This window comes from Gracilimonas sp. B-17 (assembly GCF_056857935.1).
Genome location: NZ_JBSXOA010000011.1, coordinates 1 through 115,343, shown reverse-complemented (window position 1 = coordinate 115,343; position 115,343 = coordinate 1). Strand labels below are relative to the sequence as shown.

Genomic DNA, 115,343 nt, shown 5'->3' with positions numbered 1-115,343 from the left:
TTCTTGACAATATTTATCGCATTGTCTTTAGGTTTATTAAAAGTAAGCAAGGTGTTTTTTATCTCTGTTACTTCCCCTGACCTCAAATAAATTGTTTCTGATTCACCTTCTCTTGCAATTGTTATTTTCACGTAGTAGAAACCAGAGTTATCTTGAATCACTTCTTCTTTAGCGTTTATGACGAACTTAGTATTCGTTACCTGAAATGGTGTCCCAGTGATTTCATCTTTAATCCTAAAGTCGTTATTACCTATTACCGCTAACTTTAGAGGTTTTCTTATTGTGAGAATATTCCTGATTTGATTATGATCCCCTTCTACCTGAATACTTAGATGATTGTCACTTGAAACAATAATATTGGTAGTTTCTCCTTCCCTTATGGACATGGTGCCTTCGTAACCAAAGTACCTTGTAAATGAAGCCCCTATTAAAATAATTATTAGAGATACGTGTACTAATAGAACAGGCCATTTTCTTTTTTGGTAAAGTTTATATCGTTTGATATTTCCCAAAAAATTAATTGCAAAAAGAATTAGAGTTAGTTCAAACCATGAAGAATTATAAACCAATTTTTGAGCTGTCGAGGTATTATACCAATGCTCAATAAATGTACCCAGCCCCATTCCAACTGCAATTGTTATAAACAAAAATGACATTGTTTTAACAGAAACAATCATTTTGAATATAATCTTCAAGACTTTCCGCATTTCAAATGTTTAATTGCTGCTATTAAATTTAAAGTCACCCAAGACTGGAATGCAGTGTACAACATTCTTAACCTTGGGTGACATGGGTTACCGAGCGCAAGTACCTGTTACAAGGATTTTAAATATTCAACTAAATGGCCTTGCTCAGAATTTGATAATTCTAGATTGAAGTGTTCGTTATAATGTGAAACAACATCGTCAAGAGTTTCAAAGCGTCCATCATGATAATAGCCTCCATTCGCTCTGGCCCAAGCTCCTCTCAAAGGAGTAGTTCTGTACATTCCTGTTGGAGATCTATCAGCCTCAAATGAATCTATCCCTATTTCATCTGGTGCATGTAATACATTTTCAGCATCAGAAAAATTAGGCCCTGAATGACATGTAAGACATTCCGCTTTACCATTGAATATCCCCTTTCCTTTTTTGGCTGAATCTTCATTATAACTATCATTTGGTGGCTTTGGAGGGTCAAGTGAAATCTGATATTCTAGCAATGCTGGTAGTTTTGAAGTAATCAGATCTTCGTCATTTTTGATGTTATAGAATTGATTTTCTGTTGCGATCGGAAATTGTACCGGGTCATTTAATCTTGGATCAGAAAAGTTACCAATGCCATGCATCTCAATATTTGCTACAAACGAGTTCCAATACGTCACATCTCCCCAACCAGTATATGTCGCTTTCATTTCTTTTGTTAAACCATAGGCGGCAGGTAATAAATTAGCAGCAACAGATCCATCAGGTTTCAATGCTATACCATCAACCATTATACCAGCATTAAATTTACCTGGTCCCCAGGCAGAAAGAACACTTCTAAGTGTGGGTTCATCTACATGTAGTAAATCTGCAACTGGTTTTGCGTTGTCAGTTAATGAAATGATTGCTCCAACATTTAAATCTCTATTTGGCCAACCATCTAGCCTTTTACCGATTCCAGGTGCAAATGAATTATCTACAGTAGAATGACAAACTGCACAAGTTATTCCAACCTTTGTCATCTCCCCTTTTTCACTAAATGTTCCCTTTACCCCTACGACCGCATCAAGTTGTAGTAACGCTACTGTTGTTGCGGGATCATCCAGGTCCACCTCTCCATTTTGGATTGCCTGAACCACCTCGTCTGGTAATGCTTCTGCATCAACCTTTAATCCGACCTGTAGAGCTGTACTTGGAGATACACCAGGTCCATACCCCCCTAATTCTTCTCCTAAAATTGCCTTGTCTATATGAAGTAAACCACTCCAAAAAGCTTCATCACCAAAAGTATCATATCTGAAAATTTCTTTTCCTTCTTTAACCAATTTTGGATCTAGGGCTTTACGATTCTTTTCTGTCGCGTCAAAAATATTGCATTGCGCCAATAACAATGAGGTGACTATCAATAATGATGTATTTATTAATTTATTCATGATCAGTTTTTTAATGTTAACAGCCTAATAAATAACCCCCAAGGATTCCATAAGAGGTGATTTCCTTCATTTGATTCAATCAAATCTGAATTGGTTACAAAAAATCTTTTACTACTTACATTAACATTCCGATATTTCTCATCTTAAATTTCAAGAATATTAGCTCTTAGTAACATCCAGGGAGTTTAGAATTATTTTGTAACCTAATCGCTTCTTTAGGATCAAATAGTCATATCAGTCAGACTATTTATTAATTCAAATTTAAAATGTTACTAAAGCAAGACTATCAAGCGTATACTAAGGAAGATTACAATGTTTGGAATAGGCTATTTGTCAGTCAACACCATGTATTAGAAGAGAAAGCACATCCGGAATATCTCGATTGCTTGAATGAATTAAATGTAACACTGAATCATAATTCAATACCGAGTATACAGGAGTTAAATTCAGTTTTAAAACGAAGAACCGGGTGGACTATTAATGTTGTTCCAGGGTTAATCTCAGAAGATCAGTTTTTTCAATTTTTAGCCACAAAGAAATTCCCCTCGTCAACCTGGTTAAGACCTTTGAGTAGTTTAGATTATTTGGAAGAGCCGGATATGTTTCATGATATTTTTGGTCATATCCCCCTATTGCTAAATTATGAATTTTCAAGTTTTGCACAACGTATTGGGGCACTTGGTGTGCTTTATAAGAATGACCCTGATATACTTAAAAACCTGCAAAAAATTTACTGGTTTACTATAGAATTTGGTTTAATTAGTTATAAAAATCATCTGAAAGTATATGGTGCGGGAATTATTTCTTCGACAAAAGAGACTCATCATATCTTTAATGATGATGTTGAGATACTCCCTTTCGATATTGATCAAATCATGCAGGATGACTTTGAAATATCAGAAATTCAAAACAGGTATTATATAATTGAGACGTTTGATATGTTGTATGATGCAATCATCGATTTAGAATACACCCTGCCTCGTAGAAATTAAAAAGTTATGATGCCCATTATTAGCAAATGATCACGCTACAAATCTCTGCTACTTTTACTAAGATGACTTAATTCAAATTGTCCGCTAACATATGTACGATATGGCCGAAAGATCCTCTACCAGATTCAAGCTTTGTATGACTTTCTGGAGAATCATCATTTATATAACATTAGAAAATAACCTTAACCCTGTGGTCTTGGTCCAGTACTAAGACCACACACCTACCCAAAATAAATTGGGTTTATTGACACCTTTGTTGGGCTTTGAGTTGTAGTTTAAATTGGCATCTTGCCCCCTTCTCATATTTAAACTGGAAACACATAGATGTGATTAAAAATGCTATTGTTTAATGCCTTATTACATTAGATAAGTACCTTAAATTTATTGTTTTACAAATTTTGAATAAATAATCTGTAACAAAATAACTCTATATCCCTCTTAGTCTTGTTGGGTATAACATAATTTGGGATTATGGGCTTAAATTTTATTGGCGGTATTACAAAACACTTAGCCGTTGGATTTGTGTTTATTTCAGCGTTAGTAATGGGTTATATCTTGTATGAGCTTGATAAAACCAAGCGGTACTTTGCTGATCAATTGATAGAACAAGCATCAGAGCGCATCCAAACAGAGTTAGATCAGTTCTTCCTACCTGTGGAAGAACAAATTTTAACCTTAAGAGAGCAAAAATCACTTAGCTTATTTGACGATTTATCAATTGAGAACCTTAATCAATTTTACATACCCATCATTAACCGTTACCCACAAATTTCCTCCGTTGGTATCGCTGATAGCCGGGGATATGAGATCAATATACTACCGGATACCGTGGAAGGAAATTGGCTGAACAGAGAAGTACACGTTGATGAGTGGGGGATGATTGAAAAATGGAATGTCTGGGATGATGAAAAAAGACCTAATGAATCTCAGTCCTGGACAAACGAACTTGCTGAAGATCCAAGAAACCGTCCTTGGTTTAAAGGTGCTGTACAAGAAAATGGCACCCAAATTTATTGGACGAAACCCTATTTGTATCATACAAATGATGAAATTGGCCTAACCGCGTCTATTGAGTGGTCATCAAACTCAAGTGAAGCTCAACTTGAAGTAATGGCCCTTGATATTACTCTTAACGACATTACTGAATTTTCACAAGGGCTATCTATTACGGATAATAACCAAATTTTTATACTTACTCAGGAAGAGAAAAATATTATCGGCCTGCCTCAAAAGTATGATGAATTAAATCCTGATAATATGATGGATAAACTTTTATCCACACCAGAGGCATTTGGAAACCCAGCCCTTGTTTCCCTTCTGGAGTTTCCTCCAAAAGAAATTGTATCATTTGACAGTTGTGGTGAAAGTTGGTGGGGAATTTTAGGATCTTACGAGATCAACGATAGTCAGGAATTGCTGATTGCTGTTATGATTCCGGAAAGTGATTTTGCCTCGGAGATTAATAGTACTGTACAGGCTATACTCGGGGGCTTTTTGGTGATCATTATATTAGCTGCTTTGTTAGTTCGAAGCCATAACAGGCTAAGAAAAGCAAAAGCCTCACTCAACGAGCAAAATGGAATTATTACCAAACAGAAAGAACGGTTATTTGCAGAGGTTCACCACCGCGTAAAAAATAACTTAGCTATCATGGCCGCTCTGATGGAGCTTGAAAATATGGAAAGTAAGGACGAGGCTGTGAAAGATATATTGACTCAAACACAACGAAGAGTAAAGTCCATGTCGGCGGTTCATGAGATCATGTACAAAACCGATGATGTCAATAAAGTTCAAATAACCGAATTTATTCCGGGGATTGTCAACTTCAGTAAAAAAGATTTTGCTGATATTGATGTGGAATTAGAGCTCAACATGGATGAAGTCCTCATTAACGTTAACCAGGCACTTACCTACGCACTGCTCTTAAATGAATTTATGAGCAGCATATTAAAAGCACAGCTCGATTTAAATGAGTCCATAGTTATTCAAATCCTGCAAAAGGATAATAAAATGATTACTGCCGTGAAGATAAGTACGGATACCGATTACTTAAAAACTCGGCAAGATGTAGGTAAACAATTAATACAAGTACTATTAGCTCAATTAGGGGCTGATTTAAACACCGAAAAAGTTGAAGATTTTACGATGTATGAAATTGCATTCGAGTTGAAAGACAAAAAGGGGATTACGAGTAACTATCGATACAATTAGACATTTATTCTAAAATAGCTCGGTCTAAATAATTTTTTAAAAGTAAAATTTCATTTTGCCTTATTTGGTATAAATCGGTACTGGAATTGTGTAAATGTGATTGTCTGATTTTGACCTGCTGTTGTTCAATTTTCCCGGAACCTGTAAAACTTTGCGTGTTTTAAGTCTTTGAGCAGATTCTGGATCGTGTGAAGGTAGATAAATGAGTGGATCCTGTTCAGCCAATCTCAAAATCTTCTTTTGTGTATTTAATGCTTGCCTTGGGTCTGGACTTACCCCGTCCGGTTGAAGATTTAATAATAGCTCCTCTGTATAACTCGTATCTCCGGCCAGAAATATTTTTTCCTTACCTGTATTAACAACCACCGAAACGTGACCTGGAGTATGCCCCGGGGTTGGAACAATCACAATGCTTCCATCTTTGGTTACAGGAAATGACTGGGTAAATGGACCATAATCTTGTTTTCGAAACACGATCTCGCTTGGCTGAAACCAATCCTTCCAATGCTGTGGCAAATAACCCCTTAATTTACCCAGTGTCCCTTTGGCATCCTGATAGTCTGTTTTTGGGACAAGAATTTCACTATTTGGGAAATGATACAAACCTCCTGCATGATCTGTGTGAAAATGAGTAAGTATCACGGTGTCAACTTCATTGGGATTTACATCATAATGGGCAAGCTGATGATCAATTTCATCGCTCCTGGATACATCCATCTTAACCGCATATCGATAATAAGGATGCCATTTTGGGAAGTAACCGGCACGAGAGGTCATTGAGGTTTCCCCGGTATCGATTACAAATGTTCCCTCTGGATGTTTGATCAGCCAAGCGTATATGGGTAACCAGCTTGTCCATTCATCAGAGGCAAGGACACGGAACATGCCACCTGCTTCACGTGATTTTTGAGCTCTTTTTACTTTTACAGATCCTGTTTGAAGTGGATAGATTTCCATAATTACTCCTATAACTATTTAAGTGTTCAGTTATAGGATATGCAGGTCAGCAGCCAATCACTTGTATGAACCTGCTGTTCTTAAATATTTTTGAAGGCGTAATACCAAAATTTGATTTAAAAGCCCTGTTCATATGTGGGGAATCCGAGAAACCGGCGTAGTAAGAAGCCTCGGTGATTGACTCCCCATTAGCGAGCTTGAGGAGTGCGACCCGCAGTCGCTGCCATAAAATGTATTTACGGATCGGAATACCTATCTGTTCAGAGAACAGGTGCATCAATCGACTTGGACTTAGGTAGACAGTTTCAGCTAAATGTTCAACTGTTATAGTTTGATCGCTTAAATGCTTTTTAATCGAATGTATACTTTCAGAAATCCGATCGTCCAATTTATCCATTGAATCAGCTGCAGGCCATCCAGTGATTAACTCCCGAATTTGATAGGCTGTGTCACAATTCAATGTTTGCTCTATAAATGGTTTCAACTCAGCTTCAAGATCTCCTAAAAAGGTATTTATGACATGTGATTCAGATATCGATCTTTTGATTGAAAATTCAGGATCCAGCCATATCATAAGCACCTTATCTGAACCGTCTAACTCAACCTGATGGGGTACATCACCAGGCACAATAAAGGAACTTACTTGTTTTGATTTAGTCCATTCTTTAGAACTAATTTTAAAAGAGTTTGAATTACTCAGACCATATTGCACATAATGATGAGCATGCATTTTAGACCTGCCATGTCGACCCTGAAAGATCAGACAATCATCTAATATACAGTAGATATTTTGGATTGTATTTGCGAAAACGACTATAACTTAAATTCAAGGGTAACCCTATCTTAAAATGCCTTGAGTAGTAAATTCAATTACTCTGAAGATAAAAAAGTCAGGCGTTTGTTCCATCAAGCCAAAACTAAAGACAGCACCTTACTGTACTGTTTACCTACATCATAGAAACAGACAGAAAGGAATTACTGGAGCTGATCTTTGACACCAACACCCTCCGATGGCATGTTGGGTCCGGCGCCGGCTCAAAAGACCTCACTATAGATAAGATTCTCGTATATAAAAAGATGACTCGAAAAGTGCAGACCAAAACTTACAGATTCATTCCTTGCCATGGGCAGTAGCTCTGTTGTAATATTTAGTCCACGTAGTTTACAGTGATAATTCCATCCCCTGATCACTCTCAGTAAATAAGGTCTGATAGTGCAAATAAAACATAATCATCCACATTTGTGGATAACTCGTGCGTAAAAACACTTTATTCCGGCCAATCTATTACCTAATATAGATCGTGAGATAAAAAAAGCCCAGCAGTTGGAACTGCTGAGCTTTAATCTAATGGGCCCGGTTGCTCGCGGACGAGCAGTGCATGTTGCCACGTGTCACTTTAGGAGTTCGAATCTCCCCGGGTCCACTTTTTTAATTCGGGGTGTGTTCACATAATGTGAACTAATGATAGTTGGAATATTGCAACTTGGCAAGTTAAAAGATATTGTCTACGTGATCGGTACTTAATGATTCAAATAATCATCACTGTACTATATGATCTCCGAATCGCTCTTGCGAGTCTTTAGTTTCTCAACCCGCTCCGAATCTACCCTCAGCTGTACCAATTTATGATTGAAGATCAGGGAACACTACAAGTTATTTAAGTTGTAACCTGGCATATCGAAGATATAAAAGTCAAGAAGGGATATAATTTTGTGGCTAAAACAACAATGGATAAATACTAATATTTGATCTACATACCAAATTCATTGGAGTCGGTGTTTATACAAGCAGTAGATGAGCAGTTATTTTTCTTGAGATAAACCTAATCTGTTATATAAACAGGAGAGCATCAATTAGAGTGGGGCCACAAGATTTATTATACAAAAAAGCCTGACTTAGTATCAGGCTTTTTAATAATTAGACTTACAATCAATGTTTAATTTAACTCTGATTCTAATTTATGAATCGCTTTATGCAACATATGTTTAATCAAATCATCATCACTTTCAAAAGAGACTTGGTTTGACACAATTCCATAACCATATGTATTAAAAACGATTGAATTTAAAAATGAACTACTTGCCATTTCAACTCCCTTAAAATCTATTGTTACCTTTTCCCCAGTCTTTAAAACAGGTACAATATGTTCATCAGCATATTTTTTTGCATTTGATCCGTTGACACAAACTTCACCAAATTCTTTAGATATTATATACTTTTTCATGATTCGACCCACTTAGATTTATTACAAATAAACACAAAACATTAACAATTCAAAGTAAATTATTGTTTTGAGCTTCAATAAACACCTTGTTAAAGTTATAAAGATCACTTCTTTTAAGTGTTATAGAACATAACGTTCCCTCAACTAAATTAGTTGCGTGTTCGTATTTATTACCATTTCTATAAAATCCCTTATTAGATAGAATGGTAAAATCTACTCCTGCTATCTTCGCAATACCATTTAAGTATGTTAAGCCAACTCCGGCATTTTCAAATCGTGGACCGATTGGTTTCGAACTAACTTCATAATCAATCGCTTTTTTTATTGCGTCACAATTCAACATATTCTCCTCAAAGTGTTCCGATTTTTGAATTTTGAAACTCTCTTTAATTCCAATGCCATCATCAAGAATTGCTAATCGAACATAATCTTTGTATCCATTGTACTGTGCAAAAACGTAACCAGTTCCTTTAGAGTGTTGAATAACGTTCATAATTAATTCACCGCTGGAATATATTATTCCCCTTTTAAGCTGTCTAACATCGGGGTTTCTCGAAATTAGATCATCTGTTAATGCAATATCTGAAAGAGATTTGGCTAACTCATCAGGATCTTTATCAAATTCTTGATCATTACGTGAGTCTATTCCAAACTCTACTATGGGTACAAATCTATCCCCAGGATCGTGTCTCTCAAATTTCTCGACATAATCAATATCGAGGAGCCTAAAGAAATTCATTCTTTGGCAATACCTATAGAAGTCATTCTCTTCATGCTTAAAGATTACATCAATACCATCATTAAGCCAATACTTACAATTACCAAAAAGTAATAGTATAGCAGCAGGTGTCAAGTTTTCACAATCACTTATGTCTATTTCAATCTTATTCTCAGAGTGTATTGAACTTAGTTTTTTAGCAAATTTTAATAGGTCGTATTCATAAACTTTCCTCGGCACCCTTAAAACATCCATGTATTATTTATACTTATCTTTAAAATTACACTAATACTTTGACCACAAACTACAGATAAATAACCGTTAATACATTCTATACAATAATTTTGTAACTATACATTTAGGGTTCTCTCTAACCGGTAAAGTATTTATACTATACCCGCTCATCTTTTATTTTTGCCCGGTTATTGTATGAAAACCAATTGTACTTAACCACTGATTTTGTTAGGATAAGAACCTTCATTTAAAATGATAACAGAAACAGCTCGCAGCTAATGCCCATAAAAAAATCGGATCTCTACGCCTCCATTTGGAAATCTTGTGATGAACTTCGGGGAGGCATGGATGCTTCGCAGTACAAGGATTATGTACTCACCATGCTCTTTCTTAAATATGTGTCGGATAAATATGCTGGTGATCCCAATGCCCTGTTAGTGATACCCGAAGGCGCCTCTTTTGATGACATGGTAAAGCTGAAGGGCGATCCTGAAATCGGGGATAAGATCAACAAACAGATTATTGCACCTATTGCCGAGGCCAACGACTTGCGGGGTGTAATTGACCAGACGGATTTCAACGATGATGAGAAACTAGGCACAGGTAAGGAGAAGGTCAACCGGCTCAGCAACCTGATCGGAATCTTCCAGGATGCCAATCTGGACTTTGGTCAGAACCGCGCCGGAGATGATGACCTGCTGGGCGATGCCTACGAGTACCTGATGCGTAACTTTGCCACCGAGTCGGGCAAGAGCAAAGGACAGTTTTATACACCATCTGAGGTGTCACGGATTTTGGCGAAGGTTATTGGTGTGGAAAGTGCCGATAGTCCTTCGCTTACCGCATACGATCCAACAGCGGGGTCCGGATCTTTGATTTTGAAAGTGGCTGATGAAGCGCCGGTGGATATTACGATTTACGGGCAGGAAATGGATGTGGCGACTACGGCACTGGCTAAGATGAACATGGTTCTGCACAATCGCCCTGAGGCGGTACACGACATCATGCGGGGCAACACACTGGCCGATCCCAAGTTCACCGAACAAGGATCACTCAAACGCTTTGATTTTGTGGTGGCCAATCCGCCTTTTTCCTATAAGGCGTGGACCAACGGACTCGATCCGGATAATGATCCTTACAATCGTTTTGAAGGTTTTGGGATTCCGCCATCCAAGAATGGGGATTACGCTTTTCTGCTGCATATCGTGAAGTCGTTGAAGAATACGGGAACGGCTGCGGTGATTTTGCCTCATGGCGTGCTGTTCCGGGGCAATGCTGAGGGAACCATCCGTAAGAATCTGATTGAGCGGGGATACATCAAAGGGATTATTGGTTTGCCGGCCAACTTGTTTTACGGAACGGGTATTCCGGCATGTATCCTGGTGCTGGATAAGGAGCAGGCCGGATCGCGCGAGGGCATTTTTATGATCGATGGCAGCGAGGGCTACCTCAAGGATGGAAATAAGAACCGGCTCCGGGAGCGGGATATCCACAAGATCGTGGACCTGTTTCGCAGTCAGAAGGAAGAGCCCGGCTACGCTCGATTTGTTCCGAATGAGGAGATCCGCACCAACGAATACAACCTCAACATCCCCCGCTATATCGACAACAGCACTGAGGAGGATATTCAGGATATTGAAGGCCATCTGAAGGGCGGTATTCCCGGGCGGGATGTGGAAGGTATGAACCGCTTCTGGGAGGTGTATCCCGGAATAAAGGATACGCTGTTTGAACCACTCCGTGAGAACTACTTGCAGCTGAAGGTAGATAAGGATGCCATCAACGAGACGGTATTTGCGCACCCTGAGTTTAGCCGGTACAGCACGGAGCTGTCTGAGTTATTTGAGGGATGGAAAATGGCTCATTATGAGGATATGAAAGCAATTAACGAAGATACCCGCCCCAAGGAGTTTATTGCGGAGATCGCCGAAGACCTGCTGGACCGTTACCGGGGCAAGGCACTGATCGATCCGTATGATATTTACCAGCACCTGATGAACTATTGGTTTGATACCCTGCGCGATGATGTGTACATGATTGTGGAGGATGGCTGGACGGCCACACTGGAGCCGGTGCGCAACAGCAAAGGGACCATCAAGAAAGGCGAATTTACCTGCGAGCTGATCCCCAAAGAGCTGGTGATTGACCGCTACTTTTCTGGTGAAAAAGCACAGATTGATGAGCTAAAGCAGACCCAGGAAACGGCTGCCCAAACCATGGAGGAGTTGGAGCAGGAACACGCGGTGGAAGGCGGTCTGCTGGAAGAAGCTCTGAGTGATGCCGGTAACGTAACCAAAGGCGAGCTCACCCGGCGCATGAAAGAGATCAAAGGCAACCCGGACTATGCGGAGGAGTACGAGCTGATGAAGACCTATAAATCCGCCTACGACAACGAGAAGAAAGCCAAAAAGGCGGTGGAGGAAGCCGAGAAGCAGCTGGACAAGAAAGTGATTGATAAATACCCGCAGCTCAGCAAAGACGAAGTGAAAACCCTGGTGGTGGACGACAAATGGCTGCCCACCATAAAAGGACAGATTGGCGGCGAAGTTGAAGCGATCTCCCGAAGCCTCACGCAACGAGTAAATGAGCTGGCCGGTAGGTATGACAAGGCCGTTGTGGAAATTGATGAAGACGTGGATGAGCTGGAAACCCGTGTTCAATCACACCTGGAAGCGATGGGGGTTGTATGGAATTAGTTACTAAAGAAAAGAAAGGGTTTAAGAGAACAGAGGTTGGGTTGATTCCTGAGGATTGGAAGTTGATTTCACTCGATGAATTAACTCAAAAAGGAGATTTGATTCGTGGTCCTTTTGGAGGAGCCTTAAAAAAAGAGTTTTTTGTGGACAGAGGATTCAAAGTTTACGAGCAAAAAAATGCCATCTATTCAGACTATTCATTGGGAAATTACTTTGTTGATGAGGATAAATTTTGGGAATTAAGACGGTTTGAGGTTCAACCAGATGATTTTATCGTAAGTTGTTCAGGAACTATTGGAAGGGTTTATCAAATTCCGGAAGACGCTCCAAAAGGAATTATAAATCAAGCATTACTAATCATAAGATTAGATCCTGAAAAAATAGTATTACCCTATTTTTTGAATTATTTCAGTTGGGAAAATTTTCAGGATAGGATTATTGATAGTACACAGGGTGGTGCTATGAAGAATCTGGTAGGAATGGATAAGTTCAGAGCCACTCAAATTCCTATCCCCCCAACCCTCACCGAACAACAAGCAATTGCCTCCGCCCTCAGTGATGTGGATGAGCTGATCCGCTCCCTCGACGGGATGATCCAAAAAAAGCGGGCTATCAAAAAAGGCACCATGCAGCAGCTCCTCACCGGCAAAATACGTCTGCCTGGGTTTGATGGGAAGTGGCCTGAGGTAATTATGGGAAAAGATGCCTCATTGAAAGCAAGAATAGGTTGGCAGGGCTTAAGGACGGACGAGTATTTAGAGAATGGAGAATATTATTTAGTAACAGGAACAGATTTCAAAAATGGAAGAGTTGATTGGAAGGGCTGTCACTATGTTGAATATGATAGGTATAAACAGGATACAAATATTCAACTCAAAGAAGGAGACGTTTTAGTAACGAAGGATGGCACGATTGGTAAAGTGGCTATTGTTGAAGAGTTGAATAAACCTGCTACTCTTAATAGTGGCGTTTTTGTTATACGACCTACTTCAAATAAATTTGTTAATGAATTTCTCTTCTACACTCTATCATCAATACATTTTACTAAGTTTCTTGATTCACTAACAGCAGGGTCAACTATTAACCATTTGTACCAGAAAGATTTTGTTACGTATACATTTAACGTTCCCCCAACAATCGAAGAACAAAAAGCCATCGCTTACATCTTGTCCGACATGGACCGGGAACTCCAAACCCTCCGCCAAAAGCGGGAAAAGTACGTGCAGATCAAGCAGGGCATGATGCAGGAGTTGCTAACAGGGAAGACGAGGTTAATTTAAAAATGTGAATTATGCTTTATGATCCTAATAAATCATTTAAAATTCTTTCTATAGATGGTGGAGGTGTAAGAGGGGTTTATCCGGCAAAGATATTGGCAGATCTTGAGTCAAAATTAGCTACTCAACAGAAAGAAAAAACTTCCCTAAACGATTATTTTGATTTAATATGTGGTACTTCTACTGGAGGGATTATCGCTCTTGGTGTTGCATTAGGTATGCATGCGAATCAGATTTTTAATCTTTATAAAAATCATGCAGGTGACATATTCGGTTCACCAAAAAACATTTTTGAATGGATCTTTAACCCAAAATATAGCAATAGGGAGTTAAGACGATTAGTTGATCGAGAGTATTCAAAGTTCGTTGGTGTTAGCAATCCCAGAATAGGGCATTGTAAAACAAGAGTTTGCATACCAGTTTATAATGCAGATGAAGGTCAAATCAATATAATCAAAACATCACATCATCCTGAGTTGTATCGGGATTTTCAATATCCAGCAGTTGATGTAGCTTTATCAACCGCAGCTGCTCCTCCATTTTTTCGACCTCACACATTTAGTTATATAAATAAAGAAACTGGCAAAATTAAACAACGAGTCAACAACATAGATGCAGGGGTATTCGCTAATAATCCAACTTTTATTGGTTTAATAGAAGCAACAAGGACTATTGGTGTACCATTAGAAAAGATCAAAATACTATCTATAGGAACAGGTAGTTCGAAATTTATTGAAAAAGAAAAAGATCAGAATTTCGGATTGTTTTACTGGATGCATCCTACAAAGACAAGGATGATTAATCTGTTTTTTTCTTCGCAAGCAAATGATGTTGAAAATGTAATCAAATTCTTTCACCAAGGGGTAGGAAATCAAGCTCAGCAAAAATTTTACTATAAAAGAATACAATATGAATTTGATTCTGGGGAAAGCATCGGTCTTGATGAAACAGACAATGCAAAGCTAACTCAATTGATCGTACAAGCAAAATCAGATTTCGAGGATACTCATCAAGAATTAATCAAGGAGTTCTTTGATCAACCCATAACCCCTTTTAAACCTCTTCATATCCTTTAACCTAAATCAAAAAGTATCATGGCAAATTGTAATAAGCTGTTCTTGGATTTCAATAAAGATTTAACACCAGGGCAAAAAAAGAAAGACCAGATAAGTACTTCCCGGGAGAATGTTAGACAACAAATTCGAAAACACTTTAAAAAAACCCATCCAGAATATGAGCCATTCTTTAAAATTCAGGGATCAAGTCATCAACTCGTAAATACGATTATTTTATATAAAGATGATACCTGTGACCTTGATGATGGAGTATATTTTTTTAGAGAGCCAGATGTTTCCGCAAAAACTCTCCAAAGTTGGGTTAAAGATGCAGTTATGGATGTCACTTCTAATTCACCTGAACATCGCAGAAGATGTATAAGGGTTAAATATGAAGGTGATTATCATATCGATTTGCCTGTTTACTATAAACTTAAAAAAGACAATGATTCTGAACATCCAGAATTAGCTGATAAGGAAGATGGATTTTCACCAAGCGACCCAAAAGAATTTGCAGAGTGGTTTCATGAAAAAAAAGACGACGACAGACAATTAGTTCGAGTCGTGAAATATTTGAAAGCGTGGGGAGACAATATTCAGAATAAAATGCCTTCAGGGTTGGCAATGACGTTACTTGCGTGTGAGTGTATACAAATTAATAGCCGTAATGATATTTCTCTCAGAGATACACTAATAAATATTAAAGAAAAACTTGATGACAGTTGGGTGTTAAAAATGCCGACATGCCCAGAGGATAATCTTTTTGATAGTTATGAGGATGAGAAAAAGAATTTCATCATTGATCAATTGGAGTCATTTATTGAAGATGCATCATCAGCAATTGATGAGCCAAATGAACTTGAAGCAAGTAAATTATGGGCAAAACATTTAGGAAAAAGATTTCCAGAAGGAAAAGATGAAGATACTTCAGAGAAAGAAAAAGATTTAAAGGAAAAAGCCGCAATTCTTGGTGGTACATCCCCATATGTTGATCGCCAAGGTCGTGTTACGGACGATTCCAACAACGGGAAAAAAATACCAGATACAAAAAATTATGGCGGGTAAATACAACAAAAAACGGCCAAATTACTTTGTCAGGGTAAATCGGCAAAAAACATTAATTGAAAGAGATTTTGAATGTTTTGAATGCAAAATTAAAGGAAGAGGACTTGATTGTTCACTTGAATGCATCGGAAAGTTTCAACCAACTGATCATAGTATTGAGTACACCATAAAATTGACATATGATGGTGCTAAAGTTCCTAAAGTATATGTAATTGAACCTGATTTACCTTATGATATAGATGCACATATGTACGCTGATAAGAGATTGTGCTTGTATTATCCTGAGGATGATCCCTGGAAGCATCACAAGAGCATAGCTGATACTATTATTCCCTGGACTGCAGAATGGTTGGTGTACTATGAATTATACCAAATTGATGGAAAATGGCATGGGCCATTTGTATCTCATGATGGGACTGCAAAATTTTCTGACTGAAAACAAATAAATGGTATATGACTGACGTAGGTCAAATAGAACGAAACACACAAAACCGAATCGTTAAGCTATTTGCAGACCGGTTGCGATATGAGTACTTCGGGGACTGGCAAGATCGTGTAGGAAATACCAATGTAGAAGAAGCTTATCTTCGATCGTTTCTGGATAAACAGGGATACAAGCCTAAGGTCATTGACAAAGCTTTATATGAGCTGACTAAGGCAGCGGGTATTCAAACAGAAGATCTCTATGACAGCAACAAGGCCGTTTATCACATGCTTCGTTATGGGGTAAGCGTGAAAGCCACAGCTGGAGAAAACAGTGAAACCGTTCACTTTATAGACTGGAAAGAGGTTTCCAATAATCACTTTGCAGTAGCCGAGGAGGTGTCGGTCAGGGGACAGAACAATAAACGTCCGGACATTGTCCTGTATATCAACGGCATAGCTATTGGTGTCATTGAACTAAAGCGATCAAAGGTCTCCGTTGGTGAAGGTATTCGGCAAAATCTGGATAACCAACGGGATGATTTCATCAAGCCGTTTTATAACACTATGCAGTTGGTTATGGCCGGTAACGACTCCGCCGGTTTGCGCTACGGTACTACGCTAACACCGGAAGAGTACTATCTGACCTGGAAAGAAAAGACCGATGAAGAGTTTGAGTATGTACTGGATAAGCACATCGTGCAAGTATGCGAGAAGAGCCGGCTGATTGAGCTGATGTATGATTTCATCTTGTTTGATGGCGGCAATAAGATCGTATGCCGCCCTCATCAGTATTTTGGTGTGAGGGCTGCCAGGGAAAGCGTACGCCAACATAAAGATGGAATCATCTGGCATACACAAGGAAGCGGAAAAAGCCTTACGATGGTATGGCTGGCCCAATGGATACGGGAGAATGTGAACGACTCTCGAGTAGTGGTTATCACAGACCGTACGGAATTAGACTCACAGATCACCCGCGTATTTAATGAGGCTGAAGAACCGATGCAGAGAGCAACCTCAGGTTCTGATCTGATAGAGAAGCTAAACAAACATGAGATTCCTCTCATCTCCTCACTGGTACATAAATTTGGCATGCGTGATGGAGATGGTTTTGAGGACTATGTGAACGATATAGAGAAGCACCTCCCCAAGAACTTCAAAGCCAAGGGGGATATCTACGTGTTTGTGGATGAATGCCACCGCACTCAATCTGGCAAGCTGCATAACGCCATGAAGGCCATCCTTCCTGATGCCATGTTTATTGGTTATACCGGCACTCCCCTGCTCAAAAGAGATAAAGCTACCAGCCTTGAGACCTTTGGCCCCTACATCCATACCTATAAGTTTGATGAAGCTGTGGCAGACAAGGTCGTTCTGGACCTGAGGTATGAGGCCAGGGATATCGATCAGCATATTACCGATCAGGACAGTATAGATGAATGGTTTGAATCGAACACTCGTGGGCTAAATGATCTGGCTAAGATAGAGCTGAAGAAGCGCTGGGGTACCATGAAGCAAGTGCTTAGTTCTAAAGACCGCCTCAGTAAGATCGTGACGGATGTGTTCAAAGATTTTCAAACGATACCGCGCCTTAAAAGCGGGCAAGGTAATGCAATGCTTGTGGCTTCTTCGGTATTGGAGGCTTGTAAATACTACGAACTGTTTCAGTCTACCGATCTGAGGGGGCACTGTGCGGTGGTAACCTCCTACCAGCCAAACCCTAACGATATTAAAGGAGAGGAGACCGGCGCCGGGGAAACCGAAGAGCAACTCAAGTACCGAATCTATACCGACATGCTGGGCGGGCAGAAGACCGAAGAGTTCGAAACCGAAGCCAAGCGTAAATTCATTAAAGAACCAGCGCGGATGAAGCTGCTAATTGTAGTAGATAAACTCCTGACGGGCTTTGATGCACCTCCGGCAACCTACCTGTACATCGACAAGTCCATGCAGGATCACGGGCTGTTTCAGGCCATTTGTAGGGTTAACCGAATAGGTGATGAGAGTAAGGAATATGGGTACATCATTGACTACAAGGATCTGTTCAAAAGCCTGGAGGAATCCATAAGTACCTACACCAGCGGAGCCTTTGAAGGCTACGATAAGGATGATGTAGAAGGCCTTCTTAAAGACCGCTTCGAGCAAGCTAAAGACCGCCTTGATGACAACCTTGATAAAGTAGTGGCACTCTGCGAACCGGTTCATCCCAGAACCCAGAAAGAATTTTTTAAGTTCTTCGGTACTGAAACAGCAGACAAAACCGAAGAACAAATTAAAGCGGATGAGGAACGCAGGGTTAGCTTTTATAAAATGGTGTCTTCATTGGTTCGGGCCTATGCCGATATCGCTAATGAAATGAAAAAGGCAGGTTACAGCGAAGAAGAAGCTACTGACATCAAGTATCAGGTTAAGTTTTATTCAGACCTGAAAGAAGATGTTAAGCAAGCGAGTGGGGATTACATCGACCTGAAGATGTACGAGCCGGGCATGCGAAACCTTATCGACATGTACATTGACGCCGAACACAGCCGAAAGGTGTCTGCCTTGGATGATTTCACATTGGTTGACTTGATTGTAGATAGAGGGTTAGACGCACTGGATGATGTTCTTTCAGATGACATCAAAAAAGATAAGGATGCCATGGCAGAGACCATCGAGAACAATATCCGTAAGGTCATAATTGAAGAAAGGCCCGGTAACCCTAAGTACTATGAGAAGATGTCGGAGCTGCTTGAGGAATTGATCGAGCAGCGCAAGAAAGCAGCAGAGGATTACGCTAAGTACCTTGAAAAGCTTGCCGAGTTGGCCCGCAAGGTGAAGCGAATGGACGGTCAGGACAAGTACCCGCAGAAGGTTCGTTCAGAAGCTCAGAAAGCCCTGTATGATAACCTCGACAATAACGTGGAGCTCACCCTTACCATTGATGAGACCGTGCGGTACACGGCTAAAGATGGGTGGAGAGAAAACACCATCAAAGAACGTCAGGTAGCAAATGCCATTAAAAGGAACCTGCCTGAAGAAGTAGATCTAAGTTTGGTTATGGAGGTAGTGAAGAATCAACGTGAATACTGAGCAGTATCATATCGAAGTATCTGGCATAGATGTGGATGTAATCAAGAAGGACATTAAGAACATTCATCTGGCCGTCTATCCGCCAACGGGAAGAGTACGCCTGTCCTCACCTCTGACTATGAAACGGGAGTCACTCAGGCTGTTTGTCATCTCCAAGTTGGGATGGATTAAGAAGCATATCCGCAACATGAACTCCCAGATTCGTGAGCCTGAACGGCAGTATGTGCAGAGGGAAAGTCACTGGGTAGAAGGTCAACGGTATTTGCTAAACATCATAGAAGTAGAAGCATCACCTAAAGTAGAAATTCGGAATAAGAAGTACATTGACCTATACGTCCTTCCTGGTAGCAATAAAGCCAAGAAAGAAGAGGTCATGCGAGAGTGGTACAGAGATCGTATGAAAGCACAGATCCCTGAGCTCATATCTAAATGGGAAAACAAGCTTGGAGTACAAGTTAATGATTGGGGAGTAAAGCTCATGAAAACCAAGTGGGGCTCCTGCAGCATTGACAACCGGCGCATCTGGCTCAACCTGGAACTCGCCAAAAAACCCAAACACTGCCTCGATTATGTGGTTCTCCACGAGATGGTACACCTCAAGGAACGCCACCATAATGATCGCTTCAAAGCCCTGTTAGATAAGCACCTCCCCGGCTGGCAAAACGTGAGGGAGGAATTGAATGAGGTGGTTTATTGAGGATTATACTATGAAAGTATGCCCCACGGAGGTTCATATTAGAATTTAATTTACAGTATTAACTAATTTAGAATGTACTATTTCAATGAACTTAAAGAGCCTGAAAATGATCCGGAAGGTAGAGAAAGAACCTATCAAAGGGTAAAAGAGTATGAAAGAAATATCTATTCTGCCAAAAGAACCAGAGGACCATTGGCATACTTTTTATTTTTCCCTTTCATATTAATAGTGGTCTTTACTATTGATAGCAGAGATATAAGTTTTTTGGATGTTTTTATTTGGTATGTAGTTATAGTTTTTGTCGGTGAAAGAGTATTGTATTTTTACCTAAAGCCAAAGGTTAAACCAACTGAAGAGATGTTCTCTATTGCTGAGGAGGTTGAAGAGGAAAAAAGAAAGCTTAATAAAATTAAAGCCGAAAAGAGGAGGAGGGAACGAGAGAGGCATAATAGATTTTTAGAATCGGAATTGGAAGAATTAGTCAGTTTAGAAAAGAAAGCCTCTGATAATATTCAGGAAATCAAAAAATTGAAAGAAAGAGAAAAAGCTTCAATACGAACAAGCTTACAGCAGTTGAAGCAAATGAACCCTTATAAATTTGAAAATTACGTTGGTGAAATCTATAAAAAACTTGGATATGAAATTTTTCAAACGAAATTTTCAGGAGACCAAGGTGTTGATCTTAAATTAATTAAGAATAAGACGACTTATCTTGTTCAATGTAAAAGATACAAAGGTACAATAAGTGTCAATCAATTAAGAGGATTTTTAGGCACCTTATCATTTCACAAAGTTAAAAAAGGCAAGTTTGTTACGACAGGAAGTTTTAGCAAAGGATGTCTTGAATTTGAAAATTATGACATTGAATTAATTGATGGAGCGGAGTTAATGAGAATGTCGAATAAATTATTAGAAGGCAGTGACAAGTATGTAGAAATTGTGAAAAGGATTGAAGACTTAACTGAAAGCACTACAGAGTTACTTCTCGGTTTTTTTGAGAGTAGAGCCTTTGTAAAATCAGATACTCTGGAAGAAATGTTTAGTGAGTATAAGTCAGAAATTGAAAATAGAGCAGAAAAATCAACACAAAATAACTATAGCATACTATATAGACTATCGATGATCATGAATCAATTGAAATACCTGAGAGATTAAATCCATTACTATTCAGAATGGGATTACTTTATATAGTAATAGCTCTTATCACATTAGTTCAATAGCTGCTCCTTTTCTTTGTCTAAAAGATCTCAGCTAATCCTCTTTCTTTAACTCAAACCCAATTCCAGTTGAATATCATGTTTCTCACTTACCACTTTATTCAAATTGTCTGAGAGCATCTCCGCTGTTCTCTTCAAGTGTACCCTATCCGCTTTCGGTGGTTTGCGTGAGGATTTGGTCTGATTTTTCTGTCTATCCCTCTCCATCATTACTCTATTTAGATTATCCACCAACATCTGTGCGATTCGTTCTGCTCGTAACCTGTGTTCTTTGGCTTCCTTGAAATCTATTGCTCTCTTTTTATTTGTATCATATTCCGTGACGATATGATTTTGGTTATGTACCAATCCCTGAGGCGTTATTTTAATACTCGTTTTTAATACTTTTGATTGTTGGCTTGAGAGTTTGTCACCCTTCTCTGAATTGTTGTTCATGCTATCCCCTTACTGGTATTAATTAGACCCATTCAATAATTAAAATAACTAAGATCTATAACTATTATTAGGGCAATTCTTACAACTTATTTCAACTAAATAGGTCTTAGAATCCTAATTAAGCCTATTTCTCTTCCTTATCCTTAGCCATTATGATAGCGTTGATTTGCTGGTAAAATGACCCATCATTATTTGTTTCTTTTACCTGGTCTCCTTTTTCGTAGTAGCCACCTGTTTCTTTTGCTGCCTGTTCCAATATTTGCTGAGCTAATACTATGTTACCCGTTGATTTTGCCTTGTCATAATTACTCTGCATTTCATGCAATCTATAAGCCCTATGAAATAAGGGTACTTTAGAGGCATCCTTTAAATACTTTCTACGGGTTGAATAGAACATATGTATCCATTTCTCAGAAAGTCTCGTTGCTTGAATATTTTCCGGGTTATAGTATGAAACCTGAGACGGTGTAACCTCCTTTTGAAATTCATCGTTAAAAGACTCAATAACCTCAGAAGGGCCTTTAAAAGTCGCTAATTCTCTTATAATAAATTCTTTATGCTGGGTTTTTAAACGTGCCATAATTTGATAATTAAATGAGCGTAAATAGATACATTGGATTTATTCTGTAATTAGTTACTGCCTATTCATTTTGTTCAGTTTTGATCTTTAATATCTATATACGCTTGTTGAATGAAGGTTTGTTCATCGAGATTATTTAAGTTTCTTGATCCACCATCAGGTTCAACAACTCCGGCCTTATTTAATACAATCTCTACTGCTTTCAACTTGTGCGATAAATTCTGCTTCACTTCATTGGTATCCATCATCATTATCCCAAATAAAATATCTAAAGCATTATCCACCTCAGATAATAAACGCCCTTCTGCATAGGTGAGCATACATCGCCGGTTGGCAATATGATCATCATAGAATCGAGCCCTTTCAACCCAGCTATACTGAGTACTCCAGTTTTCCAACTGACGAATATAGCTCTTCCTCTTATCCATTTTCTTTCGAACCTTCTCAAGTGACCTTTTTTCACCCAAATTAAGGTACTCCGTAAAAAACTTGTAAGAGAGTGATGTTTCACCTTTAAGACGTAGCCAGGGGTATTTTTCTTTCTTCATATGGGTATTAGTTTTAACTCAGTTTAATAAATGATGGGAATTTTTTTCGTCTCTGTTGCCATAGGTATACCTTAGGTTTACCGTGGGATTAATCATCATTTTTTTAAACCTTATAAACCAAACAGTCACTCCAATTGAAAGTTTTTACCAACAACTACCACCGGTAGTATTGGATTGGTATTTATGCTTTCGCAGCTTCCTATTTTTTAGGACCATCTTTGGATAAATAAGATTAGGAAGTTGAGCATATACCTTGCCACTTCTAACCAATAATTGTTCTACTCTTATATTGGTAGGGTTGGGGTTACCAAGTAATGATAGCTTCAAATAACCACTATGATTTTGTCTTACATGTTTAACATCCAAGGGAGTTAGATTTACGACCTGTTGGATATTTTCATCCATGTTGATGTATCGATATTTTTCAGCTAACTTTCTATATGTAAAGGCTGTTTTCTGTGAGACATTCAAAGCTTCTTCTATGAATGAAAGGGAAACAGGGTGCGGGGTGCGCACGGAGCGCCGGTTTATTCGCTCTGTTCCCGTACCACTGTTTCCTGAATTACAAACACTTGAAAGAAATGAACCAATAAAGAATGCTTTAATGTTCTTTAAATCCTCTTCAAACAATAAGCTACTTTTTGAATAACGCCACCCTTCCATATGATGTATATAGTTTAGGGATCTGAAAAACAGCCAGCCATTTTTTGAGTCTTTACCCATCCAATTTTTTTCCAATAGCCATTTGACCTTACTATAAACAGTTCTGCTTGAGACACCACATTTAATTGAAATTGTCTCATAGGGTTTATCATTGATTCTAATTTTACCTGGCCAAAAATAAATCCCAAATAGATATATTTGGGATGCTCCTACCCTACGTTCTCGTAATGCATATTCTGACAACTCGACTGGAACTTTTAAATAGCTTGATCGCATAGTAAGGCCTTGCTTTTAATACTTTTGCAGTTGATTAATAGATTAGTAAGTATTAGATACTCTAAATTGAATTATAGCTCTTGCACTAAAACACCAGTTATCAACAAGTTGTGTTTTAATGAAAAGATTTAATCATCAGCATTATGTTGGGGCTCTTTTAACGACTCTATCCAGTCTTCAACATCAGTTTCTCTAAACCCGATAGCTTGTTTACTAATTCTTACTTTAGGGGGGAAATCAGGCTTTTTCATTCTACGATATAAAGTCGCTTCAGATACGCCTAAAATGTCTTGTAAATCTTTGGGTCTTATTAGTTTTTCCATAGTTCTTGCAGTTATTTTAATTAGCATTTAACTGCAATCAGTTTATATAAAACCCAAACTTGACAAAAAAAGGACAGATTTAAATTTGACTTAAAATTGGTTTAAAAATATAGAACTTGGATATTCACTGAGCATTTGGAAACTGACTTAGTAACTCATCAAACTCATTCATCCAACTATAAAGAGTAGGGGTTGAGACCTCAGTTATTGCAATCTCATTTATAAAATCAGCACGCATCCATGTCGGGTTAATTAGCTTTAACCTGTAGTATTCATTTAAAAATTTTGGCACTAAATCAGACCGAGTCTTATTTCTTGCAACTAATCTTATCAATCTATCGATATGCGCTTTTGAACTTTTAGGAAGCAGTGGCCTAACAATGCCTTGTTTTTTGTTATGGTTGTAACTCCCTGTTACCTCATGCCATTCTGGAATTGTTAAATTCTCCCCTTTATCCATTGAATCTATTGAATAACATCTGATGACATCAGAAATTATTAACCCCTTAAAACATAGATCCGTAATTCTCTTTAATTGCTCTCTTAGTAACGCTATGATTGCATATTCCTCTGGATAATTCAAGATATCATCCAAAAAATATTCTAAATCATTTTTAAACCTTTCTTTTATAAGCGGTTTAATTTCTCCAATAAACACACTGGCTAAGAGCTTATCCGAATTTTTTGAACTCTCTCCTTCAATAAAACCTTTTTCATCTACTATTCCATACAGTTTTTCAGCTCTACTAAAGTAAAGTGGAAATTGCCTGTACTGTAGTTCATCTATTACATTCATCAAGTAAGAATCTGTATTAGCTAAAGACTTTAAAGTTAGTAATCTAAATAATGTCCAATAACTTCCTTGATAATCATCTATCGAATCATAGCCTTTTTCCTTTGCTACTAATTTTAGTCTCTCTGTTTTAGAATGAAAATACCAATCCTCACCTAATCCAATTGTAAATGAGTTTTCAAAAAAGGGTGTTCTTATAAAATCAGCCCTTCTACCTCTTTGAAAAACAAAAGATTTATAATTGTCTCTCAATTTTTCCAAGTCTTTCACTAATACAAAATCTTCCATCTAAGATGTCCACATTTTAAGAGCTTTTCTTAACAAGGTTTAGCGATGAAGTAAGTTCACTTAGGTATCCAGCCCAAACCTTTAAAGCATTGGTTTTCTGTTTAGTCATTGTTGTATTGATGTACCGAGATGTAATCGCATTACTTGCAGATAGGCCTTTGTGGTTAAGCACCTTTCCAACTATGATAAATTCAATTCCCAATTCAATCATTTTAGTTGCTACTATGTGCCTCAGGTCATGGATCCTAAAATCATTCAACATGGTCCTGTCTCTGATCCTGCCTATTACGTTCCCAAATTCCGATAAATGCCCGGTATTGTCTCGCTGTGATGCAAACACGTATTCACTGCTATCATTAATCACTTTCATCTTTTTGAGTAGCTCTAAAGCTAAATTTGATAGCGGTACTTCATGTGCGGAACTATTTTTGGTATCTGCCTGGGGGATTCTCCAAATACCGTTATGAATATCACTCCATTTCATTTTTGATGTTTCCCCAAGTCTTTGCCCGGTATAAAGAAGCATCTTTAAAAGGCTTTGCATCGGTTCCCATTCTTGTTCAATAGCTTTCCAGATAGCTTTGATATTGTCATCTGTGTAATTTACATCCCGTGGTTTCTCATCCGTAAGTTTATCCATCCCCTTCAATGGGTTTTTATTGATATGGCCATCTTCAATAGCTTCATTGAATACCTTTGACAAAATAGCCTGTAAGCGGTTAGCATTGGTGGGATGACTCTTTGCTTCAATTTTTAGAAATGAACGTATATCGGGGCGATCAATGTCCTTCAAAGGAATTTGTGATAACTTATCATTGCATACCTTGTTCAGTCTGGACTTGTAGGTCTTTTGTGTAGATGCTTTTAGTTTACGTTCTACATAGTCGTTTTTAAAACGCTCAATGTATTCTCCTAACGTGATCGGTTTTTCATTCCGGTTCTTTTGGCGTTGTGCTATCGGGTCTTTCCCTTCATCTAAGGTTTTGCGGTACTTTTTGGCAATATCTCTGGCCTCTGCTAAAGAGTAGCTTCCGAAAGTACCTATCGTGCGCTGTTTAGACTGTCCATCGTACCAATACCGGAACGCAAAACTTTTATGTCCGGTCGGGGTTACTCTCAATATCATTCCAGATTCTACTTTATCGTAAATCTCGATTCTCTTTTCCGGCGCCGGGAAGTCTCGAATGAAAGCGTGGGTTAGTGTTTTCTTATCTGCCATTGGACTAAAATCTAATCTCGGTTACAATGTGGTTACAAGGGAATTTTGAGTACCTTTGAAAGTAGTCGATTGTAATGTAACCCAAAAACCACTGTTTAGCAATGATTTAGGTGTGTTATCGATTGGAGTTGAAAACAGTCGATTATTGTAGTTTTTGGACTTAAAATCCAATGGGTATTAAAATGCCCGTATCGGTTCGAGTCCGATCAGCGGTACTTAAAAGCCTGCTAATTTAATTAGCAGGCTTTTATTTTATGCATAATACCTACTTTGGCTAACTATTTATATTTTATGCATTAAATTTTCACGGATTTTTATTCCTATAAAATTTCCTTTAATATCTTTTCATGGTATTATTAGGCACTTAAATGCTTACAGCTTTTGAATTAATCGAATAAGATGGATAATAAACAGAATAAAACAGTGATGATCGTGGAAGACGATCTAATTCTGAATCTTCTGTATGAGAGCTATTTGGAAAAACTGGGTTATGATGCTGAAGGGGAACTCGTGTATGGGAAAACAGCCATTGAAGTTGCTCAAAAGATCAAACCGGATCTCATTTTGATGGATATCTCACTTGAAGGGGAAATTGATGGTATTACCGCTATGGAGGAGATCCGTAAATTTTCGGATGTTCCCGTCATCTATATTACCGGAAATTCGGATCCTCATCATGTGCAGCGGGCCAAAGAAACCAATTACCTCGACTACCTTGTGAAGCCTATTGAATTCAATGACCTGAAAGAATCTATTGAAAGAAACATCGATAAGATCGAAAAGTAGATCACGGCATGATCAACAATGAATTTAAACCCTTCAGCTGAAGGGTTTTTTTATGTATGGGATTTTACCAATTTTGAGTTCATTCAATGAACCAACTTGGTATATTCATTATCAGAATTTTGCCATATAAATACTCAGAGACATGAAAATATTAGGTAACAGGGCATTTCGGTGGACATTACTGATGACCGGCTTGTTTGCGATCATCGCACTCACGACCATGAATGTACTTTCCCTTTATGACCTCAGAAACAGCATGGTGGAGGGAGAGGAAGAGAGACGGATCGATCAGCTTGATGAGATCAATGATTCTATCCGTAATCAGATCATAGATCCACTCAGAGGCATTTCTTCCATTGAGCTTGAAACCATTGAAGCCTCAATTGAGCACTCAGGGCAGCTTCCTGATAATATCAATGAGGTGCTGGCCCGGTCAGCAGCCAGTCCTTTCTTTACGGACATCTATTTTTCACCGGATGGGACAGACCCTTGTGTTGATGGCACCCAGATCTACCGCTACGATCCGGTTAATAATCAGATCGTACCAACCGTTCAATATCCTAAACTGGTTTGCGATGGTGCCGGTATCGCCCGTACCAAAACCAAGATCCAGCTCAACGATTTCAACTATCGGTGGAATAATAACTTTGAATTCGACACCCACCGCAGTTTGAACCTGGGACTGATCAACCTGAATGAGAATAGCCTGATCGGCATCTTAACACTGATCCTGGACGAACAATATATCATTGAGGAGGTATTCCCCCCGTTTTTGGATAACTATTTCGGTGACAGTGATGAGACCGGCGTGGTAGTTTGGGTACGCGATTGGGCCGATGATAAGGTACTGGCAACCAATGATACTACTATTGCATATAATTTTGATATGGTAGATCACAGAATGCGATTCTCAGGTTCCGGTTTTTTTGATAACTGGAACATGAATCTGGCTTTTTTGGAATCACCTGTGTCCAATGCCTATAATGCTACTTTGGTCAAAAACCTATTTGTGCTCGGATTTGCTATGCTGTTTCTGACCGGTTCACTTATCTTTATGTTTGTTACCGCGCAGCGTGAACGGCAACTTGCCCAGACCCAGGCCAACTTTCTGGCCAACGTGACTCATGAGTTAAAGACCCCCCTTGCCGTCATGCAGGCTGCCGGTGAAAATATTTCGGATGGAAGAGTGACGGAACCGAAACGTCTCAAACAATATGGCGATCACATCTATAATGAATCCATTCGCTTAAAAGGTATGATCGAGAAGCTTCTGGATGTAGCCCGGGTTGATTCCGGTCAAAACCTTATCAAGGCGGCTCCTTATCGCATTCATGAATTGGTGAAGTCGTACCTCGAGGAAAACAGGCCATACATTGAGAAAAAAGGATTTGAAGTGAAGTTCACCTCCGGTGATGAGGAAGCATTTGCCACCGTTGACAAAGACAGCATTGAGACCATTCTTAGTAATCTGACTGAGAATGCGATGAAGTATAGTAAGGACGACAAATATATTGAATATCAGATCTCTTCTAATGATAGATCCGTATTTCTCAGTATTACGGATCATGGCGTAGGTATTCCAAAACGAGAACAGAAGAATATTTTCAAAAAATTCTATCGTGTTGAAGATTCAGACACCACCAGTTCTAAGATCAAAGGACATGGGCTGGGCCTCAGTATCGTTAAGAATATGGTAGAGCTGAATGATGGAACTATAAATGTAAAAAGTAATCCCGGTCAGGGAACAACATTTATTGTCAGATTTCCTAAATTGAACCAAGAAAGTGGTCAGTCTCCTACTTCATTAGATGGCAATGATCAAACTTCAGATAATGATAATCTAAAACAGCACACTGAATATGTCGGATAAACGTATGAAAATTCTTGTAGTAGAGGATGAACCCAGCCTCATTTTCACCCTTCGCGATACATTGGAGAGTGAAGGCTACGATGTTGTAGTCAGTGAAGAAGGAACTCAGGCTATTGAAATGGTCAAAGAACACAAACCTGACCTGATGCTTCTTGACATCATGCTGCCCGGGAAAAGTGGTTACGACATCATGGAAGAGCTGAGAAAAGAAAAATACACCTTCCCGGTTATCATGCTGACGGCAAAAGATCAGGAACCTGATAAGGTCAAGGGACTGAGTCTTGGTGCCGACGATTATCTGACCAAGCCATTTGGCGTAAAGGAACTTCTGGCCCGGATCGAAGCCCGGCTGAGGCGGGCAGGAACCTATTCCACATCAGGAGAAGTTGATATTCTCCAACTGGGTGAGGTCAAGATCGACCTGATGGAAGGGATGGTATACCGGCCGGATGGTGAAGAGGTCGAACTCACATCCAGAGAAGTTGAACTGATCCGTTATTTGCTGAAAAGTGCTAACGAGCCGGTTTCACGGGATGAACTCCTCGAAAAAGTCTGGAGATACGAATTCAGTACCAATACCCGTACCGTTGATGTACACATATCCAAGCTGAGAGCCAAGATCGAGGTCCATCCCGATGATCCTCGCTATCTCATCACCTTACACGGTGTTGGATATATGCTCCGAAATAATTAACTGATCAATATCTGGATCGGTTCAGACCAACTGATCCATTTCTTTTTCAGTGGAAGCCTCGATGAATTTCACAAAATTACTCACCTGAGATTCAAGCAGGCTTTGAGTAAATTCATCCTTGATACCGGTTACCTCATCAAATTCCTTATTGACTCTCGCTATGAAAACCCGCTCCGGGAACTGCAGAGCATTTCTGTAATTGGCTATCATCTGAAACTGTTCTACTGAACGTAAGGCTCCAAAGGCTCCGTCCGCTTCACCAATAAATGCCATAGGCATTTTTTCAAATGCTTTTGGAAACGGCAGATAATCAATAAATACTTTAAGAACCCCCGGGAAACTACCATTGTATTCCGGGATCACAAAAACGAGACCATCCGCATTTATGATGGGCTCATTGAAAGCCTCGATCTCAGGAATATCTTTTCCATATTTTCCGCCAACCACCTTCTCCAACGGGAAATCCTTTAAACTGATCACATCTACATCTGCCCCCTCCTGCTCATACAGGTTTTTCACATAGTTCGATACTTTCAGGGCATTTGAATTAGGACGGTCGGTACTGCTTATTATTTTTAGATCCATTTAATTGTTGTATTCAGTTTTATTGCTTGCTTAAAATACCAATTCTTGCAAAGAATCATTCCAAATAAGAAATTTCAAATTGTTTTAGTTATAAAAGCGCTTTCATAAAATTGATGAAATTTTCAACGCTTATTCAATAAAATAGTTTAATTATTTATGTGTGTTAGCTATCTTGAAGTACAAGATTCAAATGAATTGAGATTAATAGATCCTATTATTGCGTAATTATTCCAATCGGTATCAAACAGAAAGTTGGTTAGGCTGCTTATATCTGTTGATACCGGTAACTCCAAAACAACAGGCGAAGGGCTGATCCTCTTCGCCTGTTTTATATTTATATAGGTAGTATTATTGGGTAAGATTCATTTATGATCATTTACTTGGTCATCCAGGGGCGCTTCCTATAACAAATATTTATATGAGATCACTTTATAAATTTTAACGCCTTCATTTTTGTTAAATATTTTACCATAATGAATAGAGACGCTTAATTTGAATAGAAAAACATGATCACATTCGTTTATTCTCAAATATTATCCATCATTACTTTTTTGCTCTTACAAATTCCCCGAAACATACCTAACCCCACTAAAAACGAACCATTGGTATTGGAAACACCATTTGATTATTTCCTGGTTATCGGTATGCCTTTACTAATAATTATCGGGTTCTTGTATTGGAGAAAAAGAAAGAAACGTGAAACCGGCGATCAATAAAATTTAAGATCTAAACCTTTGGTCATATGATCACTTTTAATGACGTAAAGATCGAATGCAATCAGGGAGATATTTCAAAACAAAAAGGTGTGACCGCTATTGTGAATGCTGCAAATGCACGGCTACAGACCGGGGGCGGAGTGGCAGGAGCTATCCACAATGCAGCCGGTCCAGGACTTGCGGAAGAATGCAAATCTATGGCACCCATAGAACCGGGTGAGGCTGTCATTTCAGGAGCTCATGATCTGCCAAATGAGTATGTCATACATTGCCTGGGTCCTGTTTATGGGCAGGATGAACCATCCGATCAGTTACTTGCTGACTGTTACAAAAATGCACTCGAACTGGCCGAAGAAAATTCAATTCCTACGGTAGCCTTTCCGGCTATTTCAACCGGAGTTTTTGGTTATCCTATGAGGGATGCTGCAGAAATTGCCTTTAGTACAGTCAAAATAGTCATTCCAAATCTGAATGCCGTTAAAGAGATACGGTTTGTTCTTTTCAGTGAAAGTGACTTGGAATTGCACCGTCAGGTTATGAACGAAGTTTTTGAAAAAGATTAAGCGTCGTTGGGAAAAATGATCACTCGTTCTCCGGCTTGCCTTTCCCCTTGATCTCCTGCCATTTTTTCCACAGTAATGCTTCTCTTCCCTGACTCCCCGCTTTGTACCACTGCTTGTTCTTTAACGCATCGGGTAAATATTGTTGGTCGACCCAGTTATTTGGATGGTCATGCGGGTACCTATACTCATCGGATGCATTCTCAATCCCGAGATGAGTCGCCCCAAGTTTATTGGCTGTTTTGTCTTTCAAATACGGAGGGATATCCTTCACACCCCGTTCGCTGATCTCCCGGTTCACTTCAAAGATAGCTTTGGTACTGTTGCTTTTCGGGCACTGACTCAAGTACAAGCAAGCATGCGACAAAAAATACATCCCTTCCGGCATGCCGCACTTGGTGAACGCATCCTGACAGGCATTGACCATTGTGATGGCATTTGGTTCGGCCAGCCCCACATCCTCACTGGCAAAAATAAGCATGCGACGGAAAATGAAGATCGGGTCATCCCCTCCTTCCAGCATGGCATTCATCCAGTATAAAGCTGCATCAGGATCGGAACCGCGAATGGATTTAATGAAAGCTGAGGCATAGTGGTAATGTTCATCTCCGGTTCGATCGTAGCGGACGTTCCGCCGCTGGATACTTTCCCTGGCAATATCCAGGTCTATAGTGACCTTTCCTTCTTCATCAGGTTTACTTGACAGTACCGCCACTTCAAGAGCGTTGAGGGCATTACGAATATCACCACCTGCCATTTCTGCCAGATGATCAAAAGCATCCTCGGTTATCTCGATCTCTTTCCTACCAAGTCCACGTTCTTCATCCTCCAATGCACGGTTCAACATCAACCTGACTTCATCCATGGTCAGGGGATGAAGCTCAAACAACTGACACCGGGATAACAGGGGGTTGACCAATGAGTAAAATGGATTTTCGGTCGTAGCACCCACCAACGTAATGATCCCTGATTCCAGATGGGGCAACAGAGCATCCTGCTGTGCCTTATTCCAGCGATGGATCTCATCCACAAAGAGGATAGTCTTGCGACCATTCAGTTTTCGAAGCTTTTCAGCTTTTTCCACCACCTTGCGCAGCTCCTTGATGCCATCAAAAACGGCATTGATCACCTCAAACTGAGCTTTTATTTCCCTGGAAATGACATGCGCCAGGGTAGTCTTTCCTGAGCTTGGGGGTCCATAAAATATCAGTGACCCAATGACCCCACTTTCGATCATTCTACGCAGCATCTTACCTTCTCCCACCAGGTGCTCCTGACCGGCAAATTCATCCAGCGACTGTGGCCGCATTCGGGTTGCTAATGGCTCGCTATACTGCGGATTATCTTTTTGGGAAGAAGATCGAAAAGCGCCGGATTTTTTTTCTTCGAAGAGATCCATGAATGAATATCGTGGTAATTGAAAAGTGTATATGTAAGATATGTGGTTTAAGGGAAAGAAGTGGTCAGAATTCAGGAGTCAGAACTCAGCATTCTGATTCCTGAATTCTGACTCCTGAATCCTCTCTAACAACAGCGACTTCTGATTGCCAAATTCATTCAAATACCGATCCAGCTTCACTTTTCTTCGGGTTGAGTCACTGGTCATGTACCTCAATTTGCCAAAGATCGGTCGTTCCTGCCAGGCGCGGTCAAAGCGACCAAAACACCAGAAGATACCGGAGTAGCTGTTGGGGTCACGGCCATCCAGTGCATATTTATTATTGAGCTCGATCATATAATCCAGGGCCGTGCGGTGATCGGACGTCCATTCGATGATCTTTTTTCCCCAAAGCATCCTGAGGTAATTATGCATCACGCCCGTCTCTCGTAATTCAGTTTGAGCCGCATTCCAGATCTCGTCATGGGTTTTAGACTGCTCGAATTCTTTCAGGCTATAGATATACTCTCTTTCATCATCCTTGTGCTTGCCCATCGTTTTCAATGCCCAGTCCGGCAGGCTTTCGAACTGATCATAATCAGGCCGATGATGAGCATAATGAAACCCTACTTCTCGCCATGTGATCACCTCATCCAGAAAACTCTCTATATTTGGATCTCCGTTAAAGAATCCGGAGTTCTTACCATTGTTTGGTGTGATGTCATCCAGGTCCCACCCCTCCGGCTGATGCTCAAAAATCGTCTTCACGATCTCGTACTCACTGATCTTTCCAAAGTGTAGCCACGGGCTCAGACCGCTTGAGGCTTTAGCATCCGGATCGTTCCTCTTATCATCATACTGATGAAGGTTATGAGCCACAAAATGCCCCAGCTTGCCTAAGGCTGCCTGCCGTGTTCCGGTCAGTTCGGCGGCTTTCACCTCATGATCGATCGGTAGGCTTGAAACTGTTTCTTCAATATCATTCAGATACTCATCCCCCCGGGGATAGGTATCTGTAAATGAATTGGAGAGCTTGACTTCTTCTTTATTGCTTAAATCGTCAAGCGGGTCTTTTTTAGGCGGATGGGTAAAGGCCTCCAGAAAATGCTTTTGCATGACCTTGCGAAAAAGGTAAGCAGAATACGGATCTTTATCTGTTACCCTCAGCGGTATGATCCCATTGGAATCGATGGTGATGTATGGGACTTCCAACTTAGATCCCACATTTTCGTTGTGCGTTTTGATAATGAAAACCGGGTACTCATCGGACACAATGGAAACGGCATTTTCAGCCAATTCATAGATCAGGCCTTTTCCCGCTTTTGGTTCAGTCTCCAGATAAGAGTAGAAGTTCAGTCCCCGTTCTTTGGCGTGATCCAGGTTCTCCTTCATCCCCTGCATCATGAAGGTGTGAATACGGTCACTGGCCCAGGGATAGTTGGCGTTCAGTCCCTCATAGATGAGCAGGGGCTTATCGAACTTATTGGCCAGAGCCACTGCATATTCCAGGGCATAATTATATTGAAAGCGCCGGTTGATCTGCATCCAATAGAGGACATACTCCCCTTCCGGATTTGGCTCTTTATCGTTTCTACTGAATTTTCGGTAGCTATTTATATTCTTCATAGTGGTCTGCATTCTGATTTTGCAAACCAATTTGAGTCATAACTAATTCCGAAAACGTAGTACACTTTCGCTATACGGCCTCACTTCCATTTCATAACCAAGTTCAGGCTGCTCAGGGTTGGAAACAGAGATCACAAGCAGAGTATCAGACTGCATGCTCTCAACTGAGTTGTTATACTTCAGGTCTTCCAGCTCCAGATCCTCAATATTAAACGATTCGTTTACCCCATCCTTAACGATCTCAAATTCCGCCACTGCAAACCCAACTTCAGTCAGTTCCCTTCGCATTAAGTCCGATTCTCTGCTTTTTTCTGCACTTTCCATATTACTCTTATAAACACCACTACTATAAGAGTATAGGTGCTTTATCTCCACCGGAATGATCATCAGCGACCCAATACAGATCGCTCCGCCAACGTACCAATACCAGGGCTTGGCATTTTCCTGATTCTTTTTAGCCAGCTTGAATCCCTTAAAAAAGAGGTAAGGGCCCACCATCAGGAACATTACAATATTGAAATAGATGGAAGCAGTCAGCCAGGTGATCGAAAACCCTTCTACGGCATCACCACCAAATAGGTTGATCGCATCAATGGTACCAAGAGCGATAACGATATTAGTGGGATGATAATTAAATAAATAATCGACAGCTTTTGGCAAAGGATTCCAATTGTTTTGAACGTATTCAAACCCAAATGGCACCAACACTACGATCATCACCAGAATGAGCCATTCATTAAACCTTCTAGTTGAGAACTTCATAGCTGACTCCTTCCTGGTTTAAGGTGAATCTCATTTCGAACCGACCAACTTGCCCGTCATAATTTTCGTAATCAGTATCTGACCCTATTGAGACATCTGCGACTACGATCACACGTACTTCATCGGCTTCCTCATCGATTTCATAGAAATGATTCAGGTTATCCTCATCTATATCGGCCATCGAGCTATCCCCGGCGGCCTTTCGGAGATCGAAATCAGATAAATAGATTCCATCTTCACCTATTTGCTCATTCATCATGTCTTTAAAGGTGGCCACAATAGATTCCCTGTCATTTTGGTGATACTGTCCCAGTACGTAGATCAATTTTTCACGGACATCGGCCTGCGTGCCCCCGGAATCGATGGTCTTACGTATCTCCAGCAGAAGATCTTTTTGGTAATCCTTTCTTCCATAATCATGGGCAAAAGCGATCGCATGAAACAGAACGCCTAACACAACCAGTCCATATACGATTCTGTATGCCCCTTTCGATTCAAACTCGTTTTCGCTTAAGCTCAACATCCTTCCCAGAAATATTACGGCAATGACCAATGCGATAAACAAACCTAACCAGATCTTTCCAAAATAAAGCGGGATAAAAAAGCCTAAAGCGGCAAATGCGATGCCCCCGAATAAGAGCTTTGTTTCTCTTTCCATAAAACAACAGTTATTAATGTTTTACGGAATAAGCGTATATTTTAGAAATAATGCAAGAAGCCAAAATTCTCAATGATATTCGGAAGCTTCTACTCCGGCGGAGCCATAAAAGCGGGACTTACAGGGTCATCAACAATATTTTCAACGATCTTCTCGATCTCTTTTACCTGTTCATCTGTCATTTCCCACCCAAAGACATCCTCAAAGGTCACCTGCTCCGGCTTTCGCGCACCCCATATAGCGGAATCAACCCCTTTGTCCAGTATCCACCGGACTGCAAGCGGCAGCACATCTTTGTTGAAGGTTTCAGATGCATACGTTTTGAGGCTGTCCACAGCTTTAAGGTGTTGCCTGAATGTCTCCCCTTGAAATTTCGGGTCTGCATTTTTTCTCATGTCACCCTCATTGAACGTGGTTTGCTCATCCATTTTTCCGGATAGAAGTCCCCTGCACAGAGCACCATAGGTCAGCAAGGTGATATTGTTGTCTTTGCAATAAGGGAGTACATCCTTTTCAATGCCTCTCTCAAACAGGTTATATGGTGGCTGGCAAACATGGATAGGAGCTGTCTCACGAAATGCTTCCATTTGTTCCGGACTGAAGTTTGACACTCCGATAGCCCTGATCTTTCCCCCTTCCAGCAATTCGTTCATGGTTGAGGCCGTCTCTTCAAAGTCAGTCTTGGTATCGGGCCAATGAATTTGGTAGATGTCAACATAGTCAACCTGTAAACGATCCAGAGAATCGTCGATCTCTTTAAGTATCCGGTCCCTTGTTGAATTACGGGTGACCTCACCCTCATCATTCCATTGCAATCCCACTTTGGTGGCAATTTTGATGTCTTTGCGGTGGCCATATTCTTTTACCGCCTTGCCAACCAGTTCTTCGCTTTTCCCAAAACCGTAAACAGGGGCCGTATCAATAGTCGTAACTCCCTTATCCAATGCGGTTAAAACGGTATCGATCGCTTTTTGGTCATTGGAGCCACCCCACATCCAGCCACCGATAGCCCAGGTTCCTAATGTTACTCTTGATATCTTAAGATCCAGATCGCTTACTTGTGTAAACTCCATTATGTGAATTTTATTAATTAATTCATGTACCCTAACGATTTAGTGACTCAATGAATTTCATGGATGATTCTATTATAGCCTTTTTATCCTCTTCACTCTTCTTGTCAAACATGTTCACCATAAAATTTGAACGGCCGTTTTTTGAGAACGTATCTCTTTGCTTGTCGATAAAATTCCAGTAGAGATAATTAAAAGGGCAGGCATCCTCACCTGTTTTCTTGCTGATCTTGTACTCACAGTGCTTACAATAATCACTCATCTTATTGATGTAATTACCGCTGCTCACATAAGGCTTGGAGGCCAGCACCCCACCATCTGCGAAGGTTGACATTCCCAATACATTTGGAAGAACCACCCACTCATAGGCATCCACATACGCCAAATGAAACCACCTATTCAATTCACGAGGATCGGTTTCGGTCAGATTGCTGAAATTGCTAAGTACCATCAGGCGTGGAATATGATGAGAATATCCCTCATCAATAACAGGTTTGAGGCATTCACTCATGCAACTCATTTTAGTCTCACCCGACCAATACATCTCCGGTAACTTATTTGTGAAACCAAAATGATTGGCTTCCCGCACTTCCGGCATCATAGACTCATAATAGATCCGTATGTACTCCCGCCACCCGATGATCTGCCTGATAAAGCCTTCCACCGAATTCAAGCGTGCCTCTCCATTTTGATAGGCTTCCTCAGCTTTGTCACATACTTCGGTGGGTAGTAACAACCCATTATTCAGGTACACTGATAGCTGTGAATGAAACAGATCATACTTTCCATGAGCCATCGCATCTTCATATGGGCCAAATTCATCCAGCCGATCTTTAATAAATTCATTCAGCCTGTAGAGGGCCTGTCTGCGCGTCACTGCATAAGTGAAATCATCACTCTTGCCAAAATGATCCGGAAACCACGCCTCCACCATCTCAATGACTTCCCCTGTGATCTCATCAACTTCAGTTTCTGCAATAGACGGTACGGGGTGATCCTTTGGCAGCTTCTCCCGGTTTTGCTCATCATAATTCCACTCGCCTCCCTCCGGCTGATCTCCATCCATTAGGTATCCGGTCTTGCGGCGCATTTCCCGATAGAAATATTCCATCGTCCATCCTTCCTTTACCCGCTCTTTGTATTCTTCAATGTCAGCCAGGAAGAAATTGTTTGATATCTCATTCACGCGACTCTTGAACTCTGATCGAATACTTCGAAGTCTCTCTCTTGTGTCCCATTCAGACGGAGTCATATAAGTTATGTTGAGATCCTGATATTTCTTTAGCACCCCTTTCAATCCATCGTCATAATGCTCTTTAGTTGAATGGTAGAGAACGGGGAAGCCATCCTCTGCACATTCCAAAGCAAAGTGACGCATGCTGCTCAACAGATAGATCAGCTTCTTTTTATGGTATGGCAAGCTTCTGCCTTTCTCCCCTGATTCAATGAAGACCAACAGTGGCTTTTCCTCACGTATCCAGCTTGGCCATGTATCCAGATTCAGCTGATCATGTAAGATAAAGACGGCTTTTTCATGCCCTATTATCTCAGGCTTTGATATTTTACCGTCAATATGGGATAAAAAATCTCGCTTATTCATGCTTACAAAATAATATTTTAGGATATATACGTTCCAAATTGCTTTATTAAACAAATATTCTTGAATTTTAATCTATTACTATTATATTAGTACTAACTAATTAGATCACTGCCATGAGAAAATCACTGACACCGCTTGGAGAATCGGAAATGGAAATCCTGCACCACGTGTGGGCATTGGGCGAAGCAACTGTAGCCCAGGTAAGAGAGCGCATCCTCAAGGATCGTAAAGTGGCCTATACCACGGTCATGACCATCATGAAGAATTTGAACGACAAAGGATTTCTAAAGTACTACAAAGATGGTAATACCTATGTATATAGCGCACGCATTGAGCCGGAAGAAGTCCAATCCAATCTCGTATCCGGTCTGATCGATAAAGTTTTTAAGGGATCGACCTCTGCTTTGGTACAAACACTGGTGAAAGGCGAGAACATCAGTGAAAAGGAATTAAAAGAACTTCGGGATATGATAGATAACATGGAGGATCAATAATGTATGAACTCGTTTATTATTTGAGAGAGATCGGGAATTTTAGCCTGGATGCCATCTGGTTTCCTCTGGCAATATGGACGCTGTGCTGCGGGCTGGCGTTCTTAGTACTGCGTAACCGTGAAGGGTTGAATCCCCTTTTTCATTATCACCTGCGAACAGCTGCCCTGCTATCCCTACCCTTCGGTATTGGAGCTGCAGCGCTGATGAACAGAATTCCGTCCTGGTTTGCTGAATCCAACATTGAAACGGCTTTTTTTGTGGTTCAGAATCCTATTGAGTTAGTACCTTCAGGCGGTGACTCATCCACAGAGCTATCAATAAATTGGTTAGAACCTTCTCTATTGATAGGAGCAGCAACTATACTCCTGGGTCTCATTTCTATGTATATGGTCGGGAGATTGATCAGCAGCTACGTGGCATTGAAGTCATTATATAAGAACCTGAACATCACTGAGCTGCAGGATGTACTTACGGTTGAACCGAATAAGGACCGGGCCGTTAAATTAGCTTTTCATGATCATCCGCTGGTTCCATTCACCTTTGGATGGAAGCAGCCGGTGATCGTGCTACCAAAATTATTGCAGCACGAACCGGAAAAACTGGAGATGGCCCTTCAGCACGAACTCACCCATATCAAACGCGGTGATTATCTGCTGCAGCTGGCCTTATCCATGATCGAATCGCTCTTTTGGTTTCATCCCCTCATTCGGTATGGCAATCAGGAGATCGACACCTACCGGGAAATTTCCTGTGATCAGGAAGTGCTTTCCAGATCCGATTTCTCCATAAAATCCTATGCCAGCCTGCTTTATGAGTTAGTTCCTTTGAGCAGCGGTGCGGGACGGTTGTCAGTAAGCATGGCAGTGAAGAACTCAACCTTAAAGAAACGGATAAAAACCATGAAATATCATAAACTACATAAAGCCTCATTCAGGCAAAGCATCGCATTTTTATTGCTGATGATCGTCGGCATCACGCTTCCGATTGCCTGCTCTGATCTTAGAGGGCCTGAAGGATTAAGTGAACAAGAACTTATAAACACAAAGATTGATATTGGAGAGTCTACATTGCTCGTAAATGGAAAAGAAATCTTTAATTATCGTAAACGAAACGATAATTACGATCTACCACCCTTGAGTAGTGGATTTGCTTTATCAGCTAAGGACTATGGTACTATCGTGTTTTCAGGAGTAGAATTCGATGGGGCTACTCAAAATGGCACTATTTCAGGGAATAAAATTAGCTTCGAGACCAATGGTCTTCGATTTGAAATAAAAAAATCTACAAACTCATTTATTGATGGGGATGCAAAGTTATGGGTTAGACACCTGCCCAAAAAGGTTCCTGCTACCTGGAATTCTTCAGTTATTCCTTATTCAAAATTAAAAGAAGTTGATTTTTCAGAGTGGCCTTTTAGAGATACAACACCTTCCAAAACTAATTCAGAAGAAGACTTCTTCGTTGTTGTTGAAGAAATGCCCAAGCTCATAGGCGGCATGAAAGCCATCCAGAGTAAGATCGAATATCCTGCATTGGCAAGGCGGGCCGGAATAGAAGGAAAGGTAACCGTTCAATTCATTGTGACTGAGAACGGTGACGTTGAAAATGCCGAGGTGGTACGCGGTATAGGCGGTGGTGCAGATGAAGAAGCACTTCGGGTCGTTAGAGAAGCCAAATTTGAACCGGGCGTACAGCGAGGCCGTAAGGTAAGGGTCCGTTATGCCATGAGTATCAATTTCAAACTTGAGGATGCAAACTTTAGTGCAGAAGAGCCTTCAAATTAGACATCCCAACACCACCCTTTTGAGGTAAAAGAACACATCATTATATGATAGTATTAAAGCGGAGTTTGATCACTCCGCTTTTTTTATGAACTTTTTTTGCAACATCTTTTTTGAGTGGGCGTAACAAAGGTTAGATTATAATCAAATAAACAATTTCATCATGCCAGCTAAACTCAAAAAATCACGCACCGATAAAATGCTTGCAGGCGTTTGCGGTGGCTTTGCGGAATACCTAGGATGGGATGCTACCTTGATCCGTATACTATTTATCTTATTGATCTTTCTAGGGTGGGGCTCTCCTATTCTACTTTATTTCATTCTTGCAATTGTAATGCCCGACTAAGCCCTTCTTGTAAAAGTCGTGCCGGCTTAGCATCTTGACCTCCAACTTAATCTGGAGGGTTTATGAAAGTTGGAATAATTGGAGATGCCACGAGGGCTGTAGCCTGGGAGCGTCATCTGCGACCTCATCAGATCGTACAGGAGGTTGAATTATGTCCTGGCATTGCTGAATTAGGGGATGTTGATGCTTGTTTCTTAGTCGATGAATCTGAATATAATCTGGACCTGCTGTTAGATGCCATACATCAGGGGCTAAACTGTTTCCTGGTGGCTTTGCAACCAACCAATACCAAAAAATTGGAGACCATCTACAGAGCTTCAATGGAAGCCGGTGTGCATGTACAGTTTTCACACTGGCCCACCCTTGCACCTGCCACACAATGGATGATCGATCGTATGGCCCGCCCCTCCTTTCTCAGTATTACCCGGGAAATACACTATACCCAATTCATGAATACCAAAAATGAATTCAGGCACTATTGGATAGATGAACTGGGATTATGTATGAAATGGGTCGATAGTGGTATTCATCATATCGAAGCAAAACAGGTGTTATTAAATAATGTTCACCCATCAGCACTGCATTTATTCATCCGCTTTGATAATGGTTCCACCGCAAACATCAATATTTATACCGGGGCTTCCTCTAACAGGCATAAACGCATATCTGCAAACAAAATGGAGATCTTTGAATGTGATGCACCTGAACAGGAAGTTCGCATTGGTCGGTTAAACTCAGGTGACCATCTGTTTTTTGAGAAACAAACATTTGATCCTGCCAAAGCGGCTGAAAAAGCAGCACTTATGTTCTTGAAGTCAGTACAAATGAAAAGGGAGACGCCCTACACCCCATACGATGCTTATCAATTATCACTCCAGGTTGAACAAGTAGAAAAACGCCTCTCACAGTACCGCTGAGCCCTATGTTAACTTAATGTTAACTTTTCGTTAACAAACCATTTACATTGAGTTAACAATTCCTTAACATTGAGGGAGAACAAGTGGAGAAATACTATGAAGAAACTATTATCAGCATTACTATTTGCATTGATCTTTTCTGCCGGCCTTTATGCACAGCAAACGATCAAGAATGTTGAACATGAATATGTGATCACACATGTTGAAAACAATATTTATGACGTTAAGTTTTTTGATAATGAAGGTAATATCCTTCAAAAAGGTCAATACTGGAAGGTTGGAAACGAAGTAAAACCACACGGAACGTGGGTTCTTTATGGTTTTAATTCTGACAAAGTAATTACCAAAGCCGTTTACGACAAAGGTGAAAAACTAAGTATTGAAACTATTATTGATGGAAAAGTAGTCAAGGCTAATAAAGAGCTGATAGCTACCAAAAATTAGTAGCAACTACGTTTCCACTATTCAACAACAATCATCTATTAAATTACTGCACCAATTACATAAGAGGAGGTGCCACTATGAGAGCTAAGTTATACGAAAAATATTACAAACTGGGATTTGACCATTATATCTATAAGAACATTTTTGGGCTACACAAGCCGGATAAAAATGTAAAACGATTCTACTACCTGATCATCGCTGCGATGCTGATGATAGGTATGGCCATTTCATGATAATATAACATGGTCATTTCTTTGGCTTCATGGCCTTGAATATCTTTTTCAGTTTACTTCGTGGCATTAAGCCGTCTATAAAGTTAAACTGACCGGCCTGAAGTCTTTCTCCTCCATCTATGACCACACATTCACCGGTCATATAAGATGAGAGGTCAGACATTAAAAACACTGCCAGATTGGCGAGCTCTTCCGGCTCGCCATATCTTTTTAAGGGAACTTTTTCGATGAATTTCTTTTCCATGGTCTTTTCAGGTACCAAACGTGACCAGGCCCCTTCCGTTGGAAATGGACCGGGAGCTATTGCATTCAGCCTGATGCCATATTCTGCCCATTCAAAAGCAAGAGATCTTGTCATGGCTAACACTCCAGCCTTACCACATGCCGAAGGTAATACAAAAGCACACCCGGTTCCCTCTGCATAGGTTGTTACCATATTCAGAATATTCCCTTCCCTTTTATTGTCGATCAGGTAATTCCCAAAAACATGCGTACAGTTAAAGCTGCCATGCAATACGATATCAATTATAGCCTTAAACCCCCCAGGTGTCAGATCCTCTGAAGCGGACAAGAAGTTGCCGGCTGCATTATTCACCAAACCTTCCAGTGAGCCAAAATCATCAATGATTTGTTCAAACATTGATGTTACACCGTCATAATCCCTGACATCACATTTATAGTACCTTGCTACAGCTCCTTCTCTCTCCTTTTCAATTTCTTTTACTGCCTTTTGAAGTTTTTCCTCTGTCCTCCCACATATAGCAACATTGGCTCCTGTTCTTGTAAATGCTTTAGCCATTGCTAACCCAAGGCCGCTGCCTCCCCCGGTTATTAAAATGGTCTTTCCTGAAAGAGTATCGTCTGTATACATAAAATTGAATTAATGGTTGTTTCATTGTACCCGTAGGGGCAATTCATGTATTGCCCCTACGGGTACAATATTTTGAATTAAAACCACTGTTGAATGATTCTATATCCTTAGATTCTCAAAAATTCCTGCTGCCCCCATTCCCCCACCAATACACATTGTAACCAACCCATACTTTGACTCGCGGGCTTTCATCTCATACAATATTTGCGTGGTCAACTTGGCTCCGGTACAACCAAGCGGGTGACCCATAGCTATCGCACCACCGTTAACGTTCGTGATGTCCTCATTCAAACCTAACTTTCTGATAACTGCCAGCGACTGTGAAGCAAAAGCCTCATTCAATTCGATAAGATCCATGTCGGATAATTTCAATCCCGTTTTATCCAACACTTTGGGTACAGCTTCAATAGGTCCGATCCCCATGATCTCTGGAGAAACACCGGCTACCTGAAACCCAACATATCGAGCTATTGGCTCTATGCCTAATTCCTTTACCATCTCTCCACTCATGACCACGACACCAGCGGCTGCATCATTCATTTGTGATGAATTACCGGCCGTCACGCTGCCACCTTGTTTGAAGGCCGGCCGCAACCCGGATAAAGCCTCCACAGAGGTTTCTGATCTTGGACCTTCGTCCTGTTTGAATGTGAATCTATCTTTTACCACATCACCGGTGGATGTAACTTTCTTTTCATGAACTTCTACAGGAGTGATCTGCTCATCAAACTTTCCATCTTCCCAGGCTTTGATCGCTCTCTGATGACTTCTGTACGCAAATTCATCCTGATCTTCCCGGCTTACTTTGTACTTATCAGCTACATTTTCTGCCGTAATTCCCATACTTACGTAAACACCGGGTTTATCATTTACCAACTCCGGATTAGGCTGAACCGACATACCACCCATTGGTACCAAACTCATAGATTCAACCCCACCGGCAACGATCACATCTGCCCCGCCGGCCATAATGCATTCTGCCGCCATGGCAATGGTTTGCAATCCTGATGAACAAAACCGGTTTACCGTAACACCGGGTACCGAATCAGGTAAACCACCCAGGATCGCTATTTGCCTGGCCACATTAAGTCCCTGAGAAGCTTCCGGGAATGCGCAACCCATGATCACATCCTCGACCTGATCAGGCTCCAGCCCTTCTGTACGACTCAGTAGGTCTTTAACAACAGCCCCTCCCATTGAATCCGGCCGGGTAAACCGCAATGACCCCTTATTTGCTTTCCCACATGGAGTTCGAACTGCCGCAACGATGTATGCTTCATTTTTAGACATAATTTTAAATTCTTCAATTTTGAATTTTTAATTTCTTAATGGTTTCCCCTTTTTCAGCATATGCTCCATTCTTGACAGGGTTCGATCGTCCTGAAGGCATTCGAGTATGGCTTTACGTTCCAATTTTAAGAGGTAAGATTCAGGTACTTCCTGCTCTTCACTGAGATCTCCACCGGCTAATACATACGCTACTCGTTCAGCCACAACCTTGTCATAATCGGTTATATATTTACCCTCATGCATTACATGTAGCATTAGCTTCATCGCAGCAAGGGCTGTTTTACCCAATACCTTGACCGGTGTTTTTGCCGGTGACTGATAACCTGCCTCTACCAAATTCAATGCTTCTTCTTTAGCTCTTTTGATCAGTAGATCCCGGTTCATCACTATAGAATCATCAGGCCGCAAATAACCTAATTCTTTTGCCAGATGCGCACTTTCGGATACTTTTGCCATGCCAATCGTCTTGAACACTTCCCGGATGAAAGGAAGCGGATCTGCATCACCTTCCAGTTTATCCATGGCTCGTCTGAGCAGTTCCGTTGTGCCGCCACCGGCCGGTATCAAACCAACGCCTACCTCAACCAGGCCCATGTAGGTTTCGTGGTGTGCCACTACTTTATCTGAATAGAGGCAGAATTCTACTCCTCCGCCCAGCGTTTTGCCAAATGGTGCAGCAACTACAGGAAAAGGCGCATCTCTCAGGGCAACCGCTGTTTTCTGAAAATTGTTTACAGCAGATTCCACACTTTTCCAATCATCATTCTGTTTGGCAGTCAGTGCTTCTTTCAGGTTTGCTCCGAAGGCAAAGTTATCTCCATCATGACTGATGACCAACCCATCAAAATCTTGCTCTACTATGTTTAAAACCTTGTGGAGTGAATCAACCAACTCTGCTCCAAGGGTTGAGTGTGGGGTTTTGAATTCAAAAAGGACAACACCATCACCCATGTCGTGCAGAGTGCAGCTATTATTTTCCATAACCGGTTCTTGCCCTTTTCTCAGATGTGCAGCCTTGATCTCCCCTTTTGCCTCAGGTGGCATTTCTACCATTTTTTTCTTTGCAGGTGCATAGACTTTTCCATCTGCATAGAATGTATTGAAGCCGGATCCCAGCATTTCAGATATCAATGAAGGCACTTCTTTTCCTTCTTTTTCGATCCTATTCGCTGTTTCTTCTAAGCCCAATGCATCCCAGCGTTGGAATGGCCCCATTTCCCAGTTGAATCCCCACTGCATCGCCCTATCGATCGAAAGTGGTGAGTCCGTGATCTCCGGGATACGATTAGCTGCATACATAAGGAGGTCTCGATGAACATTCCAGAGGAACTCACCGATCTTACCTTCAGAATTCACTAAAAATTTAAGTCTTTCAGATGTATCCTTGATCTTATTGGCTTCATCGAGGATCTCGGCATCCATTTTCTCCTGAGTTTCATACTCAAAAGTCTCTGGATTAAGAACCAGATACTCTCCATCTTTTTTTTTGTAAAAACCCTTTCCTGCCTTGTTTCCGATCATACCCTCATCAATCATTTTTTGGAACTCATCCGGAAGATCGAAGGTCTCCTGCATTTCATCATCAGGGATGGAAGGATACAGGTTTTTGGCTACATGATTGGTCACATCATTTCCGGCCATATCAGCAGTTCTGAAAGTGGCTGCTTTCGAGTACCCGGTTAATGTCCCCGTCAGTAAATCTATTTCTTCTGCCCTGAACTCACCATTAAAGAAATAGGGCATAATATTGGCAATTGAGAATATCCCGACCCGGTTTGCAATAAAGTTTGGCGTGTCTTTACAGATCACCACGCCTTTTCCAAGGGTTTTCTCGCAAAAGCGATGCATATACTCCCTGACCTCATCAGAAGTTGAGTCTGTTGGGATCACTTCAAATAATTTCATGTATCTGGGCGGATTGAAGAAATGAGTCCCCAGGAAGTGAGCTTTCATATCATCTGAGCAATCTTCGCCGATCTCTGAAATGGGCAATCCGGAGGTATTGGAACTTACAATAGCATCTTTCTTACGGATCTTATCGATTCTGGACATCATATCTTTCTTGATGTCCATTTTTTCTATGATCACCTCACAGATCCAGTCTGCTTCTCCAACTTTATCAAAATCATCCTCAAAATTACCAACCTTAACCCTTTGTGCGAATTCAGGTTTACCAAAAGGGGCCGGCTTCATCTTAGTTGCTTTTTGAAGGCTTTCCTCTGCAATTTTATTGGGTCTTTCCGGCTCGTCACTTTTCAGGTCCAACAAGACTACATCCAGGCCCGCATTTACACAATGAGCTGCGATCTGACTCCCCATCACACCTGACCCCAAAACTGCTACCTTTTTGATTCTGTATTTTTTACTACTCATAATTATCAATCTCTTTTAGAACTGCAATTACCCTTCTGATTCCTCATCTGCATATATCGAATCAATGATATCCTTGTATTTTTTGTTGATCACGTTTCTTTTCACTTTCAGTGTTGGTGTGATCTCACCTTCCTCTATAGTAAACTGATCTTTCAGGATCTTGAATTTCTTCACTTTCTCCCATTTTGACAGGTCGGTGTTTACTTTATCCACTTCTTTCTGTATTCGCTTAATGACATACTCATTTTCAGTAATATTATCTTCAGGAAATTTATGATGGGTAGTCTCAAATCGTTTTTTCATATTTTCCCAGTTAGGTACGATCAGTGCTGCACAAAATTTATGCTCACTGCCAACAACTACAGCCTGTTCAATAAATCCACTGTTAACAAGTGCATTCTCAATGGGCTGAGGGGCTACATATTTACCAGTTGACAATTTGAACAGTGATTTTTTACGATCGGTGACAAATAACCATCCGTCCTCATCCAAATGCCCGATATCCCCGGTATAAAACCAACCGTCTTCATCGATCACTTCATCAGTTTTTTCAGGCATCTTGAAATAGCCTTTCATGATATAAGGTCCCTTCGCAAGTATCTCGCCATCTTCTGCAATCTTTAACTCGACATCTGCAATTGGCTTCCCTGATGATCCTATTCTAAGCTCCCCCTTAGGAGGTCCTGTGAGTACCGGAGAAGTTTCTGTCAACCCATAACCCAAACCACAATAGATCCCAATGCCATTGATAAACCGGGCTATATTTGGGGAAAGAGCAGCCCCACCCACATTAAATCCAACCATATTGCCACCAAATAGCTCCCGTATGTTGGAATAGACCAGTTTATCCGCAATTTTCATTTTCCATTTAGAAGGTGGGTTATCCGGATCGTAATTCTCTGCAAGATTGACGGCCCAATAGTATAATCTCTTCTTTATCCCACTAAATTCCTGCCCCTTTACCTTGATGCCGGTCACCACCTTCTCCAGTAGTCTTGGAACCGTGACAAGGTAGATTGGCTTCACGGTTGCAAAATCCTCCTTGATCTCATCCACGTCTTCAATATAATAGGGAGGAACACCACAATACGCATAGATATAGGAAGCTGTACGTTCAAACATATGAGCTAACGGAAGATATGATAACACCTTAGGGGCATCATACTGTCCTGGTTCGAATGGAAATATCTCGTAAGCAGCCAGTGCATTACGTGCAATATTATCGTGTGTCAGCATAACCCCTTTCGGTACACCGGTTGTACCTGAGGTGTAGATCAACGTGGCCAGGTCTTCCGGCTCTACGTTACTTCTGAGTTTCTCAAATAAACTTGGATCCTCCTCTCCTTTTTTGTGGCCTATTTCCAGGATCTTATCAAAGGTCTTCAGTTTCTTGTGCTTAGACTCTGACACTGAAATTATCGCCTTAATATTTGAGACCTCTTTGATAAGTGGTTTGGTCTCAGCAAATACCTCATCATTTGAAACAAAATGAACTTTAGACTCCGAGTTTTCCAGGATGTACTTTATTTGGTCGCCGGGCTGAGTCGTATAGATAGGTACCACTGCTGCCCCGATCGAGAGTACGGCTTGATCTATTATCAGCCATTCAGTTGAATTTTCAGCATGCAAAGAAACTTTATCTCCTTTGCGCACGCCAAGTTCATAAAGGCCCAGCGCCAGATCACGAACCATAACCTTAAAATCATTTATGGATGTTTCAATCCATTCCCCGTTTCTTTTGACAGCAGAATAAATCCCGGATTTATTTTTCTCATAGCCCTGTTCGACTATCGATAAAATGGTAGTTGGATCGTATTTCATTTTATTTCCATATCATGTTCTCGGATAATGATTAATATACACTTTCAATACACATTTGAAAGCGTTTTCATACATTTACTGAAATAACTTAACACCGTTAATCAAAAGCAAATTTTATGTTCATTGAGGATAGCCTTAAAGATAAAGCGGATATTTACTTTAATTTTAAACACAAACATATGGGGCACGCTTTAGGCATTGAGTTTGAATATGTGGGTACAGATAAGTTGATCGCTTCAATGCCGGTCAATGAAAATTCAGTTCAGCCTTTTGGGATATTACACGGAGGTGCCTCAGTTGCCCTAGCAGAGACCTTGTGTTCTGTTGGTGGCTGGTTTCTGTTGAAGGATGAACATAAAGCCGTAGTGGGATTAGAGATCAATGCCAATCATATCCGCTCTGTTAAAATGGGCGGAAGGGTAACCGGTACGGCTAAACCGGTCAATCTGGGTAATAAAATTCAGGTTTGGGAATGTGAGTTACGCAACGAAAAAGATAAACTTGTGTGTTCCTCAAGGTGCACATTGGCCATCATCAATGATCCACAGATATAATGAAAATTATCTTAAGCAATTTTAAATATGTGCACTAAGGGTCTCTTCAATTAGCTTTTGTTGAGCAGGCCTGAAACTCTCCATGGCCTGTAAACACACATATTTCACCTTCTTGTTTTTAACCCTCCTGAGTTTATAATTAAGCAAGAACCATGGATCCATTTCACCATGGATCATCATAGCCTGTTTATTTTTCTTCAGTATGGCTCTGTGATTCTGTATATCCAGATAGTTTGCCAGAAAGATCGCTGAAAATTGATCCGTACTTCTAAATGGGTATTTGATGTTCTGTTCAAATAGCTTTGGGTTTTCTTCAAAAAATGACCGGATCGTCTCTTTTTGCACCGGATGAGGCACATGAGGTATAAAATAATATCGATCTTCAAATCCCGCTAACTGCGCAGATCGGATCTGTAAAAGAGTATGCATCGACCTTGTGATCCCAAACAGTTTTTTAGTGAACTTGCTAAACAGTTCATTGATTTTCATTCTAAATGGGCCATAATCACTGATTTTATGCCATGTTCCCTGTATCACTGATTTATCACCCTGAAAGAAATCCCCGGGTTCTGCCTTTCTCGATAGAACAAAATCATCATTGAAATAAATAAATCGCTCGGCCAGTCCCGGAATACGCCACAAACCCGATTCTATCGTTCTTGTATTGAAGGTTGGAAGCGCCCACTCATACGACTTAAAGATCTCTTTATGGTCTACAATATGGATGTCATGAACTTCCATGAATTCCTCCGAAAGAAATTCCGGAACCTGATCATCCGTTACTATGAAAATTTTCCTTATCCAGGGAGCGAATCTAATAATTGAATGAATACAATATTTTATCTCATCATTATTTGAAAACCGTGTGGTATCAGCTCCACTCGGTAAAGTATTAATACCATTTTTTTCTGTGTTATTGAGAGCGTTCAACCTTTTATTTCGGTGCACCGGATCTTCCCCATCTACCCAAGTAATGACCGCGTCAATATTTTTACCTTCTGTTATCATTTAACAAGCTGAAATTTATTAGGCGGAAAGATACCCCCTTTTGTCATTAAATATATTTAAGACCGCTTCTACTTTAACTATAGAAGTAATAGCCATTATTTATTCCCGAAACATGACTGTAACCCACAATTACTATTAAATTTATAAACGCTATTTTCTAAACTGGGTATTTTTCCAGTCTTTAAATAAATGCGCCACTTTTAGTCGCTGATATTTACCTGTGGAAGTAACAGGCATTTCGGAACCAAAAACTACCACTTTTGGGGCTTTAGAATATGGTAATTGATCGTGACAATGATCAAGAATTGATTCTTTGTCAGGTTTTGCTCCATCTTTTAATTGTACATAGGCCCCAACTTCTTCTCCGTACCAATCGTTCTCAAATCCAACTGCAATTCCGGCTTTAACACCCGGAGCTTTATTGATCACTTCATCAATCTCAAGAGGTGATAAATTGACTCCCCCACGGATGATCAATTCCTTCAACCGTCCTATAATAAAAAAATACCTATTACCTTTATCATCCTTTTTTACAAACCCTTCATCACCACTTCTGAACCATCCATTCTTAAACGCTGATTCATTCGCTTCAATATTATTGAAATATCCCTTCATGACATTCACTCCACGAATAACGATCTCTCCTCTTTCACCTTCAGGTACAGATTGACCTGCTTCATCCTGAATATCCATTTCATTTGCCGGTATCGGTATACCAATACTAGGATATCCAAAGTCACGCATCCATTTTTCATGTTCATTTTTAGGTTGTTCCACGGGAAGAAAGCAGGAGTAACAGGTTGTTTCTGACAATCCATACCCATGTATAATTGGCACATTGAACCTTTCTTCAAAATTCTGTGCCACTTGAACTGTCAAGGGACCGGCACCACATATGATATGATGGAGGGATCTTACTTCCGGCGTTTTTCTGTCTTCATAATAACTTGTTAGATACTGTAGCAAAGTTGGAACCACACTGACAATATGTACACTTTCCTTTTCAACAATTTGAAAAAATTTCCCGGCACTGAACTTTTCATTCAATACGGTTGACCCTCCAACAAAGAAGGGTGTTATCATTGTAACCACGGTTCCATTGACATGATGTATTGGCAACACACACATCATTTTTGTTTGACCATCAATGTTATGCCATTGAGATATTGCCCTGGCATCCTCTAGCAGATTTCGCTGTGTAAGAACCACCCCTTTTGGGTTGCCGGTTGTACCTGAAGTGAATACTATTAGTGCATCACTCTCTATATTCCGGGTCTTTTCAGGTGTGTCACCTTCATTTATCTGAAAACATTGAGGGTCATCATCGCAGGCAACCAAAAACAGGTCCTTTAAAGATCCATTCTCATTTTTAATGTGCTGGATGCGTTCGAGATAGGTATTTCTTACCAATGCCAGCTTTACCTCTGCATTTTCCAATATGTAAGCGATCCTTCCATCATCCTCTCCCAGATTCACCGGAACGGCAACCAGGCCATAATACCAGGCTGCAAAATATTGAACCACCGTATGCCAGTGATTATGTGAGATAGTAGCAATTTTGTCACCTTCATTAAGACCTTTCGATCTAAAAAACCTTACCGTTCTTGTTACATGCTTATAAAAGTCTGCATAAGATATCTCAACCCTGTTTTGATCAGAATCCCAATAGCTTAAAAATGTTTTTTCATTAAACTTTCCCCTTTCAAGCAATTTAGGAAAGTCAGTATTTAGGTTTTCAGGCCTTTCTTCCAGATCCCTCGCATGGTTTATCTTTTCTTCTAAGTTGTTGAACCTCATATTATTCCAACAATTTTTAGTTAAAAGTGTAGCGGATGTTCACCTGAAAGGCAAGCTAACTTTTCAGGTAAATAAGTGACACCTTGCTTAAAAATCAATTTTCAATGTTTATACATCATTGTTTAGCCGGCGTTCTTGGTATGGTCATGATCTGTTTCTGACGCCCATCAATATACCAAACCCCGGTGCTGTCAAAGTAAGCATCTTCCTCTAGCATGATCCGTATTTCCTTTCCCCATTCTTCTATATAGGTAGCATTGTTTAATTCGATGGAGTAAGCTGTATTTAAGTTCAAAGGATAGTCGCCATCTCCCGGTACTCCGCCCTGAGCATCCCACATACCTAAAGTGGTTCCAGCAGCGTGCCCATGATACCCAAGGGGATGAGTGTATATACTTGGTTTAAGACCTTCATCAATTGCTTCCTGTCTCGACATCGCCAATACTTCATTACCCGTTCTGCCTTCCTCAAAATTATTGGTGAAGATATCCTGCAACCTGTTAGCATTATCAAAGGCTTTTTTCAAATAAACCGGCACCTCTGTTTCCCCCGGTTTCAAAATATATGCATGCTGCTGTGTATCAGTATTTAATCTCAGGTACTTAATACCAAAGTCTACATGTAAGAGATCTCCCGGCAATATCACATTATCTCCCGGACGGCTATCAAATGTTCTGAGATGATCAAATGATTCAGGGTCAGCTCTTTGAATGGAAACACTTGGATGAAACCATGTGATCAATTTTAGCTCTCTGATCCTTTCCCTGAACCACCATACAACATCATCAGTCGTTGTCACTCCCGGTTGAATGACTCGGTCTGAAAAACCTTCAGCAATGATCTCATGAGCAATTCTTACGATCTGAGGATATATCTGCATTTCCCTGGGGGTTCTAGTCTCCAGCCATCCAACTGCCAGTTTCTCAGCTGAGACCAGTCGATTCGAATATTTTTCACCTATGGCTGCTTTCATCTCTTCATGATCGGTCACCACCAATCCATCTGCATGCCCCCAGATCTCTGAAATATTAATGCCGATCTTGTCCGGATCACGTTCTTTTATGATCTCAGCCAGCCTTTTCCATTGGTCAGGTTCTTCTTCCGGATCCCAGGCTTTCTTGAACATATCCCCTACATCATATCGGGCAACGGCAAGGGTCTCAACTTTTCCATTTCCCAGGTTGTGCATTACCAAAATGGTACGTCGCCGTGCTGCATGCCAGGTAGCCGGTAAAAACGTTTTGATCACAGGGTCTTCGTTGTACTCCCGTGATACGATCACCCACATATCAATTCCGGTTCTCTCCATAAGGCCGGGCAGGATATTTTCTACCCTGTCTTTCAGCAAATCATCGATCACTACTGCTCTGTCTCTCATACTGAGGATCTTGGGGTGGTCTTGTGCAAATATTGGTAGTGTCAAAAGAGAAACAAGTAAAAGTAGAATGGCTTTCTTCATGCTGTTCTGTTTGTGTTGAGTTTTGCTGAATATGAAGAGTAAAATTCAGAGGTGCAATTCCTTATCAGGCTTTAACATATGGTAAAAAAAATCCCGCACAGATCAAGATCTGTGCGGGATCATAATATTATTCATAAGAGTTTCAGCTTACATAGAAGCCAGTTCTCTTAACGTTTTTGCAAGGGTTCTTACCTTCTCAGGCTGTGATGATGAACCTGCTTTCCCTTCAATATTGCCTGCCAGTTCTCTTAACACTCTGGTATTACGTGAATTTTCAGCAGAGTAGATCCCGGATCTCAGTGATGCAATATCTGCATTACTCAATCCATTATCTCTGTCGAGCTGATCAACATATGCTTTAGCCAGCGCATAGGTGGTCGGCCATTCAAGTTTTGGCTGACCCTGTGCGTTAAGGTATTCAAATGTAACTGTATTGGCTGCATCGATCTCATTTTGAGTGAGATAAGGACTTGGCTCAAGCATAAATATATCGAGACCACGTGCGATCTCAGAGTTTACGATCATGCCATTATACCAGTAAACCGACCAGCTTCCACCCATGGCCATTTGAGTTCCATCAACAGGACCTCTGTCATGGTAAGCGATCTCTACAGGATTGCTTGGGTCTGTCCAGTCAAATATTGAGATACCACCCTGATACCATGATTGAACCATAACCTCACGCCCGGGTACCGGTATCAGTGATCCATTGTGAGCTACACAATTTTCATTTACAGATTGTGGCGCCGGCAATTTATAGTAACTCTCAAATTCCATCTTGCCATTATTAATGGTAAAGATAGCATTTGCACCCCATTCAGTAGGATCTGTTTCACGACACTTAGGCTGACCACCGCCACCCCACTCATCAGTAAACATTACTTTGTTGCCATCGTTACTGAATGTGGCTGAATGCCAGTATGAGAAGTTTGAATCAGCTACTGCATCAATACGTTTAGGATTGACCGGATCAGTAATATCAAGTAACAATCCATAACCCTCACAGGCACCACCGGCTAATCCGATCTCCGGATACAGGGTGATATCATGGCATTGGTTTGGACCTCTGTTGTCCATGTCATCGTCACCGCCACCAAACATCTGTGCGATCATATCAGGCAGTTGCTCCCTTAGTGCCGCACTGTCTGCTGCCGTTGGGGTACCGGTATCATTTCCTCGCTGCTGCATTACATTTCCGATCAACTGATTTACAAAACGATCCGGAAGTACACGAGGCTGACCACCCAATTCTACTACAAAAGCACCAGATTCACGAGCTTCTTCAATTGCTGCAAGATCAGCAGGAGCAAGTCCATGAGTTGGAGCAGCTTCAAGGTCTTCGAAGATCCTTGGTGAGTTTACAATGGCAGATTCCTCCGGGTTATTCAGTGGCACTTTGATGACTTCAATTCTGAACAAAGCTGAATTTGGATCATCATCCGGAAGTGCATTCACGCAACCCGGTAATTCTTCTTCCGGACGTACCGGAGCTGAACCTGAGATATAAACATATACGTTCTCATCATCATTTGGATCTTTAAGTACGGAATGTGTATGCGAACCGCGGCATGTTTGCACATTTGCAACATACTCAGGCTCTTCTACATTTGTTATATCAAAGATACGAAGTCCTCTGAGTCGTTCTTCACTTACGCGATCTTCAACACCTTCGGTACCGCAGTCAATTCGACCGCCAAACCCCTCTCCAGATACAAAAAGCAGGTTCCCATAAACAGAAACATCACTTTGTGAAGCTGGACAGAGATAGTCAGTTACTAATTCAGGTGACCTTGGGTTTGAAACGTCCCATACTATCACCCCATTGTAATTACCCTGAAAAACATAATTGTCTTTGAATGCAAGGTCAGAGTTGGTTACCCCAACAAAATCTGCCGGTGGCCTTTTTTGTGAAACAAGTTCCATGTTCCAGATCGCCTCTTCAGCATCAAATAGTCCTGCTCCCAGACCTACCCGAGGGTCAGGTGTTGGAGGTGTTACTTCTGTCATGGCTTTGGGCTGAATAGCTGGTTCCACTGTTTTATTATCGTCTACCATAGATGATGACGAACAAGCATAAAAGCCAAAAATCATACTAACTAAAAACGCCAGTATTACATTAGATTTCCTCATCACTTTGGATGAGTTCAAGTTTGTAATGGTTTTCTTCATACGTTGATTGTGTGTGTTGTTGTTATTGTTAAATTTGATTGATAAACCCATTAATTTATTAATTAGAGGCTGTGATATTATCCAGCATTAGTTGCATCCTGGCGATCTCAGTTCTTTGATCAACTTGAATATCACTGGCCAGTCTGAAGGCGGCCTCATCCCGGGTTGCACCATCCGTGTTGAAAAGCTCTGTAACCATATGAACGGCCCCTTTGTGATGCTCTATCATGTATTTTAAAAATAAGCGGTCAAAATCTTTTCCCCGGGCCTCACTTAATTCCTGTAGTTGCTGTGGTGAAAGCATGCCCATCATATTGGTGTGATCCATTTTCATATGATCTTCCCCTAATCCGTGAACCATCATTTTAAGACCTTCAATATGCACTTCAGGAACCGGTTGTTCCCGATCTCTGAGCCAGGTCTGCATAAGACTGATCTCATCTTTCTGCGCATTTATTATCCTTGCGGCGAGGGTCTGAACCTGTGAACTTGCTCCGTTTTCCGGTGCCAGACGAGACATGATCAAGGCCTGCGAATGATGTGCGATCATACCGGTCATGAATTTGACATCATCCTCGGTAAAATTCATGCGGGCACTATCCTGTCGTGCCCAAAATAATTCTTCCATCTCCGCTTCGTTCATTCCCGACGTAGTCTGAGCTTCAGCAGAAGACATTTGTGAGGTTGTACTCTCTGTGCTTTTACAAGCTATACTACCAATCATTAAAAATGACAAAACCGTGATCTTGGAGATCACTGAAATCTTTTTGCTACTCATTTTCACCTTATCCATAACTTAAATTTGTTGCATCATTTTTTCTCAGGCAGATATTATAAGGTCATTCTTGATGAAAAACCATTTCTAAAGCATGTTATACATTCGGTTTTCTTTAACCTGATCAGTACCATCTACGTACGGGACCTGCTTTTGTTATAATAAGATCAATCCAACCATTCAGATCTTTTTTTCTTTTCAGTCGCACTTATTTCATTTGTTACTCTCGTTAGATATGCTGAATCCTCAATAAGGGTAACCATGGCAGACTTAATCTCTCCCCATCTTCTGAATGTAACTTTGATCGTATCACCGGGTTTATGATCATTTAGAATTTCTTCCACATCAGCAACGCTCTTTAATTGCTTACCTGAAATAGAAATGATCTCATCTGTAGCTTCAATTCCGGCATTATATATCGGAGAACCTTTGATCGCATTACTTCTTAAGATACCAATACCATTTTGAATGCGAATATCAGTACCTAAACTTGCTTTTCCCGGATTAGCTTTTCCAAAATGAACCCCCATTTGAGACAGTAAAGACCTATAATCAGGCATCTGACTATCAAAGATATATTTTTCAAAGAATTCGGTTGCAAAATCCTGTCCGGCATATTCTCTCAGGGTAGCTTCAATGTCTCTGTTAGTATAGGGGACCTCGGTTTTACCATATTTCTCCCACATAAGCTTCATGAAATCATCAAGATTCTTATTACCATCAAGTGTCCGAAGTGAAAGATCAAGAGCAAGCCCCAGAACACTGCCATAAGTATAGTATGAAATGAAGGTGTTCTCACGGTTCACAGGATCCACCGAACGGGCTGCATCTACAAACGGGGCCTGATAACTCATCTCTACCGGATCAAAATATTGCCTCCCCGGATGGTTGAATACATAATTGATGCCACCGGCCAAGCCTTCCACATACTCTTCATGTGTTCTAATACCTGCCCTTGTCAGGATCAGATTAGTGTAGTAGCTGGTAAATCCCTCGGCAAACCATAGCTCTCCGCTCATATTGGCTTCTTCAAAATTGAAAGGTTCCAGACTTGCCGGACGTATGCGTTCTACATTCCAGGTGTGTACAAATTCATGAGATATCGTCCCAATACTGGTTTCACCAAGTTGTCTTTCTAATGGCTTTGAGTTCGTAACAACCGTCGAATTTCTATGCTCCATTCCATCACCACTGGCATTGGGCAAAAAACAATTCAGAAAGACATATTCTCCAAAATCGAGATCTGGAAGTTCCCCGAAAACCTCTACCTGTTCCTTTACAATGGCCATAACCTTGCTGAAATATTCATCGACTTCTGCTTCAGTAGATCGAGTATGTAGAGCCATCTTTATTGTTTGATCACCTATCCTGGCAGATCGTTTATACAGATCCGCAATTTCTACAGGGCTGTCCAAAAAATAATACAGATCCGGTGCATAAAATTTAGTTTCTGTCAATGGCTTTAATTGAGTTGCTATCTTCCAGTTCAGATCTTTACGGATATTAAAGTGGACTTCAATAGGCCGATGCTCATAGCCTCTTGCCCAGGCAAAAGTTGCCGGCATATTGAGGTGTGCATGGGTTTCATCGATCTGTGAGTAAGTACCATCCCCACGATTGGCAAATAATGTATATTCAAAATATACGATACCATCATGGCCGCTAACATTCCATTGGTGTGGATTTGGTCTTGTCACCTCCAACTCATTACCTTCACTGTCTGTTGCCTTTACTCCATAAACGTTCTTGGCAAACTCATGCAGTGCATACCGTCCGGGTGAAGTTCGGCTCATTCTCAGCTCAAGAACTTTATCCTCAAGATTTGAGAACTCTATGCGGATCTCTGCTTCATGGTGTACAGCATTTTCAAACGAAATATTATACTGGGTCACTGTTTGAGCCCTTGCAGACAAGATTAGAATAATAGAAAAAAACAGGGCTGTTGATACTTTTCTCATGACATGGTTTATTGAGTTGAAGGAAAAAAGGCAATATGAAGAGAGTTTTATTCAGACGCAAAGAGCTAACACGTAAAACATTTGAAAAAGCAAATTGGCTGTGACCGCAAAATATCCAATAAAAAATCACACCTAGTGGTTATTGCAATAAACAGATAAAAATTGCTTTTTACGTTATGTAACAATTAAACAGAAGGGGATTCAATTATGGTTAAAAGTTATCAAGCTCCAAAAAAGAAAAGGCCTAAATTCAAGAATCAGGCTACACAGGTCAAGGATTTCATGACCAAAAAGCTGATCACATTTTCACCGGATGACTCCATGGGACAGGTGCTTCATACTCTTGTTAAGCACGGTTTCTCAGGTGGACCCGTTGTGAATGATGAAGGTGAACTTGTAGGCATCGTGTCTGAGGGGGATTGTGTTAAACAGGTGGTCAGGGGCAAATATACCAATACCCCTGAGCTCAACGGTATTGTAAGCGAATACATGACTCCGGACCCAATTACTGTAAGCTCGAACGAAAATATCATTGACGTTGCACAAAAATTCCTGAAACTGAGGCTACGCCGTTTCCCTGTTGTTGACAATGGGAAACTTGTAGGACAGATCAGTCAATATGATGTCATGGTGGCTGTCGATTCTCTTAGAAACGAAACCTGGAGTTGATCACTCGGATTTTCTAAATTTCCCAAAGTAAGTAGTGCCTGTTACTCATCATCAAGCCAGGAGTATGGATAACTTGGATCATCCAGCCTCATAGCTTCTTCAGTAACGTACATTGGGTGAAAGGTATCGATCATTACCGCATACTCATCTGTTTCCTCGGCACCAATGCTGGCTTCAGCTTTACCGGGCTGAGGACCATGAGGAATGCCCCCCGGGTGAAGCGTGATATCTGCATAACCAATGCCTTTACGGCTCATAAAATCACCCTCCACATAGTATATCATCTCATCTGAGTCTACATTGGAATGATTATAAGGCGCGGGAATTGAATCAGGATGATAATCAAATTTACGCGGGCAAAAACTGCAAACTACATAGTTATGCCCCCTGAAAGTTTGATGTACCGGAGGTGGTTGGTGAATGCGGCCTGTAATAGGTTCAAAATCGCGAATATTAAAGATCCAGGGATACAAGTAACCATCCCATCCGACTACATCACAAGGATGATGATCCACTGTGTAATGATGAAACCGACCTCCTTTTTTTATCCGGATCTCAAACTCTCCTTCCTCCGGAAAGAATAACTGCTCAGAGGGTAACCTGAAATCTCTTTCACAGAAAGGAGAATTTTCCATGAACTGTCCCATTTCAGACAGATATCGCTTTGGAAAGTCAATAGGACCTGTGGAGTCCGCAAATAAATACCTCGCATCCTCTGACTCAAAATTGATCTGGTAGGTTGTACCTCTAGGTAAGTAAATGTAGTCGCCCCAGCCAAAATCAAGACGCCCGAATACGGATTGAACATGTCCTTCTCCTTCATGAATAAAAAGCAATTCGTCATGCTCCCCGTTACGATAGAAGTAATCCATGCTATCTGTCGGTCGTGCCACACCTATCTGAATATCATTATTGAACATCAGCACCTTACGTCCAGTAATAGGATCACCCCCGGCAGGAACATCCTTGGTCTTCAGCAAACGATGCCTCAGAGTCTTTTCATCTGCCTTCTTAACCTCAACCTTTGCTCCTTCCTCTATCTTACTTACCCGGGTTGGCATATTATCGTGATAAAGCAGCGAACTGTTTCCATGAAACCCCTCTGCACCGAACAATTCCTCAGTATAAAGCTCGCCATCCTCTCTGCGAAATACCGTATGTCGTTTGTGCGGGATCTTACCTAATGCGTGATAGTACATAGTTGTTGAGTTAAAAATGAAAAGTTAAAAATGAAAAATGGGACTGATCCATAATTCATTTTTCATCTTGAATTTTGAATTTCTTACAGATTGCCTCTCAGGTCTTGTTCACGTTCTATAGCTTCAAAAAGGGCTTTAAAATTACCTTTCCCAAAACCGCGGGCTCCTTTACGCTGTATGATCTCATAAAACAAAGTAGGACGATCCACTACGGGTTTTGTAAAGATCTGCAGCAGATACCCTTCATCATCTCTGTCTACCAAAATACCCAGTTCTGCTAGCTTATCGATCGGTTCATCGATCTTACCAACGCGGTCTTCGAGTTCTTCATAGTAAGTGGTTGGTACCGTAAGAAACTCAACTCCACGATCACGAAGTTTACTTACTGTGTCAATGATGTCCCCGGTAAGCATAGCCACGTGCTGAACCCCGGGTCCTTCAAAGAAATCAAGATACTCTTCGATCTGTGATTTTTTCTTACCGTCAGCCGGTTCGTTGATAGGGAATTTTATCATCCCGCGCCCCCCTGCCATAACTCGACTCATTAAAGCCGAATATTCAGTGGAAATATCCTTGTCGTCAAAACTAATGTATTGGGTAAATCCAAGAACATCCCGATAAAAATCGACCCAGCGTTCCATTTGCCCCAATTCAACGTTACCTACGCAATGATCTACAAATTGAATCCCGACTGATTCTGTTTTCACAAGGCTTTCCTTAGGTTGAAATCCAGGCATGAACAGACCCTCATAATTTGAACGATCAATAAATGAGTGGATCACATCACCGTAGGTTTTTATAGCAGCTTTGCGGATTTTACCATGGTCATCTTTCATATCATGAGGCTCCAGCACGGGCTCTGCACCACGCTTAACGGATTCGTTGAAAGCACGATCAACATCTTCTACATGCATGGCAATATCCTTGATCCCATCACCATGTTTGTAAATGAATTTGGCTATAGGTGAATCGCTATTCAAGGGGCTTGAAAGTACGAACCGTATATTACCTTGTTCCAGGTAATATGATGCCCGGTCACGGATCCCGGTCTCTAAACCGGAGTACGCCTTTAGCTCAAAGCCGTAAGCAGTGATGTAAAAGTGAGCAGCCTGCTTGGCATTATTTACATAGTGTTCAACATAATCAACATCCTGCAAACCAAGATGATCATCGAATTTTTCTTCTACGGGTCGTTTCAGAGTATCTTGCTTTCCAGCCATTTTACTTTATTCTCTTTTGTTTTAATTAGCTTAATGCGCCTTTCCGTTTTTTAACGATTTTAAACTATCTTTCGAATGATTGTAAGGCTCGTATTGTTTAATTTACAAAATAAAAAAGCGCTTCCACATGGAGAATCAAGAAAAGTTAGACGAATTTCAAGCTCGCATCGATGCGGGAGAGAAAATTGAACCCAAAGATTGGATGCCGAAACGGTATAGGCAGCAACTAATTAGAATGATGAGTCAGCATGCTCACTCTGAGATCGTAGGTATGCTTCCCGAAGGCAATTGGATTGAAAGAGCTCCATCACTTAAAAGGAAACTCGTACTGCTGGCTAAAGTGCAGGATGAGGCAGGGCATGGACTATATTTATACAGTGCGACAGAAACATTGGGTATTGAAAGAGATGAGCTCGTAGATCAGTATCTCTATGGCAGTGCCAAGTATTCAAGTATCTTCAATTATCCTACTATGACCTATGCTGACATCTGTGCTATCGGGTGGTTAGTGGATGGGGCTGCAATCGTAAATCAAACCATGCTTGCCCGCTCATCATATGGCCCGTATTCCCGAGCCAATGTTCGTATCTGCAAGGAAGAAAGCTTCCATAAGAAGCAAGGTTACGAAATGATCGCAAAGATGGCTTCAGGAACACCGGAGCAGCAAAAAATGGCTCAGGACTCCGTTGACCGATGGTGGTGGCCCAGCCTTATGATGTTCGGACCACATGATACTGATTCCCCAAACAGTGCAGAACTCATCAAATGGCAGGTCAAACTTAAGACCAATGACGAACTACGCCAGCATTATGTTGACCGAATGGTCATGGAAGCAGACGCTATCGGGCTTGAAATTCCTGATCCTGACCTAAAGTATAATGAAGAAACCGGGCATTGGGATTTTGGAGATATTCCCTGGGATGAATTCTGGGATGTTGTAAAAGGAAATGGGGTCATGAACCGTGACCGAATAAAAGCGAGACGATCGGCTCACGAAAATGGTGAGTGGGTACGTCAAGCTGCCAATGCTTATGCTCGTAAGAAGAAATTAAGTCAGGAAAAAGCATCATAAAAAGGACTCAGAAAATTCTGAGTTCTGACCCTTCTATTTTAATTTGAAATCAAGAATTTAAATGTCAGACAATAATTCCAATAAAGACAATTGGCCACTTTGGGAGGTCTTTACTCAACCAAAATCAGGAAAACCCCATGAGCATGCAGGAAGTCTCCATGCATCAGATAAAGAGATGGCTCTCCAAAATGCCCGTGATACCTATGCCCGTAGAAATGAAGGGGTAAGTATCTGGGTTGTTGAATCAAAGCACATAACTGCTTCAACACCTGATGATATGGGACCGTTTTTTGACCCTGCTAATGATAAACCATATCGGCACCCGCAATTTTACAGTGTTCCAAGAGCCGTTAAGAAAAGGTCTTAGATTGGAGCAACCTTGCAGCGTTCGATAGATCCTGTGAGCGTTGCGGGTAAAAGTATGAAAGCCTTAAACCAAACGCTTCAAGGTCTTCCAGACGCTTGAAGGTTTTACTTAAGAAATTGATAAAACACTCATGACTACTGAAACAAAAGAATTGACAAAAAAAGAAGCTTTCCTAGTCTATTTACTCAGGTTAGCTGATGATCGTCTTATTTTAGGACAAAGAATGTCCGAATGGTGTGGGCACGGACCTCAGCTTGAAGAAGATCTGGCTATGGCCAATATGGCTTTAGATCTTATTGGGCATGCCACAGCATTGTATGAGTATGCCGCAGAGATCGAAGGTGAAGGACATGATGAAGACTATTTTGCTTACTTCCGTGATGACCGCGATTTCACGAACCTCCAGCTTTGTGAGCTACCCAAAGGCGATTTCGGATTTACCATTGCCCGGCAATTTTTATTCAGTGCATTCAGTTATTTCCAATACGAAAGGCTGAAAGAGGCAAAGGACGAGCAATTTGCAGGAATGATCAATAAGCACCTGAAAGAGATCAAGTATCACCTTAGACATTCCCGCGAGTGGGTCCTTCGTTTGGGTGATGGAACTGAGGAAAGTCATAACAGAATTCAGGAATCATTCGATGAGCTCTGGATGTATACCGATGAACTTTTCTACATGGATGAAGTAGATGATCTCATGATTAAAGAAGGAATGGGTGTTGATTCATCTGAGTTCAAGGACGAATGGAAGAATTTGGTAGAAGACACTTTAACTGAAGCCACCCTGTCTGTTCCTGATTGGGATCAGTTCATGATGAGTGGAAGCCGGAAAGGAATTCACACCGAACATTTAGGACATATGTTGGCACAAATGCAGTTTTTACGACGTTCCTATCCTGATGCTGAGTGGAAATAAAATAGATTTAAGATTTTAGACGAGAGATGTAAGCCTTCATCCGGAATCGTCTTTTATCTTTCATCTAACATCTAACTACTATTAATGACAACTACCCAACTATATACTGAAGAGCAGATCTGGGACTTTCTTAAGGAAGTTACCGATCCTGAAATCCCTGTGTTGAATATCGTGGAAATGGGGATCGCGCGGAAGGTTGAGGTGGATGAGAAAGGTCAGGTTTTAGTAAAGATCACTCCTACCTATTCCGGGTGTCCGGCTATGAATGCCATTGAGAAATTGGTGAATGAAAAACTGGAAGAACGGGGCGTAGTGAATTATACTGTAAAGCTCGATTTCGCTGAAACCTGGACTACGGACTGGATGACAGATGAAGCCAGATCAAAACTCAAGGATTATGGGATAGCTCCTCCTGATAAGTCTGAAGAGGAAGATGATTTCCTGAAAAGTTTATCAAGCACCAAAGTGGTACCCTGCCCCTTCTGTGATTCTTTTGAAACCGAATTAGTTAGCCAGTTTGGGTCAACTGCCTGTAAATCACAATATTATTGCAACAACTGTGAGCAGCCTTTTGAGCATTTTAAGTGTATTTGAATTACTTGCACAGACCTCATCTTAAAACTACTTATTTGATATAAAAAACAATACTGACCATATTGTTTACACAATAATTCTATATACAGTAGTTTAAACTATAAAATAATCCAAGTAACTGTGATCAAAACAAATCTTACCAATGGTGTTTTTACAATTACATTAGATCGGCCGGATAAACTCAACAGCTTTAACTTTGAGATGGCCGATCAAATGAAAGAAGCACTCCTGGAGGCAGAATCGAATGAAAAGGTAAGATGTGTTTTGTTGACCGGAATAGGCAGAGCATTTTGTGCAGGACAGGATCTTGCTGAGGCTACTGAGGTTTCTAATGATCCAGATCGTGACCTGAGTGAGATCGTTTATCATACCTACATTCCTATCATAAAGGGCATACGTGAATTGGAAAAACCTGTTGTATGTGCGGTTAATGGAACAGCAGCCGGGGCCGGAGCCAATATTGCACTAGCCTGCGATATCGTGATCGCCAGTGAAGAAGCCAAATTCATTCAGTCCTTTTCTCAAATAGGTCTCATTCCCGACAGTGGTGGAACCTATATCTTACCAAGACTTATTGGCTTAGCCCGCGCAACAGCGTTAACCTTTCTCGGTGAAAAAGTATCAGCACAGGAAGCTGTTGAAATGGGCATGATCTGGAGATCGTACCCTGCCGATGAATTCATGAATGAAGCCAAAGCTATTGCTTCAAAACTATCTCAAATGCCAACCCGTGGATTTGGACTCACAAAACGGGGATTCAATGCCGGTTTTTCAAATGATCTGGAAGAACAAATGAAGCTTGAAGCAAAACTACAAGCTGAAGCAGGAAACACTTATGATTATAATGAAGGCGTCCAGGCTTTTTTAGAGAAACGAAAACCGGAATTTAAGGGTAATTAGCGACAGGGATATACTAACTCAATATTTCATTGAAATTAAGAACACTTCCAGGCAAACTTTTGGATATCAGTTGCGTACTCTGCGGTTTAACGAATACAAATTGACCGTTATGAAAATTGAGCTTAACAGAACCTTAAAAACACTTCTGATTTTTGAAGAACTGACTCTCTTCATTGGATCCATAATCCTATTTGAATTGACCACCACATATAGTTTGTGGCTGTTTGCTCTTCTTTTTTTTCTCCCTGATGTCTCATTTGTTGCTTATTTGATCAATACTAACATTGGTTCCAAGGTTTATAATATTCTTCACCATAAAGGAATCATGATCGCAATTGGCTTTATCGGTTATATAACTGAAGTTGGTTGGTTACTCGCTATTGGTATCATTTTTCTTGGTCATGCCGCTTTTGATCGCATATTCGGTTATGGGTTAAAGTTTTCTGACGACTTTAAACATACACACCTCGGTCGGATCGGGAACTGAGTAGCTTATTTTTTTACTTTAAAAGCTGCTAAACTCAATTTTTGGTACATATTTTAAACAGTATTCCGCTTTGGATTTATTATCTTGGAAGCGATTTTTCAGACGTTAATCAAACATTTTTCTATGATACCAAATGATACGAAGGTCGGTGTGATTGGAGCCGGTACAATGGGAACTGGAATAGCACAGGTTGCAGCAACTCAGGGCCATCATGTTTACCTGTATGATGCTTACCCTCAACAACTCGAAAAATCAAGATCCGGGCTGGAAAGCATCCTTGCAAGACAGGTAGAAAAAGAACGGATGACGCAAGATGAAGTAAACGGAATCCTTGACCGCATAGAATTTGTGGACAACATCACCAATTTCGGTGAATGTGGCTTTGTGATCGAAGCCATAGTTGAAGACCTTGACATTAAAAAGGATACATTCTCCCGACTTGAAGGGATTGTTTCAAGGGATTGTGTTTTAGCTTCTAATACCTCGTCACTTTCAATAGCAGCTATTTCTTCAGCTTTGAAAAGACCTGAACGGTTTTTAGGAGTTCACTTTTTCAACCCTGCTCCTCTGATGAAACTCGTTGAGATCATTCCGGGAATTGCTACGGATGACGATATTTTTAAATCCACCAAGGAATTCATAAAAAGCTGGAATAAGATCACCGTTTCAGGAAAAGACACCCCCGGATTTATTGTAAATCGAGTGGCAAGGCCATTTTATGGAGAAGCACTTCGGATTTTCGAGGAAGGTATTGCTGATGCCGCTACCATTGATTGGGCTATGAAAGTGATCGGAGGTTTCCGAATGGGGCCGTTTGAATTGATGGACCTGATAGGGCATGATGTGAACTATGAAGTCACAAGCACTGTCTTTGAAGCCTTTTATTACGACCCGCGTTTCCGCCCTTCTTTTGCTCAAAAACGTATGGTCGAAGCCGGGTGGCTCGGAAGAAAATCAGGCCGTGGTTTTTATAACTATAAAGATGAAACAAAAAACCCTGCCCCCAATAAAGATGAAAAGATCGGGCAGGAGATATTTGATCGCATCCTGACCATGCTCATCAACGAAGCATGTGATGCCGTATTTATGAACATCGCCTCGGTTGAGGATGTGGATCTGGCCATGCAGAATGGTGTAAACTACCCTAAAGGCTTATTACAATGGGGCGATGAGATCGGACTTAAAAATGTGCTCGACCGAATGACAGCCCTTCAAGTTGAGTATCGTGAAGACCGATACCGACCTAATCCATTATTGAAGAAAATGGTGGCTGAGGGTAAGAGTTTCTATGAATAAAAGAAGTCAGAAATCAGAATTCTGAGTTCACATATAGACCTATGAGTAAAAAAACACACCCCATCATCAACAACATGCTCCAAAACGATCCCTTCTCCCAATGGATGGGAATTGAGGTCTTGGAATCTGAGCCGGGCTACTGCAAACTCTCTATGAAAATAAGGCAGGAAATGACCAATGGTTTTGGAGTTTGCCATGGTGGAATAACATTTTCTTTAGCAGACAGTGCCCTGGCTTTTGCATCCAATTCCCGCGGTTCAGTTTCTTTAGCACTTGAGAATAATATAAATTTCACAAAAAAAGTGAATACTGGAGATACATTGACTGCCGAGACGGAAGAGATCCAAAATGGAAGAACGATCGGTGTTTATAAGGTCCGTATTTCAAATCAGAATAACGAATTAGTGGCAGAGTTTAGAGGCACGGTTTACAGAACTGGTAAGTCACATCAATAGAGATGTAAAACTATAGATTAAAGACGAAAGATCTTAAGAATGCATAATTACAAGCAATTAGACGTTTGGGAAAAAGGAATTGAATTGGCAGTATCAATCTATGATCTGAGTAGAAAATTTTCTACTGAGGAAAAGTTTGGAATGGTGTCCCAAATGAGACGTTGCTCAGTCTCAGTCAGCTCTAATATAGCTGAAGGTGCAGGAAGAAACTCTGATAATGAATTTCGTCATTTCTTACACATTTCTTTCGGCTCTTGCCCTGAACTTGAAACACAATTATTGATTAGCCAACAGCTTGGTTATATATCCTCTGATCAACTTAAAACCATTTAGTCTGACTTATCAGAAATTCAAAAGATGATTTTTACTCTAATCAAGAAATTCTCTTAAATCTTTTATCTAACATCTCATGTCTAATAAACAAGCATACATCATTGACGGTATAAGAACTCCAATTGGTAAGTTAAAAGGTGCGCTCTCTCCTATCCGGGCAGATGACCTTGCTGCGATCCCCATCAAAGAACTCATCAATCGAAACCCAGAAATTGACCTGGAAGCCATTGAAGACGTGATACTTGGCTGTGCCAATCAAGCCGGTGAAGATAACCGAAACGTGGCCCGTATGGCTTCTCTTTTGGCCGGGATTCCGGTTTCAGTACCCGGAGAAACAGTGAACCGACTGTGTGCCTCCGGAATGAGCGCTACGGTAAAAGCCTACCATGCCATCAAAGCCGGTGAAGGAGATCTATTCATTACCGGTGGGGTGGAACATATGACACGCGGACCTATGGTTTTAGGCAAAGGATCTTCACCTTACTCCGGAACTACTGAAATGCACGACTCCACATTTGGCTGGCGCTTCATCAATCCAAAGATGGAAAATATGTATGGAACTGATGGTATGGGAATGACTGCAGAGAACGTCGTAGAGATGCACAAAATCAGTCGCGAAGATCAGGATAAATTTGCGGCTTGGAGTCAGCAGAAAGCCGGAGCCGCTCGTGATTCCGGCAGACTTGCCAAAGAAATTGTCCCAGTTGAAATTCCAAGAAGAAAACAAGATCCCTATCTATTCGAACATGATGAGTTTATGCGTCCAGAAACTACTGCAGAAGTATTATCCAAACTTCGGCCGGCCTTTAAAAAGAATGGGACTGTAACCGCAGGTAATGCCTCGGGGCTTAATGACGGAGCCGGAGCTTTATTAATTGCATCAGATAAGGCTGTTAATGATTTTGGGCTGAAACCCAAGGCGCGTATAGTGGCACATGCCGTATCAGGTATTGAACCAAGAATTATGGGACTTGGCCCGGTAGAAGCCGCTCAAAAAGTATTGAAACGAGCAGATATGAAGCTTGATGATATGGATGTCATCGAATTGAATGAGGCATTTGCAGGACAATCACTTGGTGTGACACGATTGCTAAATATGGAAGACAACGATCCACGGCTCAACCCGAACGGAGGTGCCATAGCACTTGGACACCCACTCGGCATGACCGGACAACGATTATTGCAAACAGCCACAGTTGAACTTCACGAAAAAGGATCTCACAAATATGCCCTATGTATGCTCTGTGTGGGCGTCGGACAAGGCATGGCTGTGATTTTGGAGAAAGTATGATGTTTTATTTTGAGATTAAGAGACGGAGTTATTGAGTAACCTATGGTGCTATGTATAAACTATCTGAATTGGAATCATGGAAATCTGCTCGTGAGTTAAGACAAATGATTTCAACCTTAGTAAAGCAATTACCAAAAGACGAAAAATTCAGATTGAAGGATCATATTATTCGCTCCTCAAGATCAGTTCCAGCTAATATAGCGGAAGGATTTGGTAGATATCATTACCAAGAAAATATTCAATATTGCAGAATGGCTCGTGGTTCACTCTATGAAACTCAAGAACACTTAATTTGTGCATTAGACGAAAAATATATTAACGAAAAGCAATCTCTCAGTAACTCAATCTCTTAATAACCATGATCTACGAATTTAACGGATATAAACCTGTCGTTCACAAAACGGCATTCGTGCATCCTCTGGCAGCGGTCACCGGCAATGTGATCATTGGGAAGGATGTTTATATAGGCCCGGGTGCAGCCATTCGTGGAGACTGGGGAAAGATCGTGATCAAAGACGGGTGCAACGTTCAGGAAAACTGCACGATCCACATGTTTCCGGGAGTAACAGTGATTTTGGAAGAATCGGCTCATGTGGGACATGGGGCCATTATTCATGGAGCTCACCTTGGTAGAAATTCCTTAATAGGTATGAATGCGGTGGTCATGGATAATGTGAAAGTTGGCAAAGAAAGTATCATTGGGGCACAGTCTTTTGTACCGGAAGGCATGGAGATCCCGGATCGGAAAGTAGTGGTTGGCAATCCGGCTAAGATCGTGAAGGATGTTACCAAGGAAATGGCTGAGTGGAAAACCAAAGGCACAGGACTTTATCAACAGCTTCCAAAAGAATTGCATGAAACATTGAAGGAATGTGAACCATTGCGCGAAATTCCTGAAGGCCGTGAAGATCAAAAGATGGGATACGAAACATGGGGAAGAAAGAAATCAGAATACAGAACCAAGGAAGCAGAGTAGAACAACTTATGTTCTGAATTCTGTTTCCTTAGTTCCTATTTATAATTGCATAAATCTATGATGAAAATAAAAAGCTACATACAAGGCAAATGGTTAAACGAAGGCAATCAAATCGACCTCATCAGTGCGGTAACCAATGAACCTGTGGCTCAAATGGTTGAGTCTGACATCGATTACAAATCGGCTTTGGAGTATGCTCGTGAGATCGGGGGACCCAAACTCCGAGAGCTAACCATCCACGAGCGGGCATTCAAGATCAAATTTCTTGGGCAGTACCTGATGGAGCGGAAGGAAAAGTATTATGAGATCTCTACGCATACCGGAGCTACAAGAGCTGATTCGTGGATCGATATTGAAGGTGGCATCATCACAGCTTTTGGGATCTCCAGTAAGTCACGCAGGTATCTTTCTGACCTCCCCTGGCATGTTGAAGGAGATACGGAACGGCTTTCCCGCAAAGGTTCTTTCATGGGGCAACACATTTGTGTTCCCAAACATGGTGTCGCAGTGCACATCAACGCATTCAATTTCCCGATCTGGGGAATGCTGGAGAAAATGGCCCCGGCTATCATCGCAGGCTTACCGGTAATTGTAAAACCCGCTCCTACCGGCTCATACTTGTCATGGGAAGTTTTCAAAGATATTATCGATTCCGAAATATTACCTGAAGGCTCTGTGCAGTACATAGCAGCTGATAAACCAGGAGATCTGCTTGACCATCTGAACAGTCAGGATTCTGTAGCTTTTACGGGTTCCGCACTGACAGGTAAGAAACTGAAAGCCCATCCAAATATCGTCGCCAACAACGTGCAGTTCAACCTGGAGGCAGATTCATTGAATTGTTCAATTCTGGGTGAAGATGTTACTCCTGAAATGGAAGAATTCGACCTCTTTATAAAAGAAGTAGCTCGTGAGATGACGGTCAAAACCGGTCAAAAATGTACGGCTATTCGCCGGACGATCGTTCCTGAACACCTGGAAGACGAAGTCATTGAAGCTCTGAAATCCCGACTGGAAAAAACTACTATTGGTGACCCAGCCCAAAAAGAAACCCGAATGGGCCCCTTAGCAAGTTCTTTACAAGCCCGCAGGTTTGAGGAACAATTACAGGAATTATCAGAGATCACTGAGACTGTGTACATAGGTGACGGAGACAGGGAAAATGCCTTCACAAATCCTAGGGTATTGGTATGTCACCACCCCATGCAGGTAGATGAAATTCACCAATTAGAGGCTTTTGGACCCATGACCACTGTCATGTCTTATAATAACACTCAGGAAGCTATCGACCTCGCCAATAAAGCCAACGGTTCACTGGTCGGGTCTTTATTTACGGCTGACGATGAACTGGCCCATAAGATCGCATTGGGCTGTGCTCCTTTCCATGGCCGGTTCATGGTTATAAATCGACATTCAGCCGGAGAATCAACCGGCCACGGCTCACCCATAGCTTCATTGGTTCATGGCGGCCCAGGACATGCCGGTGGTGGCGAGGAATTAGGAGGATACCGTGCAGTCCTTCATAATATGCAGCGGATAGCTCTTCAGGGCTCCCCTACTACCCTGAGAAATATTGTGAAGCAACATATCAAAGGAGCAGAAACAAAAGAATCTGAAAAACATCCTTTCCAGAAATACTTTGAGGAACTGGAGATCGGTGAAGCAATGACCACGGATGAACGTACGGTCACTGAGAAAGATGTTGAAGAATTCGCGGAATTAAGCGGAGACCATTTTTATGCCCATACTGATCCCGAAGCAGCTTCCCGATCGCTTTTTGGCAAGATCGTAGCTCATGGCTATTTCGTACTTTCAGCTACAGCCGGTTTATTTGTGGACCCTGATGAAGGACCTGTCATGCTGAACTATGGTTTGGAAAACCTCCGGTTTGTAGCTCCGGTTGCCCCCGGTGATACAATTCAGGCGAAACTGATCTTAAAACGAAAAAATGTCCGCCAGCAAAAAAAGAATGATCCGTTTCCATTTGGTGTGGTTTACTGGGATGTGGAAGTAACCAATCAGGAAGATGCTCTGGTGGCTGAATACACGATCCTCACGCTAATGAAAAGGGAAAACAAATTAGATATCGATGAGATTTAGGAAATATTGTAAGGTTTGCTGGTTTAATTCCTCTTACTGATAATGAATTCAGTAGTCAGAATTCAGAAATCTGAATTAAAAAGAGAGGAGCAATGAGAAAACCTGCTAAAACATTTAAAGATTTAATTGTATGGCAAAAAGCACATAGATTTGTCTTAGAAACTTATAGATACACTAAAAGTTTTCCTAAACATGAACTTTATGGACTAAGTTCTCAATTTAGACGTGCAGCAGTTTCTATCCCAGCAAATATTGCTGAAGGATTTAAAAAACGAGGAGTAAAAGATACTATGCGTTTTTTGAACATCTCGCATGGTTCTTTAGAAGAGTGTAGATATTACATAATTCTTGCAAAAGATTTGAACTATGGAAATTCAGATCATCTGAACAATTTATTAGAAGAAGTTAGTCGCCTTCTAGATGGCTATTACAAAGCCATTCTGAATTCAGAGTCCTGAGTTCAGAATTCTTTTTTTTAACTTAATTACTAATTACTCAACACAAATGTCAGAACAAAACGGAGCTGTAAACCTAACCATTGAAAACAACATTGGAACCATTGAGTTCTATCATCCAAAAGGAAATTCCTTACCGGGTGCCCTTCTTAGGGAACTGGCACAAACTATCAGTGATGCCGGGAAAAATGATGAAATTCGTGTTGTGATCATAAAAAGCCGTGGAGATGGTGCTTTTTGCGCCGGTGCTTCATTTGATGAATTGATCGCGATCGAAGATTACGATACCGGCAAAGAATTCTTCATGGGATTTGCCCTCGTTTTGAATGCTATGAGAACTTGCCCAAAACTCATCATTGTAAGAGTTCATGGCAAAACGGTTGGCGGTGGAGTCGGTATAGCCTCAGCCGGTGACTACACTCTCGCTCACGAAAATGCCTCTGTTAAACTTAGTGAATTAGCTTTAGGGATCGGTCCATTTGTAGTTGGACCCGCTGTAGAGCGAAAAGTGGGCACGAGTGCTTTTTCTGCGATGGCCGTGGATGCTACCAATTGGTACCATTCAGCTTTTGCAGAAGATAAAGGAATGTTCAATAAGGTATTTGATTCGATTGCCGATCTGGATCAATCTGTCAAAGAACTGGCGAATCAACTTGCAAATAGCAGTCCCGATGCCATGAGAGAACTAAAGAATGTCCTTTGGAAAGGCACTGAAGACTGGGACCAATTACTGGAACAAAGAGCTGAGATAAGCGGCCGGTTAGTTCTATCTGATTTTACAAAAAACTTCATCAAGAAGTTTAAATCTAAATCTTAGGATTACCTGTTTCCAGTTTTTACTATACTCATACAAATTTAAATCAATACACCGCCATGAAATTTTACGCAATCCTCATCACATTTTTAATATCCTTTTCCCCCCTCCTTGCCCAGGAAGAATGGGATGTCACTGATCCTGACCTGGGAGACACAACAAACGTTACTTTTACAACCGATGAAGGAACCTGGATGAATCTGGATGTTAGTCCTGATGGATCTCAGATCGTCTTTGACTTGTTAGGTGATATTTATTTACTCCCTATTGATGGAGGGCAGGCCTCACTACTCAGAGGTGGTCATGCTTATGAAATTCAGCCACGCTTCAGTCCTGATGGAACTCAAATTTTGTTCACCAGTGATGCCGGTGGTGGCGATAACATTTGGGTGATGGATACTGACGGTAACAACGCAAAGCAGATCACGGATGAAAACTTTCGGTTGCTTAATAACGCGGTCTGGACACCGGATGGTGAGTATATCATTGCTAAAAAGCATTTCTCATCTACCCGATCCCTTGGTGCCGGAGAGATCTGGATGTATCATAGATCCGGTGGGGCCGGTGTTCAGTTAGTTGAGAAAGCCAATGAACAGCAGGATATCGGTGAACCATGGGTGTCTCCGGATGGACGATATGTTTACTACAGCCAGGCTGTATATCCCGGTGGCTATTTTCAGTATAACAAAGACCCAAACAGTCAGATCTATGTCATACGCCGTTACGATCGGGAAGATGGGGAAATAGAAACGGTGACTGGTGGAAATGGTGGAGCGATCAGGCCACAGATCTCACCGGATGGTGAAACGCTGGCTTTTGTAAGACGTGTAAGAACGAAATCGGTTTTGTTTTTGAGAGACCTTGATACCGGTCGAGAATATCCCGTCTATGAGAACCTAAGTAAAGATATGCAGGAGGCATGGGCGATCTTTGGTCCTAATGCCAACTTTAACTGGATGCCGGATAACAGACATATTATCATTTGGGCAAATGGTAAGATCAACAAGATTGACACAGAGACCGGTGAATCTGAGATCATTCCATTCCAGGCTGAATCGGCTCACAGCATTGTTGAAGCCGTACGGTTTCAGCAAGATGTAGCCCCTGACAAATTCAATGCTAAAGCTATTCGACAACTCAGAACTTCACCGGATGGGAGAACACTTGTTTGGAGTGCTGCAGGAAAATTATGGAGTAAAATGCTACCTGACGGTACCCCAAAACGAATTACTAACTCCTCAGATTTTGAGTTTGACCCTGTTTTTACAAATGATGGCAGGTCAGTTGTATATGTATCCTGGAGTGATGAAGAAATGGGAGCTATTAAAACCGTCAGACTTAACCCGAGTCCTGAACCGGCAACACCAACCAAATTGACGAGAGAAAAAGGGATATACAGAGAACCCGAATTCAGTCCTGATGGCAATACCATTGTATTCCGCAAAGAAAGTGGAAATGGACAACTTGGTTTTACTCATACTTTGAATCCGGGTATTTACACTATCCCGGCAAGTGGAGGCTCCGAGACCATGATCACTGATGAAGGGGCCAAACCCAGATTTAGCCCTGATGGAAAACGGATCTGGTATCAGACAGGAGGGTATATTTTTGGTTCAATAGACAAGGCTTACAAAAGTATTGACTTGTCAGGGAATGATGAGAAAACCATGTTCACTTCAAGCTATGGACACGAATTTTCTCCAAGTCCGGATGGAAAATGGATGGCGTTCTCTAATCTACATAAAGTATATCTCGCTCCTATCCCAAAAACAGGTAAAACGATAGAGATCAATCCAAATACAAACTCTATTCCTGTGAAACAGATCTCTTCGGAAGCTGGATACCATATGCATTGGTCGGCTGAGAGTGAAAAGATACACTGGACTCTGGGAAATGAATATTTTACTGTTGATCTGAAAAATACTTTTGAATTTGTTGATGGAGCTCCTGATGAGATACCTGAACCACCAACTGAAGGCATCACACTCGATCTGGAACTTGATACCTATGTACCTGAGGGGCAGATCGCGTTCACAAACGCCCTTATCATTACTATGAATGGTGATGAGGTTATTGAAAATGGAACCGTTGTAGTTGATGGAAACAGAATATCTGCAATAGGTACTAACATCAATGTACCTACCGGTGCAAAAGTGATAGATGCATCGGGAAAAACGATCATACCGGGTATTGTTGATGTGCATGCTCACGTTGGAAATTTCCGACTTGGAATAAGCCCACAACAGCAATGGGAATATTATGCAAATCTTGCATATGGAGTGACTACCGTTCATGACCCATCCTCGAATTCCGAGATGATCTTTTCCCATGCTGAGGCGATCAAAGCCGGTAACATGGTTGGACCTCGCGTTTTTTCAACGGGTGTGATCCTCTACGGAGCTGACGGATCAATCAAAACAGAGATCAATAGTTATGAGGATGCTTTGTTTGCACTGGAACGGACAAAGGCCTGGGGTGCATTTTCAGTCAAAAGCTACAATCAGCCACGCCGTGATCAACGACAACAGATCATTAAAGCAGCCAGAGAACTTGAAATGATGGTTATGCCTGAAGGCGGTTCTACATTTACTCATAATATGAGCATGATACTGGATGGCCATACAGGAATTGAACACAATGTGCCTGTGGCCCCTCTTTACAAGGATGTAACAAACCTTTGGGCTGCCAGTGAAACAGGGTATACTCCAACTCACGTAGTTAACTATGGAAGCATGAGTGGTGAATATTACTGGTACCAGAAGTCAAATGTTTGGGAGAATGAACGTTTACTAACCTTCACTCCACGCAGTGTGATCGATCCACGTTCCCGTCACAGAACCATGATCCCTGATGAGGAATATGAGAATGGTCATATTCTTACCGCCGAATCAGATAAAAAACTGGCAGACGCAGGTGTAAAGGTGAATCTTGGTGCACATGGTCAGCTCCAGGGACTCGGAGCCCATTGGGAGCTATGGATGTTTGAGCAGGGCGGAATGTCTAACCTGGAAGCATTACGTGTTGCCACTATCAATGGGGCACATTACCTGGGCATGGATCACGAGATCGGTTCTTTAGAGGTAGGTAAGCTTGCCGACCTGGTTGTTCTTGATAAGAACCCCTTGGAAAATATCCGAAACACAGATTCTGTGACTCATACTATGGTAAATGGTCGCCTTTTTGATGCCACTACCATGAATGAAGTGGGAAATCAGGAACGTGAACGACTCCCATTCTGGTGGGAACGTGATGGTTATGATGAGAGATTTGACTGGCATGCAATCACTCTTGCCCCAGCCGGGTTACAGTGCACTTGTTTCGGCACTCACTAATAATATAATTCAACATAACTGATTCCTAAAGCTCCGGCATTTTCTGTCGGGGCTTTTTTATTTATGCGCCTATGTTAAATTCTCAGTTTTATTACATTATGCTTGGAAAATTGTAACAAACCTACTGCCTGATACTCTTTCCCTTTGGTTGGCATAATAGGGTTAATGCGTATCAGCTTTCAAAACTTCAGCAGGCTTACTAGCATATGGGAATGGATCGACAGTTAGAGAAAAAAACATGGACACCAAAACGCGTATTCACGATAGTTGCCATTTTGGCTATCGCAATAATAGGTATTTATGTGATCTGGTTTATGGATCCGCGTTCTTCTATGAATATTGACCAAAGCAGGATCACGATCTCTGAAGTCAATGAGGATGTATTCCAGGAATACCTTCAGGTAAATGGAACGGTTCAGCCCATACAAACATCCTACCTTGATGCCATCGAAGGCGGAGTGGTTCAAGAGGTCATACTAGAATCCGGAGCTATGGTTGAACCCGGCGATACGATCCTCACCTTGACCAACTCAGGGCTTCAGTTACAGGTTTTACAGCAAACCTCAGGCCTATATGATCAGATCAATAACGTTAGAAATTCGAGACTCAACCTGGAACAGAACACCCTTAATCTTCAGGAACAACTTGCCAATGCAAAAGCACAAATGCAGATTCTTAAAGGCAGATATGAGCGGCAATTGCAATTATTTGAAAAAGAACTGATCTCTGAAGAGGATTTTCATAACACCAAAGAGAACTTTCAGTTCCAAAAACGAAGGTATGAACTGACTTATGAGTCATTCCGGAAAGATTCAATACAATCGATCAATCAGCTCAGGCAACTTGATGAATCTGAGGAACGCATGTATCAAAACCTTGAAGCCGTTCAGCAGATCCTTGATAACCTGACTGTCACTGCTCCAATTTCCGGACAGTTAAGTACCATCGAATTGAATCAGGGTCAATCAATTACTTCCGGTGAACGATTAGGTCAGATAGACATCATTGATGGTTTTAAAATCAGGCTCGCGATCGATGAGTATTATTTATCATCCATAGTAACCGGGTTAAAAGGAACATTCACCTTCAATGAACAAACCCATGATCTTGAGATCACCAAGATCTATCCTGCAATTAATAACGGACAATTCGAAGTTGATATGGAATTCATCAATCAAGCACCCGGAAATCTGCGGCGTGGACAAACGGTGAGGATCAAACTCGAATTGGGAGATTCGATCCAGGCTATACAGATTCCACGTGGAGGTTTTTATCAGAAAACCGGAGGAAACTGGGTTTTTGTGGTCGATGAAACAGAAAATAAGGCATATAAGCGGTCCATTCGCCTGGGCAGACAAAATCCTGACCATTTTGAAGTACAATCTGGACTGAGTCCCGGAGAAAAAATCATTACATCAAGTTACGATGCTTTTGGTGACAACGAGGTGTTAATATTGAATTAGGTATCAACCTCATTAATTTAAAAAAGATATCATACCACAAACTATGATCAAGACAAGCAATCTAAAGAAAGTTTACACTACTGAAGAGGTAGAGACTACTGCGTTGAATAACGTAAATATTGAGATCAAAGAGGGTGAATTCGTTGCAATAATGGGGCCATCAGGTTGTGGAAAATCGACCCTGCTCAACATCATGGGACTTTTAGATAATCCAACGTCCGGACAATACCACTTCAATGGACAAGAGATATCAGGTTATTCAGAAAAACAGCGGGCTCAACTTCGCAAAGGAAACATAGGCTTCATTTTCCAAAGCTTTAACTTGATTGACGAGCTGACTGTATTCGAAAACGTAGAACTTCCTCTCCTTTACCTTGGAATGGATTCATCCAAAAGAAATTCAAAGGTTGAGAACGCATTGGAACGTATGGGCATGATGCACCGCAAAAATCACTTTCCTCAACAATTATCAGGAGGACAGCAGCAAAGAGTTGCCATAGCCAGGGCGGTTGTTGCAGATGCCAAACTAATTCTCGCTGACGAACCGACCGGGAATCTGGATTCTGATCACGGTGATGAGGTCATGAAATTGCTTACGGAACTAAACGATTCAGGAACAACCATTGTCATGGTCACCCACTCACCATATGATGCAAAATATGCTGAACGTATCATTAACTTATTCGATGGAAAGGTCGTAACTGAAGACATGAAAGAAGGCTTCCATATTTAAGGCTCAGGCATCACAGCATCTTCATCACACTGAGACAAAAAAAACCGGATACGGAGTTTTGCAATTTTAACGTTGAGCTAAATTCTCACTGACAAGTTTTAACATGCAGGTACTTGATTATGTGTTCACTTTGGGGTTAAATGCTTGATGTATAATAATTTTATTAAATCTCACCTTACTATGAAAAAAGTCATCTATGCTTCGCTGATCCTTATTGTATTATTTATCGTTAACGGTTCAGTATTTGCTCAGGATAAAGTACTAACAATAGATGATTACGACCGTTGGTCTAGAATTGTAGGAACAGAAATTTCTAATAACGGTAACTGGGTGGCTTATGGTCTTCGTCCAAATGGCGGTGATGATACCCTTCATGTCATTTCATTGAGAAATAGTACTGAACACATTATACCACTCGCTCAAAATGGAATATTCTCTGATGATAGTAAATGGCTTGCTTACACCGTGAGCATTGATGAGCAAACTCGTAAAAAGATGATCCAGAAGGGTGAGAAAGTTTATAGTCAAGCTGAATTGCTGAATCTTGAAACCGGAGAAAAATATTCAGTTGATCGATCTTCCAGCATGGAGTTTTCTGAAAACGGAAGATATTGGGCCGTACACCGCGAAAAACCGGAGACAGATAACAGTAAACATCAGGGAAGTGATCTGATATTACGTAAGCTGCAGGATGGTACAGTAATGAATATTGGAAACGTGTCAGAATTTAAATTCAATAAGAAGAGCACAATGCTTGCATACCTTGTTGACGCAAGTGAAAAAGAAGGAAATGGCCTATATCTTAAAAACCTGAACACTAATACCCTCACCACTCTCGATTCCGATACGGTTACATACACAAATTTAGTTTGGGATGATGAACAATCCCACAGATCAGAATGGAAGAAAAAAGGATCTGCCCTGGCTGTACTTAAAGGCAATAAAATTGACACTCTGATCCATCCCAAGAACAAATTGGTTGTTGCACAGAACCTGGATTCCAGGTTCACTAAAACTATTTTAGATCCCTACAATCATTCCAGTTTTCCTGACAATATGGTTATTAGTGGTAACAGAGATCTTTCCTGGAATACTAATGGTGATATGGTATTCCTTGGATTTCGGGAACAAGAGCCAAAGTTAAACATGGACAAAGACAGCGTTGCTAATGTAGATGTTTTTCATTGGAAGGATGACCGAATTCAAACGGTGCAGGAGCAACAGGCCTCCAGAGACCTTAAATTTACTTACGTGGCTTCTTTTGACCCCGGTAATTCCACCTTAACCCGTCTTACAGATGAGGAGATGAGAGAACTGGATTTTTCAAAACACAACAAGTTTATGATCGGCCGTGATGAAACACCTTACATTGATGATATAAACTGGGGAGTTTCACCAACTGATCTGTACCGTGTTAATCTGCAAAACGGAGATCGTACGCTATTTGCTAAGAATGTTAAGCGATCGAATGGATTTTCCCCTGATGGCAGGTACTATCTATATCAAAAAATAACTGAGCAGGACACTATGTTATATGTTTATGATGTAGAGCAGAATACCAATACTAATTTATCTGCAAACTCCCCTATTCAATTTACAAATACAGACCACATATACCCTCACGAAAGCCCAACTTTTGGATTAGCAGGATGGACCAAAGATAGAGAGCATGTCATAATGAATCACAAATATGACCTCTGGTTGCTTGCCCTTGATGGCTCTTCAGCTGAGAATATTACTCAGGGTATGGGGAATCAGGAAAAAATCATATTCAGGTATGAGAACCTTGACGAAAGCGAAGAATACATTGATACCTCCGGTAAATTATTGCTTTCGGCCTTTGGTGAGTGGACCAAGAAAAATGGGTTTTATGAACTAACTATTGGAAATACACCAAAGCCACTCATATATGAAGATGCGAGTTTTGGGAACGTGGATAAAGCACGCGACACCAACCGCATCATACTTACACGCCAGACTTTTGTGGATTTTCCCGACTACTACCAAACCAATTCAGGTTTTAAGAACCTTAAAAAAATTACAGACGCCAATCCTCAGCAAAAGGAATACGCATGGGGAGAAAGAGTATTAGTTGACTATGAAAATAGTCGGGGAATTAAACTCCAGGGCACACTAACCTTGCCGGCCAATTATAAACCGGGTAACAAGTATCCAATGATCGTGTATTTCTATGAGAAAATGTCTGATCGGCATCATCAATATTCCATGCCTGTTTATGATGACCGCCCCCACATGTCAACATATGCCAGCAACGGATACCTGGTTTTTATGCCGGATATTGATTTTGAATTTGGGTACCCAGGAACTAGCTCTCTTGATTGCATCACGTCTGCAACTCAAAAAGTCATCGATCTGGGCTATGCGGATCCCGATAAATTAGGTTTACAAGGCCATAGCTGGGGAGGTTATCAATCCTCTTTTATTTTAACCCAAACAGATATGTTTGCAACCGTTGTGACAGGTGCACCACCAACAAACCTTACAAGCTTCTATAATAATATTTATGGCAATACAGGCACCAATCATCATGGGATCATGGAAATCGGGCAAGTTCGTATGGGCCGTAATGTAACCCCGTGGTCAAACCTGGAAGACTATCAGCGTGAAAACCCAATGTTCCATGCCCCAAAAATTGAAACCCCTTTTATGATTCTACATGGAACAGATGATGGTGCAGTAGACTGGATGCAAGGTCTGGAATTCTATAATGCGGCACGCCGGCTCGATAAAGAGGTTGTCCTATTATCATATCCGGGTGAGGGACATCATTTAGGCAGAGAAGCTAACCAAATTGACTTTCAGGTCAGAATGAAAGAATGGTTTGACCACTATGTTAAAAGGGTGCCTGCAGCTGAATGGATCAAAGAAGGAATTCCCTATATTGAAAAGCAATATAATAAAGCCGAATAAGGATACCCTATAATGGATAATGGGATTTTTATTGATCAGATAAGTATTTTAATTTTGAATCACTTCTTTATCGAATTGTATTGATTCAAAGTAACAAATGCGGATTCATTCGGTGTTTTGTCCCTTTTTCATATACCTGCACAATTGACATTAATTTGTGGTCTTCAAATATCCTCCCAAGAAACTGTAAACCGGAAGGTAAATTTCCTTTTAAATATCCCATTGGCACTGTAATTGCCGGCTGACCAGTATGTGGGGCAATGATATGATTATTATCACCTGTTATGGCTTGTACAATTCCTTTCTTGATTGGCGCTCTATTCCACGAAGGATATATTATGGCAGTCACCCTAAAATGACTCATTGCTCTTTCAATGGCTTCTCGGTATTCGATTCTTTTGGTATCCTTAAAGGCATCTGCGCAAACAGTTTCACTTTTTAGGTTTTTATATTTCTGATAATTCAGCAGATCTCCTTCTATATATGAAGAATAGTTACCTGACTCTAAAATATCATTAAAATTTTGAAGTGGAATTTCAGCCCCCCAACTCAATAAAAAATTATTAAGATCGTCTTGAAAGGTTGGGCACCATTGGTTGTGCCTCAATGAATCAAATCCAGCCACCACAAACGGGTCAACAATTTCTGCACCTTGTTTTTTGAGATCTGAGATAGCCTTTTCAAATAATGTATTAACCTCTGGGCTAGCATACATACTCACTTTTCTAAAAACTCCTATACGAACCCCCTTCAGATCTGTTTTATTCAAACGGTCTAAATAACTCTCAGGAACCATATTCAAGCCATGTTCAGTAAGTGGGTCTTTTTCATCATATCCATTAATTACATCCATTACCCGTGCAGCATCTTCTATTGTTCGTGTCATTGGGCCCGGCATATCATTTCTAAGATATAAAGGAATGATGCCGTATCTGCTTGTAAGACCCATTGATGGTCTAATGCCGATCAATGCGTTGTGTGATGCAGGTCCTCGAACTGAACTCCCCGTATCTGTTCCAATACCAATTATTCCAAAATTCGCAGCGATAGCTGCTGCTGTTCCACCACTTGACCCGGCTGTTGAATATCCAACATTATAAGGGTTGACCGTCTCCCCAAATGTTGAACTTATTGAAGCATTGGCATTGAGAGCCCACTCACCCATATTGGATTTTGCTAGTATTATCGCGCCGGCTTCAATTAATTTTTTTATAATCGTTGCGTCTTTGCTGGGCACATAGTTTTGTAAAGTTTTTGAACCAGCGGTTGTTGGCAAACCTTTGGTCATGATGTTATCCTTTACAATAACTGGAATCCCATGGAGAGGTCTTAATTTACCTGTATCCTTAAACTCTTGGTCCAATATTTTTGCCTCAGCGATGGCAGTTGGATTAATATATGTAATAGCATTTATTCCTTTGGGCTGATCGAGTCTTACAATTCGCTGGATGTAACATTTGATCAGTTGTTCTGATGTTAACCTGTTTTCAGAAAAAGCTTTATGTACTTTCTTTATGTCAATTTCAGATAGCTCAAAAGTGTTACACCGGGTGTATTCCGTATTATTTATAATATTGATCTGTTGACCCAATGCGACAACTGATGTGACCACAGTAACGAAAACTATGAATAAAACTCTCATTTTTATAAGCAAGATATTTACCTAAAACAGTTTCAATTTATTGATAAATCCATAATTCTGATCACTTATTTTTTCGTATTAGCAAATTTTTAACGTGTTTCATGTTCGCCTCTAATAATGCCAAAAACCAATAGTAAGTCAGGATCGCTGTCCTCTACTGCACTCTCTTTATCACCATGATCGTAATATCATCGCTTTGATGGAACCCATCTGAATGGGAATTTACCTGCTGATAGATCTGCTGAAGAATAAATGAAGCAGATGCATTAGCACATTTTTCAATTACGGCTACAGTGCGGTCAAGACCAAACTCCACTAGATCTTTATTCATTGCCTCAGTAATACCATCTGTAAAAATGACAACTGTATCCTCAGGTTCAAGGGATATAGAATGACATTCGTATATAGCTTCGTCTACGACTCCTAAAAGCATGCCCGTGACATCCAGTTTTGAGTGCAACTTATTTTCCCTGAAAACAAGGGGCTGGTCATGCCCTGCGTTACAGTAATGAATTTTATGATCTTTCCTGTCAAGCACACCATAAAACAAAGTAGCAAACTTAGTTGCCTCGGTATTTCGGTAAAGAAGTTTATTAATGTTTTCCACACATTTGTTTGTTTCCTTATGTATGAGTACCTGACTTCTTAAAGAGGCCTGAAGCCCCGCCATTAACAATGCAGCCGGCATCCCTTTCCCTGTAATATCTCCAATACAGAAACCCACATTGTTTTCGTCAATTTCAATAAAATCATAGTAATCCCCGCCTACTTCCTTAGCGGGAACATTGAATGCAGCTATTTCATATCCGGGAATATCGGGATTCTTGTCAGGAAGTAAATTAGTCTGGATCTGGGTAGCAACTTTCATTTCCTCCTTCAATATCAGGTATTCTTTTTCCTCTTCATAAAGGCGTGAGTTTTCAATGATCTGAGCAGATTGAGATGCGATGATAACTAACAGGCGCCGATCTTTTTCCTCAAAAGTTGCTCCATTTTTTTTATTAAAAACTGCCAGGTAACCTATCAGATCACCCTTGGCTATAAGTGGTACACCTAACATATTCCGGATCGACGTACCTGTTTCTGGCGGAAGTGTGAATCGGTCATCACCCCCCAAATCGTTGCTTAGAAGAGGCACTTGTTTACGCAGCATCCACCCTGTTATTTGATGATCAAGATGAATGGGAACCCTTTGCTGGGTCAAGTCTTGTCTGCGGATCATAGTATGGAATTTCATATCCTCACTTTCCTTTTCCAGCAAGCTTACAGTACCCTCTTCCGCATTCAAATGCTTTACGCACTTTAAAACTATAGTGTCAATGATCGTTTCAACAGACTGAGTAGAACTGATGGAGGAAGCAATATCATTCAATATGGACAACTCCTTAACTGCCAGCTTTAGCTGTTTATTTTCCTCTATAAGTTTTTGAAAATCTTCCATATCTGATCTTGAAAAGTAAGGAAAGCCAAATCAAGTAAAATAAATCAGGCAATCATCGCATTTTAATGTACATTATAATGCATTAAGTAGTATAATCATATACATTTTTAAGTTATGGGTTGTTTTTATAAACTATGATAGGCAAGCAAATCCTACATTATCAGGTATTACAAAAACTTGGCGAAGGAGGTATGGGAAAGGTATATCTGGCTGAAGACACCAGGTTAAACAGAAAAGTAGCCTTGAAATTTCTTTCAACCGGAGTAACTTCCGATGATCTGGAAGTTAAACGATTTAGAAATGAAGCCCGCATTGCAGCCTCCCTTAGTCACCCAAATATAGCCCAGGTCTATGCGATCGAAGATTGTGAAGAAGGAAGTTTTATTGCCATGCAATATATTGACGGGGTAGACCTTGGTTCTTTTTTAACTAAAGATGAGGTAACATTAAAACAAAAAGAAGAGATCGCATTAAAGGTTGCTGAAGGCATCGGGGCAGCTCACAAAAAAGACATTATCCACAGGGATATAAAAGCCGGGAATATCATGGTGACCCATGACGGTCAGGTTAAGGTTTTGGATTTTGGTCTTGCCCAGCTTGCCAGTGTTTCTAAATCGGTCAGTTCAGGAGTACAAATTGGAACTGCAACCTACATGGCTCCTGAGTTGATCCTGGGGAAAGATGCCGATATTCGTTCGGAAGTGTGGGCCTATGGGGTCGTACTCTATCAGCTATTTACCGGCAATCTTCCTTTTGACGGAGCTTATGAACAAGCCATTACTTATGCCATTTTAGATGAAGAACCACAGGCTGCTCACGAAATTAAAGCTGATATCCCACCCTACATTGAACAGATCATAGATAAATGTCTTCAGAAGAAGCCTGATAACAGGTATCAAAATTTTGAAGAGATCATTTCAGATATCAAAAAAAATAATTCTGCTGCCTTAAATATAACTAACAACTCACCGTCATTTTTTGATCTTGTAACTTCAAAAAAGTTTGTCTCATTTTCAGCGCTAGCCTTATTGATCATTATTCCTTTAGGCTTTCTAAGCTATCAAATGTCAAACCCCTTTGATGGCAAGATCAGAAAACTAGCGATCATTCCATTCAAAAATGTTAATGATAATAATGTAAACCGTGTATTGCTGGATGGTGTACTTGAAACCATGACCAGTAAGCTCTCACAAATTGATAATTATAAGGAGGTTCTTTGGGTCATCCCATCAAGCGAAGTTATCAGTAATAATGTTTCTACGGCCCAGGAAGCCTATAAATTTTTTGGAGTCAACCTTGCAGTAACGGGTAGTTTTCAGGATATGGATGATGTTAAGAGATTGACGATCAATCTGATCGATGCAAAGAATCTGAGGCAATTGAAGTCCAGTGTCATTGATATTTCAGGTGATAATATTCTGAATCTCCAAACTGAAACCGTACTGAAACTAATTGAGATGCTGGATATCCAGGCGGATGATCAGATCAAGGGGACTCTGAATCAAGGAATCACAAATGACCCTGAAGCTTCTTCCTATTATATCAGTGGGCAGGGATATCTGCACCGTTACCTGCAGGAAGACTATCTAAATAATGCTATCATGCTTTTTAATAAAGCCATAGAGGAAGATCCTGATTATGCTTTAGCCTATGCTGCCCTTGGCGAATCGTACTGGAGAAAATATGAGATACTTAATGTCATCACATATGTTGACTCTGCAAAAACATTCCTAAATAAGGCCATGGAGATAAACAGTGAGTTGACACCGGTCAAACAAACTATTGGTCTTTTGGATCTGGGTACGGGTGACTATGAAAAAGCCATTAATGTTTTTACCTCTATTCTTGAACACGAACCTGGGAATGAAGTTGCCTATGGAGGCCTTGCTGAGGCTTATGATAACTTGGGGATGTATGAAGAGGCAGAGAAAACCTATAAAAAAGCTATTGACCTGAAACCGGGGTTCTGGCTGAGTTATAAACGGCTTGGTAATTTTTACCTCAGAAAAGGTGAATACGAAAAAGCATTGGAGCCATTGTATGAAGTAGTACAATTAACACCGGACAATCATGATGGATACTCAAATATTGGTGTTATTTATTACTACATGGCTAATTGGGAAATGGCTAAAAAATATTTTTCCGAGTCATATGAAATGGAACCAACCTATTCAGCGGCCTCTAATCTTGGCACTGTCAATTACATTGAATTGAATTATGCAGAAGCTGCTAAATATTATTCCCTCGCTTTGGCAATAAATCCAAACGATTATCAAATCTGGGGCAATCTTGCTTCATTACAAGGGTTATTAGGGGCGAATGAAGATGAAAGAGCTAATTATTTAAAGGCCATTGAGGTTGCAGAAAAACAACTTGAGATCAATCCCAATAACATAAACCTGATTTCAGACCTTGGCTCATATTATTCTGATGTAGGTGATTCTTTACAAGCAGTGATATACCTTGAAAGATCACTGTCATTAGCACCGGAGCTACCTGACCTGATATTCAGGGCAGGAAGTGCCTATGAAAATCTTGGGAATAGAGAGCGGGCTATTGAACTGATGACTCAGGCTCTTGAAAGGGATTATCCGCTTGAAAACATATTAATTCAGCCTGAACTATCCGACCTGGTAGCAGATAATCGGTTCCAGAAAGTTATTAATATATACAAAACCACCGATTAGGGTTATATAAGTAATAATCTAAATAGGTTTAACAAGAACCAGTAATATGGGAACAAATGAAAAATACAATGATCACATGGGTAGGGTTAATTGTTATTGCTTTAGTAAGCATGGCAGCAGTCACTCAGATAAAAAAAATACAGTACTCCGTTAAAAAAATTGATGCCAAGTGGTATGTAGTCGATGAACAAAATAAAGCAATACCAATTGAGGCAAACAGAAACGATGATATTGAATGGACCGCTGAAGGATCAGATATGGTGTTTCAGTTTCCTCAGGAGCTCAGTGTTTATTTCACCAAAGAAGATGGGAGTACAGCTGGAGACGGATACTACATTGAAGTAAAAGACGGCGATAAATTAAAGCTAAAGGTCAAAAACGATGCGCCACTTGGCAGATATGTATACTCTGTTCTCGTTAAAAAAGATGACACCTTTGCTGAAGGAAGTTCACCACCAATTTTGATCATCAGGTAAATTCATAATTCAATTTCTGATGTACATTCCGAATTTCATTTGAAGCCGTTCAAGTTACTATTAATTTGATCGGCTTCTTTCTTATGCTTCTCTAACTTTATCGAAATCCTGACTTGGAACGGTAATTCTTTAATGTTCAGTTTGTTATTAAATTCATTCTGACTTTTAAATTAGATCTGATTGCTCACCATGACCTTGCGAATATCTCTATTAACCATTAGCCTAAATCTATTTTATGCTTTTGTCCTTTTTGCCCAACCCTTAAGTGATAATAAGGATAGTCTTCAAAGTACCTTGGAACAAGCTGAGTCAATAGAATCACTCAGGAGCATACTGATCCAAAAAGACGGTGAGCTACTGGCCGAAGAATTTTTCCGTAATGCCAGTCCTGAATACCCCTACAATATCAAATCGGCTTCAAAAAGTATCATTTCCTTATTGGTTGGCATTGCAGTTGATAAAGGGTTTATCTCGATTGATGAAACTTTGGATCATTACTTTCCCGATTACTTTAAATTGAACCCAGATCCTGAAAAAGAAGCTATAACGATTCGAAACCTGTTATCCATGCAATCAGGTTTGGAAACTACCAGCTTTTACAACTATGGGGCCTGGGTAATAAGTGATAACTGGGTAAAGTTTCAACTTGATCAACCTCTTGAAGAAGATCCGGGCGGTAAAATGGTCTATAGTACAGGTACCTCTCACCTTCTCTCAGCCATACTTACGAAAGCCACCGGTATGAATACCAAAGCCTTTGCTGAAAAATATCTATTCAACCCTTTGAATATTCAGGTTGGTGGATGGGATCGCGACCCTCAGGGATACTACATGGGAGGTAATAACCTGGCCCTCACGCCAAAGGCCCTTTTAAAGATCGGGCAACTTATGCTTAATGGGGGAACCTGGAAAAATGAACAAATTGTATCAAAAGAATGGGTTAGGGATTCGTTTCAAACTTATACCCGCAGTAATTTCAATCCCTATGATTATGGATATATGTGGTGGAACAGGCCTGTCGGTGGATATGATGTTTATTTTGCCTGGGGCTTTGGCGGACAATATATATTCATCATTCCGGAATTAAACAGTGTGACAGTTGTAACCTCTTTCCTTGAAAATGCAACTCAGAGAAGAACTTACAAAGAACCCATCTTTGACCTGCTTGAAGAGCAGGTCATCCCCTTTCTTGAAAATTATTAGCTCACCGGTAAAAATTATTTAAATAAACTTTAACAATTTTGTAACAAATGCACTTCTGAATCCTCTATCAGTGTATAAGGTACAATTTGGGTAATATATACTTCCGTTGGTAGTTAGAGGATTCACTGATGCTTAAAAATTACATCAAGATTGCGATAAGAAATCTCCTTAAAAAAAAGGTTTACTCTCTTATCAACATTACAGGTTTATCTATAGGTCTCGCCACCTGTATTATCATTATAACCTATGTGATCAATGAAAGAAGCTTCGACTCATTTCATGAAAACTCAGATCAGATCTTCAGGGTGGTTCAAACGACTAAATCCGCTGACCGGGATGAAGATCAGGCCACTACTCCCTTTGCTCTTGCCCCAGTCTTAGACGAAGAATATTCGGGATCTATTTTAAAAACGGTTCGTTTTTTCGATATGCAACTGGAATCACATACCTTTGTGAATCGTGATGAACGCATATCTTTCAGAGAGGAAAATTTCTATTTTACAGATTCTACTTTTTTTGATGTTTTCTCTGCTGAACTCCTTCGTGGGGACCCAAAAAGTGCCTTAAGAGATCCCCTTTCACTGGTGATTACAGAAGACCTTGCTAAAAAATACTTTGGGGATCAAAACCCTATTGGCAAACTCCTCAACTATAGGGGTATTCGGGATATGACCGTAACAGGTGTTATGGAAAACTGGCCGGAAACCTCACACATGAAAATAGATCTGTTGGCTTCCTTTACAAGTCTAGATGATATCTACGTGAGTAGTCCCGATTACAATGAAAGCTGGCTTTGGAATCCAATATGGACCTATATAGTTATTGGTGAAAACACTGATACCAAAACACTGGAACAGCAACTACAGACACTAGCAGGCAAATATTACTATGCCTATTCCGGCTGGCCGTCAGATGAAACTGTAGAATTGGAACTGCAACCCGTTACAGACATCCATCTTCATTCCAACAGGGATCATGAAATGGAAGTTAACAGTTCGGCATTGTACACCAATATTTTATTGGCCGTTGCAGTTTTTATCTTGATCATTGCCTGTATCAATTTTATGAACCTTTCAACAGTCAGGTCGTTGGAACGTAGTCGTGAAGTTGGCCTCAGAAAAGTTATGGGAGGACACAAAAAACAGCTTATTTCCCAGTTTCTGGGAGAGTCCTTTTTCCTTAGCTTCATCGCCATCATATTAGGTTGCTTGATCGTCTACCTTTCGCTTCCATTCTTTAATGAACTAACCGGTAAAAGTCTGGGTTTTGACCTTTTCCAAAACATATATACAATCCCTGCTCTTTTAGTCCTTACCATATTTGTTTCATTTTTTTCAGGATCCTACCCTGCTTTTTTTCTTTCCTCTTTTAATCCAGTACAGGTTTTAAAAGGAAAAGGATCTAGTAGTTCAAGCAATGTACTTTTCCGAAAAGCCTTGGTTACGTTTCAGTTTTCACTCTCTGTGATCTTACTGATTGGTACCGCCGTTATATTCCTTCAGCTGAATTACATTCAGGAAAAAGATCTCGGTTTTGATAAAAACAATGTACTTCTTCTTCCCACTATGCAAAATCTGATCAGCTGGGAGTTCGATACTTTCAAGGAACGTGGCTTATCCCATTCACAAATCCAGAATATAACAGGTCTTGGAAAGATACCCGGCAGTGAAGCACAGGAATTCTATCGGTATGTACCGGCAGGAACCGGCGAAAGTGAGGATGCGACAAACCTGGCACTACATGTCACACACGATTTTATTGAAACTTTTGATCTGACTCTTTTGGCAGGACGGGGTTTTTCCAGGGAATTCCCAAGCGATTTTGACCAAAGCATCCTGATCAATGAGTCAATGCTATCAAAGCTGGATGTAGAAATTCCTGAAGAAGCGATAGGATCGACTTTCTATTTTTATCCTCCCGTAGGAGAACGTGAATCATATTCGGTGGTTGGTGTGGTCAAAGACTTTAATTATTCCTCCCTTAAGAAAGAGATTCAGCCATTGGTCATAAAGTTAGTTCAGGGTACTCAACCCATTCTGGGATATGTTGCCCATACTGCTGTTGAGCTTTCTCCCGGTAACCCCACTGCTGCCATAGAACACCTTGAAAAAATCTGGACAGAGATCAACCCAATTGACCCATTTGAGTATCGCTTTCTTGATGAACGACTTAACGAGATCTATGAGTCCGAACAAAAGATGAGCTCGCTTGCCACCGTTTTTTCTTTATTGTGTATCATCATTGCATGTCTTGGTCTTCTAGGACTTTCATCCTATTCGGCTCATCTCAAGCAAAAGGAAATTGGCATCAGGAAAAGCCTTGGGGCTTCTGTAACCAACATTATCAACTTGTTATCAAAAGAGTTCATATTTCTTGTGATCCTGGCCAATCTCATAGCCTGGCCGATCTCATATTTTGGTGCCCAAAAATGGCTTGAAAATTTCCCCTACCGATTTGACCTCTATACAAACCTTCCCATGATCTTTATTGTCTCAGGATCGATCATTCTTTTTGTTGCATTGACAACTGTAAGTTATCATGCGGTCAAGGCTGCCATGATCAATCCGGTTCAAGCCATACGCAACGAATAAATCTGAATTTCTTTAAAAATTCACATGGTTTATGTACCATTAAGGAACCTTTCATTAAGGGGATTCATTGGATTGATATGAGACCATTAGTTTACATCTTACTTCTTCTGACCTTTATCCTTGCTCCTCTCAGTGAGGGTTTCGGTTTTGTTATGCAGCAAGACACCACAGGTGAAAAAACCGTTACCGTTATTACGATCAAGGGGGCCATTGGGCCAACTACCACCAATTATATTACCCGTGGACTGGAAACAGCTATTGAAAGAAAGGCTGAAGCTTTGATCATAGAACTTGATACCCCTGGCGGTCTTTTAAACTCAACTCAGGATATTGTGCAGGAAATGCTGGCATCTGAGATGCCGATCGTTGTATATGTGACCCCATCCGGGGGTAATGCCGGAAGCGCCGGTACATTTATTACACTTGCCGCCCATATTGCAGCTATGGCCCCCACCACTACCATTGGGGCTGCCTCACCGGTATCTATGGGAGGCGGACAGCAGGATACGGTGATGCAAAAAAAGATCTTTAACTACTCGGAAAGCTTCATAGAGAACATTGCCAAAGAACGAAACCGTAATGCCGAATGGGCAAAATCAGCTGTCAGTGATGGTGAAGCGATCACCGAAACGGAAGCATTGGAGTTGAATGTCATCGACCTAATTGCAACAGATATGGACGACCTATTGCAACAAATAGACGGACGCGAGGTGGAAGGCAGAATCCTAGAAACCTCAAATGCGACCATCGAGCCGCTTGAAGAAAGCTTTGCTGAAAAATTCTTCAGCTTCATTATGCGCCCAGAGATCATGCTGATCCTGACCATGGTTGCCATTTATGGCATTGTCGGGGAAGTTACTAACCCCGGAGCCATTGTACCGGGTGTAGCCGGTGTCATCGCATTGATCCTGTTATTATACGGTTCAGCAGCCATGCCAATAAACGTTGCCGGTTTTATTTTGATTGGTTTAGCAATTGTTTTATTTATAACGGAAGCATTCACCCCAACATTTGGAATACTTATGACCGGAGGAGCCGTCTCATTTTTCCTAGGTGCTTTGATGCTGTTCCAGGATTTTCCCAAAGAAATGCAGCTGGACTGGTATTGGCTGGTTCCGGCGACTATTCTTATGGTCATATTTTTTGGGTGGATAGCCACTTCAGGAATAAAAGCCCAATTTACCGGACACAGAACCGGTTTGGAATCACTCATCGGAAAAAAAGCCAGGGTCATTGACGATGTGGATGAAAATTCCGGACGAGTGATGATCTCCGGTGAATATTGGAATGCCATTACTGAAGGAGAACAAATTAAATCAAACGAATGGTGCGAGATCGTCCGTTTTGAAGGACTCACCGTTACCGTAAAACCTTACACCCCTAAAGAGGAGACTCATCATGGAGCCGACTGAAGTATTTTCAGGATATATTACCTGGGTAATCACCCTTGTTGTATTCTTTGTTTTATTAGCACCTCAAGTTTTCAAGATCTTAAGAGAATATGAACGGGCGGTGGTATTCCGGCTTGGAAAATTCCAGAGCGTTAAAGGCCCCGGCCTGATCATCCTCATCCCTTTCATCGATAAAATTGAGCGCGTGGATCTGCGTGTACTTACCATCAATGTGGATCGGCAGGAAGTGATCACTAAAGATAACGTAACCGTGAATGTGGATGCCATTACCTTTTTCAGAGTGGTTGATGCAGAAGCAGCTGTTATACAGGTTGAGCGATACATTCATGCTACTTCCATGTTAGCTCAAACTACATTGCGAAGTATCATCGGTCAGGTTGAACTGGATGAATTGCTGGCCAACCGTGAAAAGATCAACAAACAGATCCAGCAAAATATTGATACTCAAACCGATCCATGGGGAATCAAAGTAGTTTCCGTTGAAGTACGTGATGTGGTTCTTCCTGAAAATATGAAGCGAGCCATGGCACGTCAGGCTGAGACTGAACGTGATCGTCGTGCCAAGGTCATTAACGCTGAAGGTGAATTCCAGGCCGCCGAAAGACTAGTTGATGCAGCCAAAATGATCGAGACTGCACCGGCTGCTTTACAACTTCGCTTCCTGCAAACCATGAATGAGATCAGTGAAGAAAATGCAACTTTTGCCTTCCTGCCACTGCCCATGGATTTCTTTGAGGCATTCAAGAAAATAGCACCTTCAGATCAGATCAAGAAGAAAGATGATTCCGGAGAATAATAATTAAGGAACATGACATATAAATACATATTTATGTATCTGCATAAATATGCATGACACAAGCTCTCAAAAATCACTGGCTCTGATGCTCTGCGTCGGAGCCTTTTTTTATTTAAGCAATTCTTCCCCATCCAACCCATAGTTTTATTAATTTCGGGCTTAATTAATTATTAAAATAAGGATCTAGAAATGGGGCACATCAGATCACTGACTTTATTTATAACAATCTTCGCACTTACTTCAGGAACCGCCTTTGGGCTTCAGGAGATCTCTGATTCTTCACCGGAACCCCGCCAGCAAGATCTACTGGTCAATCCACAGCGTACGGTTCATACTTTTTTGCACTGGCAACAAGCCGGACATAAGAACCCGGATTATGTGATCACAACTATGAAGTTGGCCGATGGAAGTAATGAAGAAAAACTTGAGCTCGCTGAGCGACTTCTGAAAGTCCTGGATGCACGAGGATTATTGATCGATTATGATACCATCCCAAGTAACCCAAACTATACCGATAGCCTCTCAGGACTTCAACAGTATATTTTATTTGAAACCCTACCCGAGGTTTATTTGACCAAAACAGCTCAGAATGAATGGGTCTTCTCCAGGTCAACCACTCAGGCCATACCGGATTTGTATGCAAGCACCTTTTCGAGCTGGTTTACATTTGTGATCGATCAGCTTCCTGAATGGACCGAAAATGAGTGGTTCGGGATCAAGATCTGGCAGTACCTGGCTGTGTTCTTCTGGATATTCTTAGGCCTGATATTGATGAAGGTGTTCGAATTTCTTCTGGACAACTATGTCCGACGCCTGGCAATGAAGACTAAATTCACCTGGGATGATGATCTCATTGATGGAATTGAAAAACCATCCGGGTATATCTTTGTTACTGCTTTCTTTTTGGTAACCTATTCTAACCTTCAGTTCTCAGTTACCGTAAGTCATGCGTTGTCAATAATCCTTGAGGTGGCGTTATCAGCGGCTATAGTTTGGTTATTTTATAACCTCGCCGATGTCTTTTCCAAATACCTGACCGTTGTCACTTCAAAAACTGAAACGGAACTGGATGACCAGCTGATCCCTCTTATCCGGAAAACGCTCAGGTTCTTCGTATTGGTTATGGGTGTGATCGCGATCCTTCAAAACAACGGCGTAAATGTTGCTTCACTGATTGCCGGACTCGGAATTGGAGGTTTGGCTGTGGCTCTCGCAGCCCGGGAAACCTTAGCTAATTTCTTTGGTTCCGTTACCATTTTTTTGGACCGCCCATTCAAAATAGGCGACTGGATCAAATCCGGAAATGTAGAGGGAACGGTGGAAGAGGTCGGATTTCGGTCTACTCGTATACGAACGTTTTATAACTCGCTGGTCAGTGTCCCTAATTCAAACCTTGCTAATGCAGACATTGATAACCTTGGCTTGAGAAGATACCGAAGGCTCAAAACGGTATTGAACCTGACTTACTCGACCACACCGGAACAAATGGAAGCTTTTGTGGAGGGGATCAAAGCCATTGTGAAAGCAAACGAACATTTCAGACAGGATTACTATGAAGTACACTTCAACTCCTTTGGAGCTCATTCCCTGGACGTGTTGGTTTATGTTTTCTTCGATGTGCCCGATTGGAGTACCGAGTTACAACAGCGCCATAATTTCTTACTTGAGATCTTACGCCTTGCCAGGGAAGTGGGGGTTGAATTCGCATTCCCAACTCAAACCTTGCATATGGACAGCTTTTACAAAGATACGCCTCGCAAGGTTGGCGAAGAACGCACCGAAGAAGAACTAGCCTCAGCGGTCACAGATTTTGGCCCCGGAGGCAAAAAAGGAAAACCGGAAGGCATCCGAATTTACAGAGATGGCGAAGAAGTAGATTTTGGTGCGAATAAATAAAAAATTAAAAAAGCCGACTCATCTGAGCCGGCTTCTAAAAATACTACTTTGCTAAAGCTGAATAACAAAAGTTATTTCGCAGCTTCCTCATCTTCTTCCTTTTTTCCGGAAAAAGCATCAAACACCATCACAAGGTCATTCGCAACCTGTTCTTTGGTTCGGCCTTCAATGCGGTGCCGGGGTATCAAAGCTTTGATCTCTCCATCTACAAAATAAGCGAAGGATGGTGAGGATGGTGGGTATTCACTGAAATAGGCTCTGGCATGCGCCGTTGCCTCTTTATCCTGACCGGCAAATACCGTTACCATATGATCAGGTTTTGCCTCTGAATTCTCCAAAGCGATCCCTAAACCCGGCCGGGCATTTCCTGCAGCACAACCACATACAGAGTTCACAACCAGAAGCATGGTGCCTTCATATTCTTTCATGGCACGATCCACATCATCTGTGGTCTTAAGCTCTTCAACACCAAACTGAGTCAGTTCTTCTCTCATCCAGGACGTATCAGGTCCCATTCCAAATCCAAATTGCATAATAATCTCTTTGTTTTATTGATTGCTATATCGGTTCAAAAATACAAAATATTTGACCCAAAAATAGACAAGGCTTCCCGATTATGAGAAGCCTTGTCAAATCTTAAAGTTTCCGAATTAACGGATCAACTTTTTAAGTCTCAAACTTACTTAGCAGCTTTGTAATTATCTGCAACCTGATCCCAATTGATCAAATTCCAGAATGCAGCTACATAATCCGGACGTCGGTTTTGGTAATGCAGATAATATGCATGTTCCCAAACGTCAATACCCATTATTGGCGTATAGCCTTCCATCAGTGGGCTGTCCTGATTTGCTGTTGAATGTACAACAAGGTTTCCGCTTCCATCCACTGACAACCAAGCCCATCCGGAACCAAAACGGCCACCGGCTGCTGCAGAAAATTCCTCTTTGAATTTATCAAAGCTTCCAAATGTGTCATTAATGGCTTCAGCCAATTCTCCTTCAGGCTCTCCACCGCCGTTTGGAGATAGAATGGTCCAAAAAAGATTATGATTGGCATATCCGCCACCACTATTGATAACTGCTTGTTTGATATCAGATGGTACTTCATCAATTCTGCGAAGAACCTTCTCTATATCAAGATCCGCAAAATCATGGCCTTCAAGGGCGGCATTCACTTTGTTAGTATACCCCTGATGGTGTTTGGTGTGATGGATCTTCATCGTACGAGCATCTATGTGTGGTTCAAGTGCATCGTAATCGTATGGCAGATCTGGTAATGTATAAGCCATTGTTTACTCCTTTTTTATTTTCATGTTTACGACGCTTATAACTTGTGCGCCTTTATTTTATCGTTCCTAAACATAAGCAAATCGGTATTAAATTTCGTTCCTGCCATCCATCAATACCCTCTATCTTTTAGATTTGTTAATACTATAAGCTGAATCTTGCACTGAAATCCATTGAGATTTAAAGTATCTTTGGCATTCACACTCATATTTTTTTACTCACTCAGATCATTTATGAAGTATAATTACGATGTCATAATTATTGGTAGCGGACCGGCCGGTTTTTCGTGTGCCATGCAAAGTTCCAAATTCGACAAGAAGGTATTGGTCATAGAAGCCAATGAAGACTCTTTTGGTGGAACATGGATCAATTCTGGAACGATCCCAAGTAAAGCACTCAGGGAAACAGCCCGTATCATTCAACGCTTTCAAAGTCAGTTTGAACACCTTTCCGATGAAAAAGCCTATCAGCATCATCAGATGTCTGAACTGCTGAAGTATAAAAGTGAGATACAGAAAAGTAAGAACACCAAGGTTGAGAATGATTTCAGGAAAAATGAGATCGATACCGTACATGGCTTCGGTGAGTTAAAAGATAATCACACAGTTGAAGTAACGGACAAACAGGGCAAGAAAAAGACCTATAAGGGCGAATTCATCTTCCTTTCACCAGGCAGTAAACCCGTTCAACCCAAAGGCTTTGATCTGGACCACAATAAAGTTCTGGATTACATTTCAATATTAGACCTGACTCATATCCCCCGAAAACTGCTGGTTATCGGAAGCGGTGTTCAGGCCTTGGAATATGCCACCACATTCTCAAATCTTGGAAGCCGGGTTTCCATTTTGAACGAAGCTGAGTCATTTCTTTCATTTCTTGATAATGAAATAAGAGATCAGCTGGAAAAGCTACTGGAAAAACAAAAGATCGAGATTTTCTCTGATGCTGAAAATATTGAGATCAAAACCAACACCATACGCAATACAACTGAGGTAAGATATAACCTCAGGCAGGATAATGAAGGTAATAGGACCCGGGTCATAGAAACTGAACACGTCCTTTACCTGGGCGGAAAAGTTCCGAATACAGAAGGTCTTGGTCTGGAGACTATTGGAGTTGAAACTGACAATGAAGGAAATATCATCGTAAATGACGATTACCAAACCAATATTGAGAATATCTTCGCCGGTGGAGATGTGATCGGATACCCAGCCCTTGCCTCTGCTTCTTTCTCTGAAGGTAGGGTTGCATCATGCAACATGTTCGGGATCCAGGTTTTGGATGTACCTCCTGAAATCCCTTTTGCGATATACTCCATTCCAGAAATATCCAGTATCGGTTTGACCGAAAAAGAAGCCAAATCGCGAGGATATGATGTTACCATTGGGCGTGCCTACTACAAGAATATTACTCAGGGAGATATCAGTAATCAGCAGGACGGTCTGCTTAAGCTGGTTTTTGAGACTGAAACCCTGAAACTGGTTGGCATCCATATCATCGGTGAAAGAGCCAGCGACCTTATTCATCTTGGTCAGGCGGTAATGTCACTGAATGGAGATATCCGTTATTTTATAAATCACGTAATGAATTATCCAACCTACAGTGAAGCTTATCGAATCGCGGCTTTTAATGGCATAAACCGGGTCTATAAGGCGGGCGTGAAGTACAAAAAGATCCTAAAGAATAAGGGGTAGGAATATCGATACCCCCTAGTTCATCTACCGCTCCGACGCGAAGCGTGCGGAGCGAGTATATTTTGAGACCTTGGTTTATAAGAAAAGACCCTACTTGTTCCAAAGCTCTGCGTCGGAGCAGATTATCGAATAACCTCATCCTAACTTCTTAACCTTGTCAGGAAACTTCAATATTCTACACGTAGTGTATAGCCTTGCGCATACCTTCGGAATCATAATCAAACTCCTCCGGTAAGGTCTTGATCCCTTTTTCCTCCGAGATCTTCGCTGAGTAGGCCAGAACCATTGCATCTACGATATCATCTTCCTCGACCTCATTTCGCCGGAAATCTTCCTTTATATCCCTGAAAAAGTCATCAGCTATAGGTTCTCTTGCTTTAATGAGCTCCAGGCGATGCTTGATCCCCTTTTTCAGATTCTTTTTCTGATAGATCATTCCACCATTAATGGTTTGGAAAAGTAACTCAGGATGAGACTCAAGAACCTTATCTCGCAAACTTTCATCCGCTCGAAGCAATTCATCCACCATTTGGATCTTAGGGGTGATATTCCATGACTGCAAGGTTAGTTTTTTATCAGTGTACTCATGGCTGATCATATTGGCTTCCACGTAGGAAGGAGCCGTCAGGGCCGGCCGTATTGGTGGACTGAAAACACTGGAAGCATAATCACCCCCAACTTTTTTTCGTAACAATTCATCAGCTTTACGGGTATAGTTCTCATCTTCCAGTCCGATCGGCATGTCTATAAAAACACGGTCAAAAACTTCAAAAGCTTCTTTTAAGGCATCTCGGTCTCTGAGAACTTCGTACTTTTCATTTCCTTCATCAAAGGTGATGAGGATCCAACCTGCTTTACAACCGTCTATTCCTGCTGTTTTCACTTTAACTGTTCTTTAATGTTTTTCTTTAACTGAATATGCAGTTCATCCAGTTGATGTTCGTCTACAACATCAGGGGAATTATCCATCATGCTTTGTGCTTTCTGGTTCTTTGGAAATGCAATAACATCCCGAAGGCTTTTAGCTCCAGTCAATAACATAACGGCACGATCAACCCCAAAGGCAATTCCACCGTGTGGAGGAGCACCATATTTGAATGCATCCAGAAGAAATCCGAATTTTTCTTCAGCTTCGCGTTCTCCAATTCCAAGAAGTTCGAATACTTTTCGCTGCATATCCTGATCATGGATACGAATAGAACCACCACCAAGCTCATTTCCGTTCAGTACCAGATCGTAGGCTCTTGCCTTGACCTTGCCCGGATCACTTTCCATCAGCTCCACATCTTCTACTCTTGGGGAAGTGAAAGGGTGGTGCATGGCATGATATCGGCGGGTTTCCTCATCCCACTCAAGTAGTGGAAACTCGGTGACCCAAAGAAAATTATAGGTTGATTGATCGATCAGGTCGAATTCTTTCCCCATCATCAAACGAAGCTGGCCCAACTGTTTCAACACATCCGGTTTCGGTCCGGCCAGGATCAGTACCAGGTCTCCCTGCCTGGCTTCTGATCTCTCAACCATCTGTTCCACGATCTCATCCGTAAGGAATTTAGCTACACTGCAGAGTGGGCCATCCTCCTGCATCTTAATATAGATGAGGCCACCTGCGCCGGTTTCCTGTTTTACACGATCGGTAAGCCTATCTATGGCACCACGCCCCATATCACCCTGTCCGGGAACTGTGATCCCAACCACTCCGCCACCTTTTTTAACGGTACTTGAGAAAACTTTGAACTCCGCGTCTTTAACGATCTCAGAGAAATCTTTGAATTCAAGTCCAAAACGGGTATCCGGTTTGTCGGAGCCATACGTATTCATGGCCTCTTCATAAGTCATACGCGGGAATGGAGTTTTCACTTCATAACCGATCGTATCCTTAAACACTTTTTTCCAAAGAGCTTCATGGGTCTCATAAATATCTTCTTCTTCCACAAAACTCATCTCAACATCGATCTGAGTGAATTCCGGCTGGCGGTCGGCCCGCAGGTCTTCATCCCTGAAACACTTCACGATCTGGAAATAGCGGTCATAACCTGATACCATAAGCAACTGCTTATAGGTTTGAGGACTTTGAGGTAAAGCAAAGAACTTTCCTGCATTCACACGGCTGGGTACCAAATAATCACGGGCCCCTTCCGGTGTGCTGCGCATCAGTACCGGGGTCTCAACCTCTGCAAAATTAAGCTCGTGATAAAACTCTCGAACCGATTGATAGAACTTTGACCGCAGCATTAATTTTTCCTGAACCTCAGGCCGACGCAGATCGAGATACCGGTATTTCAACCTAACATCTTCATTTGTTGAAATACCATCTTTTATTTCAAAAGGAGGTGTTTCAGCGGCTGAGTAGATCACCAGATCCGTAGCTTCGATCTCGATCTCACCGGTAGGCAGGTTTGGGTTCAAATTCTCTTCACCCCTTGTGATGACCTTACCTTTCACGCCGATCACAAACTCGGCACGTAACTGCTCTGCTTTTTCGTGTAGCTGGTCGTCTTCTTCAGTAAAAACAACCTGGGTAACACCATATCTGTCTCTCAGATCAATGAATATAACGCCACCCAGATCACGACGGGGGCCTACCCATCCGTTTAAAATTACTTCTTCGCCAATATTTTCTGCAGTAAGTTCTCCGCAGGTGTGTGTTCTTTTAAGGGTCATTCTTTTCGATGAATCGTAGAGTGAAAACTTTTGGTTATTAAGGCGCTGAAAATACGCATAATGTTAACGAATCGCTTAATCAATGTCGCAGGAACTTATTTTTCTGATAAATACCTTTGCCTCCTTCTTTATGACCGGCCTTATCTGGATCGTTCAACTCGTTCACTACCCTTCATTTCACTACGTGGGCACAGATAACTTCAAAGCCTTTCAGCTTCACCACGTTAATAGTATTGATAAGATCGTGATCCCCGTAATGGTAGCCGAGCTTGCAACCTCCTTTGGCCTGGCATGGACTGATGGATTCCTTAGCTTAAATGCAATCGGGTTTTATATCGTCATGCTAATATGGATATCAACGGGGCTTTTCTCTGTTCCGGCTCATTCCAAACTGGAATCCTCAAAAGATGACCATGCGATCCGGAAATTAGTTTCAACCAATTGGGTCAGAACTATACTTTGGTCACTAAAGTCTGCACTGAACCTCTACTTGCTGAGTCAGTTGATTTGATGCAGACCACCTGCCTTTAGGTTGATTCAGCGATCATTGAATGGGTGAAATTGCTCAGGAAAATTAAATTGGCGCAATTACCGCATTTTTAACTACATTATATGCCCTTCTGCGAGTGGGTCGTGGGAGGAACCATTCTACCTGGGGAGGTAAAATGAATATCATCGATACTATTGTTGCAGACGGCAACGAAATTTTCAGGCACGGGCTAAGTGCGATCTTACGTGATGAAGGCAAGTTTAAAATTCAAAGCGAGATCGATAATGGAGCCCTGGTATTAACAGCTTATGAAAGCGTTAAACCTGAACTCTGTATTCTCTCATTTAGCATGCCCGAGATGGAAGGTATTATCATTGCCAAGAAGATCATCGACAGAGATCCGAATGCCAATATCCTCTTACTTGCTGATGAAACAAATCGAAAAACCCTGAACGAGTTTCTGGATTCCGGGGCTTTTGGGCTCATACATAAATCAGCTCATAGGCTGGAACTGATCGATGCAGCCGAAAAAGTGGCTAAGGGCGAACGCTATCTGGGCAAGCAATTCTCAAAGATGATGACAGATGAGTATAAACGCCTTGCACAAAAGAAAAAACGTCCTGATCCTGTAAAATCGATCACAAAAAGAGAACGTGAGATCCTTGGTTTGCTTACTGAAGGACTCACAAGTACTGAGATAGCCGACAAACTTTATATCAGCCCTCGAACGGTAGAAAAGCACCGTACCAACCTGCTAAAAAAACTAGACCTCAGAAATACGGCCGCACTGGTTCGTTTTGCCATGGAAAACGAGCAGGCTCTTCTTTAAGACCACTTTTGTCTTTACCATTTTTTAAGTGCATAAGTTCTGATTTGTTATATATTCCAAGGACTTTGGCCGGTATAACTATCTGCCTTTCATATTCTTACTAAAAACCTACAATCATGAAAATTAAGTACTTCCCTCTCTTTCTGCTTTTCTTCTCACTTACTTTTTTAATATCACCATATTCTGAAGCTCAGTCGATAAAAACTGAACTTACTGTTGATGATTATTTTGAACTGAAGGATGTCGGTTCACCCGTGATCAGCCCGGATGGCAGATGGATCGCCTATACAGTGACTGAAACAGATTATGAGGATGACAGCCGTGAAACACGGATATGGATGAGCCCTGTTGATGGGGGCGAAGCCCTGCCAATGACGGCAGCCGGATATTCTGCCGGCAGCCCTAAATGGAGTCCGGATGGAAAATATCTCTCATTCATGGCGTCCAGAGGAGATGAGGAAAAGACCCAGGTATGGACACTGAATATGAAAGGCGGTGAAGCAGTTCAACTTACTGACATTGAGCAAGGTGTTTCAGATTTTGAATGGTCTCCGAAAAGTGACCGGCTTTTACTTATGATCAAAGATAAAAAAGAGGAGTCTGAACGTCCTGAACCCTATGTCATAGACCGACTCCAATTTAAGCGTGATTATGCAGGATACCTTGATCGCCGCAGGACACATATTTATACCTTCACTCCCGGCGATACCTCTGCTATTCAACTCACATCTGGTGATTTTGATGATTCGCAAGCTGTTTGGAGCCCTGACGGAAACAAGATCGCATTTGTCAGTAACCGAACTTCGAATCCTGATGGTAATGTGAACAGTGATATCTGGGTTGTTGATGCCAATACCCCTGATAAAGGACTAACGAAGATCACCCAAAACCCTGGCGGTGATTCTTCCCCGGCCTGGAGTCCTGATGGAAGGACGATCGTTCACACTTCAGTGATAGACACGAGTGCCATCTGGTATGCCACCAACAAACTTTCAGTTTCAGCTGCTGATGGAAGTGGAGATACCAAAGTTTATATGGATGGCCTGGATCGTAACATCAGTGACCCTACTTATTCTGAGGATGGAAAAACCATCTGGTTTCTGTTGGAAGACCGTGGTGAAAGCCAGCTTGCTTCTGTAAATGCTGATGGGAAAAACCTCAGAAGAGTGATCTCCGGTGACCTGAGTATCAGAAGTTTTGACCTCGAAAACGATATGATCGCTACTCTTCAGTCTACCGTTGACCGCCCACACGAAATATTTATTAAGCAGGGTGATTCTCAGAAAAGGATCACACATGTAAATGATGCCCTGATCGATGCCAAAAAGATCGCGAGAGTTGAAGAAATACGATTTGACAGTAAAGATGGAACTCCTATCGAAGGCTTTATGGTAACCCCTGCTGACTATCAGGGAAATGAAAGGATCCCAACTATATTATGGATCCATGGCGGACCGGTAGCACAGTATGATCACAGTTTTGAATTCATACCACAGTTATATGCGGCCAACGGATATGCCGTGTTACTAATAAATCCACGAGGCTCATCTGGTTACGGTCAGGCATTTTCTGAGGTTCTGTTTGCCGATTGGGGCAATAAAGACTTTGAAGATGTGATGGCCGGTGTGGATCATGCCATCGAAAGAGGCGTAGCAGATCCAAATAAACTTGGAGTCGGCGGTTGGTCTTATGGAGGAATTCTTACGAATTATGTGATCACTAAAACAGGGCGATTTGAGGGAGCCATATCAGGAGCAAGTGAAACCCTGTACCGGTCTAATTACGGACACGACCACTACCAGTTGACATGGGAAAAAGAGCTGGGACTTCCATGGGAGACACCTGAAAAATGGGAACGCATTTCGCCCTTTAACGATGTAGACAAGGTAACGACACCGACTTTATGGATAGGTGGGGCCGAAGACTGGAATGTGCCAATTTTAGGATCTGAACAAATGTATCAGGCCATGAAGCGTCTTGGCCTTGAAACGCAGCTTGTGGTCTACCCCGGTGAACATCATGGTATTCGCAAACCAACCTTTCAAAAAGATCGCTTTGAGCGATTCCTTGGCTGGTTTGATACCTATGTAAAGGGTGTTGAAGAATGAAATACGTAAAAACACGTAGGTAAATTACGTAATTCTCACCATTGACGGCATCCGCTCTTTAACGTAAGTTGTTTATGCAAATGGGGTAATAGCCGTCTGTAGATGATATCTGCCGCCACTCATTGAGTTGAGGGCGGCTTTTTTTATGCCCGTTACTTTTTCGAATTTAACTGTTTCATCCTCACAGCTTTCAGCTCCTGGAAGTTATTATGCTCATCAACCATAGAAGAAAGGGCAAACAGGTCATACAGAGCCCCCAAACCTAACACGCCTCCACTCAATATCCAACCGATGCCGGTTCCAATCTTACCCAGGTAAAAACGATGAAAACCAAAGATCCCGAAGAAGGATAGGAACCAAAATAAATAGGCTTTACCCTTCGACTTTTTTTCAAGAACGGTAATATTAGTTCCATTGATGATCGACAACTTTTTATTGCCGCCAACCTTGGCTATAAAATCTTCGTAACTCGCCAACAGTTTTTTGGCAAGTTTCCTGGACCGTGCAGACTCAGTTTCCCTGATATCCAGTTCTCCCTCCAACACCTGATATTCAAATACAAATTCATCGATCACCCTTTCCATTGACAACTTATCCTCAAGATAGGCCTCGATCTTTCTTCTAAGATTCCGAATGGAATCGTGGATAGTGATCATAAGATCAGAATCAGTATTCCTCTCACTATCACCCGATAGCTCTTCATATTTCTGTAACGCTTTACCAAGTGTCTGCTCTGCAACTAAAGCGATCTCATATTCTTCTGATTTTCGCATACTGCCCTATTGATTGATCCCTTGTCCTGTTCGAATATCAGGGTAAATTGTTTCAAAAACAGGCTATAAAATAAAAAAGCCTGATCCATTTAAGAATCAAGCTTTATTTATGTACCGTGGGACGGAATTGAACCGTCGACCTCACGATTATGAGTCGTGCGCTCTAACCATCTGAGCTACCACGGCATAAGTTTAAATCACTTTATTTCAGTGACTTACAGCAGATTTCAATTTTCGCAATTAGAACGTAAATCGTACTAATTCACCCCTTTTTGACCAAGTTTTGGTAACTGTTTGGTAACTACCTGGTAACTCCGAGGTAACGAATTGCACTGCTCATTATGTTAAAGAACGGTTTCGTTCTGCTGTTTTTAAAAACAGACTTAAATATAAGGTTTTACTTACTACTTCGTCAAAGTTCTTTTCCAATTTTCTTGGGTTTTGCCTATCATCCCCGACTTTTTTTCAACCCCAGTAAATTCAGGGTTTTTGGTAACTGTTTGGTAACTATTCGCCCTTTTTTACCCAATAATTTTAATGAATGAGCAAAAAACAGTCTAAAAAACCTGAGCAGGCCGGACTGCATGAGAAAAGACTCGCTGATCTTCTCAAATTTCTGAGCAATAACGAGACCACTATTAAATCTGAGGGCATCACCTACACTTCCAAACGGGGCGACGGCTATAACCACATAAAGGACGTGATACAACAAGTCACCTGTATGAGTGAGAAGGCTTACTATGCCTACTTCGAGAACATGGAGTTGGGGAATAAATTTTCAGAGATGCGAAAAGTGTATGATACGGTGGGCAAAGTTATACATACTATTCGACCTTATATGACTCTCGACGGTTCAGTTGACTCCCAAAAAAATTGTCTATTACAATCAAGATACGACATGTACAATCCTGAGAAGGATAATGATACACTTCACTACCTAAACGAATTCTATGACCCTTTTTATAATTCTGTTCTGACGAGCATATCAATGTTTGAAAACAACCCAATTAAGTTTCTTAGTTCTATACAGGAGAGTGAAACACCTTTCTATCCATATATTCAACTTTTGATTGATGAGCTAAAGGATAATGTCTCTGATGAAACCTTGAAAAGTTACAAGACTATCATTAAGAAATTTATTATAAAGTACAATGCTTGCATATCCTCTGAAATAAAGAATGGTTTTTTTAGTGATTATAAATGGTTATCAATACCGACCAATCCGGAAATTGCCAAGAAATTCTTCTTTTTAAAAGTTTCTTCAGAAAACCATCAAGCCACTGATTTATTTATAAATCCTTCAAAATATATTGATGTCCTTGATAATAGATATGAATACTTGTGGATGTTATACTTGCAAAAAATTGACTTCAAATTATGGCCAGAAATAGCTAAAGGACTTCTTCCAATTATAGCCATTGAACAGGGTCTTATGTCTTTATACATCGAAATAATGATATTTCAATGTATTGAAAATACTCGATTTCAGATAACATCAGCTAGCGATGACACAAGACCTAAACATGTACATACTGAATTTACACTTAATCAACTTTGTAAGTTATTAGCCGAATATCAATTCTTCGATATCGAACAAGATTTTATCTCAAATGAGTTTAATTTACTTCGCAGACCATTAAACATTCACCCAGTATATGATGTTGCCAAGTTAGGGGAAAGCGAACATATACTAAGTACTGCTCTTCTAAAATATATGTGGGAAATCTACTACAGGAAAATCACCTACGACCTATACATCAAAGAGAACCCTGTATATAATACACCTGTCCCTAGAGTTCGTACAGAAAACCTCATCAACCTTAATTCTAAGTAAAGTTCCGACTCCGCTAATGAAATAATCTCTCCAGCGGAAAATTCATTTCGATTTCTCCAGAAGTTTGGTACAGCGATCAACGTGATTCTATTCACTTGGTCGCTCCAAACTTTAATTAAATATGAAATCAAATGAGATTAAACGATTACCTAACATCAGGCGAAGCAGCCGAATACTTATCCCAACAACTCAAGCAGGAAGTAAACTATTACGACCTGGATAACCTGCTTCGGGCAAAATCCATACCCGTTCCAGAAAAGATCGGAGGACGAAGACTGTGGTCTCATCAAGATCTACAAAACGCGGCTAAAGCATTACGTATTCGTCGGGCTAAAAGACCTCAATTGACTCAGGAACGTTCACTCATCAACTTGGGGGAGTATTAAGATGAAAAATAATACCATGAGTGATGACGAGCTTTGCAAAAAAATACTAAGCTCATATGTTTTTGTATGGCCTTTTCATGCCTCTTTAGTTGATCAAAGGTATGTTTCTCTTGATGCAACGCTACTAGTAAAAAGAATCGAAGATGTTAAGGATTTGAAGAATGAATCAGATGCAGAACTGCTCGTTCGGCACATAGAAAGGTTTATAACAGATAGTCCACCTGATTTAGCTCCTATGACTCGCCTTCGGGTAGCAAGCCAAATTAACACAGACATTACCGTTTTAATTGGCGAAGAAGAAGCAAAAAGGATCTTTGATATAAGCGATTCAAATCTGGCTTTACTTAGAAAACTACATGGCATTGCCTATATCAAAACAAAGCGTGGCTTTCAATATAGCTGGAGAGACCTAAAAGAAATCAGCCGGAAAATAAAAGGCTCATCTGAACTCTAATCTCAAGGGAGCCTTCGACTATGGCTCCCATTTTTTAAACATTTTCTAAAAAACTATGGAAAAAGAATATCCAGTATCCACTGAATCCCATCACTCCAACGACTTGAAAGAGGCCATTTATTATCTCCCGGCTCAATTTGATCAGACTATTCTTTGCAAAGCTTTAAAGGCTGTGTATGACGAAGAAGGAAAAGATCTTGCCAGGGAATGGCTCTTCAAGACCAAGAATAATCTTCCAAAAAACTTCGATGAATTTTGGGAGGAGTCAAATCTAACGCCCTACCAACTCCAGTTTCCCGATAAATATTTAAATGATTCGATCTACAATACCGCTAAAGAAACCGGGTGGATTCCCAAAGCACTTCGAAAAGGCAAGCAAAGCAAGAAACCACCTTCAAAACGCAAGCTACAAGCCGTTGGTGAGAATTTACAGGCTTCGGAAAAACTGCATGAACAACTTACTCAGATCAAAGAGGACCAGTTAGAAGAGAAGGAAAAGTCCTACATCTCTCCCTGCATCAAGAACATGGATGGAGCCTGCTATGTGCATCCATTCATGTACAAAAATGACATTCCCGATGACCGGGAGGAATACCTGAAGCTCCTGATCAAGATTGTAGATTGTGAGGTGATTGTGCAGGAAGCCATCGAACACATCATTGATCAACCCGGACAAACTGAGGACGACAAGGAAGTGCGCTACCGGCTCCGGCTTACCAATCGTTTAGATAAAGATGTCATAACCATTGCCACCTTTGAAGAGCTTACAACCAAAACACGGTTCTCCAGTTTTCTGGTTTCCAAGGGATTTGTGAAGTTTATTGGAAATAATGACGTGTTTGATCGTTTCCATGAATTTCTGATCAATGATCAGGAGTATCCAACGGTGAAGATGATCACCAGCTGGGGTGAGTACAAACCGGGAGAATTTCTCTTCGAAAACGGACTCTTTGATGTGAATAAGCAACGTTTCTATCCAGCCAATGAGGAAAACAGAATTCAGAAAGGCAGGCAGTTATTGGTTTGTCCAACCGGAAGTGAGCTTGTACAACCACCCATCATTTCTATGCCAACCGATGATGAAGCTTCAGCTCATTTTCTGGCTGAAAAGTTCATGATGTGGGAATCCTTTAACGGAAAACTTAACGTGAGAGCTACATTGGGTTATGCCGTAGCTTGTTTGTTTAGCCGTAGTATCAAGGAACAGGATGGAGCCTTTCCCCTGATGTTCAAGTTTGGGGAACGTGGTACCGGAAAAAGCTCCAGTATGGACTGGTTCATGTCGCTATTTGGCTATCGCAATGGAAACCGCCAATCCGTGTCCAAGCAAAATACCATCAAAGGACTGATCCGAAACATGACCCTGCCTACCTCCTTTCCTTTCTTCCTGGATGATTATCGCAATCACGAGACCAACAGTCAGGTTCCGGATTTAACCAGTCCGATCTTGAACTGGTATCACCGCATTGGAACCTCCATGGCTAAGAAGAGCACAGATAACCAAACCATTGATACCCGCATGAAAGCCTGCGTGGTCATGACCGGAAATGATAAACCCACCGATCCGGCGGTATTATCCCGACTCATTGTGCTCAATTATTCCAAATTTTTGAAACGAAATGAGTTGGATATGATACCGAATGTCGTGCGCTCAACCCCCAGATTCTCTGAATTCACCGCTTTGGTGCTCAAAGATTACGAAAATGTGCGCGGTTTCTTCATGGACTTCCTCGATGGAAACAAAAAAGCTCTAGCCGATCAGGGATTCCAGGGGCGAACCGTAAACAACTGGAGCTATGTGATGGCAGGCATACAATGTGTGCCTTACATTCTCCCCAACCTACAGCATTGGTCGAATGAATTTGGAGCGCTTAAAACTGAAATTTATGAGGCCATTCAAAAAGAGGAGGCACTGCAAAAAGAATCCAATCCCCTGCATGAGTTTTTTGATACGCTGGAGCATTACGCCACCCAAAAAGTTGATCCCAACTCGGAGTTTAATCGGCGATTCTTTGTCCTTGATCACCGGCACTTTCGCTACAAACCCTTTGAAGCTTTTACCGATACCAATGGGAAAGTATATCAGGGAGAAGTGCTGTATCTGCATCCAAAACGAATTTGGTATGCCCTTCAGGATGCGAAGTCAGATGTTACCCGTCAAACCAATCTCAATACCCTGGAAGCCAAACTCCAAAACAGCAGTTACTTTTTGAATAACAGCGTGCAGGTTTTTCTAACCAAATCCATTGATGAGCCGAAGGAAAGTAATCTGCGCTGTTATGTGCTTCGTGTGGACCAGCTCAACGAGAAAGGAATGCTTCAGGAGCTCATCGCCAAGGCCAAAGAATACGAACAACAACGGGCCGGAAGATTAAGCGCTTAAAAGTTTAAAAAAATTCATGTCTTTTTCTGCTAAACTGCTAAGAATTACCCAAAATCTATTCATACACTCATTAAACCATCATTTCTTTACAAATAACTAACTGCTAAGGTCTGCTAACAGGTGCTAAGAGCCGCTAAAATTTCTAGCACACTTTAGCAGTTCTTAGCATTTTCTTTAAATCTTTGCTAAAGCCAATATCCCTTCTTTTATATAAACGAGCCTATCATTTAAAAAACTTAGCAGTGTTTAGCAGCTTAGCAGAGGTTTTTCTTTCTTTTTTTAAGGAACTATCGCCTAGATGATGACCACCCAATCATTATTTACTGATTCCTTGAAACAAATCACCCTAATTAGGCTACATTTAGGCTAAAATCTTTAGTTAATTACTGATTTTTTATAACGTTTCCATTTATAACCGCCTTAAAAGCAGATGCAGAGCAAAACTGGTTTCGTTTATTAACGATTATTGGCGATTTCTTTGAAATAATAGACGAATTAGTAGGTATAATTCAGGAGTCACGAATTACAAATCGCTGTTTAATGCAGTTACTAAGCTCTTTTAGAGAATAGTTTAAAAGAATTGGGTTATTTCGAACAGTGATAGGCTTTTTTTGAATAAACTAGTTGTCAGGAATGCTGTTTTATTCCAGTTTACTCATATAACTCCGTAGAATTCTCTTCGCTAATAAAATGGGACTTAATCATGGAAAAGATATTCCATTATTTAATTTTCGGGGTTTAGTGATTGAGTTTATTTAATTATCGGGTTTTAAGAGAGCGAAGGTTTAAAAAAGTGCATATTAATTGGCTTATAGTCTATTTATTGAAACTTTTCTAAACCTTCTGATTGAACAAATCTTTTAACAGATGGAATTTCATCGAGCTTTTCTACGCTTTCGGTATTGTAAATAACCCTCTCCCACGTTAACCTTGGAACCTTGGTAAATTTCATCCACTCATTAGGACTTTTAAAAGAAACTCATGAAATCCATCACATTTAACAGGGAAGAACTCTATAAAGAGTTGTGGTCAAAACCGATGACCCAAATTGCAAAAGAGCATAACATCAATAGTTATCAGCTTGCAAAAGCTTGTGAAGAGCTAAAAATTCCAAGACCAAGATCTGGATATTGGTCAAAGTTGCGGAATGGAATTAAAGTAAAGCAGAAACCCCTTACTGATTTTGAAAAAGATAGCTACACACTTGAAATAAGATCCATTAATGAAACTGATTTGGGGAACCTTCTTCCAAAGAACTACCAGCCACTCCAGGTTAAAGATCAGCTTAGAAATGCTCATTCATTAATCAATGACACGTATAATTTTCTAAAACATAAAGCGAAAGAACGGTTTGCTACGGATGAATACGGCAGACTTGGAACCCATAGATCAGGGTATGCTAATGTAAAGACCTCACTGAAATCTTTAAACAGAGCTATGCGCATTCTGGATGCTATTTTTAAAGAAGCAGAAAGGCAGGGATTTAAAGTCGGTACACTTACTAAGTACGATCGCAATGCCACATTTATCCAAGTTGATCAAGACAAGGTGTACATATCCATAATGGAGGAGGGAAAACAAAATAGAACCAGAATCAATGACAAAAGTTCAAGGTGGCCAGAATATGAATATGACAGATGTACTACCGGAAAATTAAAGTTACACTTGGCTACAAATGTCTATAGTTATTCTTCGAAGTCTCTTTCTGATACCAAAAATAAAACTCTTGAAGAACGAATAGACGAGGTTTTTCCAATACTTATTCAGATTGCAGAAAATGAAAAAAGAAGAAGACTTGAACGAGAAGAAGAAAATAGAAAAGCTGAAATTGCTCGTAAAATCCGAGAACAGCAAGAGCGGGAGTATCAGGCTGAAATGGAAAAAAGAGCACAATTAGAGGAACAAGCTACCCTTTTTACTAACTCAGCATACATTTACCAGTATATACAAGAAGTCGAGAGTCAAGTAAACAGTAGTAACTTCACCAATGAACAAACCCAAAAATTCAACGAATGGAAAAAATGGGCTCTGGAACATGCTGATCGATTGAATCCAGTTAAGCAAAAATTGGATTCATTTTTAAGTGATGCTGAAAATGCTTGTTCACAGAATCCATCTGTTCACGATTCGTGAACATGGTAAAAAAGTGAACAAATAGATTGTTGTGCCAGCTTCACCAATAGCTTTTCCGGTAGGTTGTCAGCTTCTCTAATATCCACTTACAGATTATCGTGATAATGTTTTAAATGCTCTATCGGTTTTTATTACTAGGTTAATTTTATCTTCTAATTCTTTTTGTGAATAAATAATCTTCCCAAAATGCTTTATTTGAACTTCAGGATAATTGGAATCTATTTGGGTTGATTGTTTTCTTAAAAAACTCTTCAATTTTTTGCCAACAGTTAACTTGTACTTTTCTGAATAATATAATGTGTTAATGAGGCATAGCTGATGATTTGGATTTGGATAAAATGAAATTTCCAACTCTTTTTTTCTTAGAAAATTTAAGAAGTCCTCATTATAGATAAATTCTTTCCTATTTAAATGATATATAACTGAGGAAAAATTGAAAAACGATGTATTTGGAATGACCTTAAAAAGCTTATAGTCGATTTCGTTTTGGTATTTAAAAGCCCATGTATTTTTGGTTTCCCAAAGATCCACGTCCATTTCTCCAATCTTTATTTTGAATCCACCAAAACTATTCTCTCTATATTCATAATTCTCGATAACCTCCCTAATCCTAGAAATATCTTCAACTACAAAATCTATATCTCGTAGTTCATGGCTATTTAAAAAATAATTCCTTATAACCCCACTAAAAACATATATGTCTACTCTCTCTATAGTCTTATTTATGAATGTAGTTAATTCAAAAGGAGTTATTGAAGTTAAATAATGATAGAATGATAACTCCTGATCCTTAACAACTTGTTTTATTTCAGATAATTTTTTGGCCACTTAATTTTTGATAATGTTTTAACGCAAATTGATCCGTCATTCCAGTTATAAAATCAACGATTATTCTCAATTTATAATAGTCGTTAAGTTTTTCAAAGCTCTTCAACTCATCATTTTCTTTAATTCCATTTTCTAAAAATGCTGATAACTTAATACTCTTTGAAATCAGATTTAGGGCTCTTCGTTTATAGTGTTTTGATCCCCCGAATAGAAATTGAATATAATAATCAAGCAATCCGGAAATAACAGCATGACCAGTTAATTCTAAAAACTCTATTTCTCTTCTTTTAAAGATATTTTCAAAACAAAATAAATCCAATGTACTGGCAACATTATTAGAATCATCGTCTATAAGTTCTAAGTTATAAGTTCCTTCTTCGATTGATTCAATATTCTTAATAAAGTTTTCAACGGTGAGATCAACCAAATAGTCAATCAAGCTGATTCTCAGTTTAATAATCTTAGTATTTCTTGTATTTATCCCTTTTACCTCGTCAGAATTTTTAAAAAGTTTTTTAAAAAGAGGCTCATTATTAATGCCTTTCTGGAAAAATTCTTTGATAAAATCATAGTCATAAAGTCCTTTATTGTACCCATCTTCAATGTCCATTACATAATAACAAATAGAATCTGCAGCCTCCATAAGATAAGCCAAGGGATGACGTATATATCCATTTGAGGATTCTAGACCACATTCAGAAGCTACTTCTTTAAATACCTCTTTTTCAGATTGAAATATCCCAATTTTATTTGTGTAAAATCTCTCAGAATTTTTTTTACCAAAGTTTGGATATTTCAAAAATGAACCTAATGTAGTAGAAGTTAAATTAAGTCCATAGGTATCCTGAAGGATTTGAAGTTTCGTAAGTACTCTTAACCCCTGGGCATTGCCATCGAAAAAAGTAAAGTCACCTTTTTTGAGCCCCTCCCCGTTTATGTACCAGTTAAAAGTAGAGAATCGGACGTTATTTGGTGTTGATTAAGGTACTCATTCGGGGTTAAATCTCCGAGTGAGCTATGAGGTCTGAAGGAATTGTATTCGTTTCTCCAAGCCTCAAT

General features: G+C 40.8%; 100 protein-coding genes and 1 tRNA gene (1 of these 101 running past the window's edge). 58 read left to right on the top strand and 43 right to left on the bottom strand.

Translation table 11 applies throughout. The features are described from left to right. Positions 1-695: the 5' portion of a cytochrome c biogenesis protein gene (locus AC13FX_RS05365; protein WP_482879478.1), read on the bottom strand. Its footprint begins 2,410 nt before the window's first position; 695 of the gene's 3,105 nt are visible here — the first part of the coding sequence; it begins with the start codon at positions 693-695; its stop codon lies off the left edge, out of view. Positions 696-814: 119 nt separating this feature from the next. Further along, the gene (locus AC13FX_RS05360; RefSeq protein WP_482879477.1) at positions 815-2,116 is read right to left on the bottom strand and encodes a hypothetical protein; all 1,302 of its coding nucleotides are present in this window, start codon (positions 2,114-2,116) and stop codon (positions 815-817) included. A 266-nt stretch (positions 2,117-2,382) separates the two neighbouring features. Between AC13FX_RS05360 and AC13FX_RS05355 the strand changes: the two genes are divergently transcribed. Both AC13FX_RS05355 and AC13FX_RS05350 read left to right on the top strand, forming a co-directional pair. Further along, positions 2,383-3,108: a phenylalanine 4-monooxygenase gene (locus tag AC13FX_RS05355; RefSeq protein WP_482879476.1), complete on the top strand. Its 726-nt coding sequence runs from the start codon at positions 2,383-2,385 to the stop codon at positions 3,106-3,108. 471 nt (positions 3,109-3,579) lie between these two features. Continuing rightward, a complete protein-coding gene (locus tag AC13FX_RS05350) occupies positions 3,580-5,319 on the top strand; it encodes a sensor histidine kinase (protein ID WP_482879475.1) in 1,740 nt (579 codons plus the stop codon). Between the two features lie 60 nt (positions 5,320-5,379). Here AC13FX_RS05350 and AC13FX_RS05345 read toward each other — a convergent pair whose 3' ends face one another. From AC13FX_RS05345 to AC13FX_RS05330, 4 genes are all read right to left on the bottom strand, one after another. Further along, complete coding sequence (locus AC13FX_RS05345; RefSeq protein ID WP_482879474.1) at positions 5,380-6,276, bottom strand: N-acyl homoserine lactonase family protein; 897 nt, start codon at positions 6,274-6,276, stop codon at positions 5,380-5,382. Positions 6,277-6,322: 46 nt separating this feature from the next. Further along, positions 6,323-7,006 carry a helix-turn-helix domain-containing protein gene (locus AC13FX_RS05340; RefSeq protein WP_482879473.1) on the bottom strand — a complete coding sequence of 228 codons (684 nt, stop codon included), beginning with the start codon at positions 7,004-7,006 and terminating at the stop codon, positions 6,323-6,325. 1,207 nt (positions 7,007-8,213) lie between these two features. Next, the gene (locus AC13FX_RS05335) at positions 8,214-8,501 is read right to left on the bottom strand and encodes an STAS-like domain-containing protein (protein ID WP_482879472.1); all 288 of its coding nucleotides are present in this window, start codon (positions 8,499-8,501) and stop codon (positions 8,214-8,216) included. A 49-nt stretch (positions 8,502-8,550) separates the two neighbouring features. Continuing rightward, entirely contained in the window at positions 8,551-9,474 is a 924-nt protein-coding gene (locus tag AC13FX_RS05330; RefSeq protein ID WP_482879470.1) for an ATP-binding protein, read from the bottom strand. A 257-nt stretch (positions 9,475-9,731) separates the two neighbouring features. Here AC13FX_RS05330 and AC13FX_RS05325 point away from each other — a divergent pair, with 257 nt between their 5' ends. The 8 genes from AC13FX_RS05325 (at position 9,732) to AC13FX_RS05290 (ending at position 20,893) form a co-directional block, all read left to right on the top strand. Beyond that, positions 9,732-12,149, top strand: a complete 2,418-nt coding sequence (locus AC13FX_RS05325; RefSeq protein WP_482879469.1) for a type I restriction-modification system subunit M — start codon at positions 9,732-9,734, stop codon at positions 12,147-12,149. Then, on the top strand, positions 12,140-13,429 hold the full coding sequence (locus AC13FX_RS05320; protein ID WP_482879468.1) for a restriction endonuclease subunit S: 1,290 nt from the start codon (positions 12,140-12,142) through the stop codon (positions 13,427-13,429). Before AC13FX_RS05325 ends, AC13FX_RS05320 begins: the two co-directional genes overlap by 10 nt. Positions 13,430-13,440: 11 nt before the next feature. Then, positions 13,441-14,502, top strand: a complete 1,062-nt coding sequence (locus AC13FX_RS05315; protein WP_482879466.1) for a CBASS cGAMP-activated phospholipase — start codon at positions 13,441-13,443, stop codon at positions 14,500-14,502. A gap of 18 nt (positions 14,503-14,520) precedes the next feature. Next, positions 14,521-15,546: a CBASS cGAMP synthase gene (locus AC13FX_RS05310; protein ID WP_482879465.1), complete on the top strand. Its 1,026-nt coding sequence runs from the start codon at positions 14,521-14,523 to the stop codon at positions 15,544-15,546. Next, positions 15,536-15,982 (top strand): type II CBASS E2 protein, encoded by a 447-nt coding sequence (locus AC13FX_RS05305; RefSeq protein WP_482879464.1) that lies wholly within the window; start codon positions 15,536-15,538, stop codon positions 15,980-15,982. The genes AC13FX_RS05310 and AC13FX_RS05305 overlap by 11 nt, the downstream gene beginning before the upstream one ends. Positions 15,983-15,999: 17 nt before the next feature. Continuing rightward, positions 16,000-19,041, top strand: coding sequence for a type I restriction endonuclease subunit R (locus AC13FX_RS05300; RefSeq protein ID WP_482879463.1), 3,042 nt, complete (start codon positions 16,000-16,002; stop codon positions 19,039-19,041). After that, positions 19,031-19,738, top strand: a complete 708-nt coding sequence (locus AC13FX_RS05295) for a M48 family metallopeptidase (protein WP_482879462.1) — start codon at positions 19,031-19,033, stop codon at positions 19,736-19,738. The genes AC13FX_RS05300 and AC13FX_RS05295 overlap by 11 nt, the downstream gene beginning before the upstream one ends. A gap of 72 nt (positions 19,739-19,810) precedes the next feature. Next, complete coding sequence (locus AC13FX_RS05290) at positions 19,811-20,893, top strand: restriction endonuclease (protein WP_482879461.1); 1,083 nt, start codon at positions 19,811-19,813, stop codon at positions 20,891-20,893. A 110-nt stretch (positions 20,894-21,003) separates the two neighbouring features. Here AC13FX_RS05290 and AC13FX_RS05285 read toward each other — a convergent pair whose 3' ends face one another. From AC13FX_RS05285 to AC13FX_RS05255, 7 genes are all read right to left on the bottom strand, one after another. After that, positions 21,004-21,390 carry a hypothetical protein gene (locus AC13FX_RS05285; RefSeq protein WP_482879460.1) on the bottom strand — a complete coding sequence of 129 codons (387 nt, stop codon included), beginning with the start codon at positions 21,388-21,390 and terminating at the stop codon, positions 21,004-21,006. A 124-nt stretch (positions 21,391-21,514) separates the two neighbouring features. After that, entirely contained in the window at positions 21,515-21,970 is a 456-nt protein-coding gene (locus tag AC13FX_RS05280; protein ID WP_482879459.1) for a DUF2280 domain-containing protein, read from the bottom strand. A 74-nt stretch (positions 21,971-22,044) separates the two neighbouring features. Beyond that, positions 22,045-22,518 carry a hypothetical protein gene (locus AC13FX_RS05275; protein WP_482879458.1) on the bottom strand — a complete coding sequence of 158 codons (474 nt, stop codon included), beginning with the start codon at positions 22,516-22,518 and terminating at the stop codon, positions 22,045-22,047. A gap of 144 nt (positions 22,519-22,662) precedes the next feature. After that, the gene (locus AC13FX_RS05270; protein ID WP_482879457.1) at positions 22,663-23,424 is read right to left on the bottom strand and encodes a hypothetical protein; all 762 of its coding nucleotides are present in this window, start codon (positions 23,422-23,424) and stop codon (positions 22,663-22,665) included. Between the two features lie 161 nt (positions 23,425-23,585). Beyond that, the gene (locus tag AC13FX_RS05265; protein WP_482879456.1) at positions 23,586-23,780 is read right to left on the bottom strand and encodes a helix-turn-helix transcriptional regulator; all 195 of its coding nucleotides are present in this window, start codon (positions 23,778-23,780) and stop codon (positions 23,586-23,588) included. Positions 23,781-23,904: 124 nt separating this feature from the next. Further along, positions 23,905-24,861 carry a hypothetical protein gene (locus AC13FX_RS05260; protein WP_482879454.1) on the bottom strand — a complete coding sequence of 319 codons (957 nt, stop codon included), beginning with the start codon at positions 24,859-24,861 and terminating at the stop codon, positions 23,905-23,907. Between the two features lie 16 nt (positions 24,862-24,877). Then, positions 24,878-26,080, bottom strand: a complete 1,203-nt coding sequence (locus AC13FX_RS05255) for a tyrosine-type recombinase/integrase (protein ID WP_482879452.1) — start codon at positions 26,078-26,080, stop codon at positions 24,878-24,880. 399 nt (positions 26,081-26,479) lie between these two features. On the opposite strand from AC13FX_RS05255, the gene AC13FX_RS05250 reads away from it, so the two are divergent. The 3 genes from AC13FX_RS05250 to AC13FX_RS05240 all read left to right on the top strand — a co-directional run bounded on the left by AC13FX_RS05250 (position 26,480) and on the right by AC13FX_RS05240 (position 29,430). After that, complete coding sequence (locus tag AC13FX_RS05250; protein WP_232803005.1) at positions 26,480-26,866, top strand: response regulator; 387 nt, start codon at positions 26,480-26,482, stop codon at positions 26,864-26,866. Positions 26,867-27,008: 142 nt separating this feature from the next. Beyond that, the gene (locus tag AC13FX_RS05245; protein WP_482879451.1) at positions 27,009-28,736 is read left to right on the top strand and encodes a sensor histidine kinase; all 1,728 of its coding nucleotides are present in this window, start codon (positions 27,009-27,011) and stop codon (positions 28,734-28,736) included. Positions 28,737-28,740: 4 nt separating this feature from the next. Then, complete coding sequence (locus AC13FX_RS05240; RefSeq protein ID WP_482879450.1) at positions 28,741-29,430, top strand: response regulator transcription factor; 690 nt, start codon at positions 28,741-28,743, stop codon at positions 29,428-29,430. 21 nt (positions 29,431-29,451) lie between these two features. Here AC13FX_RS05240 and AC13FX_RS05235 read toward each other — a convergent pair whose 3' ends face one another. Beyond that, positions 29,452-30,015 carry an NADPH-dependent FMN reductase gene (locus tag AC13FX_RS05235; protein WP_482879449.1) on the bottom strand — a complete coding sequence of 188 codons (564 nt, stop codon included), beginning with the start codon at positions 30,013-30,015 and terminating at the stop codon, positions 29,452-29,454. A gap of 506 nt (positions 30,016-30,521) precedes the next feature. On the opposite strand from AC13FX_RS05235, the gene AC13FX_RS05230 reads away from it, so the two are divergent. Next, positions 30,522-30,731: an LPXTG cell wall anchor domain-containing protein gene (locus AC13FX_RS05230; RefSeq protein ID WP_482879448.1), complete on the top strand. Its 210-nt coding sequence runs from the start codon at positions 30,522-30,524 to the stop codon at positions 30,729-30,731. A 26-nt stretch (positions 30,732-30,757) separates the two neighbouring features. Next, positions 30,758-31,294 (top strand): macro domain-containing protein, encoded by a 537-nt coding sequence (locus tag AC13FX_RS05225; protein WP_482879447.1) that lies wholly within the window; start codon positions 30,758-30,760, stop codon positions 31,292-31,294. A gap of 19 nt (positions 31,295-31,313) precedes the next feature. Here AC13FX_RS05225 and AC13FX_RS05220 read toward each other — a convergent pair whose 3' ends face one another. From AC13FX_RS05220 to AC13FX_RS05195, 6 genes are all read right to left on the bottom strand, one after another. Then, positions 31,314-32,690, bottom strand: coding sequence for a replication-associated recombination protein A (locus AC13FX_RS05220; RefSeq protein WP_482879446.1), 1,377 nt, complete (start codon positions 32,688-32,690; stop codon positions 31,314-31,316). Positions 32,691-32,768: 78 nt separating this feature from the next. Next, positions 32,769-34,295, bottom strand: a complete 1,527-nt coding sequence (locus tag AC13FX_RS05215) for a hypothetical protein (RefSeq protein WP_482879444.1) — start codon at positions 34,293-34,295, stop codon at positions 32,769-32,771. Between the two features lie 42 nt (positions 34,296-34,337). Then, on the bottom strand, positions 34,338-35,057 hold the full coding sequence (locus AC13FX_RS05210; protein WP_482879443.1) for a hypothetical protein: 720 nt from the start codon (positions 35,055-35,057) through the stop codon (positions 34,338-34,340). Continuing rightward, entirely contained in the window at positions 35,041-35,715 is a 675-nt protein-coding gene (locus tag AC13FX_RS05205) for a hypothetical protein (RefSeq protein WP_482879442.1), read from the bottom strand. The genes AC13FX_RS05210 and AC13FX_RS05205 overlap by 17 nt, the downstream gene beginning before the upstream one ends. Positions 35,716-35,804: 89 nt before the next feature. Then, positions 35,805-36,788: an aldo/keto reductase gene (locus tag AC13FX_RS05200; RefSeq protein WP_482879441.1), complete on the bottom strand. Its 984-nt coding sequence runs from the start codon at positions 36,786-36,788 to the stop codon at positions 35,805-35,807. Positions 36,789-36,819: 31 nt separating this feature from the next. Next, on the bottom strand, positions 36,820-38,385 hold the full coding sequence (locus AC13FX_RS05195; RefSeq protein WP_482879440.1) for a cryptochrome/photolyase family protein: 1,566 nt from the start codon (positions 38,383-38,385) through the stop codon (positions 36,820-36,822). A 113-nt stretch (positions 38,386-38,498) separates the two neighbouring features. Here AC13FX_RS05195 and AC13FX_RS05190 point away from each other — a divergent pair, with 113 nt between their 5' ends. The 6 genes from AC13FX_RS05190 (at position 38,499) to AC13FX_RS05165 (ending at position 42,600) form a co-directional block, all read left to right on the top strand. Beyond that, positions 38,499-38,879, top strand: a complete 381-nt coding sequence (locus AC13FX_RS05190) for a BlaI/MecI/CopY family transcriptional regulator (protein WP_482879439.1) — start codon at positions 38,499-38,501, stop codon at positions 38,877-38,879. Then, positions 38,879-40,663 carry a TonB family protein gene (locus tag AC13FX_RS05185; protein WP_482879438.1) on the top strand — a complete coding sequence of 595 codons (1,785 nt, stop codon included), beginning with the start codon at positions 38,879-38,881 and terminating at the stop codon, positions 40,661-40,663. The genes AC13FX_RS05190 and AC13FX_RS05185 overlap by 1 nt, the downstream gene beginning before the upstream one ends. A 160-nt stretch (positions 40,664-40,823) precedes the next feature. Further along, the gene (locus tag AC13FX_RS05180) at positions 40,824-41,006 is read left to right on the top strand and encodes a PspC domain-containing protein (RefSeq protein ID WP_482879437.1); all 183 of its coding nucleotides are present in this window, start codon (positions 40,824-40,826) and stop codon (positions 41,004-41,006) included. A gap of 62 nt (positions 41,007-41,068) precedes the next feature. Beyond that, a complete protein-coding gene (locus AC13FX_RS05175; RefSeq protein WP_482879436.1) occupies positions 41,069-41,923 on the top strand; it encodes a Gfo/Idh/MocA family oxidoreductase in 855 nt (284 codons plus the stop codon). A gap of 96 nt (positions 41,924-42,019) precedes the next feature. Next, complete coding sequence (locus AC13FX_RS05170; RefSeq protein WP_482879435.1) at positions 42,020-42,367, top strand: hypothetical protein; 348 nt, start codon at positions 42,020-42,022, stop codon at positions 42,365-42,367. A gap of 77 nt (positions 42,368-42,444) precedes the next feature. Beyond that, entirely contained in the window at positions 42,445-42,600 is a 156-nt protein-coding gene (locus AC13FX_RS05165; protein ID WP_482879434.1) for a hypothetical protein, read from the top strand. A 13-nt stretch (positions 42,601-42,613) separates the two neighbouring features. Here AC13FX_RS05165 and AC13FX_RS05160 read toward each other — a convergent pair whose 3' ends face one another. From AC13FX_RS05160 to AC13FX_RS05145, 4 genes are all read right to left on the bottom strand, one after another. Then, positions 42,614-43,471, bottom strand: coding sequence for an SDR family oxidoreductase (locus tag AC13FX_RS05160; protein WP_482879432.1), 858 nt, complete (start codon positions 43,469-43,471; stop codon positions 42,614-42,616). A gap of 99 nt (positions 43,472-43,570) precedes the next feature. Beyond that, the gene (locus AC13FX_RS05155; RefSeq protein WP_482879430.1) at positions 43,571-44,761 is read right to left on the bottom strand and encodes a thiolase family protein; all 1,191 of its coding nucleotides are present in this window, start codon (positions 44,759-44,761) and stop codon (positions 43,571-43,573) included. Positions 44,762-44,788: 27 nt separating this feature from the next. Further along, positions 44,789-47,134: a 3-hydroxyacyl-CoA dehydrogenase/enoyl-CoA hydratase family protein gene (locus AC13FX_RS05150; protein ID WP_482879429.1), complete on the bottom strand. Its 2,346-nt coding sequence runs from the start codon at positions 47,132-47,134 to the stop codon at positions 44,789-44,791. A gap of 27 nt (positions 47,135-47,161) precedes the next feature. After that, the gene (locus AC13FX_RS05145; protein ID WP_482879428.1) at positions 47,162-48,955 is read right to left on the bottom strand and encodes an AMP-dependent synthetase/ligase; all 1,794 of its coding nucleotides are present in this window, start codon (positions 48,953-48,955) and stop codon (positions 47,162-47,164) included. A 116-nt stretch (positions 48,956-49,071) separates the two neighbouring features. On the opposite strand from AC13FX_RS05145, the gene AC13FX_RS05140 reads away from it, so the two are divergent. Next, positions 49,072-49,509 (top strand): hotdog fold thioesterase, encoded by a 438-nt coding sequence (locus AC13FX_RS05140; RefSeq protein WP_482879427.1) that lies wholly within the window; start codon positions 49,072-49,074, stop codon positions 49,507-49,509. A gap of 21 nt (positions 49,510-49,530) precedes the next feature. Here the strand turns inward: AC13FX_RS05140 and AC13FX_RS05135 are convergent, their stop codons facing one another. The 6 genes from AC13FX_RS05135 to AC13FX_RS05110 form a co-directional block, all read right to left on the bottom strand. Continuing rightward, a complete protein-coding gene (locus AC13FX_RS05135) occupies positions 49,531-50,517 on the bottom strand; it encodes a stealth family protein (RefSeq protein WP_482879426.1) in 987 nt (328 codons plus the stop codon). Positions 50,518-50,667: 150 nt separating this feature from the next. Continuing rightward, positions 50,668-52,314 carry a class I adenylate-forming enzyme family protein gene (locus AC13FX_RS05130; RefSeq protein WP_482879425.1) on the bottom strand — a complete coding sequence of 549 codons (1,647 nt, stop codon included), beginning with the start codon at positions 52,312-52,314 and terminating at the stop codon, positions 50,668-50,670. A gap of 115 nt (positions 52,315-52,429) precedes the next feature. Next, positions 52,430-53,773 (bottom strand): M24 family metallopeptidase, encoded by a 1,344-nt coding sequence (locus AC13FX_RS05125; protein ID WP_482879424.1) that lies wholly within the window; start codon positions 53,771-53,773, stop codon positions 52,430-52,432. A 147-nt stretch (positions 53,774-53,920) separates the two neighbouring features. After that, complete coding sequence (locus tag AC13FX_RS05120) at positions 53,921-55,942, bottom strand: LVIVD repeat-containing protein (RefSeq protein ID WP_482879423.1); 2,022 nt, start codon at positions 55,940-55,942, stop codon at positions 53,921-53,923. Positions 55,943-56,000: 58 nt separating this feature from the next. Then, positions 56,001-56,720 carry a DUF305 domain-containing protein gene (locus AC13FX_RS05115; protein ID WP_482879422.1) on the bottom strand — a complete coding sequence of 240 codons (720 nt, stop codon included), beginning with the start codon at positions 56,718-56,720 and terminating at the stop codon, positions 56,001-56,003. Between the two features lie 164 nt (positions 56,721-56,884). Beyond that, positions 56,885-58,675 (bottom strand): M61 family metallopeptidase, encoded by a 1,791-nt coding sequence (locus AC13FX_RS05110; RefSeq protein WP_482879421.1) that lies wholly within the window; start codon positions 58,673-58,675, stop codon positions 56,885-56,887. A gap of 207 nt (positions 58,676-58,882) precedes the next feature. On the opposite strand from AC13FX_RS05110, the gene AC13FX_RS05105 reads away from it, so the two are divergent. Next, on the top strand, positions 58,883-59,344 hold the full coding sequence (locus AC13FX_RS05105) for a CBS domain-containing protein (protein ID WP_482879420.1): 462 nt from the start codon (positions 58,883-58,885) through the stop codon (positions 59,342-59,344). Between the two features lie 41 nt (positions 59,345-59,385). Here AC13FX_RS05105 and AC13FX_RS05100 read toward each other — a convergent pair whose 3' ends face one another. Then, entirely contained in the window at positions 59,386-60,543 is a 1,158-nt protein-coding gene (locus tag AC13FX_RS05100) for a homogentisate 1,2-dioxygenase (RefSeq protein WP_482879419.1), read from the bottom strand. Positions 60,544-60,626: 83 nt separating this feature from the next. Next, positions 60,627-61,763 carry a 4-hydroxyphenylpyruvate dioxygenase gene (gene hppD / locus AC13FX_RS05095; RefSeq protein WP_482879418.1) on the bottom strand — a complete coding sequence of 379 codons (1,137 nt, stop codon included), beginning with the start codon at positions 61,761-61,763 and terminating at the stop codon, positions 60,627-60,629. A 127-nt stretch (positions 61,764-61,890) separates the two neighbouring features. Here hppD and paaA point away from each other — a divergent pair, with 127 nt between their 5' ends. From paaA to AC13FX_RS05000, 19 genes are all read left to right on the top strand, one after another. Next, entirely contained in the window at positions 61,891-62,835 is a 945-nt protein-coding gene (gene paaA / locus AC13FX_RS05090; protein WP_482879417.1) for a 1,2-phenylacetyl-CoA epoxidase subunit PaaA, read from the top strand. Positions 62,836-62,896: 61 nt separating this feature from the next. Then, a complete protein-coding gene (gene paaB, locus AC13FX_RS05085; RefSeq protein WP_482879416.1) occupies positions 62,897-63,202 on the top strand; it encodes a 1,2-phenylacetyl-CoA epoxidase subunit PaaB in 306 nt (101 codons plus the stop codon). Between the two features lie 130 nt (positions 63,203-63,332). After that, complete coding sequence (gene paaC / locus AC13FX_RS05080) at positions 63,333-64,118, top strand: 1,2-phenylacetyl-CoA epoxidase subunit PaaC (RefSeq protein WP_482879415.1); 786 nt, start codon at positions 63,333-63,335, stop codon at positions 64,116-64,118. Positions 64,119-64,202: 84 nt separating this feature from the next. Beyond that, positions 64,203-64,712 carry a 1,2-phenylacetyl-CoA epoxidase subunit PaaD gene (paaD, locus tag AC13FX_RS05075; protein WP_482879414.1) on the top strand — a complete coding sequence of 170 codons (510 nt, stop codon included), beginning with the start codon at positions 64,203-64,205 and terminating at the stop codon, positions 64,710-64,712. A gap of 120 nt (positions 64,713-64,832) precedes the next feature. After that, positions 64,833-65,612, top strand: coding sequence for an enoyl-CoA hydratase-related protein (locus AC13FX_RS05070; protein WP_482879413.1), 780 nt, complete (start codon positions 64,833-64,835; stop codon positions 65,610-65,612). A 109-nt stretch (positions 65,613-65,721) separates the two neighbouring features. Beyond that, complete coding sequence (locus AC13FX_RS05065; protein WP_482879412.1) at positions 65,722-66,099, top strand: DUF4260 domain-containing protein; 378 nt, start codon at positions 65,722-65,724, stop codon at positions 66,097-66,099. 123 nt (positions 66,100-66,222) lie between these two features. Continuing rightward, positions 66,223-67,395 (top strand): 3-hydroxyacyl-CoA dehydrogenase NAD-binding domain-containing protein, encoded by a 1,173-nt coding sequence (locus tag AC13FX_RS05060; protein WP_482879410.1) that lies wholly within the window; start codon positions 66,223-66,225, stop codon positions 67,393-67,395. A gap of 41 nt (positions 67,396-67,436) precedes the next feature. Then, on the top strand, positions 67,437-67,850 hold the full coding sequence (gene paaI, locus AC13FX_RS05055; RefSeq protein WP_482879409.1) for a hydroxyphenylacetyl-CoA thioesterase PaaI: 414 nt from the start codon (positions 67,437-67,439) through the stop codon (positions 67,848-67,850). A 39-nt stretch (positions 67,851-67,889) separates the two neighbouring features. Beyond that, a complete protein-coding gene (locus AC13FX_RS05050) occupies positions 67,890-68,183 on the top strand; it encodes a four helix bundle protein (RefSeq protein ID WP_482879408.1) in 294 nt (97 codons plus the stop codon). A 76-nt stretch (positions 68,184-68,259) separates the two neighbouring features. Continuing rightward, a complete protein-coding gene (gene pcaF, locus AC13FX_RS05045; protein ID WP_482879407.1) occupies positions 68,260-69,474 on the top strand; it encodes a 3-oxoadipyl-CoA thiolase in 1,215 nt (404 codons plus the stop codon). Positions 69,475-69,524: 50 nt separating this feature from the next. Continuing rightward, positions 69,525-69,827, top strand: a complete 303-nt coding sequence (locus tag AC13FX_RS05040; protein WP_482879406.1) for a four helix bundle protein — start codon at positions 69,525-69,527, stop codon at positions 69,825-69,827. A 5-nt stretch (positions 69,828-69,832) separates the two neighbouring features. After that, entirely contained in the window at positions 69,833-70,450 is a 618-nt protein-coding gene (locus tag AC13FX_RS05035; RefSeq protein ID WP_482879405.1) for an acyltransferase, read from the top strand. 60 nt (positions 70,451-70,510) lie between these two features. Continuing rightward, a complete protein-coding gene (paaZ, locus tag AC13FX_RS05030; protein WP_482880145.1) occupies positions 70,511-72,550 on the top strand; it encodes a phenylacetic acid degradation bifunctional protein PaaZ in 2,040 nt (679 codons plus the stop codon). Positions 72,551-72,642: 92 nt separating this feature from the next. Next, a complete protein-coding gene (locus tag AC13FX_RS05025) occupies positions 72,643-73,008 on the top strand; it encodes a four helix bundle protein (RefSeq protein WP_482879404.1) in 366 nt (121 codons plus the stop codon). 46 nt (positions 73,009-73,054) lie between these two features. Further along, entirely contained in the window at positions 73,055-73,822 is a 768-nt protein-coding gene (locus AC13FX_RS05020; protein WP_482879403.1) for an enoyl-CoA hydratase/isomerase family protein, read from the top strand. A 56-nt stretch (positions 73,823-73,878) separates the two neighbouring features. Further along, a complete protein-coding gene (locus AC13FX_RS05015; RefSeq protein WP_482879402.1) occupies positions 73,879-77,151 on the top strand; it encodes an amidohydrolase family protein in 3,273 nt (1,090 codons plus the stop codon). 212 nt (positions 77,152-77,363) lie between these two features. Then, positions 77,364-78,614: an efflux RND transporter periplasmic adaptor subunit gene (locus tag AC13FX_RS05010; RefSeq protein ID WP_482879401.1), complete on the top strand. Its 1,251-nt coding sequence runs from the start codon at positions 77,364-77,366 to the stop codon at positions 78,612-78,614. 43 nt (positions 78,615-78,657) lie between these two features. Further along, entirely contained in the window at positions 78,658-79,347 is a 690-nt protein-coding gene (locus AC13FX_RS05005) for an ABC transporter ATP-binding protein (protein WP_482879400.1), read from the top strand. A 180-nt stretch (positions 79,348-79,527) separates the two neighbouring features. Beyond that, positions 79,528-82,278, top strand: a complete 2,751-nt coding sequence (locus AC13FX_RS05000) for a S9 family peptidase (protein WP_482879399.1) — start codon at positions 79,528-79,530, stop codon at positions 82,276-82,278. A gap of 85 nt (positions 82,279-82,363) precedes the next feature. Here AC13FX_RS05000 and AC13FX_RS04995 read toward each other — a convergent pair whose 3' ends face one another. Together AC13FX_RS04995 and AC13FX_RS04990 are read right to left on the bottom strand one after the other, a co-directional pair. Further along, entirely contained in the window at positions 82,364-83,920 is a 1,557-nt protein-coding gene (locus tag AC13FX_RS04995) for an amidase (RefSeq protein ID WP_482879398.1), read from the bottom strand. 154 nt (positions 83,921-84,074) lie between these two features. Further along, positions 84,075-85,361 carry a PP2C family protein-serine/threonine phosphatase gene (locus AC13FX_RS04990; protein WP_482879396.1) on the bottom strand — a complete coding sequence of 429 codons (1,287 nt, stop codon included), beginning with the start codon at positions 85,359-85,361 and terminating at the stop codon, positions 84,075-84,077. Positions 85,362-85,495: 134 nt separating this feature from the next. Here AC13FX_RS04990 and AC13FX_RS04985 point away from each other — a divergent pair, with 134 nt between their 5' ends. From AC13FX_RS04985 to AC13FX_RS04955, 7 genes are all read left to right on the top strand, one after another. Further along, on the top strand, positions 85,496-88,048 hold the full coding sequence (locus tag AC13FX_RS04985; protein WP_482879395.1) for a protein kinase domain-containing protein: 2,553 nt from the start codon (positions 85,496-85,498) through the stop codon (positions 88,046-88,048). A 56-nt stretch (positions 88,049-88,104) separates the two neighbouring features. Next, entirely contained in the window at positions 88,105-88,524 is a 420-nt protein-coding gene (locus AC13FX_RS04980) for a hypothetical protein (protein WP_482879394.1), read from the top strand. Positions 88,525-88,818: 294 nt separating this feature from the next. Then, on the top strand, positions 88,819-89,727 hold the full coding sequence (locus AC13FX_RS04975) for a serine hydrolase domain-containing protein (RefSeq protein WP_482879393.1): 909 nt from the start codon (positions 88,819-88,821) through the stop codon (positions 89,725-89,727). A 128-nt stretch (positions 89,728-89,855) separates the two neighbouring features. After that, a complete protein-coding gene (locus tag AC13FX_RS04970) occupies positions 89,856-92,318 on the top strand; it encodes an ABC transporter permease (RefSeq protein ID WP_482879392.1) in 2,463 nt (820 codons plus the stop codon). A 77-nt stretch (positions 92,319-92,395) separates the two neighbouring features. Then, complete coding sequence (locus AC13FX_RS04965) at positions 92,396-93,730, top strand: NfeD family protein (protein WP_482879391.1); 1,335 nt, start codon at positions 92,396-92,398, stop codon at positions 93,728-93,730. Further along, positions 93,717-94,526, top strand: a complete 810-nt coding sequence (locus AC13FX_RS04960) for a slipin family protein (RefSeq protein WP_482879390.1) — start codon at positions 93,717-93,719, stop codon at positions 94,524-94,526. The genes AC13FX_RS04965 and AC13FX_RS04960 overlap by 14 nt, the downstream gene beginning before the upstream one ends. Before the next feature lie 189 nt (positions 94,527-94,715). Further along, positions 94,716-96,422: a mechanosensitive ion channel family protein gene (locus tag AC13FX_RS04955; protein ID WP_482879389.1), complete on the top strand. Its 1,707-nt coding sequence runs from the start codon at positions 94,716-94,718 to the stop codon at positions 96,420-96,422. A gap of 71 nt (positions 96,423-96,493) precedes the next feature. Here the strand turns inward: AC13FX_RS04955 and AC13FX_RS04950 are convergent, their stop codons facing one another. Both AC13FX_RS04950 and AC13FX_RS04945 read right to left on the bottom strand, forming a co-directional pair. Continuing rightward, positions 96,494-96,955, bottom strand: coding sequence for a BrxA/BrxB family bacilliredoxin (locus AC13FX_RS04950; RefSeq protein ID WP_482879388.1), 462 nt, complete (start codon positions 96,953-96,955; stop codon positions 96,494-96,496). Positions 96,956-97,101: 146 nt separating this feature from the next. Next, positions 97,102-97,710 (bottom strand): superoxide dismutase, encoded by a 609-nt coding sequence (locus AC13FX_RS04945; protein ID WP_482879386.1) that lies wholly within the window; start codon positions 97,708-97,710, stop codon positions 97,102-97,104. Between the two features lie 231 nt (positions 97,711-97,941). On the opposite strand from AC13FX_RS04945, the gene sthA reads away from it, so the two are divergent. Next, positions 97,942-99,402, top strand: coding sequence for a Si-specific NAD(P)(+) transhydrogenase (sthA, locus tag AC13FX_RS04940; RefSeq protein WP_482879385.1), 1,461 nt, complete (start codon positions 97,942-97,944; stop codon positions 99,400-99,402). A gap of 175 nt (positions 99,403-99,577) precedes the next feature. Here sthA and AC13FX_RS04935 read toward each other — a convergent pair whose 3' ends face one another. Together AC13FX_RS04935 and aspS are read right to left on the bottom strand one after the other, a co-directional pair. Continuing rightward, positions 99,578-100,285, bottom strand: coding sequence for a DUF429 domain-containing protein (locus tag AC13FX_RS04935; RefSeq protein WP_482879384.1), 708 nt, complete (start codon positions 100,283-100,285; stop codon positions 99,578-99,580). Beyond that, complete coding sequence (aspS, locus tag AC13FX_RS04930) at positions 100,282-102,066, bottom strand: aspartate--tRNA ligase (RefSeq protein ID WP_482879383.1); 1,785 nt, start codon at positions 102,064-102,066, stop codon at positions 100,282-100,284. The genes AC13FX_RS04935 and aspS overlap by 4 nt, the downstream gene beginning before the upstream one ends. Before the next feature lie 82 nt (positions 102,067-102,148). Between aspS and AC13FX_RS04925 the strand changes: the two genes are divergently transcribed. The 3 genes from AC13FX_RS04925 to AC13FX_RS04915 all read left to right on the top strand — a co-directional run bounded on the left by AC13FX_RS04925 (position 102,149) and on the right by AC13FX_RS04915 (position 105,493). Beyond that, positions 102,149-102,577, top strand: a complete 429-nt coding sequence (locus AC13FX_RS04925; protein WP_482879382.1) for a hypothetical protein — start codon at positions 102,149-102,151, stop codon at positions 102,575-102,577. A gap of 154 nt (positions 102,578-102,731) precedes the next feature. Continuing rightward, positions 102,732-103,385, top strand: a complete 654-nt coding sequence (locus AC13FX_RS04920) for a LuxR C-terminal-related transcriptional regulator (RefSeq protein ID WP_482879381.1) — start codon at positions 102,732-102,734, stop codon at positions 103,383-103,385. A gap of 116 nt (positions 103,386-103,501) precedes the next feature. Continuing rightward, on the top strand, positions 103,502-105,493 hold the full coding sequence (locus AC13FX_RS04915) for a S9 family peptidase (RefSeq protein WP_482879380.1): 1,992 nt from the start codon (positions 103,502-103,504) through the stop codon (positions 105,491-105,493). Positions 105,494-105,645: 152 nt separating this feature from the next. On the opposite strand, the gene AC13FX_RS04910 is transcribed toward AC13FX_RS04915, so the two are convergent. Next, positions 105,646-106,266 carry a TM2 domain-containing protein gene (locus tag AC13FX_RS04910; RefSeq protein WP_482879379.1) on the bottom strand — a complete coding sequence of 207 codons (621 nt, stop codon included), beginning with the start codon at positions 106,264-106,266 and terminating at the stop codon, positions 105,646-105,648. 112 nt (positions 106,267-106,378) lie between these two features. Further along, a tRNA-Met gene (locus AC13FX_RS04905) sits at positions 106,379-106,452 on the bottom strand. 355 nt (positions 106,453-106,807) lie between these two features. Between AC13FX_RS04905 and AC13FX_RS04900 the strand changes: the two genes are divergently transcribed. From AC13FX_RS04900 to AC13FX_RS04880, 5 genes are all read left to right on the top strand, one after another. Further along, positions 106,808-108,100 (top strand): hypothetical protein, encoded by a 1,293-nt coding sequence (locus AC13FX_RS04900; protein ID WP_482879378.1) that lies wholly within the window; start codon positions 106,808-106,810, stop codon positions 108,098-108,100. 131 nt (positions 108,101-108,231) lie between these two features. Next, the gene (locus AC13FX_RS04895; protein WP_290965211.1) at positions 108,232-108,486 is read left to right on the top strand and encodes a hypothetical protein; all 255 of its coding nucleotides are present in this window, start codon (positions 108,232-108,234) and stop codon (positions 108,484-108,486) included. 1 nt (position 108,487) lies between these two features. Beyond that, complete coding sequence (locus tag AC13FX_RS04890; protein ID WP_482879376.1) at positions 108,488-108,940, top strand: hypothetical protein; 453 nt, start codon at positions 108,488-108,490, stop codon at positions 108,938-108,940. A gap of 55 nt (positions 108,941-108,995) precedes the next feature. Then, the gene (locus AC13FX_RS04885) at positions 108,996-111,323 is read left to right on the top strand and encodes a hypothetical protein (RefSeq protein WP_482879375.1); all 2,328 of its coding nucleotides are present in this window, start codon (positions 108,996-108,998) and stop codon (positions 111,321-111,323) included. A 981-nt stretch (positions 111,324-112,304) separates the two neighbouring features. Then, complete coding sequence (locus tag AC13FX_RS04880) at positions 112,305-113,456, top strand: hypothetical protein (protein ID WP_482879374.1); 1,152 nt, start codon at positions 112,305-112,307, stop codon at positions 113,454-113,456. A gap of 93 nt (positions 113,457-113,549) precedes the next feature. On the opposite strand, the gene AC13FX_RS04875 is transcribed toward AC13FX_RS04880, so the two are convergent. From AC13FX_RS04875 to AC13FX_RS04865, 3 genes are all read right to left on the bottom strand, one after another. Further along, the gene (locus AC13FX_RS04875; RefSeq protein WP_482879373.1) at positions 113,550-114,284 is read right to left on the bottom strand and encodes a hypothetical protein; all 735 of its coding nucleotides are present in this window, start codon (positions 114,282-114,284) and stop codon (positions 113,550-113,552) included. Then, the gene (dgt, locus tag AC13FX_RS04870; protein WP_482880144.1) at positions 114,265-115,137 is read right to left on the bottom strand and encodes a dGTP triphosphohydrolase; all 873 of its coding nucleotides are present in this window, start codon (positions 115,135-115,137) and stop codon (positions 114,265-114,267) included. Before dgt ends, AC13FX_RS04875 begins: the two co-directional genes overlap by 20 nt. Positions 115,138-115,217: 80 nt before the next feature. Further along, a complete protein-coding gene (locus AC13FX_RS04865) occupies positions 115,218-115,343 on the bottom strand; it encodes an integrase core domain-containing protein (protein WP_482878376.1) in 126 nt (41 codons plus the stop codon).

What these genes read in the sequence shown, in the direction of transcription:
- AC13FX_RS05005 (WP_482879400.1), top strand. Translation starts at nt 78,658, where the DNA reads ATGATCAAGACAAGCAATCTAAAGAAAGTTTACACTACTGAAGAGGTA.
- AC13FX_RS05290 (WP_482879461.1), top strand. Translation starts at nt 19,811, where the DNA reads ATGTACTATTTCAATGAACTTAAAGAGCCTGAAAATGATCCGGAAGGT.
- AC13FX_RS05230 (WP_482879448.1), top strand. Translation starts at nt 30,522, where the DNA reads ATGATCACATTCGTTTATTCTCAAATATTATCCATCATTACTTTTTTG.
- hppD (WP_482879418.1), bottom strand. Translation starts at nt 61,763, where the DNA reads ATGGCTGGAAAGCAAGATACTCTGAAACGACCCGTAGAAGAAAAATTC.
- AC13FX_RS05140 (WP_482879427.1), top strand. Translation starts at nt 49,072, where the DNA reads ATGTTCATTGAGGATAGCCTTAAAGATAAAGCGGATATTTACTTTAAT.
- AC13FX_RS05285 (WP_482879460.1), bottom strand. Translation starts at nt 21,390, where the DNA reads ATGAACAACAATTCAGAGAAGGGTGACAAACTCTCAAGCCAACAATCA.
- AC13FX_RS05020 (WP_482879403.1), top strand. Translation starts at nt 73,055, where the DNA reads ATGTCAGAACAAAACGGAGCTGTAAACCTAACCATTGAAAACAACATT.
- AC13FX_RS04970 (WP_482879392.1), top strand. Translation starts at nt 89,856, where the DNA reads ATGCTTAAAAATTACATCAAGATTGCGATAAGAAATCTCCTTAAAAAA.
- AC13FX_RS05195 (WP_482879440.1), bottom strand. Translation starts at nt 38,385, where the DNA reads ATGAATAAGCGAGATTTTTTATCCCATATTGACGGTAAAATATCAAAG.
- AC13FX_RS04900 (WP_482879378.1), top strand. Translation starts at nt 106,808, where the DNA reads ATGAGCAAAAAACAGTCTAAAAAACCTGAGCAGGCCGGACTGCATGAG.
- AC13FX_RS05310 (WP_482879465.1), top strand. Translation starts at nt 14,521, where the DNA reads ATGGCAAATTGTAATAAGCTGTTCTTGGATTTCAATAAAGATTTAACA.
- paaD (WP_482879414.1), top strand. Translation starts at nt 64,203, where the DNA reads ATGACAACTACCCAACTATATACTGAAGAGCAGATCTGGGACTTTCTT.
- AC13FX_RS04945 (WP_482879386.1), bottom strand. Translation starts at nt 97,710, where the DNA reads ATGGCTTATACATTACCAGATCTGCCATACGATTACGATGCACTTGAA.
- AC13FX_RS05305 (WP_482879464.1), top strand. Translation starts at nt 15,536, where the DNA reads ATGGCGGGTAAATACAACAAAAAACGGCCAAATTACTTTGTCAGGGTA.
- AC13FX_RS04925 (WP_482879382.1), top strand. Translation starts at nt 102,149, where the DNA reads ATGTCGCAGGAACTTATTTTTCTGATAAATACCTTTGCCTCCTTCTTT.
- AC13FX_RS04960 (WP_482879390.1), top strand. Translation starts at nt 93,717, where the DNA reads ATGGAGCCGACTGAAGTATTTTCAGGATATATTACCTGGGTAATCACC.
- AC13FX_RS05135 (WP_482879426.1), bottom strand. Translation starts at nt 50,517, where the DNA reads ATGATAACAGAAGGTAAAAATATTGACGCGGTCATTACTTGGGTAGAT.
- AC13FX_RS05360 (WP_482879477.1), bottom strand. Translation starts at nt 2,116, where the DNA reads ATGAATAAATTAATAAATACATCATTATTGATAGTCACCTCATTGTTA.
- AC13FX_RS05160 (WP_482879432.1), bottom strand. Translation starts at nt 43,471, where the DNA reads ATGTATACAGACGATACTCTTTCAGGAAAGACCATTTTAATAACCGGG.
- AC13FX_RS04980 (WP_482879394.1), top strand. Translation starts at nt 88,105, where the DNA reads ATGAAAAATACAATGATCACATGGGTAGGGTTAATTGTTATTGCTTTA.
- AC13FX_RS05240 (WP_482879450.1), top strand. Translation starts at nt 28,741, where the DNA reads ATGAAAATTCTTGTAGTAGAGGATGAACCCAGCCTCATTTTCACCCTT.
- AC13FX_RS05065 (WP_482879412.1), top strand. Translation starts at nt 65,722, where the DNA reads ATGAAAATTGAGCTTAACAGAACCTTAAAAACACTTCTGATTTTTGAA.
- AC13FX_RS05015 (WP_482879402.1), top strand. Translation starts at nt 73,879, where the DNA reads ATGAAATTTTACGCAATCCTCATCACATTTTTAATATCCTTTTCCCCC.
- AC13FX_RS05180 (WP_482879437.1), top strand. Translation starts at nt 40,824, where the DNA reads ATGCCAGCTAAACTCAAAAAATCACGCACCGATAAAATGCTTGCAGGC.
- AC13FX_RS05300 (WP_482879463.1), top strand. Translation starts at nt 16,000, where the DNA reads ATGACTGACGTAGGTCAAATAGAACGAAACACACAAAACCGAATCGTT.
- AC13FX_RS05185 (WP_482879438.1), top strand. Translation starts at nt 38,879, where the DNA reads ATGTATGAACTCGTTTATTATTTGAGAGAGATCGGGAATTTTAGCCTG.
- AC13FX_RS05280 (WP_482879459.1), bottom strand. Translation starts at nt 21,970, where the DNA reads ATGGCACGTTTAAAAACCCAGCATAAAGAATTTATTATAAGAGAATTA.
- AC13FX_RS04890 (WP_482879376.1), top strand. Translation starts at nt 108,488, where the DNA reads ATGAAAAATAATACCATGAGTGATGACGAGCTTTGCAAAAAAATACTA.
- AC13FX_RS05245 (WP_482879451.1), top strand. Translation starts at nt 27,009, where the DNA reads ATGAAAATATTAGGTAACAGGGCATTTCGGTGGACATTACTGATGACC.
- paaA (WP_482879417.1), top strand. Translation starts at nt 61,891, where the DNA reads ATGGAGAATCAAGAAAAGTTAGACGAATTTCAAGCTCGCATCGATGCG.
- paaB (WP_482879416.1), top strand. Translation starts at nt 62,897, where the DNA reads ATGTCAGACAATAATTCCAATAAAGACAATTGGCCACTTTGGGAGGTC.
- AC13FX_RS05350 (WP_482879475.1), top strand. Translation starts at nt 3,580, where the DNA reads ATGGGCTTAAATTTTATTGGCGGTATTACAAAACACTTAGCCGTTGGA.
- paaI (WP_482879409.1), top strand. Translation starts at nt 67,437, where the DNA reads ATGAGTAAAAAAACACACCCCATCATCAACAACATGCTCCAAAACGAT.
- AC13FX_RS05000 (WP_482879399.1), top strand. Translation starts at nt 79,528, where the DNA reads ATGAAAAAAGTCATCTATGCTTCGCTGATCCTTATTGTATTATTTATC.
- AC13FX_RS05330 (WP_482879470.1), bottom strand. Translation starts at nt 9,474, where the DNA reads ATGGATGTTTTAAGGGTGCCGAGGAAAGTTTATGAATACGACCTATTA.
- AC13FX_RS05260 (WP_482879454.1), bottom strand. Translation starts at nt 24,861, where the DNA reads ATGGAAGATTTTGTATTAGTGAAAGACTTGGAAAAATTGAGAGACAAT.
- AC13FX_RS05200 (WP_482879441.1), bottom strand. Translation starts at nt 36,788, where the DNA reads ATGGAGTTTACACAAGTAAGCGATCTGGATCTTAAGATATCAAGAGTA.
- AC13FX_RS05255 (WP_482879452.1), bottom strand. Translation starts at nt 26,080, where the DNA reads ATGGCAGATAAGAAAACACTAACCCACGCTTTCATTCGAGACTTCCCG.
- AC13FX_RS04985 (WP_482879395.1), top strand. Translation starts at nt 85,496, where the DNA reads ATGATAGGCAAGCAAATCCTACATTATCAGGTATTACAAAAACTTGGC.
- AC13FX_RS05225 (WP_482879447.1), top strand. Translation starts at nt 30,758, where the DNA reads ATGATCACTTTTAATGACGTAAAGATCGAATGCAATCAGGGAGATATT.
- AC13FX_RS05265 (WP_482879456.1), bottom strand. Translation starts at nt 23,780, where the DNA reads ATGGAAAAACTAATAAGACCCAAAGATTTACAAGACATTTTAGGCGTA.
- AC13FX_RS05205 (WP_482879442.1), bottom strand. Translation starts at nt 35,715, where the DNA reads ATGGAAAGAGAAACAAAGCTCTTATTCGGGGGCATCGCATTTGCCGCT.
- AC13FX_RS05250 (WP_232803005.1), top strand. Translation starts at nt 26,480, where the DNA reads ATGGATAATAAACAGAATAAAACAGTGATGATCGTGGAAGACGATCTA.
- AC13FX_RS05155 (WP_482879430.1), bottom strand. Translation starts at nt 44,761, where the DNA reads ATGTCTAAAAATGAAGCATACATCGTTGCGGCAGTTCGAACTCCATGT.
- AC13FX_RS05220 (WP_482879446.1), bottom strand. Translation starts at nt 32,690, where the DNA reads ATGGATCTCTTCGAAGAAAAAAAATCCGGCGCTTTTCGATCTTCTTCC.
- AC13FX_RS05145 (WP_482879428.1), bottom strand. Translation starts at nt 48,955, where the DNA reads ATGAAATACGATCCAACTACCATTTTATCGATAGTCGAACAGGGCTAT.
- AC13FX_RS05130 (WP_482879425.1), bottom strand. Translation starts at nt 52,314, where the DNA reads ATGAGGTTCAACAACTTAGAAGAAAAGATAAACCATGCGAGGGATCTG.
- AC13FX_RS04965 (WP_482879391.1), top strand. Translation starts at nt 92,396, where the DNA reads ATGAGACCATTAGTTTACATCTTACTTCTTCTGACCTTTATCCTTGCT.
- AC13FX_RS05340 (WP_482879473.1), bottom strand. Translation starts at nt 7,006, where the DNA reads ATGCATGCTCATCATTATGTGCAATATGGTCTGAGTAATTCAAACTCT.
- AC13FX_RS05110 (WP_482879421.1), bottom strand. Translation starts at nt 58,675, where the DNA reads ATGAGAAAAGTATCAACAGCCCTGTTTTTTTCTATTATTCTAATCTTG.
- AC13FX_RS05150 (WP_482879429.1), bottom strand. Translation starts at nt 47,134, where the DNA reads ATGAGTAGTAAAAAATACAGAATCAAAAAGGTAGCAGTTTTGGGGTCA.
- AC13FX_RS05120 (WP_482879423.1), bottom strand. Translation starts at nt 55,942, where the DNA reads ATGAAGAAAACCATTACAAACTTGAACTCATCCAAAGTGATGAGGAAA.
- AC13FX_RS04995 (WP_482879398.1), bottom strand. Translation starts at nt 83,920, where the DNA reads ATGAGAGTTTTATTCATAGTTTTCGTTACTGTGGTCACATCAGTTGTC.
- AC13FX_RS05235 (WP_482879449.1), bottom strand. Translation starts at nt 30,015, where the DNA reads ATGGATCTAAAAATAATAAGCAGTACCGACCGTCCTAATTCAAATGCC.
- AC13FX_RS05115 (WP_482879422.1), bottom strand. Translation starts at nt 56,720, where the DNA reads ATGAGTAGCAAAAAGATTTCAGTGATCTCCAAGATCACGGTTTTGTCA.
- AC13FX_RS05345 (WP_482879474.1), bottom strand. Translation starts at nt 6,276, where the DNA reads ATGGAAATCTATCCACTTCAAACAGGATCTGTAAAAGTAAAAAGAGCT.
- AC13FX_RS05165 (WP_482879434.1), top strand. Translation starts at nt 42,445, where the DNA reads ATGAGAGCTAAGTTATACGAAAAATATTACAAACTGGGATTTGACCAT.
- AC13FX_RS05275 (WP_482879458.1), bottom strand. Translation starts at nt 22,518, where the DNA reads ATGAAGAAAGAAAAATACCCCTGGCTACGTCTTAAAGGTGAAACATCA.
- AC13FX_RS05060 (WP_482879410.1), top strand. Translation starts at nt 66,223, where the DNA reads ATGATACCAAATGATACGAAGGTCGGTGTGATTGGAGCCGGTACAATG.
- AC13FX_RS04915 (WP_482879380.1), top strand. Translation starts at nt 103,502, where the DNA reads ATGAAAATTAAGTACTTCCCTCTCTTTCTGCTTTTCTTCTCACTTACT.
- AC13FX_RS05125 (WP_482879424.1), bottom strand. Translation starts at nt 53,773, where the DNA reads ATGAAGAAAGCCATTCTACTTTTACTTGTTTCTCTTTTGACACTACCA.
- AC13FX_RS05010 (WP_482879401.1), top strand. Translation starts at nt 77,364, where the DNA reads ATGGATCGACAGTTAGAGAAAAAAACATGGACACCAAAACGCGTATTC.
- AC13FX_RS05215 (WP_482879444.1), bottom strand. Translation starts at nt 34,295, where the DNA reads ATGAAGAATATAAATAGCTACCGAAAATTCAGTAGAAACGATAAAGAG.
- AC13FX_RS04920 (WP_482879381.1), top strand. Translation starts at nt 102,732, where the DNA reads ATGAATATCATCGATACTATTGTTGCAGACGGCAACGAAATTTTCAGG.
- AC13FX_RS05175 (WP_482879436.1), top strand. Translation starts at nt 41,069, where the DNA reads ATGAAAGTTGGAATAATTGGAGATGCCACGAGGGCTGTAGCCTGGGAG.
- AC13FX_RS04885 (WP_482879375.1), top strand. Translation starts at nt 108,996, where the DNA reads ATGGAAAAAGAATATCCAGTATCCACTGAATCCCATCACTCCAACGAC.
- AC13FX_RS05100 (WP_482879419.1), bottom strand. Translation starts at nt 60,543, where the DNA reads ATGTACTATCACGCATTAGGTAAGATCCCGCACAAACGACATACGGTA.
- AC13FX_RS05320 (WP_482879468.1), top strand. Translation starts at nt 12,140, where the DNA reads ATGGAATTAGTTACTAAAGAAAAGAAAGGGTTTAAGAGAACAGAGGTT.
- AC13FX_RS05050 (WP_482879408.1), top strand. Translation starts at nt 67,890, where the DNA reads ATGCATAATTACAAGCAATTAGACGTTTGGGAAAAAGGAATTGAATTG.
- AC13FX_RS05325 (WP_482879469.1), top strand. Translation starts at nt 9,732, where the DNA reads ATGCCCATAAAAAAATCGGATCTCTACGCCTCCATTTGGAAATCTTGT.
- AC13FX_RS05040 (WP_482879406.1), top strand. Translation starts at nt 69,525, where the DNA reads ATGTATAAACTATCTGAATTGGAATCATGGAAATCTGCTCGTGAGTTA.
- AC13FX_RS04895 (WP_290965211.1), top strand. Translation starts at nt 108,232, where the DNA reads ATGAGATTAAACGATTACCTAACATCAGGCGAAGCAGCCGAATACTTA.
- AC13FX_RS05335 (WP_482879472.1), bottom strand. Translation starts at nt 8,501, where the DNA reads ATGAAAAAGTATATAATATCTAAAGAATTTGGTGAAGTTTGTGTCAAC.
- AC13FX_RS05190 (WP_482879439.1), top strand. Translation starts at nt 38,499, where the DNA reads ATGAGAAAATCACTGACACCGCTTGGAGAATCGGAAATGGAAATCCTG.
- AC13FX_RS04955 (WP_482879389.1), top strand. Translation starts at nt 94,716, where the DNA reads ATGGGGCACATCAGATCACTGACTTTATTTATAACAATCTTCGCACTT.
- paaC (WP_482879415.1), top strand. Translation starts at nt 63,333, where the DNA reads ATGACTACTGAAACAAAAGAATTGACAAAAAAAGAAGCTTTCCTAGTC.
- AC13FX_RS05355 (WP_482879476.1), top strand. Translation starts at nt 2,383, where the DNA reads ATGTTACTAAAGCAAGACTATCAAGCGTATACTAAGGAAGATTACAAT.
- sthA (WP_482879385.1), top strand. Translation starts at nt 97,942, where the DNA reads ATGAAGTATAATTACGATGTCATAATTATTGGTAGCGGACCGGCCGGT.
- AC13FX_RS05315 (WP_482879466.1), top strand. Translation starts at nt 13,441, where the DNA reads ATGCTTTATGATCCTAATAAATCATTTAAAATTCTTTCTATAGATGGT.
- AC13FX_RS04910 (WP_482879379.1), bottom strand. Translation starts at nt 106,266, where the DNA reads ATGCGAAAATCAGAAGAATATGAGATCGCTTTAGTTGCAGAGCAGACA.
- AC13FX_RS05210 (WP_482879443.1), bottom strand. Translation starts at nt 35,057, where the DNA reads ATGAAGTTCTCAACTAGAAGGTTTAATGAATGGCTCATTCTGGTGATG.
- pcaF (WP_482879407.1), top strand. Translation starts at nt 68,260, where the DNA reads ATGTCTAATAAACAAGCATACATCATTGACGGTATAAGAACTCCAATT.
- AC13FX_RS05105 (WP_482879420.1), top strand. Translation starts at nt 58,883, where the DNA reads ATGGTTAAAAGTTATCAAGCTCCAAAAAAGAAAAGGCCTAAATTCAAG.
- AC13FX_RS04990 (WP_482879396.1), bottom strand. Translation starts at nt 85,361, where the DNA reads ATGGAAGATTTTCAAAAACTTATAGAGGAAAATAAACAGCTAAAGCTG.
- AC13FX_RS04950 (WP_482879388.1), bottom strand. Translation starts at nt 96,955, where the DNA reads ATGCAATTTGGATTTGGAATGGGACCTGATACGTCCTGGATGAGAGAA.
- AC13FX_RS05035 (WP_482879405.1), top strand. Translation starts at nt 69,833, where the DNA reads ATGATCTACGAATTTAACGGATATAAACCTGTCGTTCACAAAACGGCA.
- paaZ (WP_482880145.1), top strand. Translation starts at nt 70,511, where the DNA reads ATGAAAATAAAAAGCTACATACAAGGCAAATGGTTAAACGAAGGCAAT.
- aspS (WP_482879383.1), bottom strand. Translation starts at nt 102,066, where the DNA reads ATGACCCTTAAAAGAACACACACCTGCGGAGAACTTACTGCAGAAAAT.
- AC13FX_RS05170 (WP_482879435.1), top strand. Translation starts at nt 42,020, where the DNA reads ATGAAGAAACTATTATCAGCATTACTATTTGCATTGATCTTTTCTGCC.
- AC13FX_RS05025 (WP_482879404.1), top strand. Translation starts at nt 72,643, where the DNA reads ATGAGAAAACCTGCTAAAACATTTAAAGATTTAATTGTATGGCAAAAA.
- AC13FX_RS04880 (WP_482879374.1), top strand. Translation starts at nt 112,305, where the DNA reads ATGAAATCCATCACATTTAACAGGGAAGAACTCTATAAAGAGTTGTGG.